We start from the raw sequence: 81,538 nt of genomic DNA, 5'->3' as shown, positions 1-81,538 counted from the left end.
GGTGTTGGTGTTGGTGTTGGTGTTGGTGTTGGTGTTGGTGTTGGTGTTGGTGTTGGTGTTGGTGTTGGTGTTGGTGTTGGTGTTGGTGTTGGTGTTGGTGTTGGTGTTGGTGTTGGTGTTGGTGTTGATCAGAAATAAAAAACAGTGCCGTATAAAATACAAGCACTGTTTTGATGTAATAATTAAGATTTACAGCCCGATTATTGGCCGTAAATATTTACACGATCACGTAATTCTTTACCTGGTTTAAAGTGAGGAACATATTTACCTTCTAGTTCCACTTTATCACCAGTTTTTGGGTTACGGCCAACGCGTGGAGCACGGTAGTGAAGAGAAAAACTGCCGAAACCACGGACTTCAATACGCTCACCGTTAGCTAACGTATCCGCCATATGCTCAAGAATTTCCTTTACAGCTTCCTCAACGGTTTTTGCTGAAAGATGAGACTGCTGGCTAGCCAGTCTTTCAATTAATTCAGACTTGGTCATAGTACCTCCCTAAACTACCGTTACAAAGGGGCAACGCTACTGTTGCCCCCACTTAATTATTCGCCTTTAGCTGCTTTGAAAGCTTCAGCCATAGCATTGTTGCCGAATGCTGTATCTTCTTGTTTGTTCACAGCTGCGACAGCGTCTTTCTCATCAGCTTCGTCTTTAGCGCGAACAGACAGGTTGATTACACGGTTTTTACGATCAACACCAGTGTATTTAGCTTCAACATCATCACCAACGTTCAGAACCAGTGTTGCATCTTCAACACGGTCACGTGAAGCTTCTGATGCACGCAGGTAACCTTCAACGCCCAGTGTCAGCTCAACAGTTGCACCTTTAGCATCAACTGCGATTACTTTACCAGTTACGATTGCGCCTTTCTTAGTTGCTGCTAAATAGTTATTGAATGGATCTTCAGCTAACTGTTTAACACCTAAAGAAATACGTTCACGCTCTGCGTCGACTTGCAGAACAACAGCTGCGATTTCATCACCTTTTTTGTATTCACGAACTGCTTCTTCGCCTGCAACGTTCCAGGAAATGTCAGACAGGTGAACCAGGCCATCGATGCCGCCGTCCAGACCGATGAAGATACCGAAGTCAGTGATAGACTTGATTTTACCTTCAACGCGGTCGCCTTTGTTGTGAGTTTCTGCGAATTGCTGCCATGGGTTAGATTTGCACTGTTTCAGGCCCAGTGAGATACGACGACGTTCTTCATCAATATCCAGAACCATAACTTCAACAACATCACCAACGTTAACAACTTTAGATGGGTGGATGTTTTTGTTAGTCCAATCCATTTCTGAAACGTGAACCAGACCTTCAACGCCTTCTTCGATTTCTACGAAGCAACCATAGTCAGTCAGGTTAGTAACGCGACCAGTCAGTTTAGTACCTTCTGGGTAACGTTTAGCGATTGCGACCCAAGGATCTTCGCCCAGTTGTTTCAGACCCAGAGAAACACGAGTGCGCTCACGGTCGAATTTCAGAACTTTAACATTGATTTCATCACCAACGTTGACGATTTCGCTTGGGTGTTTAACACGTTTCCAAGCCATGTCAGTGATATGCAGCAGGCCGTCAACACCGCCCAGATCAACGAATGCACCGTAGTCAGTAAGGTTCTTAACGATACCTTTAACTTCCATGCCTTCTTGCAGATTTTCCAGCAGTTGATCGCGCTCAGCGCTGCTTTCAGATTCAATTACAGCACGACGAGAAACAACAACGTTGTTGCGTTTCTGATCCAGCTTGATTACTTTGAACTCAAGCTCTTTGCCTTCCAAGTGAGTAGTATCACGAACTGGACGTACATCAACCAGTGAACCTGGTAAGAACGCACGAATACCGTTCAGCTCAACAGTGAAACCACCTTTAACTTTACCGTTGATAACACCAGTTACAGTTTCAGCTTCTTCGTAAGCTTTTTCCAGCATCAGCCATGCTTCATGACGTTTAGCTTTCTCACGAGACAGGATAGTTTCACCGAAACCATCTTCTACTGCATCCAGAGCTACATCGATTTCATCGCCAACTTGGATTTCTAGCTCACCCTGAGCATTTTTGAACTGTTCTACTGGGATAGCAGATTCTGATTTAAGACCTGCGTCAACAAGGACTACGTCTTTATCGATGGCAACAACAGTACCACGGACGATAGAACCAGGACGAGTTTCAATATTCTGCAGGGATTCTTCAAAGAGTTGAGCAAAAGATTCAGTCATATTAATGATCTTCAAGAGTTTTAAATTAACGTCCACTTAGCTTCCCGCCAAATGGGGTTGTTTCACATACCCCACAACATTCCATGTCGCAAGGTTGATGCTATGCTAATAATATAATCACATAGCGGTAACTGCGTATATTATCTAATTATAAGCTAAAATAAAGCCTATTATCACGATAATTGTAGAATTTTTTTTGCATAGGTGTGTGCTTTTTCAATAACTTCCTCAATAGACATACTTGTGGAATCCAGCACTAATGCGTCTTTCGCGGCAATAAGAGGTGCAACAGAGCGATTACGATCACGAAAATCCCGCTCTTCAATTTCGCTTAAAAGACGTTCAAAATTAACATCAAAACCTTTTTCTTGCAACTGCTTCATCCGCCGATGAGCCCGTTCTTCCGCGGAGGCATCAAGAAAAATTTTTACCGGTGCATCGGGAAAAACCACCGTTCCCATATCACGGCCATCAGCAATTAGCCCAGGATGGGTTCTAAATGCACGTTGGCGTCGGAGTAAAGCTTCACGTACGCGAGGAAAAGTGGCTGTTTGGGATGCAGTGTTTCCTACTGTTTCGGTTCTAATTTGATTCGAAACATCTTCCCCTTCCAGAATGACTTTCAGTACATTATCTTCAGGAACAAATTTCACATCTAAATTTGCAGCCAAAGGAACTAACGCATCTTCGGATTGGATATCAACATGGTGATGTAACGCAGCTAACGCTAATACACGATAAATCGCGCCAGAGTCTAAAAGTTGCCACCCAAACTCGTTTGCTAATGCTTGGCAAAGCGTACCTTTACCTGCTCCGCTTGGTCCATCAACGGTGATTACAGGGGCTATCGCCACCATAAAAAATCTCCTTTTCTGCAAATAGCCTAGCTACCCGCAATTAAAATCTGTGAAGGTATTATACCAATTCAGTAGATTTGTGAAATAAGCAGGTTCTGATGATTGCTAAAAAATAAGAAAAAGTTGATATTTGAATCGTAAAAATCAGGTTGATATCAAAGAAAATAATATCAACCCAATCAATAGATTAATGACTTAGACGTGCCAACTGTTCGAAGTAATCAGGAAAAGTTTTTGCAGTGCAGCCCGGATCCAAAATTGTTACTGGTGTATCTGATAATGCAACTAACGAAAAACACATTGCAATACGATGGTCGTTATAGGTTTCAATTTCAGCATGTTGTAATTTTTTCGGTGGAACAACACGAATATAATCATGCCCCTCTTCCACTTCAGCGCCAACTTTTCGTAACTCTGTCGCCATCGCATATAACCGGTCGGTCTCTTTTACCCGCCAGTTATAGATATTACGAATAACCGTTTCGCCTTCAGCAAACAGGGCAACCGTTCCAATGGTCATTGCCGCATCAGGGATCGCGTTCATGTCCATATCAATACCTGTCAATGTTCTGCGTTCACATTCAACGTAGTCATCACCCCAACGAATAGTCGCGCCCATTTTTTCTAATACGTTGGCAAATTTAGTGTCCCCTTGCAAACTATTGCGCCCAATTCCTGTTACACGCACTACGCCCCCCTTAATGGCGGCCGCAGCGAGGAAATAAGACGCTGATGAAGCATCACCTTCCACTAAATATTCGCCTGGTGATTGGTATTGTTGCTGCCCTTTGATAACGAAATATTCATATTGATGATTTTCGACATTAACACCGAACGTTTTCATTAATGCTAATGTGATATCAATGTAAGGTTTGGAGACTAACTCGCCAATAATTGTAATTGTTGTGTCTTGCTCTGCACGCGGTGCCGCCATTAACAGCGCAGTTAAAAACTGGCTAGAAACAGACCCATCGACTGAAATTTGGCCACCGATAAAACCACCTTTTAAACGTAATGGTGGGTAATTCTCTTGTTCCAAATATTCAATCTCTGCACCGCCTTCCCTCAGCGCATCAACCAAATGCCCAATTGGGCGCTCTTTCATGCGAGGCTCACCCGTTAAAATAATATTATTACGGCTTAGTGATAGTGCTGCAGTCAGTGGGCGCATTGCAGTTCCCGCATTGCCTAAAAAGATTTCTGTTTCATCTGGATGAGATAAATTTCCACCTAAACCTTCCACACGACAACGTGTTTTATCTTCAGACAATTGGTAGTTAACACCTAGCTGGCTTAATGCATTCAGCATATGGCGAATATCATCACTGTCCAATAAGTTAGTGAGTATGGTCGTTCCTTTAGCCATCGCTGCTAATAATAGTGCGCGGTTTGAGACACTTTTTGACCCTGGCAAATTAATTGTGCCGTTGATTGAAGAGATAGGTTGTAATGTCAGGGATTGCATAAAAAGCAGTTTCTCCAGTGAAGTTTTGCAAGTAAATAATATCTGGCTCCATTTTCTTTTAAGTCAAATAAGAAGAGCACAGATAACCGACTGAACATCCTATTTCAGTCGGCAAATCTCATTATTGAGCGTTATGGCGTTCGAAATCAGCCATAAAATCAACCAAAGCCTGTACACCAGCTAATGGCATCGCATTATAGATTGACGCACGCATACCACCAGCCACTTTATGGCCTTTTAGAGAAAGTAAGCCTTGCTCTTTGGCTTCTTCAATAAATTTCGCATCAAGTGCCGGGTTTTGCATTTGGAACGGTACGTTCATCCAAGAACGGTTTTCAACCGCAACACGGTTAATATAGAACTGGCTATCATCAATTGCATTGTAGAGTAATTGTGATTTTTCATAATTACGCTTAGCCATTTCTTGCAAACCACCTTGCTCTTTTAACCATTTGAAGACCATCCCCGCGAGATACCAAGCAAAGGTCGGTGGAGTATTAAACATTGAATCGTGTTTTGCTAATACCGTGTAATCAAATACAGATGGAGTCTGAGGCGAAGCTTTACCGAGCAGGTCTTCTCGAATAATAACGATAGTTAATCCAGCTGGCCCAATATTTTTTTGAGCTCCCGCATAAATTACACCATAACGGCTTACATCAATCGGTTTAGATAAGATAGAAGAGGAATAGTCAGCAACAATAATTTTATCTTCAGGGAAATCAGGTTCCTCATGAATAGCTAAGCCACCAATGGTTTCATTTGGGCAATAGTGAACATAAGCGGCATCATCACTTAATGGCCACTCTTTCATAGGTTTTAAACTAACAATGCCATCTTTTTCTTCAGTAATTTGAATTACATTAGGTGTACAGTATTTTTCAGCTTCTTTTGCTGCTGACTCTGACCAATAGCCGCTTACAATGTAGTCTGCGGTCGTTTTATCACCTAGTAAATTCATTGGTAACGTCGCAAAATGGGCTCGAGCTCCACCGTGACAAAATAAAACTTTATAGTTATCAGGGATGTTTAATAAATCACGTAAATTTTGCTCTGCTTCTGTTGCCACTTCGATAAAGTCTTTTCCGCGATGGCTAACTTCCATGACAGAAACGCCTAAACCCTTCCAATTACAAAACTCTTGTTCAGCACGACGCATGACTTCAACAGGTAGCATAGCTGGACCTGCACTGAAATTATAAACCTGACTCATTGACCTCACCCTATCCATCTTCAATTATGGTTAATAAAATTCACTCAGATAGTTAAAGTTGTACCACTCCAAGCCTTTAGCTGCAACGGTTATTGTCAGCAATCCCAAAAATGAAAGGGGGGTTATTTTTTGATAATGGGGAAAAGAATTTTGTTAATCTTGTCACACTCTCGACAAGCACCATTTTATGGAGAAATTAACAATAAATAAGCGATAATATCCCGAATTACATCATTGCGCTGTGTTTCGGGATATTCATTGAAATGTCTTTTATTGAAGATTAAAAATTAGCGAATAACTTTGCTTACGATTTCAATCGCTTCTTTTTCTATTTGGCGTAAATGCTCTTCTCCACGGAAGCTTTCACAATAAATTTTATACGCTTCTTCCGTGCCTGATGGCCTTGCTGCAAACCAGCCATAATCAGTCATGATTTTTAAACCACCAATTGGCGCATTATTACCGGGGGCTGCGGTTAAACGCTGTGTAATTTTATCTCCTGCCAATGTATCTGCTGCAACCATTTCCGGTGATAATTTACTTAGCTTCGCTTTTTCTTCGTGAGTAGCTTTCGCTTGAATACGGTTGTAAATCGGTGCCCCAAATTTTTTGGCGAGGTTATTATAACGCTGCTGCGGGTTTTCACCGGTAACCGCCGTAATTTCCGCGGCTAGTAAGCAAAGAATGATACCGTCTTTGTCTGTTGACCAAGGTGTGCCATCGAATTTTAAGAATGATGCCCCTGCACTTTCCTCACCGCCAAAACCTAGTTGTCCACTGAATAACCCATCAACGAACCATTTGAACCCTACAGGCACTTCAACTAATTCACGACCGATATCATTAACAACACGGTCAATCATCGCACTTGAGACAAGTGTTTTCCCTACCGCAACATTTTTTCCCCACTGAGGGCGGTGTTGGAATAGGTAGTCGATTGCCACAGCAAGATAGTGATTTGGGTTCATTAAACCATCGGGGGTAACAATGCCATGACGGTCATAGTCAGGGTCATTAGCGAAAGCTAAATCAAATTTTTCTTTCATCCCAAGCAAACCCGCCATTGCCCAACTTGATGAGCAATCCATACGGATAACACCATCATGATCCAAAGGCATAAAACGGAACGTTTGGTCTAATTGGTCATTTACAATTTCAATATCCAATTGATAATATTCAGCAATTTTTTTCCAGTATTCAATACCGGAACCGCCTAGTGGGTCAACACCAATTTTCAAACCAGACTTAGCAATCGCTTGCATATCAACAACTTCGCCTAATGCAGATACATAAGGCATAACCAAATCTTGCTGAATAACGTATTCACTCGCCATCGCTGTATCAAAATTGACTCTTTTAACCCCTTCCAGGTTATTGACTAGCAATTGGTTTGCATTTTTTTCAATAACAGAAGTTAAATCGGTATCAGCCGGCCCGCCATTCGCAGGGTTGTATTTAATACCGCCATCTTCAGGTGGGTTATGTGAAGGCGTAATCACAATGCCATCCGCAACATCTTGGTGTGATTGGTTATAACTTAAAATAGCGTGAGAGATAGCTGGAGTTGGCGTAAAACCATTATTTTCCTGAACAATTACATGAACTTGATTTGCCGCTAACACTTCAACCACTGTAATAAACGCCGCTTCTGATAACGCATGGGTGTCTTTCCCTACAAAACAAGGACCTGTTACACCTTGTTTTTTGCGTAAATCGGCAATTGCTTGTGCAATAGCTAATATGTGGTTTTCATTAAAATTTTTACGCAACGAACTACCACGATGCCCTGATGTACCAAACTTAACAGCTTGAGATGTATTACCGGGTTGTGGTTGCTGCGTATAATATTGAGCGGTTAATTGAGCGACATTGATCAAGTCACTTTGAAACGGAAGCTGCCCTGCACGTTCATGTATTGTCACTTGTTTTCTCCCAAAGCACTGATGCTTTGTTATCAACATCAGTGGCCTTTCAGTTTTTAAATAGTATTACAAACTTTTTCAATCACATTGGTTGGAAATTGCATTTCCTGCATGATCGCATCAACCATGCTACGTTTACGATTCGTATTCGTATTCGTGATCACCCAATAGGGTGTTCCTGGTATATGACGCGGCTTAGATTGCTTACCAGCTGCAAGTAATGTTTGTTCATCACCAGCAAAATAAATACGAGTTCGGCCATGCATTAACTCTGTTGCACTCGCAAAACGATTCGCATCTAAACTATATAAAGTAGACAAAATCAACATAAAGCGGTCAATCGCTTTACTTTTTTCTGCATAAGCGTCAGATAACAGAAGCTCTCTAATGACTCTAACAGGGTTTAATGCAACAGCAGGTGTACTCATCGCAGGTTCAGCCTTAATAACAGCATGTTCCTGACTAATTTCTTTTGCTTGTACTGGCTGCCCGGATTTGAAATTTAACATACGGCGCAAAATATCCGATGCACTTTCACCGATATGCTGTGTATGGCTCGCAATATAGCGGTAAAGCTCTTCATCAACTTCTATCGTTTTCATTTTTTCCCAGTACTTTTTTAACTAAAATTTGCGGTGTGATTATAAGACAGATTTAAAAAAAACAAAACAATTAAAATTTCAATAACTTAAAGTAAACATTATTCTAAGTTCAAAGATAATTCAGTGGGTTATCATGCCATGACTTCCAGTATTTTGCCTCAGTGATCAACTTCAATTTTCTGAAATTCATTGGCTAAGGATATTTTGATTATCGACTCATTGACTTACCTCAGCCAAAATCGCAGCTTATTTGACCATTTGGATTTTATTCATAGCCGTGACATGATAAGACCACATGTACCGCTGACGAATTGATCAAACAAATATGACTGTGTTACTTAACCATACTATCCATAAACCTGAAAATCCAATCTCAAATAGTCCTATTGTACTCATACATGGGTTATTTGGTGACCTCAATAACTTAGGTGTTTTAGGACGTAATCTACAACAATATTTCGATACGATTCAAATTGATGTTCGTAATCATGGTGACTCATTTCGTGATGAGCAAATGAGTTACCAACAAATGGCCCAAGATGTTATTACTCTAATAAAGTCTTTAGGTTACGAAAATGCTATTTTAATTGGTCACTCTATGGGCGGCAAAATCGCCATGGCGGCAACAGCAATAGCCCCTAATTTTATTAATAGTATCGTTGCTATTGATATGGCGCCTGTCGCTTACCAAGTCCGTCGTCATGATAAAATATTCGCGGCGCTTGATGCCGTTACAGCAAAAAATGCAAAAACTCGCCAAGAAGCTACTGTGATTATGCGTGATTACATTAATGAGGATGGCGTTATCCAATTTCTGCTTAAATCCTTTAAGCAAGGTGAGTGGAAATTTAATTTACCTGCCCTAAAAGCTAATTATGAAAGTATTATTGGTTGGGAAATAGTACCCGCCTGGAATAAACCCGTGCTGTTAATCCCAGGAGGAAATTCCCCTTATGTACAAGCTGAATATAAAGAACAAATCGCACAACAATTTCCGCAAGCCAAAGCGTGGGTTGTTGCTGATACAGGGCACTGGGTTCATGCAGAAAAACCAGACCATGTTTTAAGAGCCATTCATCGTTTTTTATCTATCCCTGAATAATTGTTCACATTTAAATATAGATATTGAAAAGATATATAACTTTTCAATATCTTTAAATATATTTGTAGTTAAATATAATTACTTTATTAATTACATAATAAGACTAACTTCAATACACAGCGAATTACAAACCCTGTATTATCCAAATTCTACTCCACCTTATTACTATCTAGTGCATATTTTATCAATGCAAATTTGGAATTAAAAATTCAAATAACTTAAGGAATTTATTAATATAGAAAATGGATAGTCTCAAATCAAAATCAACATTATACTTCATTAGTGTTATTGCTAAGTTATCAGGGCAAGTAAATCCTAAAGAACTAGAACAAACACTCAATCAATCTATTGGTTATAATGAAAAACTTAACATTATTAAATCGAAACATGCCATTCGCTGTAGGAATAAATATCAGAAGAATAAAAATGTAACTAAAATCGTATGCCCTGCTATTTTATATAATACCAAAGGAGAAGCCATTCTATTAGCTAACTGCAATCAAGAACAAGTACTCATTCAGCAATTTGGGAATACGCCGCCAGAGATATGGAGTATTGATGAGCTGAATCAACAATGGAATGGTCATTGGTTAGAAGTAAACCTTAAGCAGGGTCAATTTGACATTACCTGGTTCCAAGTTGAATTTATGAAATACAAACCTATTATTTTGTGGGTTTTATTCTTTTCATTTATATTACAAATACTCGCATTAGTTTCCCCTATTGTTATGCAAGTTATTATGGATAAAGTGCTCGTTCATAATAGCTTAGTCACATTGGACGTTTTAATTTTTGGGTTAATTATTGCGGCGTTAATAGAAGTGACATTGAAAGGGTTACGTGAGTATATTTATCATCACACTGTTAACCGCATTGATATGACACTTGGCTTGAAGCTGGTAAATCATTTACTGAGACTACCTATTCCCTTTTTTAAAAGCAGGCAAATAGGCGCAATTGTCACCCGAGTAAAAGAGCTCGAAACTATTCGTGAATTTTTAACCAGCAGCTTTTTTACTCTATGTGTCGATGTGCTATTTTTATTTGTATTTATTTTTGTGATGAATTTGATCTCCACAACACTCACAATAATATTTTTGTGTTCTATTCCTTTTTATCTTTTATTAGCTTGGTGGTTAACGCCTAAAATTGAATCTGCTGCACAACAACAGTTCACCAATATTGCCATCAATACCTCTTTTTTGACCGAAAGTATCAATGGGATCGAAACAGCCAAAAGCTTATCCGTCGAACCAAATTTCACTCGTCGCTGGGACGGCCAAACCGCTGATATGAGCCAAACTAACTTTGTATCAGGGCAAATAAGCTCCCGCTCTGAACATCTAGTGATGGCTATTGAAAAAATCACCAGTGCTATTGTTTTGTGGGTTGGTGCTTCTGAAGTTTTAGCATTGCAGATGACGATTGGCCAGCTTATTGCCTTTTACATGATGGTTAGCCACGCTAACCAGCCCCTCATCAAACTAACTAAACTATGGGGGGACTACATTCGAACCAGTGTCGCTATCGAAAAACTCTCCCAAATTATTAACTTACCTACCGAACAATCACAGCAAGAAAATAAGTTATCTCTTCAAGGGCATTTAAACCTAAAAAATATCTCGTTCCGCTACCAACCTAACATGCCATTTGTTCTAAAAAACTTTAATTTAAATATTAAAGCGGGAGAAACTATTGGTATTGTTGGGACATCAGGGTCAGGTAAGAGCACCCTCGCTAAATTATTACTACGGCTTTATACCCCTGAAAGTGGTGCTATTTTTGTGGATGGAACCCCCATGTCTGCGATTAACTTGCACTCCCTTAGACAACAAATTGGTATTGTTTTACAGGAAAATTTCTTATTCAGCCAATCTGTTTTTCACAATATCGCTCAAACCTCACCGGATGCCTCCATGGACGAAGTCGTTCATGCCGCCAAAATGGCGGGAGCACACGATTTTATTTTGAAATTACCAAAAGGTTACGACACCGTTCTTGCCGAGGGGGGAACATCACTTTCTGGCGGCCAACGCCAACGTATTGCTATTGCTAGAACACTGCTTTCCAACCCTAAAGTGATTATTTTTGATGAGGCAACTAGCGCTTTAGATGACGAATCCCAAGCCGTTATTCAAGAAAATATGCATATTATTGCAAAAGGAAGGACCATCATCACAATTGCTCACCGCCTATCAACTATTCGCCATCACCAGCGGATCATTGTGATGCAAAATGGTGAAATTATCGAGCAAGGTAGCCATCAGCAACTTATTGAACAAGGTAATTTTTATAAACATTTGTGGACTCTACAACAGTCTCTGAAATCAGACATGGACGTAAAATGAAACATCGATTAGACAAAAACCGTTATAACAGCTTTTTGCCTTCACACTTGGCGATATTAAAAACACCACCGTCTTACTTGGCACTATACGTCGCTATTTCTATTAGTGTAGGCGTTTTTTTTGCTGTGACTTGGTCATTTTTTGGTAAGTTGGATATTCAAGCAACCACGCAAGGTAAACTTATTGTTTCAGGACGAACACAGTTAATTCAAGCGTTTGAATTAAGTCGTTTAGAACATATTCATGTCACTGATGGGCAAGTAGTAAAACAAGGGGATCCTTTAATAACTGTCAATGTATTAGGTGTTGACCAAGATATCCTGAGTTTAAATTACCAACATAACTTCCATGTAGCCGAAATATTAATTTATCAAGCATTGATTTCACAACAGCCTATTGAGCAATTACCTTTATTTAACCAATTAACTGAACTAGAACAAAACAATACACGGGCTAGCTATCAAACACAAAAAATAGAATTTGATTCATTAATTAATGAACTTAATAATGAAATTCAATTAAATACTGTCAATCAGCAAGCTAGAAAAGACGAATTACTCACTATCAATTCCCTCATCGTAAACATCAAAAAGCGTCTCGATGCACACCATTCGTTAACTAAAAAGCAGTTGATCAGCCAGAAGGAATTTTTAGAACAAGAGCGAGAACTATTAATCGCTAAAAAAGAAAAAGTCACCAAATTATCTGAGCTTTCCATTCTGAAAAGCCAGTATCAAGCCTTAAATGAAAAGGTAGACAGAATTAAAGCCCAAAAAAACCAAGAGTGGGATGAAAAATACAAACAAGCTGACTTTAAGCGGGCTTCCCTTGAGCAAGAACTATTAAAAAATAAAGAAAGAAACCAATTAGAAATCATACGGGCTCCCGTTGATGGCACGATACAACAACTTGCTACACACACTATAGGTGCAGTGTTACAACCCGCACAGCAGTTAATGGCTATAGTACCTAATAATCATGTTCAACTAGCTGAAATTAAAATCTTAAATAAAGATATTGGTTTCATCCATGAAGGGTTAAGAGCAGAGGTGAAAATAGATGCTTTCCCTTACACTCGTTATGGCACAGTTGAAGGGGAAGTGATTTCCGTCTCTCGTGACAGTACTCTCGATGAAAATCTTGGATTAGTGTTCTTAGGGCAAATAGGTCTTAAGCAAAAAGAACTATTAGTTGATGGTGAGTCTATTGAGTTGACACCCGGTTTATCCATTGTGGCAGAAATAAAAACGGATAAACGCCGTATTATTGATTACTTACTTAGCCCAATCAATGAATACACCTCAAACGCGATGAGAGAAAAATAATCGATGGAACAGTTAAATAATCATGGCTTGGATGCCTTAGTTTGGGTGGCTAAATATTATCAAAACAATGTTTCATCTGACCAACTAAGACATGCTATTGGCATGCAAACTTTATCCCCTACTGAGTGGGAAATTAGAGAATGCGCACAGACATTGGGGTATGAAACCGAGCTTATTGCAGCACAATATACACAATTAAGTACGCTACCTTTGCCCGCTTTAATCTATATAAATGGTTTCTGGCAAGTGATTAGCCAAGAAAATGAATTGGTACTCATTAACCCAACTAATGATGAACGAGAACCTATTTATAATTCGATTGGGCATCAACAAGCTAAATTTGACGTATTACTCATTAAGGAGCAATTAGAGCCGGAGCAAAAAAAGGCCTTTGGCTTTAGCTGGTTTATTCCCTCTATTTTGCGACAACATGTTAAATTACGAAATATTTTTATTCTCTCGGCCATTATTCAGCTTTTCGCCTTAATTAGCCCGCTGTTGTTTCAAAATTTAATCGATAAAGTGTTAGTTGGCCGCAGCCTCTCAAATTTACACGTTATTGCATTGGCGATTTTTGCCATTGCTGTTGCAGAGCCGATATATGGTTTTATTCGTAATAAGATTTTTAGTCATAGTAGTAGCCAGATAAGCGCTGAATTATCAGGGAAAATTTATCGCCATTTAATGGCCTTACCTTTAAATTATTTTAAGCTAAGGCCAACAGGGAAAATTATCGCAAGGATCCGTGAATTAGCTCATATAAGGCAGTTTTTAACGGGCTCGACACTGATGCTATTCATTGACTTTATCTTTGTTATCCTTTTTGTCGCGGTTTTATTTTCCTACAGTAGTTTGATGGCTTGGATTTTATTGGGCTCTATGGGTGTATTCTTTGTTTTATGGATGATTTTAGGCCCAATCATTCGCCAACAAACTCAAAAATCTTACCAAGCCGATGAAAATGGTCTCACTTTTCTCACCGAAAGTATTACTGGGATTGAAACCATAAAAACGACAGCAACAGAAAAATACTTTAATCAATGCTGGAAAAAAATATTTAGCAAGCAGATAACTCAAAGCTTTAAAGTATCAATGCGCAGTGAAGTTGCCTCTCAGTTAATGACACTTGTGAGTAAAATAACTACCGCAATTCTTTTGTGGGTTGGTGTCAAAGAAGTATTAAACGGTGGGATTTCTCCTGGCGAATTAGTGGCATTTAATATGCTAAGCGCGCATGTTACACAACCTGTATTGCGATTTGCCCAGGTTTGGCAAGATTTCCAACATACCATCATTTCATTGCGTCGGGTGGGAGATATTCTTGATGAACCTGTAGAAAATGAACGTAAAGGGATTGCAAACACTTCAAATATTCACGGAAAAATCGAGTTTCAAAACATCCGCTTTCGTTATCAACCTGATACGCCTGAAGTTATCAATAATTTGTCATTAATGGTTAATTCTGGTGAATTTATTGGGATTACTGGCCCTTCTGGTTCTGGAAAAAGCACCTTAACGAAATTATTACAACGACTTTATGTACCACAACATGGGCAAGTTATTGTTGATGGCATGGATTTAGCTGTCGCAGATACTGTGTCATTACGCCGAAAAATGAGCGTTGTATTACAAGAAAGCACTTTATTCGTCGGTTCTATCGCAGAGAATATCCGTTTAAGCCACCCGCAAGCGACTAACGAACAAGTTATTCACGCAGCAAAATTAGCTGGAGCATATGACTTTATTATGGCATTGCCTGATAATTTTAATTATCTCTTATCAGAAAAAGGCTTGAACCTTTCAGGTGGTCAACGTCAAAGAATTGCACTTGCGCGCGCTTTACTCACCGAACCAGACATTTTAATTCTCGATGAAGCCACTTCTGCGCTCGATTACGAGTCGCAGGATGTGCAAATATTGATTAACGATTTATAGCTAGCAAAGCCGCACTACAAGCCAGCCAGCATTTTTGCGATTTGCTAATTTTTGAATATATTTAATGATTCTCCTCTATTTTGTGTCACAATTTCGGCACAGCTCGTCACAGTGACTAATCGCCATCCAGATGTGACTATCATCTATTTTGTAATAGGGTTTAAATTCCACATCTAACTTTGATAAAACCACTTTCCCTTATGTCAGGCTTAAAGCCATTATCACTAATAACCATAGTTACCCCCGCATTGCCTGTAATAATGTCAAAAACGCCATCAGTGGTATTCACGTTGACAATATTTGTTCCTGCGCATTGCGTTGACGACAAATAGACATTGTTAATTTCCTCAACATCACTCGCAAAGCCTGAGCCGACTACGTCACTATCAATACTAAGTGGGGAGTAGATTAAATCGATATTGACGCCTGACCCTCGACTATCCCTGCGCTTGGATTTTTTCTTCCCTGTCAGTGGAATGTTTTTATAAATTTCGCCATTCACAATTTTTAAGATGTGCTTTGAATCAGGTGTTACCCTCGGCTGCCCTGTAAAATCAACATAACCAACATTATTGCTTCCATCCGATAGCGCAATAGGCTCAAAAATATTCGCTTTATTGACGATACCATCAAAGCTATTTCTTGAAATTCTCCCTTGTATGTTGCTGACATGGTTTGCATCAGATTGATTCGGATCTCGAACTTCAATGTGATAATCACAATTAACACCATCAAAGGTATTGTCATCAATGATGAGTTTCTTCTTAATCCCTGCTGCATCTAACTTCGCCAATGTCGATAAAATCGCACTAGTGCCATTGAATACCTTATCTCCGACCTGATGAATTTCATTATCTTTGATAAAGGCGTCAATATTATCCCGATCTTCAATGAATGTGATACCTGCGGTGAACGTATCATCCAGTTTAATATTGATGATATTCCCATATATTCTTGCTTTCTTGTTACCTGCAGCAGAAATTAAACGAATAGGCAGTCCATCATAATTTGAAAGGTCAACATTTAATGTGTTTCCGTAAATATGAACATCGTTCAAATCGGATGGTTTTGTAAAATCAATCGCATCGTCCCCTGCAAACACGCCAATTCTGAAAACACCTGAAATTTCATTGTCAAAAACATTGAGATTTTTGACTGTTGATACACCTTGTGTCACAGGGAAGTTAATTCCTCGACATGTTTTATTGTTTAATTTAATGCGGTTGTTATGAATATAAACATCTTGGTAAGTGATATCTGTATCGCCCGCAATCACATTCGAATTATCAGGTAACATTGTTGCATCAATGTCGTTATCAAAAATATGAATGTTATTTCCTGCATTTTCACCATGAAAGTGGATAACCATATTGGCGTGAGATTCTTGTATGTCGTTACTGTAAATGAATACGTTATACGATGGTGTAACCCCCCCTGCAATCCCCCAAATCAGACCGCCATCAATTTGATAGGTTGCCGACGCAGGCATATTAACTTTGTTCTTTGATGCGTTATTACGAACAATAACATTACGGCTTTTGCAGATATCAATGGCGTGTTGGTCATGATTGCCAAAGTAGCACTGTTCAACAAGTAAACCATCACCATTACCAAACCCGATTAAATCACCCAATCCACGATGCTTGTTATGAGCTCCATCATCTAGGCCAATGTGGCGAATAATGATATTCCCATCAGCTGAATATAGAGTATTGACGTCATAATTCTTATTGCACATTAACACACCATCAGCTTCACGCTCATTATCAGGTCTTGTGATTAATGTTGAGAGCTTCCCTGCCCCTAGCAGCTCGACATTCGCAGGAATAATCAAGCAACTATAAGGATGAAAGGACTCCTTCATCGATATTAACGCTTTCCCTGCTGGAAAATAAACAACACCACCACCTGCTGCGCCAACGAAATCTAAAGCCATTTGAATAGATTTTGTATCATCCTTTGTTCCGTTCAGTTTCGCCCCAAAATCTCTAACATCAATGAATATAGATAGTTTTTGTGAAAGCGACTGCTCCAAATGAGAGATAATGCTTGTTCCAGTGGGTCTTTTTAAATCACTCCGTAAACTCGCATCACCAACACTCACCCAAGCACCTTTTCCGATTCCGCCAGTGGATTGTGGAGTTGAGCCAGCTGGAACTTGTTTAGGTAAATTACCATCCCATCGGTAATACTCACCTGTGGTCTCATCACGCAATATATGATTGCGTAATGTAATTTCGTTATTCGGTAAATCAGCACCCTGCTGGAAGCTATCGATAGTAATATAGCCAGCCGCGACGATAGCTGTATTCATGTCGACTTTGAATGTCTCGACTAATTCTTTGAACAACCACTCCATGCCCGCCGCTGTTAAATGGCAATTTCCAAAGCGGTCAATGTACTTATGCTCTAGCGATGTGGCCCATATATCTAATAATCCCGAGTTAAAGAAAAGGTCTTTGATATCACCACTTGGAGCTGGCTTTTGCGTTGGTTTAACTTCTCTCATGCTTATTTTTTCCAATAAAAAAGCCAGCTCTGATGGCTGGCTTGTTGGTTAATGATTGCTGTTATGCGTTATAGTCTGGTTTTGCGTCGAAATATTCGGTTGCGGTTATTGTGTAACGTTCACCACTGAGAGGGCGCTTATCGGTTATCACCCATTTGATGCTTTCAAGTTCAATTGATGTCGCTATCACATATCTAGAAGGGGATTGCTTCTGATATCCATCATAGAAATTTAGCTCGATATCTTCAGGTACACTTGCGATAAAGCCGAACTCAGTATCAATCCTAGGTTCTGCTTTAAACTTCTGCGTTGTGTAGCCCATAGAATCAGTGAGATATACCCACATTTCTTCATCAAATTTGATTTTCTCACTGGTTGTGAATACCTCTCCTTTTCGTTCAGTGATATATCCTGCTTGCTGGTTTGAGTCGTAGGTATCTGCTATCAAAACCATGTCTGACGGGTACACATTCCCGCCGTCTGCAAGGGTTGTCAGGCTGATACTTGTTCGCTGGTGAATAAGTCGATTAGCTTCGAGTAGTGTCCTGTCCATTGCTTGATAGCGATTTCTACAGCCCTGTAAGACAATCTTATTCGGCGTGCGTGATAAGCCCTCAGTAATGCCGTTTTCATCAACTCGAAAGCGGATGTAGTCTTTCTTATTGCGAACCGGTTCGACATACTCCAATTCAATCCCGTCATATCCCGATGGCATCGACATGTCATACGATATCTTCATGTCGTTACCTGTGATGTTTGACCGACTGAATGTGGTCATTGGGAATTCGCTGGACTGTTCGCGGGAAAAAGTAAGGACTGCATTATCGAAATAAGCAGTTACTCTCGCAGCATTACAGATAGTTTCGATGCGTTGCCCGAGGGAAATGTCTTCATCATCGAATGTGTAATCGAAATATCCCAATCTCTCATCAGGCAAACTATCGTATATTCGATAGAGACCGTCGATGTCGATATTCTTCTCACCTTCTCCAGCAGTAATCAGCCAAGTGTGCAGTACTGCATCAGCAAAGCTTCGTGATGGCCTGAGCGTGTAATCAACTTGCTTTGAAGCTCGGTCATATGAAATAACCATGCGCGTAGCCAGCAGATTGTATTTGCGCTCTCTTGCTCCCGTTGGCGCTTCAGTAGCCCTCACTGACACATTAACAATCGTGTCATTCTCAAAAACGACATTCTCACGAACTCGGACTATGTGAGCGTTTTCTATCTTCATCACGCTTTGGTCACTGCTGTTATTGCGCCGAGTGAGTTGTACAGCGTAACGCCCACGTCCTGAGTTAAGTGTCACCTTGTCGGTTTTGTAATAAACTCGCGCACCATTGTTAGCGCTCAGTGCAGTATTTAAGCTTTGTCGAGTGCCTGATATTTCCTCGTTATCCGTGTTTATCTTCCAGATTTCGACAGTTGCATTGCAGTTATCACCACCACCAAGTTGCGCTTGCAGGTGAATCCACATTTGGTCACCATCTACTGGAGAAAAGAACGGGCCCACTGTTAAAAACTGATTGTCATACAGAATGAATTTTGTCGTATTCACTACAGCATTCGGTGGAAGTTGAGCTAAATCAGTACCACTTAGGTTAGTAAAGAAGAATTCGTAATACTCGACAGGGGTTATCAAAGAACCGTCGTCACTAATTTTTGCGTCAACTAATTGAGCGTCAATTTTCACATCTTTAGTTACCGAACCCTGCGGCGTGTCGTAACTTACATTCACTGTCATTGAGATGGAGCGCGGTTTCGTAAGCTCATAGAAGTATTCAAACTCATCTTGCTTAACGATTTTTATCGCTGCTTCGCCACCTTTTATCTCACCTGAAACCACTTCGTTTGCTGTCGCTGTTTGCTGTGGGATGTCCTTGCTTTCGTTAGGCCCCGGTAATTCTTGCCCGTCAATATCGGGAAACTCAAAGCCTTCGTTAATCAGCGGGATAACTTCTTTCGGCCTATATATCTTGTAGCTAGCCCCCGCCATCGCCGTGAAATCAGACTCAGCAAATCGAATGCTTTCTGTTTTATATTCTCCAATGCCGATGTTTAGCCACTCAGTAACCGTTTTAAGGTTGTTGTTATACTCAAACATAGACTGCTGGATAAGGTCGGGAAAAGCCCTCACCTGACCGTGAATTTCTGGTCTTGCTTGATATGCTCGAGCAACGTTTGTTTGCCCTGTGAGTCGGTTATTCGGACTGTCTTTAACATTCGACTCAGCAGCAGAAAATGACGGCGTTTTCGGTGCAAGAAACGAGAATACTTTCGTTACAAGGTTAAACACTGGGTTTAAGATATCGCCGATAACCCCTTTCGGCTGGTCTAACGCTTGAATAAAGTGAGTCGGTGTTATCTCGAAATCTAACTCCTCATCTTCTTGCAGCTCACGACCGTTAACTAGAATGACAGCGTCACTATGCAACTGCTGATGCACTAGAAAATCGCTATAAAAAAAAGAGCCGACTGTTAAATCGACTCTTTCTTTAGGTGTTCCCGCTATTCGCTGAATTTCAACTATCGGCATATTTCATAAACTCCAATTTCGTGAACTTCTTCTCAAGCACAATGAGCCTATCCATGCGTACAGCTCCATTTTCGCCTCGGCTATGAAATGCATTACCATCAATAATTAAACCAATGTGAGCTGGCTGAGAGCCGCGATAGCCAATGAATATCCCGTCATCTACTGGATGGTCAGTACGTTGCCAGAATTCGACCTCATTCTCATAGCAAGTTACAAAATCATGGTCCGATTCGTAGCCAGCATCATGATGAATTTCGCTGTTGAGAACGTGGCGATAATACAGAACAACTAGCGCCCAACAATCACACGCCTCAAACGTACACGCCCGATTCTTCCACGGCTTGCCAATCATCTTGTTTATGAATTCATTTCTCGTCATTAAACAGTCTCCAAGCCTGTGAATTCTTCCATTGTGTAAATACGCCCAACGTTCTTATTCAGCGGGTTATTCATCGATAGTGTGACAGTTACCGATTCCGAATCGAGTGAACAGTCCTTCACGTACAGCGACCACTCGCTTATCGGGCTATCTTTGTCGGCTGAATCAAATAGCCTGAACGTTGCGATAATCGGCTTCATTCGAGTGTTTGACCGCCATAACTTGAGCTGCTGCTTAAAGTCCTGCGCCACTCGGCTAAACTTAACAGAAGCATCGATAATCGGCGTTTTGCTTTGCTGGCTTTCAGCAAGTTCAAAGTTACACGGCTGATACTCAACACCGCCCAATACCTTAGGCTCTATCTGTAAGCTGACTAAATGAATATTTCCGAATGATGGGTGATAGAACTGGATGGTTTCGTAGAATGTGCGCATTGGTCGTTGCGCTCTGTACTCTCTTAACTTCATTCGCCCTCCTTGCACCTAGGCAATCGCTCAGTGACGACAATATCTAGTAGACCCCAATCTCTCGGCTGTATCTCAACGATTAAATCGCCAAACTCGTCGTCTTCATTAAATAGCTTGCGGCAGATAACAGTACCGGTCCATTTAGTTGAGTTGCCATCGATAGACGTTTGCACAGGAAAGCTAGTGAAGTGTAACTCCTGCATTTGCTGACCAGAGCCACCGAGATTGATTGCTAATCGAAACCATCTATTGCAATTGTCTAGGTAATTAGGGCTTCTTAGCCACTGATTGAAAGCCCTATCTTCTGCCAGTGTAAATATCCACGTTAAGTTCCAAACTGTTTTTATGTCATCAGTTAATTTCTGGAATATAGGTGGGCCTACTTGCGGTTGGTCAGTTCGAAAGCCAGTATCAAACGTCATATTTTTATTGGCTTTTTGTGGTGGAGTTATCCATGATGGGTAGTCAATAATTTCGTCCATCGTTACCTCTATCTGATTCTTGCTGTTGCTGATGTGTTAGCCATTATTGACTGTAGGATAGGGCCTTTTTCATGAGCATCTTGAGTAATAAGCCTTACTACATCCTCTCCTGATAATCCTTTTTCATTACTTTGGCTCAAGACTTGCATCGGAGTTCCGTGATGTTCAATAATCACCGTCACGCCTGCGCTACCACCTCCCTGCATATCCTTATTCGAAATAACTCGCCCATTGTCACCCGGTATCATGTATTGCTTTCCAGTGCTGGCTTTGAAGATTTCAGGCTTGCCATGCTCACCGACTTGATACATTTGACCTGCTCCAACGGGCCCACCGTTATATCTCGCACCTGCAACAGCTAAGCCTTTTGCCATACCAACAGTTCCAGCGATAGCTGTGTTAGCCGCGGCAGCATTTGCTCCTAATGTTGCTAGTGATGATAAGGCGGCGGCAGGAGCCCAAGCTGTAGCAACCAATGCAGCTTGACCAGCTGAAGCAGCTGCGGCGGCACTTCCCATAGTTTGACCAATGATGAAGTTTTTCAGCATCTCAACGCCAACCTGAACAAGCGAATTAACGACACTGTTTAGCATGGTGTTACCCAGCGAGCGTGCTGCATCTGCTGCTGACATCGTACCTGTTACTAAGCCAGTAATTACATTAGATGCATTCCCACCAAAGGAATCTACAGCTGATGTAAGCATGTTGTAGCCTAAACTAGCATTGCTTAGCTCTTGCCACTGTGCATCCATCCTCTTCTGGCGATACTGCTCCTCTATTTGAGAACGTAATGCCTCTGCCTCAGCAATGCTTTGCGGGTAAAGTTGCTTGTATTGGTTGATTTGCTCCATCTGCTTGGCAAATTGGTTATCAATTGCTGTCACTGGTGAGACGCTTTCTTGAAGAGAGGTGAAGTTTGCCTGACTATTCTTTCTATCTTCCTCCGCTTTAGTTGCCGCCTTGGTTGCTGCCTGTACTTCCCAAATAGATTTAGCGCGTTCTTTTGCTAATGCTATTTGTTCTGGTGAGGCTTTAGCACCCAATGCCTGTGCTGCGTCATACTGCGCCAACTCAAGCGAGCCTTCTGCATAACCTTGGTTGAGTCTGGTTAGTTCAGTTTGCAGACGTTTAAGCGCTTCTCCTGCCTCATCAGTGGTTTTTGTTGATGCCTTTGCTGTCTTAGAGCTTTCGCGTTCAGCTTCTGCTAGATCATAGTTTGCAGTTGCTAATGCTACTATATCCCTTGCCTGATCAGCGTTCTGAGTCAGCTTAGCAGCTTCCATTTCCGCTTTCCTGATTGCCCTCTGCCGCTTGTCTTTTATTCCTAATAACTCGTTTTGTTCTTTTAAATTTAAAATGGCTTTTTTCCCATCATCAGTTTCTGGGTTATCACGCATTTCGTTATTTAATCTGGCTTTCTCATCGGCAGCAGCTTTGATTCTCTGTTGTAATGCACCAATAGCGGCCCCCATTTTTCCAGCCATTCCTGACGCACTATTCATAGCATCGTACAAATCTTTATTCTTTTCAGTTAACTCCCCTGTCGCACTGCTTACAAACTCAATAGTTTTTGCTAACTTAGCCTTTCTTTCTTCTAACTCAGCTGTTTTTATTTTTAGATTGTCGTTGGCTTCAGCTACCACTCCATCCTTCATTCCAAGCAAATCAAAACTCTCAGATGCTAATTTATTTGATTTCACCAATTCATTTATTTCATTCTCTAACTCGGCTATAGCATCCTTCTGAACTTCTATAGAGCGACTGGCCTTTCCTATTTCTCCCTCTAACGCAACCGATGATAGGTCTTTCATCTTATTTTTTAGTTCTTCTATAGAGTCAGCGAACGCTAAAGCCTCTTGCTTTGCTTCTTGGCTTTTTTGATAGAAGAAAAAAATTGCACCTGCTGCTAATGTGGCCGCCCCCATAGGACCACCTATTAATGCCAGACCTCCTCGCAACATATTGGCGCTAGCAGCATATACCCTATTGGCAATCGAAGCCTGATTTGTTGCAGCCGCTAACTGTGTTTTAGCTGTGGCCATTTGCGTATCAATTGCTGCTATTCTGGCGGCGTTAGCTTGGTATTCTTTTTGATAACTAACATTTACGCCCATCTGCCTATTAATTACAGACTGGGAAGCCATCCACTGGTTTTGCGCTACGATTTTAGCTCTCTCGGCTGTTAGATTACTAATGATAGCCTGCGTTTCATCACGCACAGCAAGTGCCGCCGATCTTGTTGATAGTACTTGTTTAGCAGATGCAGCAGCGTCGGCTATTTTAGCCTTTATTGATGTCGATAATGCGCCAACATATCTTGCCCCAATAACCGAAGTCGCAATGACAGCAGCAGCCGCAACCTTATCAAAGTTCTCAGATAAAACAGCAAATCCAGCAGATATATTTCTTGTTATTCCTAGGCCTTGGTTTAGCTCGCCAAAATAAGTCTTGGCTGAATTAGTTAGTTTTGTGAACCCATCTGCTACAGTGTTATCCATGCTATCAGCCATTGCATTATTAGCCTCTTTTGCTCTGATAACTGCATCGGCAAATAACTGGAAAGAAATTTTCCCATCTGCTGCTAGTTTCTTAACATCTTGTTCTGTAACTTTTACTCCGCCACGCATGATAGATAACTGCTTAGCGATATCTCCAATCAATGTCGGAGTGGCATTCATTATTGAGTTCCAGTTTTCACCCGCAACTTTCCCCGAAACCATTGCCTTATTAAGTGCGTTGATCATCGATTGGGTTTCATTGGCGCTGGATGCGTTAGCTGTTAAAGAAGAGGAAAGAGATTCAATGTAATCAATTGTTTGTTCTGTGCTATAGCCTAATTCCTGCATTGATGTAGCAGCACCAACATACAATAATTGAGTGTCTTCAATGGCCTTGCCGTTACGGTTACTTATTTCTAGGAAGCGCTCTTGGATGGAGCCATATTTTTCAATATCACCTTCAACTGATTTGAGAGCCATTTTAATACGCGCTGCGACCTGCCCCCATTCATCCACCATATTGACTATGGCACCTACACTTATCGCTGACGAGACTGCTAGAGCAGCCTTTGAGAAGGACAGCATAGATTTCTCAACACTATCAATAGATTTAGATGCCTTATTAAAGTTTCCTTCCATTCTATCTAAGCTTGAGCCAACCTGACGCTCGCCTGACAGCATTGGTTTAACATCCATGGCAACATCATAATGAATGCCGCCAACATTTTGACTTTCTGCCATATCTGACCTCTTTAAAAAAAGAAAGCCCACACAAATGTGTGAGCCTTTAGCTAAAATAAAAAACCCCGCAATTATGCAGGGCCTCTGTGCTCTCAAATTATTTTCTTACTTAGCGACTTCTGCTAGAAACTTATCAGATACTTCACATTTTTCAGCCAAGTTGCTACCTTTCACTAACTCTCCGCTCTCTCTTTTTTGCTTGCAATGCAGAGCCAATGCGCCTTGGTAATGAGTAGATTTAATTATATGACCCAAGTATTCATTGCATTGTTTTTCATTGCTTGATTTATCACACACCAGTTCTTTCCAGTGCTTAACTGCGCATACCTCGTCATTGCATTCGCTATTTGCATGTACAGAAGTGCTAAATAATAAAGCCACAGCCACTGCTAATATTCTTTTCATCTCACCATCCCATTAATTAGTTTAAGTAATGTTAGCTTAGCGGGAGTGCAAATTGAAGCAAACAAAAAACCTGCCGGAGCAGGTTGCTTTTAAGTCAATCAAAATATTCCCCAAACAGGGTGCTATCTTTATTATCATCAAATAACTGCAATACCGTGCCATCAATTATCTGCTGACGCTCTTCGTTTGTAAGAATATCGTCAGGAAAAGGCACAACAAGATCATCGTAGATATTTTTATTTATATTTACAAAATACTGTAAGCCAGAGTTGTTGCACTTATCCAATATTATTTTAAACATGGTTCTTGTCTGTCTTTGGTCTATCCCGCTAAATAAGTAACTATCATGAGCCATGAATCCTAATAAGTTAGGGTTTAAAATAAAAAGCAACATATCATAACAGAATATCTTAACTTCATTTATTCCCTGCGAACCATCTTTAGGGATATGTACATTTATATCATATAGATACTTTGCTTTCCCTTCATTTTTCGTAATCTTAAGTGATCCGCCTAAATTTTTATATATCGTCTTAACTATTGACCTGAATTTTTTTTCTATTTCTTCTATGCGGCCTTTTTCTTTCTCAATATACTCTATGGCCTTAAAGTCAATATCAGCTTTCTTTTTTTCCAAACGCGCTTGATCTTTAGTCAATTTAGTAAGAGCAGACTGATTACTTGAGAGCTCAGCAATTTGTGACTCCAACCCTCTTATATGCTCTACTATTGAATTGTATTCTTCAAGAGCACCCTTTGAGTCCAGTTCTTTAAGAAGTGAGTCTCTATGAAGCTCAATTTTTTTAAGTTTTTCAGTCAGGTCAATATTCTCTTTTTCTAAAGAACTTACATCAACTTCTAATCTTTTTTTCCTTGCGTCGTAAACCCTTAAATGAAAGCTTTCAGCCTCTTCTAATCGCTTCTGTACCATCTCAGAAAAATGAAACTCAGCCTCTTCAAAAATAATTTCAATTCTGTTAAGGTCAATATTAGATGGCTGAATTGAATCATCTAACACCTTCCTTTTTCTCCTAGCAGCCCGACTATTTGAGAAAATAGAATTTCGCAGTTCATTTATTTCATCAGTAAGGATATCTGCTTCATTTTTTAGCTCATCATAATTTTTTGCGATGATAAAATTTTCCTTATCAAGCAATAAACTACATAACTTATCTTTTAAATCAAGCAAATCAGATTCGTCATTTGATTTATTCACTTCCTGTAAAGATTTTTTTGCCTTATCAATATTTTCGATTTTTATTAATGTTTCTCTATATGAATTCGGCAGGGTTAAATCCAAACCAAGCAGTGATAAATTAACTATCCTCTGATAAAAATTATCGATAGGCTGCGCTTGCTGCATCAAAGCATCGACATAATAACTTCGCCCTGTCAGATGTCGCCGTGCGAAACAATTAAAAACCTGCCTGAATGAAATCCATTTATTATCTTTTGGTAGAATAAGTTTTGTTAAATATTTGCAAAAAGTTTGATCTTTGCCTATTTTTTCATCATTAACGTAATAATCACCATTACTGAAATTTACTCTAATTGTATATTCAGATGAGCCACAGGAAAAATCCAAGAAAAAATCGCCATAACCAGATAAGAAGGCTTTGAATTTTTTATCACTTTCTATCTTTGTGTTAAAACGGCTGCCAAGCATAAGATGAACTAATTGTAAGCTACTGCTCTTGCCAATGCCGTTATATGTATGTTCATTTTCCTTGCTTTTTTGTAACCCAGCGACAATGTTAAGGCCATCATTGAATTTGATGGTCTTAAATTTAGGATTACTCGAGTATAATTTTAAGAGTTTCATTTTCAAAATCCAGTTTTCCGATAATAAATAAAAAGTCTAGACAAAACTGTAATTTCTCAATACTTATCGGAATGGGGTAAGCTGCATTCAGACTATCGAGCAAATCGTCAAATGCCATATTTTTTTTATTTATTAGTATTTCAACTACATATGCAGATATGCAATATAATGAATCTATTGGGCTAATTAATTTTGTAGGAAGAATCATATTTTATCCCCACGAAACACTCTTCAAAAAAGTAAGCGATAATCACCCAAGAAACTGATGTTTCTTGAAAAGATGCATTGTAAGTCTTTTTCTTTATCCTCTCACTTAAGTCACCTAAAACCTTAGAGAAATTTATGTTATATACAAGTGATGCCATATCATGTAGCTCACTAATGTTTTTATTTATTATATTTTTCATTGGCACATCAGAATGACGTAAATTATCCACTAAAACTTCATAATAAAATTCATTGACTATCAACGTGCTAAGCTGCGTAAGATCATCAGAATTAATGATGTTGTATATTGGCAATGAGTATTCACTGCCTAACATCAATAATGATGACACCTTGCTATTTAACTGGTTTATTTTTATTTTCTCAGATAACTCAGTATTTCTAAAATCTACACTGTAATCGTGCGTTTTTTCCTCACATCCTTTAATAAGAAGGTCAAAAACTGTTTGTAAGGTGATCTCGTCTGTATATCTTTCATTTGCATCTCTAAAGTAAGACTGATAGATTTTTAATAATCTTTCACCACTAAGATTTTTTATATCGTTCAATAAATCATCAAAATCCTTTAAGTGTTCTGTTATATTCTCTATGCCATATAGGTCACTATATGATTTTAAAGTGTCCTTTTGAAGGTGTTTTGGCTTATCTAATATATAAAAAATCTCAACCCGATACCCTTTATACCTTTCATCGTTTAAGATTTTAAGGCTATTATCAATTTTTGATTTTAATTTTGTTGTTGTAACTTGAATAACTAACTTTGCGTTATGATCAACTAAATCAATGAATTTCTCATTAAATGATGCTGAGTTTGCATTTTTTAGATCTAGCCTGTCATTTAAAAAATTAAATACATCACAAAAAAAATCTTCTGCATGTATGTTAAGACTATGAATGTTAATGGACTGCATGGCGCCTATATCACACTTAATCAGCGAAAATGTGCGTACTATTTTTTTTATTATATCCTCCCTCTCATCAAGCCTCATGATTTACCCTCATACATCTTCTTGACGGTTTCCATGAATAGTTCTTTGAATTTATATGATCCTTTCATTATTATCCCCCATAAATTAATGAGAGATATTTAACCATTTGTTTTAGGGTAAGCGTTACTGATCTTATTTACAGCTCAAGCCTTCACCACAGGCAACTCATCGAAATTTGTAGTGTAAGCAGGTGACAGCATTTCGCGCTTCATCTGGTATCCACTATCACCGCCCTTCGCAGCAAACCAGACTTTACCAAGGCCACTATTGTTTATCCTATCTAATGTTTTCATTAGTTCATCGCTATTCTTAAATGGCCTTTGAGTCGAAAACATATCGAACTGAGTAATATCTGAATCTGTGAAGTCGGACAACATTATCCCTGCTTTGTAGTACCGATAACCGTCTCGCCATATGGAATCCAATCCACGCATGGCAGCGTTGATGATGTCTCTCGTGTCGCTGCTAGGGTATTCAAGTTTGATACTAGCGCTGTTGGCATAGTCTTCACCCGAGGCGTGACGGCTAGTTTGTATGAATAAGCCAATGATTCTACATCGCTGTTTTTCTTCACGAAGCTTCTCCGCTGCACGTTCTGCGTAATCACAAACGGCCTTGCGCATAGTTTCAATATCTAAAACCTTCTTACCGAACGAGCGTGAGCATAGTATTTGCTGCTTAACTTTCCTGACCTCTTCAAGCTCAATACAGGATTCACCATTCAGCTCTCGGAGTGTTCTTTCTAGAGTTACGCCAAACGTTTTGCGTATTGTGGCCACTGGCGCATTGGCTAAGTCTAAAGCGGTATAAATGCCCATAACTCTCAACTTTGCTGAGATTCTACGGCCAATACCCCACACCTCCTCAATCGGAATAAGTGACAGTAACTTTCTTTGCCGACTTCTATCAGATAGCTCGACAACACCGCCCGTTTTCTTCCAAGTTTTAGCTGCATGGTTAGCAATCTTAGCCAGAGTTTTAGTGGCGCCAATTCCAACGCCAACAGGCAAGTGAGTTCGCTGCAATATCGTTGATTGAATTTCTCGCCCATACTCTTCTAAATTAAATGTATGGGCCATGCCAGTGAAATCAAGGAACGCCTCATCTATCGAATATATCTCCAAACGTGGAGCATACATTGATAACAGTGACATCACCCTATCACTCATATCAGCATATAATGCATAGTTAGAACTAAATATATTGATGTTATTTTGGTGGTAATAATTTCTTCGCTCATAGTAGAGCTCACCCATTTTTACACCGATTTTCTTTGCTTCAGCTGACCGGGCAATCACGCAGCCATCATTGTTACTCAGGACGATTACTGGCTTTCCAACCAAATCTGGCCTGAATACTTTCTCGCAACTTGCATAGAACGAATTAACATCAACTAAGGCAAACATTATTGCGCCTTGTGAATAATGAATGTGACAACACCAAATATCTGCAAGTCCTGCGCATCGCCAATGAGTATCGGCTGAAAATCAGGATTCATTGGCATTAACATAGGTGGATGAGACTTTAGTCTCTTTACTGTGAATTCACCGTCAACACTAGCAATCACAATATCACCGTCTTTAGCTGAAAGCGCACTATCGACAATAACAACGTCACCGTCGTTAATATTTGCATCAATCATCGAATTACCTTCGACACGCAACATGTACGTGCTATCAGGATGCTTAATCAGCGTACTGTTGAGGTTTATTCTCTCTTCCATGTAGTCAGCCGCAGGTGATGGAAACCCAGCTGGTACACGGTCTAGGAAAAGTGGAATATTGATAATTGACTCGGAATCTATAAGCTCTAGCTTCATGATGCACCAAAATATAACTGTATTTATATACAGTATATTCTAGTTACATCGTTTGTACAGATCACTAATGTAAGTTTTCGCGGAATAATATAAACAAATATAACTTTATGCCGATACAAACACCCAATCAACTACACGGTGTATTTATTTGTCGCGCTTGGTGAGAATGTTTGGGCAAAAAAATATTCACTACACTGTGTAGATACTTTACAGTGAGAGTGAATATGAAAGGCATGAGAAATATTGCTCCATACGGCGTTAGAATACCGGATGAGCTTAAAGATAGTTTAACTGTTAGAGCAGCCCAAAACGGACGCTCATTAAATTCAGAAATAGTAATGATACTTCAAGCTGCGATTGACTCTGCATCTGCGTTACCAAAAAGTAGCGCCGAGCATATGGCAGCGATGCAGGCCGAAGAGTTTAAGAAAGTTGTTTATGAGCAACTTGTTAAAATGTACGAGGAAAAAGAATAATTATGACTGAATGTCAATTTGGTTATTATCCAAAGCCAATCAATATTGAGTTTGATGGACTTTCTATTTTAACTTCACCAAACCTGAACGAGCTCGTTAAACTGGTAAGCCATCATCCACAAACTTATAAAGATTGGTATTATGCAAACCCTGCTTGCTACAACGAATTTGTATCTGACACAAAAAGAGATTTGCCTTACCCAAACAGAGTGTTTTCCTTACCAAAAACTCACTCCATCAAATCGGATTTGTCCCTAGAAGAAACAGATTTTTTCATATGGGCCTTGTCTTTTTTTACTGGGATGAGACTCACATCCACTGAGGCAGGCTTTTTGGACTCAACCATTATTAAGCCCAATATCTTATTTGATTTCATTATTCATTTAAATTCTGCGGTAAAATTATCTTATCGATACGCGAAAAACAAAAATAATGCTAGTAAGCTAAAAAACACTTCAGCAATAATCCATTGTTTATTTTTATCAAACAATCCGCAAAGCTTACCATTTGAAAAATTTCAATATTTATATTATGCGCTTGATGGATGCTTTCAGGTTATATATTCAAGCTGTAAAGGTAAGAAGCCTAATCATGCAGATAGGATAACGTGGTGTTGTAAAAAACTTGGTATACCGACCCCTGAATTTGCGATTACAGAATCAAAACCCACCATAGTATCGAGAGTGCGAAATGAAACCATGCATGAGGCTCTATTTTATGGTGAGCCATTAGGATTTGCCATTAGCGAAGACAGCACCTCATTAGAATTAAATAGGGAGACAGCATTCTTAATAAGGAATATGGAGAAACTAGTTTGTAGAATGATTGTTTCAATTTTTAACATGAATGATTCTAAATACGCTCAGTCGCCTATTAGTCCGCTATCTAGAAGTAAGTTGCTATTAGAGTTTGATAAAATATTATAGAAAATATCATCCGCTAAAAAACCCCCTCTATGCATTCTTAGTCAGTGCAATTCGACGTTTTTTACGCTCGAAATAATCATCAACAGCAGTGTCATATTCTTCTTTGGTGAAGCCTTTTTCTTCTGGATACTTAGCTTTAAGCATCATCAGAAACTCTGACATTGTGAGCATCTCGGCTTCGTCACGGTTCATTTCAAAGTGCACTCGGGAGGCATTGATATATTCGACAGCATTAAATGAATCAGTGAATTCTTTGTCGCTCTCATTACGCTGTAGCTTCCTGATTTTCACCTTGCCAATTACGCCATGGATCATCAACTCTCTAGCCAACACGATAATGTCAGATATTGGCATTTTACCCATGCGGTATACTGTGCCGTTTTTACCCGCTCGCCACTGGCCTATTAATTCGTCGCAGTCCTTATTGCAACATGCTTGCATCACAATCATTGCTGATGATAGCAATTTGCGAGACGTACTTTTTTTCAAATATTTCAACAGCCAATTGCTATTTGAATCGCCGTTAAGCGAATATGCCGCCAATAATGAAATGGCCTCACTAACGACAGAACCAGATAAAACCGTGAAGGTGTCAACTATTTCTGATGGGCTACCGATATTCGTCATTGCATTAAATGACGGGCTAAAAATGTACTCGTTATTAGGTGTTTGAACAGCGAACTCGCCATATTCTATTTTCGGTGTCATAAGATACTCCTAGTATTATCAAGGGCACTCGTAAGTACCCTTTGTAATATTAAGGAGCTGTTACGGTCACTTCTGACGTATCTGTCAGGCCACCATCAGCGGTTGTTGCCGTGATGGTAACTTTGCCAGCAGCGATACCAGTAACTAGGCCGTTTGGTGTAACAGTTGCCTTACCTGCATCAGAGCTTTTCCACACAATCGCTTTATTAGTTGCGTTGCTAGGTGTCACCGTTGCCGATAATTGCGTTGTCTTTCCTACTTCAACTGATGCGGTTTTAGGTGCAACAACTACAGCAGTAACAGGGATTGCATTGTCATCTTCGATAACTTGGAAAGTCGTACCATCAGCCAGTTTTAGCTCTAAGCTGTAGGTTACAATTTCTTTCACCCCGCCACCGTCACTTAACCCAGTAACGTTCATGTATCCAATGTGATAGTAATCACCCCAGTGCAAACGCATCCACACGGTAGGCTGACGACGAGCCTTAATCTCATCAACAACGTATTTAATAAATTGCTGAATACCAAACTCATCAGAACGGTCATGAAGACGTACTTCACCTTCAATCGAGTAAGTCGGGTCAAGGTTTGAAATCATAGTGGAAGAAATACCGCCATTATCAGCATCAGAAACCAGCGTTTCAGGCGCTAAATCCCACGTCACCGATGTTGGCAGGCCATTTAGTTTTAACTCTTCGTCAGTCGGGAACTGGTCAGGACAACCATATGCCAACTCGACAGTTTTCAATCGCCCAGTCATGATGTCTGAGCTAGTAGTACAACCTTGCATGTTGCCTCTCTTATAAATAAAAAAGGCCGCGCATTGGCGACCTAGTTTGAGATTTGTTTGTTTATGATAAGCAGCGGAATGAGAGTCTGAATATCGTTCGGTTTTCTGTGGTTACAATTCCAGACGGCAACCCACCCATATTAAAAACTGAGTTGAGATTACAGTCGCTAGGATTTGCCGCGACATATTTGAGTATTTCATCAGCGCGAGTTAATGCGGGGATTGGGTCATCTTGTGCGGACACGAGAATAACATCGACATAATCATCGGCACTCAACTCACCCAGTCGACCAGTACCACTGGAGGGACGGATAACAATGTATTGTTGAATCTTGCTATCTGGCCTCTCCTTCCATTCAAGCCTTTGAACAATGAAGTCAGAAGTCAGGTTTCCGCGCTCCAAGTAATCGAGAAAGTCGTCAATAATCACAATGTCATCTCCCGCCTGATCGCCTCTTCAACTTCTTGTCTTCCCTCTTCGGCAGCTAATTGCAGGAACTTAGGTTTTGCGTTCGGGTCCCAATAGTTTCCGGTTAAACTACCACCGCCAAAGGATTTCCCTTCACGAGTTTTACCAAAGTGAGCCCTAGGTTGGCCTTTTAATGTGCCCAGTGCATTATGTACATAAGCGGCATAATTGGCTGTATAAATAACCCTACCTGTCAGTAAATATCCATTTACTTTCAGTTCCCTATTCTGTGAGTTAATTAGCGTAGATGTGTCGATTGGCGTATACAGAGCTGCCCTGAGACCAATAACATTTGCACCAGACATCACGGCTCTTGCGGCTCTGCGATTAACACCTTCTACAAACGCATGTATGTTATTAACGACCCGAACACGTTTAGCCATATCACGTCCTTATCTCATAGTCTGGCTCTTCACCGAAAAAGCTCATGTCATCTTCTTTAACTGTGATGATAATGTCAGCTCCTGCGACTCTCGGGTCAGATTGAGAAGTGGTATCACCTTTGGCAATGTAGAAGCCGCGCTCAGGCCTTTGCACATCGACACCGTTGCGCTTCAACTCAGTGTAAAACACGTTATTGGTGACGAACTCTTTGCCCAAGTCGTCTTTCACAACTTCATTGCTAGATTGCCACGTGCAGTCGATAAGATATGGAGTGCCATAGGTGATTGTGTCATCCCATTTTCCACCGCCGCGAGTGACAGGGTAAACAGTAGCGACATTGGTATATGACCAGTTAGCCGTATTACTCACGAGTAACCCCCTACCACACCAAAAAACCCAACCGATTTACTCGCCAGTGGTAGCGTAGATAAACACCCTGCCGTATCCCATGCTCTCAACTGTTTCAATAAATAATCTGTCCCAGCAGAGTCATAAGTAAACGAACGTGACGCCCCGTTAGGAGCGCCTTGTGATGATATCTTTCTAGCGCCAGACAATGAGGCAAGGCGAACCAGCGCATAAACTAGAAGCAGCTTTTGCAGCGACTCATCATAGTTAGCCGCCAAGCATTCAGATTTTGCATTCACTTGTTCCAGTAGCAACAACAGCACGGAATCAGGCAATGTAAACCCAAGCTCGGCTATCATTGGCTTTACATCATCAAGTGTTATCACCATCTGATTTACCTTTACCTTTTTTCTTCTCTGGCGTGGAGACTTCGAGTTTTCGTTCTTCGATTCGCTCTACCAGACCAGCCCGTAGCCATGTTTCAGCAGTTTCTTCTGAGACATCCAGCTGAGCGCCAACCTCTTGTTTTTTGAGGTCGGCACCAGCAAAGAAGTTACTTGAAATAACCTTTACCAGTGCCATGAATCCCCCTTATGCGCCTTTAGCGTGGATAACTGAGAAGTGACCCGCGATGTCTTGCTTAACCATCAGACCAGCAGCACCCCATGTGCGCCATACATAATCTGAGTTATAGAACTGGCGAGGGTCTGCAACAGTACCGAATGCCTGACCGACGATAGGAGCGATAACACCAGCACCCAGCGGAACAATGAGAACTTCGTTACCTTTCAGCTCATAGTCTTCTTTGATGTCTTTAATGCCCGTGATTTTCTTAATTTCTTCAAGAATGGTGCGGGTTTGGTTAACATCAAAGTAGACCGATTCCCAGTTAGACAGAATTTCGCCTGAGACATACCAAGTTTGCTCGCCATATTGCAAGTTTTGCAACTTCAGAACGTCACGCAGTTTGATGATTTCAGTACGGATTTTCTTGCCATCTTGCTCAGTTGCGAAATTGATATTCAATGTCACTTGAGCTACGCGCTCATCATTACGCAAGCCTTTAAACGTCTTACCATCAAACGCAATGAAGTTACCCGCAGCATCACGGAAACCATTCCAGATAAAATCGAGGTACTTACGGCGAACAGTATCAACAGAGTCTTTCTGAGCGTCAGATAACGAAGCCAGTGCAGAGCCTTTACCGAAAATCGGGTCACGCCATGTGAACTTAAAGCCAGTGTCATGAATTGGCACCATTGTTCCATCGAAGCTATAAGCGCTAGCATCAAGTAACGCACCGACCTGACCACTCATTGACGTGTGAGCCACACCGCCACCGCCTTTACGTGCATATTCATAGACCGACTCATCAATACGAACTGAGCGAGATAGGCCCATAAGGTCGTTTAACAAGGTGAATTCAGTGTTTGGCTGGAATTCAGCTAACACAGTCTGGTCATACGCTTTGTACAAACGTTTAATGTCGTCCACCGCATTGGCAGCGTCTAAAACAGGCACATTACGAGCACGAGAAATAAAGTCAGCCACAGCCTGAGCAGATGAGTTACGCTCCAAACTCAACGCACCGAACTGCGCTTGGTTGGCTTCAAGGTTCCCCGTTTCGGTTGCCTTCTTAGTTGAAAAATAAAACATTCAGTTCTCCTTACTTGAACACAACACGAACCAGATCACCCGCTTCAGCGGTTAATGCTGTATCTTCTTCGACATAGGCAAATACTGCTTCGCCTTCTGCACCAGTTGCCAGTGTGACTTGACCGTTAGCAACAATAACCGCTTGGCCTTTCTTGTAAGTGCCAGCAGCGGCACGCACGTTTAAGAACAAACCTTGCATTGGTTGAATTGCAACAACCCAATCACCCGCCTTGATTACATCATCAACCGTTTGGCAGCGTAGATAATCAAAGTTGGCCACATACAAAATGTTCGCTTCTTTACCGTCGACTGATGGCGTGAATTTAGCAGTGGTCTCATCATAGAAACCGATAACACCCGCTTTAGTGTCAGCCGAAGCCGCGCCTTCACGATTTAATAGCGGATTAGGAAATACACCACCCGCATGAATTACACGTTTTTTATTCGCCATGTTTTACTCCGGCATATCTGAAACTGATTGAGAGGAATTGACTTGTTGGAATGAACCATTCAGGCCATGTGATACATTGCACTGTGCGTATAGCTCTTTCAGTGGGTCGCCACTTAGCGCATTAACAGCGATGTCGGACATGCCGAATTTAGCTTTCACAGCATCACGCATTGCATTTACTTCTTTGTCTGCGTTAGCGTTTAACTGCGCTTGAAGTGGGGCAATAGCAGCGTTTACAGCGGCTGTAATTTGCTGCTGTAGTTCACTGTTGTTTGCGGTGTCGGCTTTATCCTTTTCCGCTTTCTCTTTTTTCTCACGCGCAGCTTTTTCTTCTGGCGTTTCCTCTTTCTTTTCTTCGGCGTTCATTTGATTGTACGCATCCAGTAATTCAGCATCAGATTTACCTTCTGTTTCGATGCCTTTCGCCTTCAGCGCATTCGTGATGATTTCTTTCATCGGGTTAGTTTCCTTATTGGTTTTAACTTCGTACTCTGTTGGCTTGCGCACAACTTCGATAGGCTCACCAACGAGTTCGGCGTCTCCGTCATCGTTCATGAGATATTTTTGTTGGTAGGTTTTACCTGATTTGTAGTAAATGAATTTATCGGGCCATACCATTTCGGGATAAGGCCAATCATCGCCACTGGAAGCATTGCGTAATGCCGCACGTAATGCGGAATAGATGTCTTCAAATGAGAATGAATTGTTAGCGAAAAAGAACTTAGCTTTGTTGAATAAGCCTTCTTGTGTGAAGTTTGCTGCATCAATAAGCTCTGCTGTTTCAGTTTCTAGCTTCTCACCCTCGCTATTCACGAACATTCCCACGCCATCTTCTGGCGTAGCTGCTCCTGGTTCTGATGCGGGTAAAATAGCGATATGGTCAAAGTGCATGTTTCTAGCGACCCATGTGTAGGCTTTACCCTTTGACTTGCCTTTGTTCTGTTCGCGCTGGAGCAATAACCCCGTTGATACATGAATGGGATCGGAACTGTTGCCCGCGATAATTTCATCAATTCGGGATAGGAATTCTTTCCCCTTCTCGCAGCCATCAGCAAATCGACGGTTTACTTTCACATCCATGATGACCTTTTCGCCATCCTTACGGACGTTTTCAGCCCACGCCCCAATGTGATATTGGTTTACTGCACGCGGCATGTCTGCCGATACATAATCAGTGCCGATTTTAGGATGACCATATGGACACTGTCGCCCCTCCATCGACTTAAAACTGCTGTTAATCTCACTGGCTGGATATAAACCACCGTTCATCACAACATCATCAATGACAGGCACAACGCCGCGAATGACGATATGCTCATCACCATCGATAGTTTCAGTTGAGATATTGGAGGAGTTGACAGCCAGTGATTTAACATGAATGCTGGATAGCTTCATGTGTTGACCTCTTTATGAATTGCTTGTTGATTCCTGTCGCTTTTCTTCCCACTCATCACGCGACTTAGTGAGCCTATCTAGAATACTAGGGTTATGCAGCGTGCCATCTTCATTAAGCAAAACTGGCTGATTGCCACAGTAGCAGTTGTAGCGATTACCATTGATTGAGTAAAAATATTCCACCTCCTCAACAGTGAATATCTTCCCACTACGTGCTGCATGACTCGGTCTAGTTGTTGGCTTAAGTGCTGATATCCATAAGATGCCAGTTTTCAACCCTAACCTTTCGCTAGCCCATGTCGTTTCATTCCAGTTCGCCATACGAAGTGCGCCAACTTGCTCTGTCTGCGCGATAGCCTTTGCTCTGGTCATCGATACATCTAAACGTTGGCTAACTATCCGCGCCGTTTCGCGTGGGTTTATGCCTCGTGCTATGGATGTGCCGATAACATTTGCTAAGTCCGTCCGTGCAGCATCAGACAGTCCGCGCCAATCGCTATAAGTAGAGATAAACGCCGCTGCAACCTGATTCTGATAAGCTGGCTGAGACAGTAGGTAAGTGAGTGTTGTTTGCTGTGCGTAGACTTCGGATTGTACGGCTAAGTTAGTGTAAGCATTCAATGTGCCACGCTCATACTCATCAGACACATACCCAAACGCCCACAATCGCTCGTCTCCACCTTCGAGAAGGTAGTCATCAAGTATTGATTGCAGTCTTTCGAGGAATCTAGCGTACTCTGTAGGACGCTCCGCTAGGTCGTATATATAAACGCCAGCGTTAACCTTAAAAAGCGAATCAGGCTCATTCTGTGCGTTTTTAGCGAGTATGTAGTTTTGATTGGGTGATTGCGTTTTCTCTCTGCCAGTAAATGACAGGTCGAATAGTTGTTTGAGTGCTTTCTTGAGTTCGTAATACCGATTATCAATATCACGGAACATCTTTCTAACTTGCCGCCCTGATTGTGTTGGGTCAGCCTTATTCCTTGGTATTATCGGCGACCCTATCTTTTGATTTTTCATCATCGACTAATGGGTCTCCTTTAGGGCCTGATTCTGGCGGTTCACTGTTCTCAAATTCTGGCAACGTTGGGTACTCGCCAAGTGCCCTAATTTCGTTCTCCATAAGAACAGAGCGACCGAATGAGTTTTGCGTCTTCATTGCAACATCAGCAGCTTTACTCATGTTATCCAGCTTTTCAGATTGGCTAGGTGCTAGCAAGTCAGACCAACTTACTGTTATCTCGTCTTTTTGCTCAATAACGCCAAGCCTTCCAAATTGGTGGATCAGGTCAGTAATGACTTTTGAGAGAAACCCTTCACGCCTTGATTTACAGGTTCTAGCCCAATCCTTCATATCCTCAGTTGAGGCGCGCTCACCTGTAATTTGACCGATAAGCACCTTAACTGGCATGTTGATTGACGCCGCAAACTCAGCTAACAATGTGCGCCACGTTGGTTCAGGGTCTGCGGCGGCAACTGATAGCACGCTTGCCGACCCTTCTTGCATTAATACTGAGGCATCAATGCTTTGATTTAGCCGTCTAACCTGCTCATCAAGCGCATCTGGAAGCCCTTCTATATTCGTTCCTAACGCTTCTGCTAATGCATTAAAATCAGTTTCTTTACTGAATGCGTAGTTAAGTTGTCGGCTGGCATTCTTAAGGAATCCCTCAGCGCTACCTCCAGAAACCTTTTCGATATCGAGTAGCTTGTTATAGCCTTTTCTCAGTAAAGATACGCCTGAGGACATTTTGCCATCAGCAGCGCCTTCGATAAGCGTTATAACTCTGTCAGGATGAATATCAATTATTCGAGATGGTGATCCGTCGCTATCATCCCCCACTGCCATTTCAGTAAACGAGTACATCGTTGGCATGGAGTAGTTTTCGCTTGCTTGGTCTTCATCCCAAGTTTTAACATCCAACTGCGCTTCCCATGCAGGGATTAAGCGAACAATAGCCTTATCTTTTAGTTTTTTAACAATGCTAGTATCGACTGGCTCATTCCATAGCCTGTTATCTTTGATTTGGATGATTAAACCAGAATATCGACCAACTAAATTACGTTTATCAGCCTCTACAACCTGCTCCCAGTGTTTTTTGAGTAGCTTATTAAGGCTTTTATCCCATTCAGTTGAACCGTCTTGGTCTGCCTCTTCGTCCCCTTCGAATATTTCAGGGTAATCAATCCAACACCCAGATATGTATCTATCAACTGCAGCGCCACCTAACGCATTGCGATCATATAGCCTATAGAAATCATCAAAGCTTAGATTTTCAGGCCAGCCAAACTCATTCCATATTCGAGGTCTTTTAGTGTTACCAGTGCCTAGCGACTGAACGTAGGACATCCTAGCTCTTTGTACGGCTTTCAATGCGTTATTAACCGCTAATGATAGCCGTTGTTGATTTACTTCCATTTTTGCCCTCATTAACGTTTTCTAACTAGCATTCCGACCACTGATTTTTGTGTGATATACCCATCAAGCCCATATCTAACAGCATCCCAACAGTGGTTATTAGCATCCAAAATCACAGGCAATACTTCACCAGTGATCCGGTCTGTTTTGTATGAGTAGAGACGGGCTTCTTTTGCTGTTTCTTTACAACGGGGATGAATGATTATCTGCTTAAATCCGCGTAAAAATGTTATTCCATCTTCAACACTACCTTGCCATTTTTTAGCAGCTGAGATATTGAATCCCTGCCGCTTTAAATAGCTAATTGTTTCAGGTCTTGCTGAGTCAGCTTTGATGGACCACTTACGCGCTTCTGGTATCTTGTCATAAAACTCTGGCATGTGGTCAAGTTCAACACCTACGCCATAAGCCTCATATTCGATATACAAACAGTCATTTAGGATGAACTGTCGTAGCAGAGTGTTAGGGTCTTTAGCGAAACCAAAGTCAGCACCGAAAAGTAGGCGGTCTGCTTGTTGCCATAAGTCATCAGGGAATGATTGAACAACATATTTATTTGCTAATACTTGCTTATCAGAGTTTTCAAGATAAGCACCTTCCCATATCCATGCATAAGTAGCGGAGTCTAGCCTTGCTTGGTCATTTAGCCGCTCATCTTCTAACACGGAAGGAAACCACGGGTTATCATCGTAGTTCATCTCAACCACGACAGCGTTATCAGGTGGATTCTTTCTAAATCGCTTATCTGTCGCGCTACCATCTCGCTCAGGGTTCCATGTCACCCATATTTCAGATCCAGCCTCACGAACCGTAGGAGCAAGTTTTGTCCATGCTATCTCTGATACTGACTCAGCTTCATCAACCCAAGCGATTAATATTCTTGCCTTAGATTTGATGCTATCTAAGTTATGCCGTAACCCTGCGAATACATAGCTAACCGAGCGGCACTTAGTGCGAATGTATTTCTCACCGAGTTCATAGAAATCATTTAGCCAAGGTACAGACCTAATCGCCTGTTTAACCTCTTCCATTGATGATTCTTCTAACGAGTTCATGTATTCACGAGCGCAAAGTATTACGCCTGATTGACCATTCATCGCAGCCATATAGCCACGGATAGCTGTCATTAATGCGAATGTTCTCGTCTTTGCAGAGCCTCGCCCACCGTGTGAGCAGCGATAGCGATAGTTACCTTCGAATGCTGGAATTAATTTAGGCGGTATTTCAATCCTCGCTACCGTCATTGTTACCTCCGGCAACCAGAACTATTTTTGTTGGTGACATTGAACTATCAGATGATTTGTGGTCAACTTCCTGTTTCTCACTGTAGCCATGATTGGCAAGCATTAGCTTAGTTATTGTTGGATTGAAATCACCGTTAAGCCCCTTATTGATGAGCTTATTTTCTTGCATTGCTAAAATGCCTTCTAACGTGTCACTTAAGTCGGTACTTTCTTTTACCCATTCATAAACTGTCTTACGTGATACGCCTAAATAACAGGCTAGACCAGCCACACTTGGCACGACATCACCAACCGCTTCATATCCGCCCATTAAGTATTCTTTTGCTTTAACTAAACTCTCTGCAAATTTACTTGGGCGACCCATTTTTGTTTTAGTCGCCATAATCTTTATCCCTTTAACTCAATCAAAAACTCATTCAGATTTTTCATTGCCTTACTTGGCGTTTCACCAAGGGCATTTGCTTGAGATTGAAAACCAAAGAATGAATGATTTACTTTTGCATGCCAGCCTTGTGGCGTTAATTTTAGATGTGGCTTACTTTTTATTTCCATACACACCTCAATCAGAACAATTAACTGGTTATGTTTATATACCATCGGCAATCAGTGATACCTTTGCCGCCATAAACTTATATAAATCTCTATTAACGCCACTCTATGAATGACGTTTGTAGAATTTTATAAATTGGTTATTCTGCTACTTCAACCACAGGCACATACTCAACGCTGCTAATCTCATCTGGTGAAATATATATCCAAGCGCCGTCAACCTGTGCGATAGCGATTAACCCGTTAGTCACGCGAGGCTCTTTCGTTGTCATTAAGCCTTCGTATGTTGTGCCGTCTTTCTTTGTTGCTGTTACTGTGTATTTCTTCATATTCCACCCAATAAAAAACCCGCACTAGGCGGGTCATTGTGAATTCTTGTTACCTATTTGATATCTGATGGCATATCGCCGCATGATTTAGGAATTTCCCTTTCACCATACTCTTCGGCTATTGCCATTATTTCTCTGTATGGTCTAGCGAATGGGCCAACTACTACAGTGATGTTTTGACTATCAGCCTCCTCTGGTGTTAGCTTCATAGTTTCAACAGTCATTACCAGTGCGACTTTCAATGCAGCACCAGTCCACGGTAAGCGTTCAAGTTCGCTCATTGCTATGTCCTTAGCTTTCAGGAAATCGATACTCGAAATGCGGATGCTCTCCGCCTCTCACTGTTACGTGCAGTTCATAGATAAATTTATCTGGAGCAATATTAAATGGCTCAACAATTCCGTCTACATGAACGTCATTGCATACCGCCTGCAACTCAGCTACGTACGTTGATGGAGGAATCCCTTCATCATTTAGTTTTACTTGAGCCCATACACCTTCGCATGGGCCATTAACCAATTGAACTTTCATAGTAACCTCGTCTAGTTATTCGCCATTGAAACACTGGCAGGTGGTGACGATACCACTCTTCGAGAGCGACTCTAGCCAGTAGTTATACTTTCGCATAAAAAAGGCCACTCAGCGACCTATTCAGGCGATGCAATTTTTAGTGCATCGGTAATTTATTGATTTACAAGCAAAGCGCATTTTTACGCCGCTAATCTGTGCATCTCATCGAGCAATGGTTGCTTATGATTTTTATTGAACAATCCTTTCAGTGATTCTTTCCGCTGTTCAAAATCCCAGCCCATCGAAATAAACACTGTGTTAGCTCTTTGCAGTTCGGTTATTGCATGGATTTGCTGATGTGAAAGATAGTCACGAATTGGGTCGGTTTTTCCAATGTCATTATCTTTTCTGAATTTAGCTGATGACACCCCAAGCACGATGCGATTAATTAAATCAGCCTCATTACTAAAGTGGTAATGCGCTGGCTCTTTGCCTTCTTGGATTTTGCTTTCTTTCACAGCATCGGTCATTGGCTTATATTCCATTCGAGCAATATTGCGCTCTATTTGAACTTTAGCCTCTCTAGCCGCCTTCTCGCGGAATTGGATAAAGCTATCAACCAGCCTAACTTGTCCATCCTTTGCTTTATTCCCGCCAATAAATGGCATCGCGATCAGAAACCCGCGCTCAGTTAGTTCATAACAAGGCTTTTCCCTGCTAGATTTATCTATATAAGAGGTCTCCTTGAAATCAAGGGCACCTAAATGCCCGCTCTCAATCAATGAGCGAATACTCTGAAGGACGTTATCGTGCCTTCTGCCGAACTCGTTAGAAATGATATTGGTTGTAACTACTGGTTGGTTGCCAGACTTTTTAATTAACTGTTTCATAGGATATTACCTTTCAAAAAAGAGACCTCAGTTCTCACAGAACAAGCCTGACCCGAGCACACCTATAACAGGCTGTCCTCTGAAGTCGCTTTTGTGAATGGTCTCGGGGTTGTGATGTTTGCGTGTGAGATACGCTTAGTAGAGATAAGCAATCGGTACGCACGAATTGAGGTTGATTCCTCTAATATGAGTACCTGTTTTTATTTACTGATTTTATTGAGTTTATTTTTCGCAACCATCATCACGTATCACTACGTTAATTTGGCCACTTCTAGTCTGTTCCTAGCAGTCAAGATGAAATCACCCCCTTATATGGCGGAATTGCATCCATTAAAAAGCCCCGCTATTTTGCGAGGCTCATATTTGTAATATCCGTTTGAGATTACTACCTTTTTAAGGTTGTGGTCATTCACGATTAACGTATAGTTGCGTTACATTCATGAACTGTTATTCTCGCTTCGCCCCGATATTTGGGGCATTTCTTTGTTGTTCAATTTCCCGTATTGCTTTCTTGTCCAAGTTGCACTTTGCTATTGAGTTCATCGCATCTACTAGCAGTTGTGGCATATCTTTCCAGTCCATATGCTCTGGTACATCAGGCTGAGGACAATCAGCGGTTAGTTGTGCTGGTATCGGTACTGGCTGAACGGGAATCAATACCTCTTTTGTACTTCCGCAGCTCGCTAATAACATCATCGGGCACAGCAGTATTAGCGCACTCATTGTCTTTGAGTACTGTTTTGATAACAGTCTTAACTGTGACATGTTCTGAGTCCTCTAATTGCTTTGCTTTGATGTTGTCGAGTGATACTTGATAGTGAAGAGTGATTGCTGATTGGGTTACTTTGTTTAGTAGTTGGCTTGCAGATAGTTCGTTAGACTTTTTGTCAAATTTAACCTGTAACTTATCAAAGTCATTCATAACCCAGATAAGCCAGAATAATAAGATTGCACAAGCAGCCATTAACGCTTTGGTTAGTATGCTTAATTGCTGCCCCATCGTGCTTTATATCCTCTCACATCAATATGTGTGAATGCCTTATAGCGACCAATGCCGTAGCTATCAGGAAACTGAGATTCAAGATAATCAGCGACAACTTTCGGCGTCACACCATTAACCTTGATATCTGCCGCTGTACCTAATAAGTGCTGGGATTTTGGTGCTCCGCCAACATTTTTATTGTGATTAACACATCGACGACCGCTGACAATAATTACTGGCTTACCAAAGTGGCCGCGAACACCTTCAAGAATTTCAACCAACTTTGATTCAACTTGATTTGCTCCGCATCCGTCTTTACATGCAAATTCTTTACTATCGAAATGCTCACTTAATTTCATTTTTCACCTTTTTAAATACCTGCATGATGTTTCCTTTAGCTGCAAAAACCAAAACGCAGATGAACACATCACCGAGTAAGTTAGATAAGCTCGTATCGAAATCATTAGGCTTTATTAATTGGTAGCTTTGCCATATACAAAGCCAGATAAGCACCATGCCGATAAATGAATCTCTGTGGCGAGCGTAATTGCATAGAAATACACGAATGGCCATGAGAATTAACACGACTACATTCGTATAGTTGATAATCTCCTGATAACTCATTTTTTGCCCCTCCACTTTTCAGTTAAGGTGCTCATCAATACGGAGAAATTATTCTCAATGAGTCTTGGTAGCCATCTAATGGCCTTTGTTAGTGTCTCGCTACTTGCGATAATGAGAAGCAATGAAATGAATAACGCTGAAACCAGAATGGCGGTTAATGTTTTACCTATCTCATAACCAGTCTCAGCTACAATTATTCGCTCTACTGATTCAGAGATAAGAACACCAGTTAAAAACGATAAGATAAATAACAGAACCTTTTTCTTGTTGTTATCTTTTGAGGCTATGACCGCAACAGTTGCGCCAATAATCGCACCTGTAATTACTCCGTAGTCAAAGCTTCCTGTCATTAATCCGATTGCACCACCGCCTGCCGCGCCGACGATAGCACCAGCTGCGGTACTTGGCATATATAACACCTGTGTTTTTAGTTAATAGATAGCCGCGCACAATCTCTATGCGTCAATTAAATGTGTGTGATTAGAATTCTGTGGCGGCGTATTTGGAGCATCTGGTCGGAATCGAACCGACATATTTTGGTTGGAAGCCAAATGTGTTTACCAAATCACTACAGATGCAGAAAACAAAAAAAAGGCCGCACTAGGCGACCCCTTGAAATATTGTTCTGTTCATATTCAGGAAGTGCGATATTTTGAACTACTGCATATTTTGCAGCAGTTGGAATTAATGCCCGTTTCGTGGGCTAACGGCATGGAGCGCTACTCATGCACCAGTCGGGATTTACTAAGGCGACATGCCCGTTGTTACCACGTTCTGTTTATTCCCTCGAATTCGGGGGAATTAAAATCCGTCAAACTCGTCAAAGCCTTCAAATTCATCAAGCATATAAACCTCTATAACGAGAAAAGCCCCACCGAAGTGAGGCTTTATAATCTGGTTAAGCCAACCTAAGAACAGTTAAGGCAGCTTACCTGATAATTATTGCTAATTTGCTATAACATGTCAATAGCAAAGTTCGCTTATTTTCTTTATTTTCGCTACACGTTTACGATTATTCATTGCATTTCGCAGAGGTTCATACAACAGCCATTGGCAAGCCTTTAACTTTTCGTCTACTTCATTCCTGCAAGTTCCGAAAGATGGTTTTTTTAGCCTGTTTCCTCCTCTCGTTTGCATTTTGCGGGGTTTTGCAACCTTATGGTAGTAAGATGATATTGAAAGCTTGGAAGCGCCACATGCGTAATAACTGAGCAATATTTGATAAGCCTGTTCGTCAGTGGCGATGATTGAATCTACGACCTGAGAAATCAACATTCCTTCATCGTCACTACACATTGGTCTGGATGGTGTACTGTTTGGCTCGACTGTTCGCATGAATTTATAAATCATGTTTATCATGCGTACATTCAATCGCCCTGAGTGAACCCAAGCGCCCCACAATTCAAGCCATCCGTTAAGCCAATCGAATTGCTCCTTCGTTAACTCTTTTTCTCCGATGTAGCTCATTTAGCCCCCTTCGCATGTTTATACTTAGTCATCAGTCGACCATTTATAATCGCGTGGTCAAAGCCAAATACATCACCAGAATATTTCTTGACTGTTGCCCTATTGCAATTAAGTCGTCTTGCTACTTCACTCATATTCCCGTGCGTCTTGACAAGCAACGCTGGAATGGTTGTTATTTCAGTCTGCATCACCTATCTCCCATATAGTGATATCCAAAGAACCGCCCTTAACTTTCTCCCCGCGCTTTATTCGGAAATCATCTATCTGTTCGTCGTCGTCCCAAAAATTGGCGTGAGTAAGCGAATCGAAAACAGCTTTAGGCAAGTTATCGAGGTCTCTTTTGCGTTTATCAGGGGGATTTGCAGTGATGACTATTTTGATGCGGGAAGTGGTTTTGATATCTAGGTTTTGCTGCTCTATGTAATCTGTTACTTGCTTTCGATAATTTGTGCCTTTGGGTGATATGTAGTGCCGCCCTCTGCTGTGTCTCCAATACGTATTTACTGAAGGTGGCCACGGTAATTTAAGGTGATATTCATTCATGCCTTAATCTTCCCCTCGCTTTGCAATATGGCCTGAGTTCGAATAACCCCCTCTAGGTGACATTGCTTTGCGTATTCAGCGTCCGTAATTCGCGTTCTGCGGTCGATTTCGTCATGACACCCACTACACGCCCAAGCTATAAATAAATCGCTAGGCTTGCATCCTGTGCCACATAATCCAGCCATTCGATAATGAGCTCCCACTACAGTTTCAGAATTGCCGTTGCAGACTGAAGGTATTCTTACTTGGCACTCTCTGCCTTTTGCTTCTTTGCGTAAGTTAGCCATACATAAACCCCATCGCTAAAGTAACAATCGAAAAGAATAGAATTACGTGTCTGGCTCTAATCATTTTCTCGTCCTCGCTGTCCGTACATATCGATTTTCGGTAATAGCCTTCATCGGGTCGAAAGTAATATTACTTGGCGGGCGCTTGGGTTTATCTTTATGCTTAACTATGAATATTGATTTAGATTCGACTGACACTAATAGATTTTTCATCTCTCTTGCTGCTCCTTGAGTTATTCCCTGTGACCGTAGTAGTTATATTCATAACGAGTTGTACGCAACTTCACGCCACTTTCTACCGCCCAAGCTGTCGAGTATTCAATTAAGCTACTCATGCGCTTCTTGCCCATCTGAGACGTGCTCTCGCGTATGTTTAATAGTTCACCTTCGATACCCTGAATTAACGGTGACTCTTTCGCCCCTGTTGTAACCATCCAGTGACCTGACACAAATACATTCTTCCACTGCCATAATTTCAGTTGTTCATTGTTGAGTGTCATTTGCTTTGAAACATCACCACATAGCGCATGAAACATATCGTTCTGCGGTAGTGTTCTGCTGGATTCTGAGATTTTTACTTCTAGGGGGAATTCTTCGTTGAGGGGTAAGGCGTTTAGTGCTGATATCAGGTTATCTCGTATCTGTTTATTTCTTAGAAGAAACTTTGTGGCTTTCTCCAAGTTAACCTCCGTTTTTCCTTCTCCAAGACATTGCAGAATCTTGCTTCGACTGAAATTTAAGGCCTTTTTTCCCACATTCAATGCACTGGTGATAATGAAATACCACACCTGCTATTAGATTGTCGGTTTTATGAATAGCTACTCCACCGCACTTGCAGTACACATAGTTATCACTCACTGTTAGTTCTCCTGTTCCATGCTGCTATGGCTTAAAATTACGTAGCCATCTGCTTAGGTTGTGGTCTCTGATGTCGTTCATTGGTTGTTTTACTTTCCGCTTGCATAACCAGTAACAAACTACAGCCCAAATGGGATAAGTTAGTGGCCATAACAGGAAAAATAATAACGTGACAATGGTGTGGATAATCGCCATAGGGATTTCTCGAATTTCCAATGACAGCACATCATCAGGTCTCAAGCGGAGTATCACTGGAATGTTTTTACCGTAGATATCTGCTGACCATGCCAAGCAATCAAGAAAATTAAAGTCATACCCGCAAGCGGCAGCCCAAAGCGGTCTATCTATAAAATGCTTGAACGTTACTGGATATTGTTTGTAATACCTCATCATTCACCCTCTGGCATTGGTGGGCTAAGTAATGGTTGCCAGTGAGTTATCATTGAGTAGTCATCATCTTCAAAAAAATCAATGCTATCACTGATGTAATAGCCATTATTAAGTTGAGACCATAACCATCCTTCACCACATGGGTCGGAGCGCATGAATACATGCCACACAAACTTGCCATTCCAAAACCAGCCCGCAAATACTGGCGTGTCTAATTCAGGCAGATAATCACTCACCTTAACCCAATTAGTTCCCTGCATTAGATGCCTCCCATCAGCTTGTTAAGTTCCAGCCTAAACAGCTTTTTAGCTACTCTCATGCAGCGATACGGCTTGAAAAAGTGTCGGTTATAATCTTTCGTTTGCTTGATATATTTGCGCTTTCTTCTGGTCGCTTCGTCAGTGTAAGCCCAGTTCAGCTCTGTTAACGTTGTTCCTTTCATCACTCAACACCTCGCTTAATTGCCCGCTTAGCTTCTCTGCGTATTGCTATTCCCATGCGTTCTAACCAGTCTGCGTATTTCAGCAAAGCTTCAGTTTCAGTTTCTAGTCTAGGGAAATCGTCCAAATTCAAACTAACTTCCCAGCCATGAAGTGCCTGTCTTTTGGTTACTTTTATTTTCTGCTCCAAGCGTGTTTTTTCGTTGTAGTGAAGAAGTTGATAGGTTTTAACTTTCTTGTCGTCATCCTTTTGGTATGCGACTAGCTCCATCTTAGTTTGCTTGGTTTTCATTGCTAACCTCGCCCATAAGTGGCTCAAATGAAACTAATTCAAATGTGAGTTCACGATGGTAATCGTAATAATCAACCATTGGCTTTAGTGTATAAACGCCTTCACCCTGAAAGTAATCTTCACCAGTCAAAACCATTGATATTTCATCTTGGAAATCTTGAATATCTCTAGCGTCAAAATCACCATGGCAACCAATCAGATAGGCTTCGTTCTCATCAACTTGGTGAATTACGACAATAGTTCCGAATGGTATTTCCTTTTGTTTGCTCATCTAGAAGTCCTTATGATTTGGTGTGTTACTTGAGTCCGTGTTTGTTTTTCAGGTCAGCAATGATTGATAGCGCTTTGTCGCGCTTGGTTGGTATCACAGTGCCTTCTAGCTGCAATATCGGATCGGCAATCTTCTCGCCTGATTTAATTTTGTTGGCCATGACTTTTAACTCAGACGCACAAAGTTTTATAACCTCTGAATCCGATAGGTTGCGGCTTCGCATTTCTGAGTAAACTTTAGTGACAATCCAGTAACAGGCATTTGATGGCCAATTAAATCTACGCCAGCCTCGCTCTGAGCAATACTTTTTGAATACGTCGTATAGTTCGGTTTCGGTGGGTAATCCAAGCTGAGTGAAGTCTTCCTGTTTGCACCATTTGATGAATTGACCGACGGCAGGCCAGAATGGATTATCGCTTGCCCTAGCGTGTCGCATCCCGTTTTGAAGCTGCTCACGGGTAGTAATTCCATTTTCAGCAAATGCGGCGATCCACTGGCGCTTAGCTGCTAGCTCGTCGCTTTCGTTTTTGAATATGGTATTTACTGCAGCAGGAAAGATTTGTTTCAGGTTTCGGAATAACACATCGACTAGTTGCTCGGCTTGGGGATTTACTACTTTCTGCGACGTACTGCTTTGAGCCATTCTAGCCAGTGCGCCTGCATCACGATTAGCGATTGCAGTTGCCAGATTAGGTTTCATATGAATTCATTCTCCCATGCTTCACGAGTGTTCCAGCTTTGGGCTGGTGCTTGCTCTGCTACTCGCTGAGTTCGGTTTGGCTGCCGACTTTGAATAACCAGTGTTGTCCACTTCTCACGGAGTTTTGCTGGCGATAAAATATTGCTACACCAGAACGAATCTTTGTTCGCCCATTTGAACATTTTGCAAATGTCTTGGTGGGTGTGACCGTCTAGCTGTCTCATCAGTCGAACATCGTTAGCCCATGTTGACCAGTTAGGCTCTTTGGTTGTTGGGCTGACTATCAGGACTTGTGAGTAAATCCATTGAGCCGCTTTCAGGTCATCAGCATTTCCCCACTTGTTACCTTTGGGTGAGCTAACAACCGCATCAGGCTTAACAGCTAAAACTTTTTCAGATGGTCGGTCAGAGGATTCGTTAGAATTCTCGGACGAAGAGTTATTAATATCTTTTACTGTATTTGAAATAATGTCTTTGGTGATCCCCTTTTTCGGGGATACCGCTACACGTTTTCGGGGATGGTTATCCCTGTTTTCAGGGATAGTTTTCCTTGTTTTCGTGTATACCCATTCTGAGACGTTTTTATTGATAGAAATGTATCGATTTTGGCCTATTCGTCTAACGTGAATAATTCCTCTAGCTTCAAGCACTCCGACCGATTCAGATACAGGATTTCTACCTAGCTTAGTTTTCTCTTCAATCAAGATGTTTTGTATTCTGTCCTCTTTCTTTTGCCATCCCCACGTTAATCGAATAATGGCATTTAATACCTGCCATTCCCTACCTGCTAGTTGGAGAGCGCACAGAGCATCTTGAATTTCATTTGCTACCCGAAGGTAGCCATTATCAAGATCAGCCACCTTAACCTCTGGTTTGTCTGGTATCAGTTGTTTGTTAGCAAAGTCCACATGCTTAACAACATTCATAACGACCTCCATATCGATTTGTTGTGTAATTAATATTCATGTATAATTACTCCCGTGAATGATTTACTAATGCGCCTCAACTGTTCCCGCAGCTGGGGCGTTTTCTTTTGTTCTCATCAAAGAAAGCTCGCCGATTTGTTTCCACAAAAAGCGATATTCTTCCTCAGATATTTTTCTCTCACCTTCCAGCACGAAATCTTTAATCCCCGAAGCTGCCAGCGTTTCGCATAGCTCAGGAAATTTGTCAGTTCTGCGTAGAATGGTTGAGTCATGGACACCTAATGTTTTGGCCACTACAGACTGAGACTTAGCTCTCAATGCTTGTAATGCTGTTGCGATTAGATGATTTGATACGAATTGATTGAAGTTTTTGCGTGTTGTTGCGTAGTCCATTTGTTAAATTCCTTTTGACGTAGTTAGTCCGTTGCTCACGATCCTGTGAGTGTGTATTGCTTGGTAAATCTGTCGCTTTATCGGCGACTCCGTAGCAGTAAATAACCCTGCGATTGTTAAAGAACAGTTTTTTACATATATCTTTTTGGATACAGAATTTGCATTTCTGTAATTTTATCGCCGTAGAATCTCGCTAATCTTTCTGCTAATTCTAATGAAGCAGCCTGAGTTCCTCGCTCTAATCTGCTCAAGTTACCAACATCACAATTGATGGCGTTGGCAACTTCAGAAATTGTTAGCTGCTCTTCTAAGCGAATTTTTCTTAATGGTGTTTGCATATCTCACTCCTTTTAGATGCGCTACACGCATATTATCACAAGTAAAAATATGCGCAATACGCTTTGTGTAATACGCATAAATAAAGTTGAATTAAGGCATGAAAATAGGAACTAGAATTCGCGAAATACGAAAAAGCAAAGGGATGACAATCCTTGAACTTGCCACGGCTATTGGTAGCGATGTGGGCAATATCTCTCGCCTAGAAACCAATAAACAAGGCTATTCAGAAAACACGCTAGTGAAAATAGCATCAGCCCTAGGTGTGACTGTTGCTGATTTATTTACTGAAGATCCAGTAAAGCCAGACGAAATTGAGTATATCGGTGAAATGCCATCTGGCACCGTTAAGGTTATCGGTGAGGCGGTTTTAGGCATAGATGGCGCAGTAGACATGATGGAAGAGCATAACGGCTGGTTAAAGATTTACAGCGATGACAAGGACGCTTATGGATTGAAGGTTAAAGGCGATAGCATGTGGCCTAGAATCCAATCTGGAGAATACGTAGTGGTTGAGCCTAATACTAGCGTAAGGTCTGGTGATGAGGTCTTTGTTAGAACTGTAGATGGTCACAACATGATCAAGGTATTCAATAAAACCAGAGATGGCGATTATCAATTTACTAGCATTAATAATGCGCATAAGCCTATAACTCTAGACCCTAGTCAAGTGGATAAGATGCACTATGTAGCCGCGATTGTTAAGCCTACAAAGTATATTGATAAATGGGAACGTGAAACAAAATTAAACATGCCTCCATATGTTCAATAAGTCTCAGTGGACTGACGACACGTTTTAAATGAAGAAACTGCTAGAGCTGATATCCAACGCTAACATAATGGTACTGCTAGTTATTATCGCGGTGCTGGATATCATTCTATTGTTACTGATTGCTTTTGATAGTTAGCGAGTGTTCGAAATGAAAAGATTATTAGAACTCATCAGTAAAAATAAGCTGCTGATTGTTATGTTAATAATAGCGCTAGCAGTTGGAGCAGTATTACAGCTTGCAGAAGAGCCTTTTGCTTGGATTTCGGTTTTCAATGCAGAGTAGAGTAAATATACGTTTTAGAGGGATGTATGGCATTTAACGATATTGAAGTAGCGAACATTAAGAGATGCATGGAATTTTTCATGGAGAAACGTAGGCCGGCTGAACACCTTAGAGATGAGCTAGATTTAAGCTACAACATTGAAGATGACTCCGTTGTCATATTTGAAGTAAGACGCCTTACTTGGAGTAATGGTCAAGCTCAAGAGCCAATTGCCAAAATTACACATAACAAATCTAAAAGCTCTTGGTCTCTATTTTGGATGGATAAAGATAGTAACTGGCACAACTATGATGAAAAAATGTTAGGTAGTTTCTCTGACGCTATTAAGCTCGTTGAAGATGATGTACAAGGCTGCTTCTTTGGGTGACGACACGCTTTAGGATGTGGGTATATCGCACAACAAAATACATCTAAATAGCTTAAGGTCGCAGAAATGCGGCCTTTTTTTTAATTAATACAATTGACATCCAATCTATTTTTACTGGGTTCATGTACAGCAATAGTTTTCAGATTACCTAAATCAAAGATTCATTAAGATTAAGTCTTGCAAATCTTCACGAGTCTGGTTAGAATTCGATCTGCATCAATAACTTAGAGAGATTAGCATGAATAACCAAGAATTAAGCGTTCAAGCATTTAAGGATTTCCTTGAATCGCTTATGTCGCTGAACATAATGAAGGAGGCTACTGCTCGTAACTTGAAAAACTCATCTGCTCGCCTCCTAACGGTAGTTAAAGAAGAAGAGATGGGGGATGTAACTAAGCTTGATTTAAATGTTCTAGCAGAGCGCTACATCGAAATAACAGAGCCGAAACCTAACGATACCAGCATTAAAGCTTACAAAAGCCGTATGGAGAGCGCAATTAATAAATTCAAAGCTTTTCAGGCTAATGAGGATATTCCCTACAATCCTATTTCAAATCGCCAAGAAGAGGAAAAAGAATTGGCTAAAGAAGCACCTGAAGTAGAGCCTAAGAATGACCAACCTTCATCTTATTCTCTACCCGTAGTTATTCGCCCTGAATCTGGAACAACAGTTACTATAAGCGGTATTCCGACAGACCTTACAAGCGAAGAAGCCGAACGCATCTCCTCAATTCTGAAGGTTTACGTTCGGCCTCAATAAAAATTTGAGCATAATCCCTTGCCGGGGATAACGCTCAGATCGGAGATGTCAGGACCCCACGACCGTACTTACTTAACACACAAGTACAATAGTGGATCTCCGACATTAAATCAAGTCCTCAGGGAAGCGTCCGCCTGAGGTGAGATGTAAAAATGGAATTAAAAACTATTAGTACCCCTGAATTACCTGCAGGATACCGTTGGTGTAAATGCAGATATAGAAAGACAAGAGCAAAGGCAGGAACACCTGATTCCGAGAGAAAAGTGTTAGATGCTCACGCCTATGGCTATAAGTGCTGGTCTTTTCCTGTCAGAACTAAAAAATAAATAATCTCCCAGCCCTCCCAGCGAGGGCTTTTTTGTGCCCGCAATTCCCCGTCTGTGTGATTTTCCTCACCTATCAAGAAAATAAATAAAATTAATTTGTAAATAAAATCATGAATATGCGTGAAGAACGCTGTCTGCGCATATATTTATTTGCAAATATGCGCTTGACGCATTTGCGCAAAATGCATATTATTACCACATCGAAGGCAAGCAACATGAAATATACGCCTAGTTCTTTAACAACGTTGATAGCTATTTAGTTTAGCTATCAGAATGGAGTCGCTGACAAAGCGACAACCTTCTCAGAAGGTTTTAATGAGCGCAGGGTGTTCACTCACACCAGAGAGCCCCGCCCCGACATGGGAATTAATCCATGTATAAGCAGAAATAATATAGGGTTTCGATTCCCTGCGCTCACTAAAGCCGATTGTTTGGAGGATATATGGCAACTATCACAGTGAAAAAATCACGCAAGCCTGAGTTTTTACGTGGTTCATCAGCAAATAGACGTCACGCAAGAAGAAAAGCTGAAGCTATGGCAAGGCAGGAGATTGAATTGAAATTAAATTCACTATTACCAACTATTGAGACAGCAAAGGTTAACCGAGTTGAGAAAGCAATTTCAATTCGTAGCACTAAAGTTTATGACTCAGCAGATAACACCTGCTTACCAAATTCTAGTATTTACTCAGCTAAATATAGAAAATCTGGTACGCTGTTGGAATCTGGAGAGGTAACAGCGAGAGCTTAATATGTCGGATGCACCAATGAGAATTGAATGCCCTGTATGCAAAAAGCTTTTCAATCCAATGAATCCTAAATATCACATTGATAAGTACCACGCGAATGCAAGTGATAGCGAGCTGATAAGAATTAGAGACGCCAAACGTAAGGTTCTAGGTAGCGAAAAGCCAATAAAGAACAAGCATTACCTGCTAAAAAGCATAAATAAACACAACGGTTCGCCACCAATGCAAGGCGGATTACCCTCACTAGGGAAGAAAAGATAAACCTCGCAAATGCGGGGTTTTTTATTACCTAAATTTAGATGGGTGGGATATGAAAACGAAAGTTACCTGTCCGTTGTGTCTAAGGACATTTGACCCGCGATTACCAGTTATGCACATCAGCAAGTATCACAAAGATGCTACTGATGCACAGCTAGCAAAGATTAGAAACGTTCGCAGAAATGCGACACACGCAAGCAACCACGGCTACGCAAGCCGATTATGAGTGATGGAAGTGTTACAGCACGTTGATTAAATCATCAAAAGGAATTTCACATGCCAAATCATGTAACAAACATTGTTGAAGCTAACCCAGCAGTCATTAACGCGATGCTTAATAACGATGGGATTGTAGACTTTAAAGTAATTAACCCAATGCCAGATGATTTAAGTATCAATGGCGCAAGCGGATTTTATGGTGACGCTGAAAACGCTGCAAAACTTATGTGCAAAGAAAAGTTAAGTGAAAGCCATTTCTTTGCAACTCTAGAAGCATTAAATAGAAGTGAAGTTAACGCTTTAAACATGACAGATGAAAGCTTTGAACAGTTTGTCTGCATGATGAGAAATAAGCGTAAACACGGTTTTTACCATAGCATGGACTTCGCTAGAAATGTATGGGGAACAAAATGGGGAGCTTATAATTCCTCAAAAGAATCAGATAATAAAGTCTCATTTGAAACCGCATGGGCTCACCCCTTCCCTGCATTAAAATCGCTCTCTCAGAAATTCCCAAATGAAGAAATCACAGTTAATTATGCCGATGAAGATACTGGCAGTAATTGTGGTTACTACACAATCAAAAATGGCGAAATAATCGTCGAAAGCATAGCGCCATCATGGAATGAGCAGACCGATGAAGAAAAGCGTAAATGGACAGAATTCGCATTTAAATTAAATCATCCAGACAGTAATCCTCGCGAATATGGATATAACGAAAACTGGGAATATGACGAAAGCCTAGAAAGTTAGGTCGGTGAGTTGATTAATAGATAGGAGATAGAGATGGCAAGAGCAAAAAAAGAATGGAAGGCAAAAGTTAAATACTGGACTGATACCAAAGTAGTTGAAATGGACGGAGATACAGTTGCTTGCGCTCTTCATATGATAGCTAGCTTACCTGAAAACCAAATCAAAGATTTAAACGAAGAAATGAAAAAGCTAGGCATTCACTATAACTAACGTCGCGTTTAGTTAAAGCGCAGGAGATAGAGATGGAGTTAAAAATAGATAGAGGCACTCTACTCGCTGTTATGGAGTGCATGGCAATAAGAGATATTCGCTACTACATTTGCGGCATCTGCTTTCTTCCCAACGGTAAAGTGGCTGGCACAGATGGTCATATGCTGGCATACGGCGAACACGATAACGAAATTGAAAATGAAGTTATTTTGTCAGTCGGAAAATTACCAACTAAGCAATTCGATTATGCAATTTTCGATACTGATGACGGAATTGTTAGGCTGTTTTCAGATGAAAACATATTAATCGGTGTTTCAATGTGTAGTGTTATCGACGGGCGCTTCCCACACATCGATAAACTAATCGAAAAAACAAGAAAAATGAAAGAAAACTTACCATTCAAAATAGGTATTAACGTTTCATTTCTCGCCAAATTACAGAAGATAGCAAAGTATGTTAACCCTAAAATGCCAGCTATCGAACTTCAATTCAAAACAGGTCAAGACGCTATCATTTGCGACATATTCAACCCATACAAGCCAGTATCGGTATTGATTATGCCAATGCGTATTTAGTTAATAACGGAGGGAGTATGACAGAACAATACGAATATGCATCGATTCGCGTAGAAATGGCGAGTGATGCGACTATCAGAGATTATTTCGCCAACGCGGCTATGCAAGGCGACTTAGCTTCACAAAGCGCAGAACTCGGTCATTTCCCAAATGATGTAGATGATGAATGCTTAATAAAACGCGCTAAATTCTACTACCGCATGGCAGATGCAATGTTAAAGGCTAGGGGGTGATATATGGGAAAAATGACATTCGTAGTTGAGTATGAAGATGGCAAGGAACCGCCTATAAGCTTCAACATGGAAATATTTGGCGGCAAGTTAATAGAAGCTGGCTTTCGTGATTATAACGACGACATGCTGACTGAGGAAGAAATAGAAGCTCTGATGGAATGCCTCAACATTAATGAATTAGAAAATACTTCTGCTAGTGTCGATGTGGACATTCTTCTGAAAAAACTAGGAATTACATTAGTCAGGCAGTAGCAATCGCTAAAGCCCTCGGTCAGCAGTAACTCACCGCACCAACACCAGAACCTAAATAACAATCGCTATCGCAAGATTAGCGCAGGTTTCGCACATCCAGAGGTAAGCATGAATATTGATAAATACAAACTACGTGTAGCCCAAAGCAAAGCTGGAATTGCCCGGTATCTCAAGGATGAGAACGGATGGAGCGAAGCAAACGAAACATTAAAAACAGCATACGGAGTACAGCATGAACGCAAAGCAGAAACACGCAAAACAGCAGATATTCACCCTACTTCGAGAGTCTGAAATGACTGAGCAACAAGTCGAATTGTTATTTGCTGATTGGAAATTTAAACAGCAATGCGAAAAGACAAATCGCATTTTACGTCAGGTTGATGCTCGTGGAGCGTACGCATTCACGTAAGGAGATAACCATGCGCCCTATTCTGGATATGTGCTGCGGCAGTCGCATGTTTTGGTTTGACAGGCAAGACAACAGAGCAATTTACAGCGATATAAGGGTAGAAAAACACATTCTATGTGATGGCAGGAAGCTAAATATAACACCAGATATTATCGCTGATTTTAAAAACCTACCCTTCCCTGATAACTCATTCCATCAAGTTCTATTCGACCCGCCTCACTTAATTCGCGCTGGCCACAACGGTTGGATGTTTAAAAAGTACGGCCGATTAAATAAAGAATCTTGGAAAGAGGATTTAGCGAAAGGATTTAGTGAGGCATTTCGAGTGCTGCGGCCAAACGGAACACCATTCCTTCAAATGGAACGAAACTCAAATCCCAACAAAGCAAGTGTTATCCCTTACTGACTATAAACCAACAATAGTTCAGCGAGTTGGCAAGAACGACAAAACTCACTGGATATTATTCATTAAGGACGCAGCATGAGAATTTCAGAGCATGAACTCAAACAAAGGCAGGATGCCGAAAGACGACGCAGGGAGCGCGAGGAAGAGGCTGAATACTATCACATGGAAAGCCTTGGTATTCGGCCTCAATCAACGCCTAGTAGGTGGATGAGAGGTGAATATGGGTAAGTATTTAATACCTGCATTCCCCAGTCATAAAAGCAAGGATGCTGCCCTGAAATATGCTTTATCAATGATTGATGAAGATATTGAAAGGCGAAGAGTACGTGACTTAACGGGCAATGAAATTCAACCAGTTGAAAGGATTTCAACACTAGAATTAGCTCATGCCGCACTAGTTAAAAGTCAAAACTTAGAAATGTCTCAATTCTACCCTCCCCTACCTGAACACATTAAAGCGCAACGAAAACAGGCTGACTTGGAGCGATACGCAAGGCATTTATTCAAAGATAACTTTGACCCTTATTTAAATATTCCAGAATTACCAATGGGAGGTAGGAAGGTTGGTGACTAAATATAGAACAATCGATACTGAAACCTGTGATTTTGATAGCGGAATAGTTGAAATAGCAAGTATCGATTTAAACGACACGGAAATTGATTATAACTCGCAGCAATCCCACTTTGTAAACCCTCAGAAACCAATTTCAATAAGTGCAATGGCTATTCACCACATCACCGATGATATGGTAGTTAACTCGCCGATTATTGATGAAGTTATCGCTAATTACATAGGTGCTGATTATCTGGTTGCACATAACGCAGAGTTCGATAAGAGAATGATGCCAGAAATGGACGCGCCTTTTATCTGCACATTGAAGCTAGCGCGCCGCTTATGGCCTGAGCTAGAAAGCCACAGCAATCAATACTTACGCTACGCACTGAAACTGGATGTTCATGTGCCCGAGGGGTTACACGCTCACAGAGCACTATATGACTGCATTGTTACAGCGTCATTATTTAAACGGATCAAGGTTGATTCAGGGTGGTCAGATACGGAGATGTTAGAAATAACTAATCAGCCATCACTATTAAGCAAGTTGCGTTTCGGTAAGTACAAAGGGATCACATTTACCGAAGTAAAGAAAGAAAACGCAGGGTATTTAACTTGGCTGCTAGGCCAACCTGATTTAGACCCTGATGTTGAGTTTAGTATTAATTATTGGATGGAGAAGAAATATGAGTAAAGAATTCTTCCAGAAAATAGCAGCTATACAACAGAACCTAAAAGCACCAAAAAACCTAAATAACTCATTCGGGAACTACGCATACAGGAGTTGCGAAGGGATTTTAGAGTCAGTTAAACCATTACTTGATGGCTTGGTGTTAAGTATCACTGATGATGTTATTGCTGTCGGTGATCGCATTTACGTTAAATCAACCGCAACTCTCACGGATGGAGAGAATTCACATAGCGTATCAGCTTTAGCAAGAGAGCCGATGTCAAAAAAAGGAATGGATGACGCTCAGGTAACAGGGGCCACAAGCTCATATGCTCGTAAGTATTGCTTAAATGGATTGTTCGCTATTGATGATTCAAAAGATGCAGATAGCAATGAACATAAGCAACAGGAAAAAAACTTCAAACCTGATGTTGTCCTATCTGAGTTCACAGGAAACGCTATGAATATTAGCAATATAAAAACGTTAAAAGCTGAATTTGGCAAAACATGGAAGTTGCTAGATAACACGCCAGAGCAAGCGAAAGCTAAAGAAGTTTATGACATTAGAAAATCAGAATTGGAGGCCGCGTAATGGCTAGTCGTGGAGTGTGTAAGGTAATTCTCATTGGTCACTTAGGCCAAGACCCTGAAATTCGGTACATGCCAAATGGTGGCGCAGTAGCAAATCTCACACTAGCCACATCGGAATCGTGGCGTGATAAGCAAACTGGTGAAATGCGCGAGAAAACTGAGTGGCATCGAGTGTGCATCTTCGGAAAGTTAGCTGAAGTTGCAGGCGAATACCTGAAAAAAGGAAGCCAGATATACGTCGAAGGTTCTTTGCAAACGCGTAAATGGCAAGACCAAAGCGGTCAAGATCGATACACAACAGAAGTGGTCGTAAATATCGGCGGCTCTATGCAGATGTTAGGCGGTCGTGGCAGTGATGCGCCACCTCAAGGCCAAGGCGGTTGGGGTCAACCTCAACAGCCGCAAGCTGCACAACAATTCAGTGGTGGCGGTGCTGCACCTGCACGCTCACAAGCGCCAGCACCACAAAATAATGAGCCACCAATGGATTTCGATGACGATATTCCCTTCGCTCCTATCGGGCTCCCCTACCCACGCCACGCTATTTATGTGATTTAACCAACCAATTAGGTAATAACCATGGTTTTATTTAACGAGAGACCATCCTTTGATAAGGCATGGTTTGCTACCTCATTCCGTGTCGTAATGGCTGGAATGGGTGATGATACGGCAATGCTCATTGCTGAAATGTACAAGCGAGGTTACGAGCCTGACGAAATAGTGTTTTGTGATACAGGCTCTGAATTCGAACACACCTACCATTTCATTGGCTGGCTAAGAAGTTGGTGTAATGAGAAAAAATGGTCAAAAGTCGTCGTCCTACGAAAGTGGGACAAGGATGGAAATCCGCTTAGTGTTATTGAGAGCGCAGAGAAAAACAACACTCTGCCAGCCGCCGCATTTGGCAGTAAATCATGCTCACTTCGCTTTAAAGTTGAGACGGCTGATAAGTATTTCAATAATCATCCAGAATGCCATAAAGCATGGGGAGTTAAGGGTAAAGGAGAGCTGCTTGATTCACACACTGGGAGTATTTTACGTGTTATTGGTATTAATGCCGATGAGCCACAGCGTGCAGATAAATGGAAACCAGAGCATAAATGGACGCAAGTTTTCCCTCTTGTAGATTGGAATATTGGTGAAAAGGAGTCTCTCGCAGTTGAAGAAGTCGGCTTGTATTACCCCGGTAAATCTTCATGCATTTGCTGCCCTCATTTGACTGGCTCTGAGTTAGTCATGCTACGAGATACCTATCCAAGTGATTTTGGTCGAATCATAGCAATGGAAAATAACTATATTCGCCACGAACTCCGACCCGATTCAACGACAAAGGGAATGTGTCGCAGGAAAACAATCAACCAAAAAATCGAAGAGTATGAGCAAGGCCAGTTGGATATTGCAGAAGGTCAATGCCAACTCTGCTTATTACAGTAACCAAAGGATATATTTGCAAGGATGCAATGAATAAAAAAGCCGCCACAGAGAGGACGGCAAGGGGACGTGCAGGAATGAAACTTATAATTTATCTGTGTAAGCAATTTAAGAATAGTTAAGGCATGGAATTTAGCAAGGAAGTAGATAAAAAAATGCCGACACAGGGAGGTCGGCGAAAGTTGCACAGCTTGTTACTACTCTTTCGGGGTTAAGTGTAGAAGGTAAATAAGTGTTTGCCATGAAACGTTTTAATCCTAGCGATTAAATGGATGCAATGAATAAAAAAATGCCGACACAGGAAGCATCGGCGAGGACTACAAAAATAATTAGAAAGTTCAAATTAACTATAGGTCATAAATTAAAAACAATGATGAATTATTTTAATCATATCGATTAAATAGATGCAATAAGAGGAATTAATATGAGTAAGCAAATGGTTTTAGTTGCAAGGACAAATAAGGTTGGCTCTGACTCTGAAACAGGTTTAGGAATGACCGAAGATGAATGGAACCAATTAACTGAATCTGAGCAAGGTGTAATTATTAGTGAAGCAATAGAGTCACTAATTGATTATTGGGTACAGCCAGAGGAATAAAGGTGCAGTGATGGATAAATCAAGGCAGCAATTTGAAGAGTTTGTTAAGTTTCACATGAGTGAACCTGAGCCAAACAACAATCTTGATACGTCTAACAACGGATTAAATTACGCTGACGTTGGCATAGATTTAATGTGGATTAGTTGGCAAGCATCACGCGAGAGTTTGGAGGTTGAATTGCCAGAGCCATTTATTGCAAATGAAACTTGGTGTTATGACGAAGATTTAGTTAATCAGGCATTAATCAGCAATGGAGTGAAAATAAAAAATGAAAGTTAGCGATGATTTATTAGTAATAGCTGCTGAAATTCAGTTGGCATTAAATAATAGCGACTCATCTAAGGTTAATATTGAAATAATGAAATGGGAAGCTGAATTGCTTATTTATCATTTTAAAGGTTTAAGTAGAAATAAACCCATTGGTTATATATCACAAGATGGATTAAATTCATTATCAGAAAATTGCGATGCAATAACATCATCCAAGCAACAATATAATAAAGTAATCCCACTCTATAAATTAGATTAAATAACCATGCAAATAATCGGATATGTATTACTCATGCTAATACAGGGTTCTGTTGTTCCTGTATCTGAGCAAATATACACACAGCAAGAATGCGAGAGCCGTGCAGTGCAGATAATGCAAGTGAGGGATGTTGAGATAATATGCGGAGAAGTTTTAAGATGAGCGAAATTAAATCATTACACACCTAATATGTGGCTTAATCACTATGTTATGACGATAGATAAGGAGATTAACAGTGGATGACTCTCTTTATACCATAAAAGAATACGCATCGATGATCCGACTGTCATCTTCAACGGTATACCGCAACCCTGCTAAATATTACATGTTCAGGGTCGGTAGCTCATGGAGAGCAAACAAGGAAAGCCTAAAAAAGTTTGAACAGGCGCAGTTTAACGACAATAATGTCTATCGGCTGGCTGTAGTCGGTAGTGGGAGGAAAACATGCCGATCTACAAAAGAGGTAAGAAATACTGGGTTGACGTTACAGCACCAAGCGGAGAAAGAATTAGAAAACCTGCTGGCACGGAGGATAAAGTCAAAGCCCAAGAGTATCATGACAAGTTAAAACATGACCTATGGCAGATGGAGAAGCTAGATAAAACGCCAGATAAGTCATTTGAAGAAATGATGTTACTCACCTTAAAAGACGCTGAAGGGCAATCAACATACCAAACGAAACTTGCCTATGCGGATTACTTTCAGCAAATATTTAGGGGTAGAAAAATATCGACTATAACGAGCGATGAAATAGCCAGCTCATTACCACTGTATAACCCAAAGACAAAGAGGAAGCTATCCAACGCAACGCAAAATAGATATCGCTCGTTTATTATGCGTGCTTTCTCTTTGGCTCACAAGATGGGATGGATATTAAAGTCATCGTACATCCCAAGAATGAAGGAGCCAACAGTTAGGGTTCGATGGTTAGAGAAGTGGGAGGCTGAACTTCTGCTTTCCAACATCAAGGTTAAGTGGATGAGAGATTTTGTTTCCATTGCTATTTTAACAGGAATGCGGAAAGGGGAAATATTATCACTTAAGTGGAAAAGCGTAGATTTAGTTAGAAAAATTGCGCACGTTACAGCTGATAACGCAAAATCAGGACGCGCTAGACCTGTTCCATTAAATGATGTAGCCATTGAGATTTTAAAGGGAATTGAAAAAGATGGAGACTATGTATTTTCAAACAATGGGAAGAAAAGAAGAAATCATTATCGAGAATGCTATGAAAAGGCATTATCTGATTCTGGTATAACTGATTTCACTTTTCACGACCTCAGACACACTTGGGCAAGTTGGCACGCACAAAGTGGAACTCCACTCATGGTGTTAAAAGAAATGGGAGGATGGGAGACCTTGGAGATGGTCCAGAAGTACGCGCACTTTAGCGGTCAACATTTAACCAAATATAGCGAGCATGTCACAATTTCGACACAGTCGAAGAATGAAACCAGTCAAAAGCCACATCTAACACTTTTAACTGGCTGATGTATAACAGTTAATTTTTCACATCCGGAATTCAAAATCGCTTCAACTTTGGATTACGAGTCAGAAGCTGCCATTATGGAAAATATGCCTTTAATTACGCAAGGAAGAACAGTCATTAGTATTGCTCACCGACTCAACACGATTATGCATGCTGATAGGATATGTGTTATTTGCCAAGGAGAAGTACACGAAATGGATACACACGAAAACTTGCTCAAATCAAATGGCTTATACGCCAATTTATGGCGCCAACAAACGCAATAACACGGATAAAAAAGCATCACACCTATAGCAAGTGGTGCTTTTTTACTAAAAGCGCTCATTTTACAACCGATTAAACCAAATCATCGTAGATGAAGCTATAGCACAAGGGGATTAGCTAGGGTATCATGGCGCGCTGAATTACTGGCACACCCTTTTAGCAGTTATAGACATGGCAAAAGAACAAACGGATCGGACTACACTAGATTTGTTCGCTGAGGAACGAAGGCCTGGGCGACCTAAAACAAGCCCGCTATCACGGGATGAACAACTGAGGATCAACAAACGCAACCAACTGAAACGAGATAAAGTGAAAGGATTGCGTAGAGTTGAATTGAAACTGAACGAAGAAGCTGTCGTGATATTGAATCAGTTAGCTGAAGATAAAAATATAAGCCGTAGTGAATTGATCGAAGAAATTTTGATGTCACAACTTGAGCATGTTAACACATCAATACTCAAATAACGTTATCTTGATAAATCACACAAATTTGACAGACTTAGCATCATTTTTTCGCCAGAATAAGGCGTAATATTCTATCTATTTTCGTTCTAAATGGGCTCTAGAAGGCGAATTTTCACCTCTAGTCCTCTTAGAAAAACAAGAGGTTAATCACTTTATGGCAGTCATAGGCATTTTCTTCGGAAGTGACACAGGTAACACAGAAAATATTGCCAAAATGATCCAAGAAAGATTGGGCAAAGATGTAGCAGAAGTTCACGATATCGCAAAATGCAGTAAAGAAGATATTGAAGCTTTTGATATTCTACTTCTCGGTATTCCAACTTGGTATTATGGTGAAGCTCAATGTGATTGGGATGATTTCTTCCCTACTCTCGAAGAAATTGATTTCGAAGGTAAACTTGTCGCCTTATTTGGTTGTGGAGACCAGGAAGACTACGCTGAATATTTCTGTGATGCTATGGGTACGATCCGCGATATTATTGAGCCTCGTGGTGCTGTTATTGTTGGTCATTGGCCAACAGAAGGTTATCACTTTGAAGTATCCAAAGGTATGGCAGATGACAACCACTTTATTGGTTTAGCTATTGATGAAGATCGTCAACCTGAGCTAACTGATGAACGTGTTGATGCATGGGTAAAACAAATCTCTGAAGAAATGTCTTTAGCTGAAATTTTAGGCTAATAGGTCATATAAAGAAACCTTACCCATAGATTGCACCACTGTCTTGTACAAAATGAATCACTTAAGCCAGTGGCGTAATCTAAAATAACCGATAAGGTATCCTAATAGGATAGGTTCTCAAGAGATTATCAAAATAATGAGACAATGCATGGTTTCTATTTTTATTTTCCATGCCTATAATTGTAAATCAGTTTAGAAGACAACTGTATTGATGTTAAAAATGTCTCATTATTGTTAAATTTATGATTTAAGATACAGGACAAACCCGCATGACAGACAACAACAAAGCATTGAAAAATGCTGGACTCAAAGTCACTCTTCCAAGATTAAAAATTTTGGAAGTACTTCAAGAGCCTGAGTGCCACCACGTCAGTGCGGAAGATCTCTATAAAAAGCTGATCGATATGGGCGAAGAGATCGGGTTAGCAACCGTATACCGCGTGTTAAACCAATTTGATGATGCAGGTATCGTAACCCGTCACAACTTCGAGGGTGGTAAATCTGTATTCGAGTTAACTCAGCAACATCACCATGATCATTTAATCTGTTTAGATTGTGGAAAAGTGATTGAGTTTACTGACGAATCCATTGAAACTCGCCAAAAAAATATCGCTGCTCGCCATGGCATTAAACTATCTAACCATAGTTTATATCTATATGGTCATTGCGCAGATGGTGATTGCCGTGATAATGCTGACGCACACGAAGCAAAAGAGTAATAGTATTCAACCATCGCTGATAAAACGTAATGGTTAAAAATACCAAAACCCTGATAATAAACTTTATCAGGGTTTTTTATTTTAAATATCCATATTTTTTTCACTCAATTAGTGATAATTTATGATGAATAACTTAAATTTAACTATTTATCACTACAATTTTTAGTTAATAAAAAATTTTCCTAGAAACTATAATAGTTGCAATTCAAATCAAAACCCTTATATTATTTCACTGATGAATATATTCTATCATCTAGAATTATACTTATATATCAAAGTGGTATATAAATAACATTATAGATGTTTTCTAATTTTTCATACTATATAAAAATTATTTTATTTCCTTTCTATTATTTTAACTATAATTTAGAAAGTTGATGATTCAAATGTAGCCATAAAGTTAAAATACACTTTAAATGCACAATTACATTTATTGACTAAACTAATTACGTATTTTAGTAATTTGTAAGAGATTATCTGATGAAAAAAACATATCTTTTTCTCAACACAAGTTTTTTCTTCTGGTTTCTTACTTTAATAGGGTGGTTTTTTAGCTATTTATCTATCACCTTATTTTCGTTCGTATTATCAGTGCTATTCTTGATCTTATACTTCAATCAAAAAAAGGTAAGTAAAATGTTCACCAAAAGACAAAACAAGCCCACGCCTACATCGACGTCCCCTTCTATAAGTAATGAGCCTGAAGTGACTGCAAAGATAGAAGAACAAATTACACTATCAACGCCTACTATTAGTGAAGAAAAATCGAATACGGTTATCTCTAGGGACGTTATTTTTGAAGGGAATATTACCTCTAATGAGCAAGTACATATCTATGGAAAAGTCATTGGAAATATAACAGGAAAAGATAATACTGTTAAAGTCATGTTAAACGGCCAAGTCACGGGAAATATTACCTGTAAAGAGCTGGTAGTTAATGGGCGTATTGAAGGTGAGTGCTTATCTGATACTATTTGTATTGAAAATAATGGCGAAATCCACGGTACTATCCATTACAGTAGCTTATCGATTAAAAAGGGTGGGGTTTTATCTGGCCATGCTCAAATTAAAAATCCTCCTCATCAATCGGAAAAAGTTACCATATTAAAAGATAAGTTAAAACAAGACGCTATCATACCCAATGAAAGTGTAAATAACGCTTCTTTGTAGTCACCATAAAAATAAGGTGAATATACCCACCTTATTTTCAATTTTTATATCAGTATTTACACCCATTAAAACATCTCATTAATATTAAAATATATAGCAAACCTCTTTCCTATCTAGGCAAATGACTGCCATAGTTCCCCTATAGCAGTCATTTGTTACTAAAATATTTTCTACTCTAGAATACAGTAAATGGCATCATTACCATAAACTTAATATCTTTTTCATCTTGGAAAATATTTCCATAACCACCACCATAACTCGGAATATCTGTATGATTATCATATTTGGTAAAATGTAGCTTAAATAGCGTATCTTTTGCTCTACCTGACTGCACGGTATATAAAATATCAAAGTTCCATGCACTTTCTTTTAAGCGTACATCTTGAGCATATTGGCTATTCGTACTTGGTTTAGCATCCCAACCATAAATATATGAGGTTCCGACTTTCCATCCTGCTAAATCCCAATTTTTTAAATCATACATAACACCAGCCATAACGGCTTTTTCATTATTAGCATTCCAGTCTGAACGGCCATCCCACCAGATATCCATGCGGCCATTTGATGTTGCCCAACCAGGGGTCATACGCTGTAGGAAATAACCTTGATTACCTTTAGCTTTTACATAGGTTCCCTCTAATTTAAAATCAAATTCATCGTAGGTGTAACCTAATGTCATCGCTTGCAACCAAGCTAAACCGTCATAAACATCATTAACTCCGCCGTCTGAAACCTTGTCTTTTGCTCCATAAAATTGATAAGACATACGTAAATCACGGTCTACAACAGGAACTGCATAGGAAACCTTGGCAAAATATTGGTCCATATAACTTTTTGCTTGCCCATATGCCCCTTCAAGAACTAAGTTGTTTTTAAAGTCATATTTGAAACCAATTGATTGTAAATAGCTGATCCCAGTTTTACCATCCGCTTCACGAAAATCATACATACTGCGGTACCAAGGTGCTTTATAGCGGTCGGTCCACATATAGGACATGCTGAGTTCACCATTTTGCTCAAAATCAAACACCCCGCCCACCTCTAATCCACGGTATGTTCCAGGCATATAACTCCAATGGGATGCTAATAGCGTTTGCCCCGTTGGTTGAATATAGCCGCCTCTCCCCCAGAAAGGGCCATATTTCAATTTTGCAGCCGCTTTATAAAAAGTCACACCACTACGATCCCCTGTCCATTTTTCATCCCAACGTGATTTTGCGTCACTAAAACCGATTTCATTTGGTGCAGCAGGCCCACTGTTCGATAGCTCAATAGCTGTAAAACCCGCTAAATCAAGCCCAATAATGTCCTGAAAATAGCCGGATGAGAAATCTAGGCTGGCATTAAACGTTGAGTGTTTAAGATTATCCGCATACTTTTTATATTTATCACTATTAGGGTCTAAATCTTTACGTGAACGATCTCGTTGCCAGTAGTAAAGGCCACCAGTAAGTTTTGAATCTTCAAGAAATTGCTCCGCATGCATGATTGGCTGGTAACCAATAGGTAGCATCGCTATTGCGATTTTTAAGACGAGCAATTTCCTGCCAGTATTGACATTTTTATTAACCATTCTTGTATTCCTCTAATATTTTTTAATTTTATTTTTCGGCCGAAATACGATTTAACTTTCCATTTAAATCTAAATATTCACAATGAGTTATGCCTCTTGCGATGTATTTAGCCTATTTTTTGCAACGCGAATTATCAACACAGATACAGGCTTTGTTGCCAAAATATGATCAACGACACATTAATTTTAATTAATTGCCATTATCACCAGTGATGACCTTGCTAAAAATAAAATGTAATAAATTGATAAATATAAAAAATATATAGAGAATACACATAAGAAAGGGTTCAAGATAAAATCAATAAATTAACTGTTTGTACCTTAATTTTTCCTATTTTGTAGGAATTCTCAAAGTTCTATCACCACATTGACCTAATTGCCTTAAAAAAGCTCAGATTACTGAGTCAAATAATTAGGATAAATGTTGTTGTACTGAAAAATAACATACGTAAGTATAAAATTTCTTAATAAACAATAAAGCTAACGGGGTACAGGCTACTGCACCCCGCTGTATTAAATTAACACTTGTTTTGATAATTAATATTTTTCGAATAATGCCTGAATTTGCTGAGGATCTTTAGTCTGAGTTAAGGCTAACTGAAGCAATACACGCGCTTTTTGCGGGTTCAACCTTTCTGAAGCAACAAAACCATATAAGTTATCATCCACTTCGGCATTTCTTGTCGTATAACCTGTTGGTACACGGCTTGAACGAACGACAACCACGTCTTCTTTCGCTGCTTTTGCTAAAGCGTCAAATACCGCTTTATACATATTACCGTTACCCACACCTGCGCTTACAACCCCTTCAACCCCTTCTTCTCTCAAAGCTTTCACCGGAGCCGCTGATGCATTGGCATAATTGTAAACAATGCCTACCGCAGGGAGCTTTTCTAGTTTACTGACATCGAATGCCGCTTTGTCACCACGAGGTTGCGCTGCTTGGAAATAAGTGACTTTACCATCATGAATAAAACCTTCTGCCCCACCATTAACTGCATCAAATGCCTGTACTTCAGTGGTGCTCATTTTCATCACATTACGGCCTTGCACGACTTTATCGTTCATTGCCATCAGAACACCGCGCTCTCCAGCAGACTTATCCGTCGCTAAAACTACTGCATTATACAGGTTCAAAGGACCATCAGCGCCCAAAGCTGTTGAAGGACGCATTGCACCAACCAAAACAATTGGCTTTTTACATTGCGTGGTTAAATCAAGGAAAAATGCCGTTTCTTCTAAAGTATCAGTACCATGAGTGATTACAAAACCATCTGTTTTATCGCAATCTTGGTTAATTTTTTTCGCGAGGCTCAGCCAGACTTGGTCATTCATATCTTGTGAGCCAATATTCACCAATTGCTCACCACTTAAATTGGCAATTTTTTTGGTTTCTGGCACTGCATTAATTAAAGCATCAATCCCTACTTTACCCGCTTGATAACTGGAAGATGTGGCTGAATCACCGCCACCTGCTATCGTTCCCCCTGTCGCCAATACTGTAATATTAGGTTGAGCGATAGCGGATACGGCAAACAGTGAAACCAATGTCGCCAAAAGCGCTTTATTTCTGTTTTTCATCCTATTTTCCTTTCATTAATAAACTTCAGTTATTATGTGGAATTATGCTGAATTTTATGTGACCTATACAATTATTTTAGGATAAATAATGAATTTTAAGATGATTTATCTGTGAATAAATAAAAAGCGTGAGGCTTGCGACAAAAATCCGTATCATAAGCCGTTTGAAACACTCTATTCACAAGTGACTGACAATGAGCCAAACTTTTATTCCCGGCAAAGATGCCGCTCTTGAAGATTCTATCGATGCATTTCAAACCAAATTAAAGAAATTAGGGTTTGATATTGAAGAAGCCTCTTGGTTAAACCCTGTACCCAACGTTTGGTCTGTACATATCCGCGATAAAGCGTGCCCTCTTTGCTTTACTAATGGTAAAGGAGCGAGCAAAAAAGCCGCATTAGCCTCAGCGCTTGGTGAGTATTTTGAGCGTTTATCAACGAATTACTTCTTTGCGGACTTTTACCTTGGTAAATCTATCGCTGAAGGGGATTTTGTTCATTACCCTAATGAAAAATGGTTTCCACTAACCGAAGATGATAGTTTACCTGAAGGGTTATTAGACAATTGTTTGATTAAATTTTATGACCCCGATAACGCCTTAGCCGCCAGCCAATTAATTGACTTACAATCCGGCAATGAAGAACGTGGTATCTGCGCCCTGCCATTTACCCGCCAATCAGACAATCAAACCGTATATATTCCAATGAATATCGTTGGCAACCTATATGTTTCCAACGGAATGTCTGCGGGAAATACCGCCAACGAAGCGCGTGTACAAGGCCTTTCCGAAGTCTTTGAACGCTTTGTTAAAAATAAAATCATTGCTGAAAGTATTAGCTTACCGGCTATCCCTGCTGACGTCATGGCTCGTTATCCTGCGGTAGTTGAAGCCGTTGAAACCTTAGAAAAAGAAGGTTTTCCAATTTTCTGTTATGACGCATCACTAGGCGGCCAATACCCTGTAATTTGTGTGGTTTTGTTCAATCCACAGAACGGGACTTGTTTTGCCTCATTTGGTGCTCATCCTGACTTTGGTGTTGCCCTTGAACGTACAGTCACCGAATTGCTACAAGGCCGTGGCTTAAAAGACCTCGATGTATTTAATGCACCGACCTTTGATGACGAAGAAGTGGCTGAACACACAAACCTTGAAACTCACTTTATTGATTCAAGCGGTTTAATTAGCTGGGATTTATTTAAAGATGATGCCGATTATGCCTTTGCAGATTGGAGCTTTAAAGGCACAACTCAAGAAGAATTTGCAACGCTTATTAGTATTTTCAATACATTAGATGCTGAAGTCTATATTGCAGATTATAACCATTTGGGTGTCTACGCTTGCCGTATTTTAGTCCCAGGTATGTCTGATATTTACCCAGTAGAAGACTTACATATCGCCAATAACGCGATGGGCGCTTATTTACGTGACACGATTATCAACCTACCTGATAGCCAATGGGAAAAACAAGATTATCTTGCACTTATCGAGCAATTAGATGATGACGGTTTAGATGATTTTACCCGTGTTCGTGAATTACTTGGGTTGGCTGTAGGTAAAGACAATGGGTGGAGTAACCTGCGTATTGGCGAACTAAAATCCATGTTGGCACTGGCTGGTGGTGATCTCGAGCAAGCACTTGCTTGGGTTGAATGGACACAAGACTTCAATAGCTCGGTATTTACTGCTGAGCGTGCAAATTATTATCGTTGCTTGCAAACCCTGTTGTTGTTATCCCAAGAAGAAGAACGTGATCCTGCACAATACTACAACGCCTTTGTACGTATGTATGGTCAAGAGGCAGTAAATGCTGCATCAGCCGCTATCGCTGGGGAATCATGCTTCTATGGCTTGTGGTCTATTGACGAAGAACTTAAAGCACTTCCTGCGCATCAAGCCTTGCTGGCTGCTTATGAAAAGCTGCAAAAAGCAAAGCGTGATAATGCATAATGTGAATTAAATCGTTGACGGGGAACTTGCCCCGTCAACATTTTCACAATTTATTGGTTTATATTAATTATAAATCCAATGAACGTTTCCATAATAAGAAATCAAACTGTTCTAATCGGTCCGCTTGAACCTGATAGTCACCGCTTGCCGTTTCAATCACCCGTTCAAATAACCCTTTACTAATTGTTGGTAGTGGAACCCCATCAATAATTGGCCCGCAATCATAATCAATTATGTCTGACAGACGCTCTGCAATGGCACTATTAGTCGATATTTTTAAAACTGGCACAATCGGGTTCCCTGTAGGAGTTCCAAGTCCTGTTGAAAAAATAACCACATTACACCCCGCAGCAACAAGGCCGGTAACCGCATCAACATCATTACCCGGCGTGCAAACTAATGATAACCCGCTGTCAGGCATAGGCTCCGCATAATCACACACCGCACTAATCGGCGACGTTCCGCCTTTTTTAGCCGCTCCAGTCGATTTAATTGCATCTGTTATTAGTCCATCTGCAATATTACCGGGGCTCGGGTTATCGGCAATCGTAGTATTAAAGAAATTCGCTGTCTTTTCATAACGCTCCATCAAGTCCAAGAATTTTTTCTTATCCTCAAAAGACACGCACCGTTTCACCATGTCCCCTTCTGCACCACACAATTCAGGGAATTCAGCTAAACCTGATGCGCCCCCCAAGGTCACTAACCAATCAGAAACTAGCCCCATCGCAGGATTACCCGAAATACCAGAAAAACCGTCAGAAGCGCCACATTTCACACCGAGTTTTAAATGAGACAACGGAACATCCACACGGGACTGTGGTTCGACAGCCTTCATGCACTCATAAGTTTGCTTCAAAGCGGTTTGCATCATTTCTTCTTCGCTATTCCATTCTTGCTGGCGGAAGTAAAGTGCAGGCTTATTAAAATTGGAGTTTCGAGCAGCAAGTGACTCTTTAAACATTTTGCGCTGTGCTTTTTCGCAGCCCAAACTAAACACCGTAATACCAATCACATTAGGGTGATCTGCATAGGCAGCAAGCACATCACACATTGTCTTACTGTCAGAAGTCGCCCCACCACAACCACTCGTGACCGTAATGCAACGCACACCTTCTATATGTGGGAATAATTTAGGTTTTGCGCCTTCCCTTTGCTCGCCTGCGGTTAAATCTAACGCAAAGTTTTTCAAACTATTATTGGTATAACCTAATGCCTCATTTAAGGCATCAGTGAGCTTTGTTACATTGCGGTTTTCACAAAATACTAATGGAAAGATTAACCAATAGTTTGCAGTTCCCACTCGCCCATCTTCACGTATATAGCCTTTAAATGTACGTCCTTGATATGCCGATACATCTGGCGCATTCCACTCATATGGCGCATCTTGCTCTAAAGAAACCGGAGCTGCATAGTGGCGAATATTATCGACTGTGATAACTTCACCTTTTGCGATTGGCTTTGTGGCTTTTCCTACTGCAGTACCATACATCGAAACAATACCATCAATGGGTATCGCTTCCATGGCGAACTTGTGTTTTGCTTTCACATCGGTCACTAGGGTCACTTCTTCACTTCCCCAGTGGTAGATATCTCCTGCTTGCAGGTCTTTCAAAGCAACAATTAGGTTGTCGCTCTCATCAATTTTGAGAATTTTTTGCATGTCACACCTTCCTAAAAATTGTCATTAGTTAGATGACAATGCTTTGAGGTTGTTGTTATGAGTGTTTTTTTTAAGTAATGCGATTAAAACGGCACAACCGACGGTGATCACCGCTAATGTCACGATACCTGCGGTATTGCTATTCATCATTTTATCGACTTCCACGCGAATGATTGGTGCGAGGAATGAACAGAATGCCCCCATGGTGGTACAGAAACCAATTCCTGCTGCCAATGCAGGGCCACTTAATAACTGAGGTGGAAACGTCCAAAACACCGGTTGAACGGATAAAAAACCAACAGCGCTTAAACATAATGCCGCAATAGCAAAAACAGGGCTCGCAAATGCTGACAATGCCAAACCTAATGCTGCGGCTAACATACACAGAACTGAGATTTCGATACGACGAGTTGGATGACGGTCGGCAAAACGAGGAATGTAATACACTCCAAATGCAGAACAAGCCCAAGGTATTGCCGCAACTAAGGATTGTTTAAAACCTAAGCTTTCCCCCATTAAGGACGCAACTTGGGAAGGCAGAAAGAACATCAAACCGTATACTGAAATTTGGATCGTGCCGTAAATCAGTGCAAGGTGCCAAACTTTGATATTTTTTAGTGCGGATAATACTGATGTGGTTTCAGTTTTTGCATTTTCTTTAGCTAATTGTTCAGTTAGGGCTTTTTTCTCTTCTTCGGTTAAAAAACGGGCTTTTTCAGGGCTATCATCCAAATAAAAGAAGGCAAAAATACCAATCACAACAGCGGGAAGGCCTTCAATGACAAACATCCAGAACCAGCCCGGCCGACCTAACCAACCATGCAATTCCAGTAACGCGCCGGATAATGGCGAGCCCAGTGTCAACGCCAAAGGTACGCCTAAAACAAAGATTCCAATTACAGACCCGCGTACATTATTGGGGAAATAAATGGAAGCTAATAATAGAATACCTGGATAAAAACCGGCTTCCCCCAACCCCAATAAGAAACGTAAAATAATAAATTGCGTCTCATTGGTGACAAAACCTGTCATTGCAGACAGAACGCCCCAGATAACTGTCGTAATACTTAGCCATTTTTGCGCCCCTATTTTGTTTAAAATTAAGTTAGCGGGAATACCAAATAACGCATATGCCGCAAAGAAAATACCTGCACCAAAAGCAAAAGCAGAATCGGATAAACCAATGTCGACTTGCATCGCATCTTTAGCAAAACCGACATTCACACGGTCAATAAATGCAACAAAATACAAAATAAACATCAGAGGTACTAAACGTTTCCACGATTTGGCTATCGCAGAATTTAAAACAGGATTGTTATAAGCTTTCGTTGTCGCCATGATATTTTTCCCTGTTGGTAAGATGTTCTATTGTGTTTGATTCAGGAAAGGTCAGAGCGGTAAATCAGCAAGGGTTAATAACTGCTGAAGTTGCTCAATCTGTATATTGTTCAAGCCAATAAATGGCGCTGTACAATAGTCTGAATTAACCACACCTTTTAGCTGCAATGCTTTTTTAAAGGTTGGGATAAATGGTGCATTGACACTATATATAGCCATCAATTGGTCTACTCGTTGTTGGTGTTTTGCCACTAATGCTAAATCACCCTGGATAAACGCCTGCATCCACGATGCAAAAAACTGTGGAACAATATTTGAAAGCCCACCAATGCAACCATTTCCCCCCGATAAAACCACATGAGCAAAGTTATTATCGTAACCTGCATATACCTCAAAATGAGGTAAGCGGGTTTTCACCGTTTCAATCACTTGGGCGGTATGAGTCGTGTCAGGAATGGTATCTTTCAACCCGATGATATTGGGATATTTATCCGCTAAACGTAGGCAAACATCTGGAGAGACAGAATAACCTGTTCGTTCAGGGAAGTTATAAATGAAAATGTTAGCAGATGTTTTGGCTGCTATCGTGCTGTAAAAACGGAAAACACCTTCATCATCCAGCGGAAAATAATATGGGCTAATGATCATCACCCCATCGATTCCTTTTTCATATGCATAGTTAGCCAATTCAACCGACTCTTGCACATCAAGGCGGCTTGCTCCTGCATAAACACGCATTTCCTCCTTTGGGTAACGACTACATAGGTCGATTAGTGTTTTTGAGCTCTGCATATTAAGCGCAAAAAATTCCCCCGTGCTTCCCATTGTGACAAAACCGGAGACTTTGCCTTTCAATGAATCATAAACACGTATGTTTTGTTCTATATCCACTCGACCTTTGTCATCAAAGATGGTCACTACTGGAGTGATATAACGACTTTCCATACCGGTAATCTCCTCACCTATTATTGTTCATATATACAAACTGCATTCATAAATAAAAACAATAAACAAGAAATCATGAATTATGGATTGAGTCAAATTCATCCAATTTATATATAAATCTCACATAATTATTTGATTAAAAAGAATTTAAAGAAAAGAAATAGCAATTAGGCTGGCTAAAAAATAATTTTTTTATTACTAAATTTTGAACAGAGTCACGTCTTTATTGCGACTTGAGCCATTAACAGGTATGACCAATTTGAGATTAAACGTATTCCTGAGATGATTTACATAGTGGTATTTTAAACCTAGAATAGCGACAAAATTAATCAGTGAGGTGGTTTAATGTCTACGGGGCACATGCCGACAATTCGGGTATTAGAAATACTGCAAGTTTTATCGGCTGAAAATACTGGGCTTTCTTTGACACAACTTTCTGATAAAACACAAATCTTAAAGGGGACTATTTATCCTATCTTAAAAACGTTGGTTGAACATCGATATATTAATTATGATGACAATAGCCAGCTGTATTATTTAGGTATCGCCTGCTCACTCCTTTCCCGCTCATTTTTCGAAAAATCCTATTGGCTAAAAATGGTTCATCGGGAAATGGTACATATTGTTGATGAATGCAATGAAGTGTGTCAAATGGGGATTTTAGACGGTGCCGATGTACTATACATTGATAAAGTCCAATCAGCCCAAAAGGTCCAATTAATCTCTAATATTGGTACTCGTTTGCCTGCTATTTACTCGGCACTTGGTAAGGCCATGATTTTTAACTACAGTGACCAACAAATTTCCGAGCTTTATCCTTCAGGTTTTACCCCGTTAACCCAATACAGTGTGCAAACTTTGGCTGAACTGCGCCTACAGCTTAACGCAGTTCGTGAAAATAATTATGCCGTTGATAATAAAGAAATAAATGAAGAAACGACCTGCTATGCTGTTGCATTGCGTCAGCGGGATAAAATCATAGCTGCAATTAGTGTGTCTATCCCAACTTTCCGCATTGATGAATCCAAAGTGAACCAAGTCATCAAAACACTTTTAGCAAGTCGTGAACGTATTGAGCAAGAATTGAACACACTCGAAGATATTGAGTTTTATACCTAGCCATAACATTAAAAGCTGTTTGATTAGTTAACATATATCACTTTCATTTGTAGATTCATTTATACGAATCTTTTATTATTTACATTATTGTTAGATAAATATTGCAGAAATACGGTTTGGCTAAGGAATATATATCGGAATCCCCCTGAATTAAATAGGGTATTATGCAAACATAAGTTAAATTATATGCCAAAAGGATCATATTCATCTTAAATAGTTAACATTTACGCGTATATTTTTACTTATTTTAATGCTCAAAACTGACTTTATAAAAATTTTCAATAAATTTTAAAAAATATTTAAACCTTATATATCAACAAGATAGATTCAAATTTAACAATTTACTAACCATTTTTACCGCTCTCTCTAGAGAGTTCATGATCCATATCAAATTTATCAATTCACCCCTTTGTTACTATTATTGCGTGCTATAATTAATCAACTTTGTAAGAGAGTGTTGGTATGAAAGCTGACAACCCTTTTAATTTATTGCCACCTGCTGTAATGGCGCAAGTCGCAGATGATGCCTCTTTTTATAAGGCAAATAAACATCCTGCAATTACTTACTTGTCAGCATTCACTGCCGGTATTTTTATCTCTATCGCGTTTGTATTCTATATCACAGCAACAACCGGGGCAGCTGAAGCGCCTTATGGTTTCACTAAACTTATTGGCGGGATTTGTTTCTCCTTAGGTCTGATGTTAGTGGTTGTATGTGGCGCAGATCTTTTCACCTCCACCGTACTCACTATCGTCTCAAAAGCCACAGGAAGAATTACTTGGGGGCAAATGTTCCGTAACTGGTTTAATGTCTATATTGGTAACTTAATTGGTGCGTTATTCTTTGTTGCACTGATTTGGTTTGCAGGACAATACACCGCAGCCAATGGTCAATGGGGGTTAAATGTCTTACAAACCACCAGCCATAAATTACACCATACCTTTATTGAAGCGGTTACATTAGGAATTTTAGCAAACTTAATGGTTTGCCTTGCGGTTTGGATGAGTTACTCCGGCCGTAGTTTAACTGATAAACTGGTCGTTCTAGTGTTACCTGTCGCGATGTTCGTAGCGAGCGGTTTTGAGCATAGTATCGCAAACATGTTCATGATCCCGTTAGGCATTATGATTAAAGAGTTCGCCCCCGCTGAATATTGGTCTCAAATAAATATGTCTCCTGACCAATTTTCACACCTAACGGTTGGTAACTTTATTACAGATAACTTAATTCCAGTCACTATCGGAAATATTATTGGCGGTGCGATTTTAGTCGGCCTCATTTATTGGTTTATGCATTTACGTAGTGGCCAAAAACATTAATAGCCACTGACACACACGAAAAGATTTATTAAGATCCCTAAAAGATCCATTGTTAAAAGGTAAAAGTATCATGTCCGAGTTAAATGAAAAATTCGCTTTAGCATGGCAAGGTTTTAACCAAGGTGACTGGCAGAATAACGTCAACGTACGTGACTTCATCCAGAAAAACTACACTCCATATGAAGGTGATGAATCTTTCTTAGCAGGCTCTACTCCAGCAACTGACACGTTGTGGGATAAAGTCATGGAAGGGATCAAAATCGAAAACCGCACTCATGCGCCAGTTGATTTTGACACTGATGTCGCTTCAACCATCACTTCTCATGATGCAGGTTACATTACTAAAGAATTAGAAAAAGTCGTTGGCTTGCAAACTGACGCACCTCTGAAACGTGGTCTTATCCCATTCGGTGGTATCAAAATGGTTGAAGGCTCATGCAAAGCTTACGACCGTACTTTAGATCCAGAAATCAAAAAAATCTTCACTGAATACCGTAAAACTCACAACCAAGGTGTTTTCGACGTTTACACGCCAGACATCTTAAAATGCCGTAAATCAGGTATCTTAACTGGTCTACCTGATGCATATGGTCGTGGTCGTATCATCGGTGACTACCGTCGTGTTGCACTGTACGGTATTGATTTCCTGATGAAAGACAAATTTAACCAATTCACCTCTTTGCAAGAAAGATTAGAAAAAGGTGAAGACCTACAAATGACTATCCAACTGCGCGAAGAAATTGCTGAACAGCACCGTGCATTGGGTCAAATGAAAGAAATGGCTGCAAAATACGGTTACGATATTTCTGCACCAGCAACAAACGCACAAGAAGCAGTACAGTGGACTTACTTCGGTTACTTAGCCGCTGTTAAATCACAAAACGGTGCTGCAATGTCATTTGGTCGTGTTTCTACCTTCTTAGACGTGTATATCCAACGTGACTTAGAAGCAGGTAAAATCACCGAACAACAAGCGCAAGAATTGATTGACCACTTAGTCATGAAACTGCGTATGGTACGTTTCTTACGTACTCCTGAATACGATGAGCTGTTCTCTGGTGACCCAATCTGGGCAACTGAATCATTAGCAGGTATGGGCCTTGATGGTCGTACTCTGGTAACGAAAAGCACATTCCGTTTCCTGAACACACTGTATACCATGGGCCCATCTCCTGAGCCAAACATGACTATCCTGTGGTCAGAAAAACTGCCAATGAATTTCAAAAAATTCGCAGCTAAAGTGTCTATCGATACCTCATCAGTTCAGTATGAAAATGATGACCTGATGCGTCCAGACTTCAATAACGATGACTACGCAATTGCATGTTGCGTCAGCCCAATGATTGTTGGTAAACAAATGCAGTTCTTCGGTGCTCGCGCAAACTTAGCGAAAACCATGCTGTATACCATCAACGGTGGTGTTGATGAAAAACTGAAAATGCAAGTTGGTCCTAAACATGCACCAATCATGGACGAGGTCTTAGATTTCGATACTGTGATGAACCAAATGGACCACTTCATGGATTGGTTAGCAACTCAGTACGTCACTGCACTGAACTGCATCCACTTCATGCACGATAAATACAGCTATGAAGCTTCACTGATGGCGTTACATGACCGTGATGTTTATCGCACCATGGCTTGTGGTATTGCGGGTCTATCTGTTGCTGCTGACTCACTGTCTGCAATCAAATATGCGAAAGTTAAACCAATTCGTGATGAAGACGGTATCGCTATCGACTTCGAAATCGAAGGTGAATATCCACAATTTGGTAACAACGACTCTCGTGTAGATGATATCGCGTGTGACTTAGTTGAACGTTTCATGAAGAAAATTCAGAAACTGCCTACTTACCGTAACGCGGTACCAACTCAGTCAATCCTGACCATCACCTCTAACGTAGTGTATGGTAAGAAAACAGGTAATACACCAGATGGCCGTCGTGCAGGTGCACCATTCGGACCAGGTGCAAACCCAATGCACGGTCGTGACCAAAAAGGTGCGGTAGCTTCACTGACTTCTGTTGCTAAACTGCCATTTGCTTACGCGAAAGATGGTATTTCTTATACTTTCTCTATCGTACCAAATGCGTTAGGTAAAGATGATGATGTTCGTAAAACGAACTTAGCGGGTCTGATGGATGGTTACTTCCACCACGAAGCGTCTATCGAAGGCGGCCAGCATCTGAACGTTAACGTTATGAACCGTGAAATGCTGTTAGATGCAATGGAAAACCCAGAGAAGTACCCACAACTGACTATCCGTGTATCTGGTTATGCTGTACGTTTCAACTCACTGACTAAAGAACAACAGCAAGACGTTATTACTCGTACTTTCACCAGTACAATGTAATAATTAGCTCATTAAAATAAAGTAAATTAAAGACCCCGCTTTACGGGGTC

General features: G+C 40.5%; 97 protein-coding genes, 1 tRNA gene and 2 pseudogenes. 39 read left to right on the top strand and 61 right to left on the bottom strand.

All coding sequences use genetic code 11. From position 1 onward, the window contains the following. Positions 1–200: 200 nt before the first annotated feature. The 7 genes from ihfB to seqA form a co-directional block, all read right to left on the bottom strand. Positions 201–488, bottom strand: coding sequence for an integration host factor subunit beta (gene ihfB / locus PSE83_RS07990; protein ID WP_004256221.1), 288 nt, complete (start codon positions 486–488; stop codon positions 201–203). Positions 489–544: 56 nt separating this feature from the next. Continuing rightward, a complete protein-coding gene (rpsA, locus tag PSE83_RS07985) occupies positions 545–2,218 on the bottom strand; it encodes a 30S ribosomal protein S1 (RefSeq protein ID WP_004909559.1) in 1,674 nt (557 codons plus the stop codon). Positions 2,219–2,391: 173 nt separating this feature from the next. Continuing rightward, on the bottom strand, positions 2,392–3,075 hold the full coding sequence (gene cmk / locus PSE83_RS07980; RefSeq protein ID WP_094960688.1) for a (d)CMP kinase: 684 nt from the start codon (positions 3,073–3,075) through the stop codon (positions 2,392–2,394). Between the two features lie 187 nt (positions 3,076–3,262). Next, positions 3,263–4,540 (bottom strand): 3-phosphoshikimate 1-carboxyvinyltransferase, encoded by a 1,278-nt coding sequence (gene aroA, locus PSE83_RS07975; protein WP_036957912.1) that lies wholly within the window; start codon positions 4,538–4,540, stop codon positions 3,263–3,265. Between the two features lie 121 nt (positions 4,541–4,661). Further along, positions 4,662–5,753, bottom strand: a complete 1,092-nt coding sequence (gene serC, locus PSE83_RS07970) for a 3-phosphoserine/phosphohydroxythreonine transaminase (RefSeq protein WP_036957913.1) — start codon at positions 5,751–5,753, stop codon at positions 4,662–4,664. 287 nt (positions 5,754–6,040) lie between these two features. Then, entirely contained in the window at positions 6,041–7,675 is a 1,635-nt protein-coding gene (pgm, locus tag PSE83_RS07965; protein WP_036957914.1) for a phosphoglucomutase (alpha-D-glucose-1,6-bisphosphate-dependent), read from the bottom strand. Between the two features lie 56 nt (positions 7,676–7,731). Beyond that, positions 7,732–8,277: a replication initiation negative regulator SeqA gene (gene seqA / locus PSE83_RS07960; protein WP_004256238.1), complete on the bottom strand. Its 546-nt coding sequence runs from the start codon at positions 8,275–8,277 to the stop codon at positions 7,732–7,734. Positions 8,278–8,602: 325 nt separating this feature from the next. Here seqA and ybfF point away from each other — a divergent pair, with 325 nt between their 5' ends. The 4 genes from ybfF (at position 8,603) to PSE83_RS07940 (ending at position 14,987) form a co-directional block, all read left to right on the top strand. Further along, a complete protein-coding gene (gene ybfF / locus PSE83_RS07955) occupies positions 8,603–9,379 on the top strand; it encodes an esterase (RefSeq protein ID WP_004256243.1) in 777 nt (258 codons plus the stop codon). A 242-nt stretch (positions 9,380–9,621) separates the two neighbouring features. Then, the gene (locus tag PSE83_RS07950) at positions 9,622–11,727 is read left to right on the top strand and encodes a peptidase domain-containing ABC transporter (protein WP_094960684.1); all 2,106 of its coding nucleotides are present in this window, start codon (positions 9,622–9,624) and stop codon (positions 11,725–11,727) included. Continuing rightward, on the top strand, positions 11,724–13,052 hold the full coding sequence (locus PSE83_RS07945) for an HlyD family type I secretion periplasmic adaptor subunit (RefSeq protein WP_004256250.1): 1,329 nt from the start codon (positions 11,724–11,726) through the stop codon (positions 13,050–13,052). The genes PSE83_RS07950 and PSE83_RS07945 overlap by 4 nt, the downstream gene beginning before the upstream one ends. A gap of 3 nt (positions 13,053–13,055) precedes the next feature. After that, entirely contained in the window at positions 13,056–14,987 is a 1,932-nt protein-coding gene (locus PSE83_RS07940; RefSeq protein ID WP_272660793.1) for a type I secretion system permease/ATPase, read from the top strand. A 160-nt stretch (positions 14,988–15,147) separates the two neighbouring features. Here PSE83_RS07940 and PSE83_RS07935 read toward each other — a convergent pair whose 3' ends face one another. The 12 genes from PSE83_RS07935 to umuD form a co-directional block, all read right to left on the bottom strand. Beyond that, entirely contained in the window at positions 15,148–17,496 is a 2,349-nt protein-coding gene (locus PSE83_RS07935) for a glycosyl hydrolase family 28-related protein (protein WP_272660792.1), read from the bottom strand. A gap of 61 nt (positions 17,497–17,557) precedes the next feature. Beyond that, on the bottom strand, positions 17,558–20,032 hold the full coding sequence (locus PSE83_RS07930) for a host specificity factor TipJ family phage tail protein (RefSeq protein ID WP_272660791.1): 2,475 nt from the start codon (positions 20,030–20,032) through the stop codon (positions 17,558–17,560). After that, entirely contained in the window at positions 20,019–20,411 is a 393-nt protein-coding gene (locus PSE83_RS07925) for an NlpC/P60 family protein (protein ID WP_272660790.1), read from the bottom strand. The genes PSE83_RS07930 and PSE83_RS07925 overlap by 14 nt, the downstream gene beginning before the upstream one ends. Then, complete coding sequence (locus PSE83_RS07920; RefSeq protein ID WP_267721911.1) at positions 20,411–20,878, bottom strand: DUF1833 family protein; 468 nt, start codon at positions 20,876–20,878, stop codon at positions 20,411–20,413. The genes PSE83_RS07925 and PSE83_RS07920 overlap by 1 nt, the downstream gene beginning before the upstream one ends. After that, a complete protein-coding gene (locus PSE83_RS07915; RefSeq protein ID WP_272660788.1) occupies positions 20,875–21,360 on the bottom strand; it encodes a hypothetical protein in 486 nt (161 codons plus the stop codon). The genes PSE83_RS07920 and PSE83_RS07915 overlap by 4 nt, the downstream gene beginning before the upstream one ends. An 8-nt stretch (positions 21,361–21,368) precedes the next feature. Beyond that, the gene (locus PSE83_RS07910; RefSeq protein ID WP_272660787.1) at positions 21,369–24,539 is read right to left on the bottom strand and encodes a tape measure protein; all 3,171 of its coding nucleotides are present in this window, start codon (positions 24,537–24,539) and stop codon (positions 21,369–21,371) included. 165 nt (positions 24,540–24,704) lie between these two features. Further along, positions 24,705–25,004: a hypothetical protein gene (locus tag PSE83_RS07905; protein WP_272660786.1), complete on the bottom strand. Its 300-nt coding sequence runs from the start codon at positions 25,002–25,004 to the stop codon at positions 24,705–24,707. Between the two features lie 94 nt (positions 25,005–25,098). Continuing rightward, complete coding sequence (locus PSE83_RS07900; RefSeq protein ID WP_272660785.1) at positions 25,099–26,826, bottom strand: DUF2326 domain-containing protein; 1,728 nt, start codon at positions 26,824–26,826, stop codon at positions 25,099–25,101. Further along, complete coding sequence (locus PSE83_RS20420; RefSeq protein ID WP_006660988.1) at positions 26,798–27,034, bottom strand: ABC-three component system middle component 6; 237 nt, start codon at positions 27,032–27,034, stop codon at positions 26,798–26,800. The genes PSE83_RS07900 and PSE83_RS20420 overlap by 29 nt, the downstream gene beginning before the upstream one ends. Beyond that, entirely contained in the window at positions 27,009–28,040 is a 1,032-nt protein-coding gene (locus PSE83_RS07895; RefSeq protein ID WP_272660784.1) for an SMEK domain-containing protein, read from the bottom strand. The genes PSE83_RS20420 and PSE83_RS07895 overlap by 26 nt, the downstream gene beginning before the upstream one ends. Positions 28,041–28,183: 143 nt before the next feature. Further along, positions 28,184–29,446 carry a translesion error-prone DNA polymerase V subunit UmuC gene (gene umuC, locus PSE83_RS07890; RefSeq protein WP_272660783.1) on the bottom strand — a complete coding sequence of 421 codons (1,263 nt, stop codon included), beginning with the start codon at positions 29,444–29,446 and terminating at the stop codon, positions 28,184–28,186. Beyond that, a complete protein-coding gene (gene umuD, locus PSE83_RS07885) occupies positions 29,446–29,859 on the bottom strand; it encodes a translesion error-prone DNA polymerase V autoproteolytic subunit (RefSeq protein WP_110732150.1) in 414 nt (137 codons plus the stop codon). The genes umuC and umuD overlap by 1 nt, the downstream gene beginning before the upstream one ends. Before the next feature lie 224 nt (positions 29,860–30,083). On the opposite strand from umuD, the gene PSE83_RS07880 reads away from it, so the two are divergent. Both PSE83_RS07880 and PSE83_RS07875 read left to right on the top strand, forming a co-directional pair. Then, positions 30,084–30,335: an Arc family DNA-binding protein gene (locus PSE83_RS07880; protein ID WP_217008214.1), complete on the top strand. Its 252-nt coding sequence runs from the start codon at positions 30,084–30,086 to the stop codon at positions 30,333–30,335. 2 nt (positions 30,336–30,337) lie between these two features. Continuing rightward, a complete protein-coding gene (locus PSE83_RS07875; RefSeq protein WP_217008213.1) occupies positions 30,338–31,261 on the top strand; it encodes a hypothetical protein in 924 nt (307 codons plus the stop codon). 27 nt (positions 31,262–31,288) lie between these two features. On the opposite strand, the gene PSE83_RS07870 is transcribed toward PSE83_RS07875, so the two are convergent. From PSE83_RS07870 to PSE83_RS07790, 17 genes are all read right to left on the bottom strand, one after another. Beyond that, entirely contained in the window at positions 31,289–31,969 is a 681-nt protein-coding gene (locus tag PSE83_RS07870; protein ID WP_272660782.1) for a DUF6246 family protein, read from the bottom strand. A gap of 49 nt (positions 31,970–32,018) precedes the next feature. After that, on the bottom strand, positions 32,019–32,759 hold the full coding sequence (locus tag PSE83_RS07865) for an Ig-like domain-containing protein (RefSeq protein WP_272660781.1): 741 nt from the start codon (positions 32,757–32,759) through the stop codon (positions 32,019–32,021). A 61-nt stretch (positions 32,760–32,820) separates the two neighbouring features. Then, entirely contained in the window at positions 32,821–33,189 is a 369-nt protein-coding gene (locus PSE83_RS07860) for a phage tail termination protein (RefSeq protein ID WP_442960077.1), read from the bottom strand. Continuing rightward, positions 33,186–33,611: an HK97 gp10 family phage protein gene (locus PSE83_RS07855; protein WP_272660779.1), complete on the bottom strand. Its 426-nt coding sequence runs from the start codon at positions 33,609–33,611 to the stop codon at positions 33,186–33,188. Before PSE83_RS07855 ends, PSE83_RS07860 begins: the two co-directional genes overlap by 4 nt. Before the next feature lies 1 nt (position 33,612). Next, on the bottom strand, positions 33,613–33,981 hold the full coding sequence (locus PSE83_RS07850; RefSeq protein WP_272660778.1) for a hypothetical protein: 369 nt from the start codon (positions 33,979–33,981) through the stop codon (positions 33,613–33,615). Continuing rightward, positions 33,978–34,349: a DUF7370 family protein gene (locus PSE83_RS07845; RefSeq protein WP_094963023.1), complete on the bottom strand. Its 372-nt coding sequence runs from the start codon at positions 34,347–34,349 to the stop codon at positions 33,978–33,980. Before PSE83_RS07845 ends, PSE83_RS07850 begins: the two co-directional genes overlap by 4 nt. After that, positions 34,333–34,542, bottom strand: coding sequence for a hypothetical protein (locus tag PSE83_RS07840; protein ID WP_154635016.1), 210 nt, complete (start codon positions 34,540–34,542; stop codon positions 34,333–34,335). Before PSE83_RS07840 ends, PSE83_RS07845 begins: the two co-directional genes overlap by 17 nt. Before the next feature lie 9 nt (positions 34,543–34,551). Then, positions 34,552–35,616, bottom strand: a complete 1,065-nt coding sequence (locus PSE83_RS07835) for a major capsid protein (RefSeq protein WP_272574773.1) — start codon at positions 35,614–35,616, stop codon at positions 34,552–34,554. A gap of 10 nt (positions 35,617–35,626) precedes the next feature. Next, positions 35,627–36,067, bottom strand: coding sequence for a hypothetical protein (locus tag PSE83_RS07830; protein ID WP_272574772.1), 441 nt, complete (start codon positions 36,065–36,067; stop codon positions 35,627–35,629). 3 nt (positions 36,068–36,070) lie between these two features. Further along, complete coding sequence (locus PSE83_RS07825; protein WP_272574771.1) at positions 36,071–37,462, bottom strand: DUF2213 domain-containing protein; 1,392 nt, start codon at positions 37,460–37,462, stop codon at positions 36,071–36,073. A 12-nt stretch (positions 37,463–37,474) separates the two neighbouring features. Continuing rightward, a complete protein-coding gene (locus PSE83_RS07820) occupies positions 37,475–38,485 on the bottom strand; it encodes a phage minor head protein (protein ID WP_272574769.1) in 1,011 nt (336 codons plus the stop codon). Continuing rightward, positions 38,439–39,881, bottom strand: coding sequence for an anti-CBASS protein Acb1 family protein (locus PSE83_RS07815; RefSeq protein WP_272574768.1), 1,443 nt, complete (start codon positions 39,879–39,881; stop codon positions 38,439–38,441). Before PSE83_RS07815 ends, PSE83_RS07820 begins: the two co-directional genes overlap by 47 nt. Positions 39,882–39,892: 11 nt before the next feature. Continuing rightward, positions 39,893–41,125 carry a PBSX family phage terminase large subunit gene (locus tag PSE83_RS07810; RefSeq protein WP_272574767.1) on the bottom strand — a complete coding sequence of 411 codons (1,233 nt, stop codon included), beginning with the start codon at positions 41,123–41,125 and terminating at the stop codon, positions 39,893–39,895. After that, positions 41,106–41,507 (bottom strand): DNA-packaging protein, encoded by a 402-nt coding sequence (locus PSE83_RS07805; RefSeq protein ID WP_153673569.1) that lies wholly within the window; start codon positions 41,505–41,507, stop codon positions 41,106–41,108. The genes PSE83_RS07810 and PSE83_RS07805 overlap by 20 nt, the downstream gene beginning before the upstream one ends. A gap of 5 nt (positions 41,508–41,512) precedes the next feature. After that, a complete protein-coding gene (locus tag PSE83_RS07800) occupies positions 41,513–41,677 on the bottom strand; it encodes a hypothetical protein (protein WP_153673570.1) in 165 nt (54 codons plus the stop codon). Between the two features lie 137 nt (positions 41,678–41,814). Continuing rightward, positions 41,815–42,003: a hypothetical protein gene (locus tag PSE83_RS07795; RefSeq protein WP_153673571.1), complete on the bottom strand. Its 189-nt coding sequence runs from the start codon at positions 42,001–42,003 to the stop codon at positions 41,815–41,817. Between the two features lie 53 nt (positions 42,004–42,056). Then, on the bottom strand, positions 42,057–42,284 hold the full coding sequence (locus tag PSE83_RS07790; protein WP_153673572.1) for a hypothetical protein: 228 nt from the start codon (positions 42,282–42,284) through the stop codon (positions 42,057–42,059). A gap of 105 nt (positions 42,285–42,389) precedes the next feature. On the opposite strand from PSE83_RS07790, the gene PSE83_RS07785 reads away from it, so the two are divergent. Further along, on the top strand, positions 42,390–42,518 hold the full coding sequence (locus PSE83_RS07785; protein WP_272660777.1) for a hypothetical protein: 129 nt from the start codon (positions 42,390–42,392) through the stop codon (positions 42,516–42,518). 195 nt (positions 42,519–42,713) lie between these two features. Here PSE83_RS07785 and PSE83_RS07780 read toward each other — a convergent pair whose 3' ends face one another. The 20 genes from PSE83_RS07780 to PSE83_RS07685 all read right to left on the bottom strand — a co-directional run bounded on the left by PSE83_RS07780 (position 42,714) and on the right by PSE83_RS07685 (position 51,914). Beyond that, positions 42,714–43,403 (bottom strand): Rha family transcriptional regulator, encoded by a 690-nt coding sequence (locus PSE83_RS07780; RefSeq protein ID WP_228677181.1) that lies wholly within the window; start codon positions 43,401–43,403, stop codon positions 42,714–42,716. Between the two features lie 447 nt (positions 43,404–43,850). Then, entirely contained in the window at positions 43,851–44,168 is a 318-nt protein-coding gene (gene lysC / locus PSE83_RS07775; RefSeq protein WP_228677182.1) for an Rz1-like lysis system protein LysC, read from the bottom strand. Positions 44,169–44,387: 219 nt separating this feature from the next. Then, positions 44,388–44,744, bottom strand: coding sequence for a D-Ala-D-Ala carboxypeptidase family metallohydrolase (locus tag PSE83_RS07770; protein WP_272660776.1), 357 nt, complete (start codon positions 44,742–44,744; stop codon positions 44,388–44,390). After that, positions 44,731–45,009 carry a hypothetical protein gene (locus PSE83_RS07765; protein ID WP_136135528.1) on the bottom strand — a complete coding sequence of 93 codons (279 nt, stop codon included), beginning with the start codon at positions 45,007–45,009 and terminating at the stop codon, positions 44,731–44,733. Before PSE83_RS07765 ends, PSE83_RS07770 begins: the two co-directional genes overlap by 14 nt. Continuing rightward, positions 45,006–45,419: a putative holin gene (locus PSE83_RS07760; RefSeq protein WP_071548375.1), complete on the bottom strand. Its 414-nt coding sequence runs from the start codon at positions 45,417–45,419 to the stop codon at positions 45,006–45,008. The genes PSE83_RS07765 and PSE83_RS07760 overlap by 4 nt, the downstream gene beginning before the upstream one ends. A 93-nt stretch (positions 45,420–45,512) precedes the next feature. Continuing rightward, positions 45,513–45,587: transfer RNA gene (locus PSE83_RS07755), tRNA-Gly, on the bottom strand. A 385-nt stretch (positions 45,588–45,972) separates the two neighbouring features. Beyond that, a complete protein-coding gene (locus tag PSE83_RS07750; RefSeq protein ID WP_228677183.1) occupies positions 45,973–46,476 on the bottom strand; it encodes an antiterminator Q family protein in 504 nt (167 codons plus the stop codon). Beyond that, the gene (locus PSE83_RS07745) at positions 46,473–46,610 is read right to left on the bottom strand and encodes a hypothetical protein (RefSeq protein WP_306801865.1); all 138 of its coding nucleotides are present in this window, start codon (positions 46,608–46,610) and stop codon (positions 46,473–46,475) included. The genes PSE83_RS07750 and PSE83_RS07745 overlap by 4 nt, the downstream gene beginning before the upstream one ends. 43 nt (positions 46,611–46,653) lie before the next feature. Next, positions 46,654–47,019, bottom strand: a complete 366-nt coding sequence (locus PSE83_RS07740; RefSeq protein ID WP_228677184.1) for a RusA family crossover junction endodeoxyribonuclease — start codon at positions 47,017–47,019, stop codon at positions 46,654–46,656. Beyond that, positions 47,016–47,306 (bottom strand): DUF1364 domain-containing protein, encoded by a 291-nt coding sequence (locus PSE83_RS07735; protein WP_226693968.1) that lies wholly within the window; start codon positions 47,304–47,306, stop codon positions 47,016–47,018. The genes PSE83_RS07740 and PSE83_RS07735 overlap by 4 nt, the downstream gene beginning before the upstream one ends. Before the next feature lie 233 nt (positions 47,307–47,539). Beyond that, positions 47,540–48,061, bottom strand: coding sequence for a recombination protein NinB (locus PSE83_RS07730; RefSeq protein WP_272660775.1), 522 nt, complete (start codon positions 48,059–48,061; stop codon positions 47,540–47,542). A gap of 127 nt (positions 48,062–48,188) precedes the next feature. Then, positions 48,189–48,554 carry a hypothetical protein gene (locus PSE83_RS07725; RefSeq protein WP_272660774.1) on the bottom strand — a complete coding sequence of 122 codons (366 nt, stop codon included), beginning with the start codon at positions 48,552–48,554 and terminating at the stop codon, positions 48,189–48,191. Beyond that, the gene (locus tag PSE83_RS07720) at positions 48,554–48,814 is read right to left on the bottom strand and encodes a DUF551 domain-containing protein (RefSeq protein WP_272660773.1); all 261 of its coding nucleotides are present in this window, start codon (positions 48,812–48,814) and stop codon (positions 48,554–48,556) included. Before PSE83_RS07720 ends, PSE83_RS07725 begins: the two co-directional genes overlap by 1 nt. Further along, a complete protein-coding gene (locus tag PSE83_RS07715) occupies positions 48,814–48,996 on the bottom strand; it encodes a hypothetical protein (protein WP_272660772.1) in 183 nt (60 codons plus the stop codon). The genes PSE83_RS07720 and PSE83_RS07715 overlap by 1 nt, the downstream gene beginning before the upstream one ends. Beyond that, the gene (locus tag PSE83_RS07710; RefSeq protein ID WP_069367913.1) at positions 48,996–49,286 is read right to left on the bottom strand and encodes a hypothetical protein; all 291 of its coding nucleotides are present in this window, start codon (positions 49,284–49,286) and stop codon (positions 48,996–48,998) included. The genes PSE83_RS07715 and PSE83_RS07710 overlap by 1 nt, the downstream gene beginning before the upstream one ends. Continuing rightward, positions 49,267–49,557, bottom strand: coding sequence for a hypothetical protein (locus PSE83_RS07705; protein ID WP_272660771.1), 291 nt, complete (start codon positions 49,555–49,557; stop codon positions 49,267–49,269). Before PSE83_RS07705 ends, PSE83_RS07710 begins: the two co-directional genes overlap by 20 nt. A 25-nt stretch (positions 49,558–49,582) precedes the next feature. Continuing rightward, positions 49,583–50,257, bottom strand: a complete 675-nt coding sequence (locus tag PSE83_RS07700) for a replication protein P (protein WP_272660770.1) — start codon at positions 50,255–50,257, stop codon at positions 49,583–49,585. After that, positions 50,254–51,183, bottom strand: a complete 930-nt coding sequence (locus tag PSE83_RS07695; RefSeq protein ID WP_272660769.1) for a replication protein — start codon at positions 51,181–51,183, stop codon at positions 50,254–50,256. The genes PSE83_RS07700 and PSE83_RS07695 overlap by 4 nt, the downstream gene beginning before the upstream one ends. A 66-nt stretch (positions 51,184–51,249) precedes the next feature. Continuing rightward, entirely contained in the window at positions 51,250–51,576 is a 327-nt protein-coding gene (locus tag PSE83_RS07690) for a hypothetical protein (protein ID WP_181488424.1), read from the bottom strand. A gap of 131 nt (positions 51,577–51,707) precedes the next feature. Next, complete coding sequence (locus PSE83_RS07685; protein ID WP_105881154.1) at positions 51,708–51,914, bottom strand: helix-turn-helix domain-containing protein; 207 nt, start codon at positions 51,912–51,914, stop codon at positions 51,708–51,710. A gap of 98 nt (positions 51,915–52,012) precedes the next feature. Here PSE83_RS07685 and PSE83_RS07680 point away from each other — a divergent pair, with 98 nt between their 5' ends. From PSE83_RS07680 to PSE83_RS07550, 28 genes and pseudogenes are all read left to right on the top strand, one after another. Then, on the top strand, positions 52,013–52,684 hold the full coding sequence (locus PSE83_RS07680; protein WP_272658719.1) for an XRE family transcriptional regulator: 672 nt from the start codon (positions 52,013–52,015) through the stop codon (positions 52,682–52,684). Positions 52,685–52,832: 148 nt separating this feature from the next. Beyond that, a complete protein-coding gene (locus tag PSE83_RS07675) occupies positions 52,833–52,967 on the top strand; it encodes a hypothetical protein (RefSeq protein WP_258922512.1) in 135 nt (44 codons plus the stop codon). 26 nt (positions 52,968–52,993) lie between these two features. After that, positions 52,994–53,335: a DUF3024 domain-containing protein gene (locus tag PSE83_RS07670; protein WP_110732181.1), complete on the top strand. Its 342-nt coding sequence runs from the start codon at positions 52,994–52,996 to the stop codon at positions 53,333–53,335. A 238-nt stretch (positions 53,336–53,573) separates the two neighbouring features. Then, a complete protein-coding gene (locus PSE83_RS07665; RefSeq protein ID WP_004245992.1) occupies positions 53,574–54,095 on the top strand; it encodes a hypothetical protein in 522 nt (173 codons plus the stop codon). Positions 54,096–54,863: 768 nt separating this feature from the next. Continuing rightward, the gene (locus PSE83_RS07660) at positions 54,864–55,172 is read left to right on the top strand and encodes a transcriptional antitermination N peptide (RefSeq protein ID WP_272660768.1); all 309 of its coding nucleotides are present in this window, start codon (positions 54,864–54,866) and stop codon (positions 55,170–55,172) included. 1 nt (position 55,173) lies between these two features. Beyond that, a complete protein-coding gene (locus tag PSE83_RS07655; RefSeq protein ID WP_238563923.1) occupies positions 55,174–55,431 on the top strand; it encodes a hypothetical protein in 258 nt (85 codons plus the stop codon). Positions 55,432–55,704: 273 nt separating this feature from the next. Beyond that, positions 55,705–56,400 (top strand): hypothetical protein, encoded by a 696-nt coding sequence (locus PSE83_RS07650; RefSeq protein WP_272660767.1) that lies wholly within the window; start codon positions 55,705–55,707, stop codon positions 56,398–56,400. Positions 56,401–56,433: 33 nt separating this feature from the next. Beyond that, positions 56,434–56,610, top strand: a complete 177-nt coding sequence (locus tag PSE83_RS07645) for a hypothetical protein (protein WP_272660766.1) — start codon at positions 56,434–56,436, stop codon at positions 56,608–56,610. 32 nt (positions 56,611–56,642) lie between these two features. Beyond that, on the top strand, positions 56,643–57,185 hold the full coding sequence (locus tag PSE83_RS07640) for a hypothetical protein (protein WP_272660765.1): 543 nt from the start codon (positions 56,643–56,645) through the stop codon (positions 57,183–57,185). A gap of 17 nt (positions 57,186–57,202) precedes the next feature. Beyond that, entirely contained in the window at positions 57,203–57,418 is a 216-nt protein-coding gene (locus PSE83_RS07635) for a hypothetical protein (protein WP_196555481.1), read from the top strand. 3 nt (positions 57,419–57,421) lie between these two features. Next, positions 57,422–57,670, top strand: a complete 249-nt coding sequence (locus PSE83_RS07630) for a hypothetical protein (RefSeq protein WP_070929109.1) — start codon at positions 57,422–57,424, stop codon at positions 57,668–57,670. Between the two features lie 108 nt (positions 57,671–57,778). Continuing rightward, complete coding sequence (kil, locus tag PSE83_RS20415) at positions 57,779–57,961, top strand: host cell division inhibitory peptide Kil (protein WP_081335996.1); 183 nt, start codon at positions 57,779–57,781, stop codon at positions 57,959–57,961. Continuing rightward, complete coding sequence (locus PSE83_RS07625) at positions 57,903–58,079, top strand: hypothetical protein (RefSeq protein ID WP_175442554.1); 177 nt, start codon at positions 57,903–57,905, stop codon at positions 58,077–58,079. Before kil ends, PSE83_RS07625 begins: the two co-directional genes overlap by 59 nt. 10 nt (positions 58,080–58,089) lie before the next feature. After that, positions 58,090–58,564: pseudogene (locus PSE83_RS07620) on the top strand (class I SAM-dependent methyltransferase). A 141-nt stretch (positions 58,565–58,705) separates the two neighbouring features. Then, entirely contained in the window at positions 58,706–59,059 is a 354-nt protein-coding gene (locus PSE83_RS07615) for a hypothetical protein (RefSeq protein WP_272660764.1), read from the top strand. Further along, positions 59,049–59,732, top strand: coding sequence for an exodeoxyribonuclease X (exoX, locus tag PSE83_RS07610; RefSeq protein ID WP_272660763.1), 684 nt, complete (start codon positions 59,049–59,051; stop codon positions 59,730–59,732). Before PSE83_RS07615 ends, exoX begins: the two co-directional genes overlap by 11 nt. Then, positions 59,725–60,300 (top strand): ERF family protein, encoded by a 576-nt coding sequence (locus PSE83_RS07605; protein WP_136134465.1) that lies wholly within the window; start codon positions 59,725–59,727, stop codon positions 60,298–60,300. Before exoX ends, PSE83_RS07605 begins: the two co-directional genes overlap by 8 nt. After that, positions 60,300–60,857, top strand: coding sequence for a single-stranded DNA-binding protein (locus PSE83_RS07600; RefSeq protein WP_272660762.1), 558 nt, complete (start codon positions 60,300–60,302; stop codon positions 60,855–60,857). Before PSE83_RS07605 ends, PSE83_RS07600 begins: the two co-directional genes overlap by 1 nt. Positions 60,858–60,878: 21 nt before the next feature. Next, entirely contained in the window at positions 60,879–61,733 is an 855-nt protein-coding gene (locus PSE83_RS07595) for a hypothetical protein (RefSeq protein ID WP_272660761.1), read from the top strand. A 421-nt stretch (positions 61,734–62,154) separates the two neighbouring features. Then, positions 62,155–62,328: a DUF7167 family protein gene (locus tag PSE83_RS07590; RefSeq protein WP_228677205.1), complete on the top strand. Its 174-nt coding sequence runs from the start codon at positions 62,155–62,157 to the stop codon at positions 62,326–62,328. Between the two features lie 10 nt (positions 62,329–62,338). Beyond that, positions 62,339–62,608: a hypothetical protein gene (locus PSE83_RS07585; RefSeq protein WP_228677206.1), complete on the top strand. Its 270-nt coding sequence runs from the start codon at positions 62,339–62,341 to the stop codon at positions 62,606–62,608. Continuing rightward, positions 62,598–62,858 carry a hypothetical protein gene (locus PSE83_RS07580; protein ID WP_228677207.1) on the top strand — a complete coding sequence of 87 codons (261 nt, stop codon included), beginning with the start codon at positions 62,598–62,600 and terminating at the stop codon, positions 62,856–62,858. The genes PSE83_RS07585 and PSE83_RS07580 overlap by 11 nt, the downstream gene beginning before the upstream one ends. A gap of 444 nt (positions 62,859–63,302) precedes the next feature. Continuing rightward, a complete protein-coding gene (locus tag PSE83_RS07575) occupies positions 63,303–64,349 on the top strand; it encodes a tyrosine-type recombinase/integrase (RefSeq protein WP_221078522.1) in 1,047 nt (348 codons plus the stop codon). Between the two features lie 42 nt (positions 64,350–64,391). Further along, a pseudogene (locus PSE83_RS07570) lies at positions 64,392–64,613 on the top strand (type I secretion system permease/ATPase); the annotation flags it as partial. A gap of 169 nt (positions 64,614–64,782) precedes the next feature. Beyond that, positions 64,783–65,076, top strand: coding sequence for a LexA regulated protein (gene ybfE, locus PSE83_RS07565; protein WP_004256256.1), 294 nt, complete (start codon positions 64,783–64,785; stop codon positions 65,074–65,076). Positions 65,077–65,230: 154 nt separating this feature from the next. Beyond that, positions 65,231–65,758, top strand: a complete 528-nt coding sequence (fldA, locus tag PSE83_RS07560) for a flavodoxin FldA (RefSeq protein WP_004256261.1) — start codon at positions 65,231–65,233, stop codon at positions 65,756–65,758. A gap of 269 nt (positions 65,759–66,027) precedes the next feature. Next, entirely contained in the window at positions 66,028–66,477 is a 450-nt protein-coding gene (fur, locus tag PSE83_RS07555; RefSeq protein WP_004256285.1) for a ferric iron uptake transcriptional regulator, read from the top strand. A 636-nt stretch (positions 66,478–67,113) separates the two neighbouring features. Beyond that, positions 67,114–67,647 carry a bactofilin family protein gene (locus tag PSE83_RS07550; RefSeq protein WP_226616972.1) on the top strand — a complete coding sequence of 178 codons (534 nt, stop codon included), beginning with the start codon at positions 67,114–67,116 and terminating at the stop codon, positions 67,645–67,647. 175 nt (positions 67,648–67,822) lie between these two features. Here PSE83_RS07550 and chiP read toward each other — a convergent pair whose 3' ends face one another. Then, positions 67,823–69,220 (bottom strand): chitoporin ChiP, encoded by a 1,398-nt coding sequence (gene chiP / locus PSE83_RS07545; RefSeq protein ID WP_004256290.1) that lies wholly within the window; start codon positions 69,218–69,220, stop codon positions 67,823–67,825. 537 nt (positions 69,221–69,757) lie between these two features. Further along, a complete protein-coding gene (ansB, locus tag PSE83_RS07540; RefSeq protein WP_004256291.1) occupies positions 69,758–70,801 on the bottom strand; it encodes an L-asparaginase 2 in 1,044 nt (347 codons plus the stop codon). 194 nt (positions 70,802–70,995) lie between these two features. On the opposite strand from ansB, the gene ycaO reads away from it, so the two are divergent. Beyond that, positions 70,996–72,750 (top strand): 30S ribosomal protein S12 methylthiotransferase accessory factor YcaO, encoded by a 1,755-nt coding sequence (ycaO, locus tag PSE83_RS07535; protein ID WP_181489552.1) that lies wholly within the window; start codon positions 70,996–70,998, stop codon positions 72,748–72,750. A gap of 67 nt (positions 72,751–72,817) precedes the next feature. Here ycaO and PSE83_RS07530 read toward each other — a convergent pair whose 3' ends face one another. The 3 genes from PSE83_RS07530 to PSE83_RS07520 are packed head-to-tail and all read right to left on the bottom strand — an operon-like array spanning position 72,818 to position 76,696. Further along, the gene (locus tag PSE83_RS07530; RefSeq protein WP_272660760.1) at positions 72,818–74,413 is read right to left on the bottom strand and encodes a UxaA family hydrolase; all 1,596 of its coding nucleotides are present in this window, start codon (positions 74,411–74,413) and stop codon (positions 72,818–72,820) included. A gap of 24 nt (positions 74,414–74,437) precedes the next feature. Beyond that, on the bottom strand, positions 74,438–75,751 hold the full coding sequence (locus PSE83_RS07525) for an MFS transporter (RefSeq protein ID WP_004256294.1): 1,314 nt from the start codon (positions 75,749–75,751) through the stop codon (positions 74,438–74,440). Between the two features lie 51 nt (positions 75,752–75,802). Beyond that, entirely contained in the window at positions 75,803–76,696 is an 894-nt protein-coding gene (locus tag PSE83_RS07520) for a dihydrodipicolinate synthase family protein (protein WP_004256296.1), read from the bottom strand. A 345-nt stretch (positions 76,697–77,041) separates the two neighbouring features. Here PSE83_RS07520 and PSE83_RS07515 point away from each other — a divergent pair, with 345 nt between their 5' ends. The 3 genes from PSE83_RS07515 to pflB all read left to right on the top strand — a co-directional run bounded on the left by PSE83_RS07515 (position 77,042) and on the right by pflB (position 81,488). Next, complete coding sequence (locus tag PSE83_RS07515) at positions 77,042–77,815, top strand: IclR family transcriptional regulator (protein ID WP_094960677.1); 774 nt, start codon at positions 77,042–77,044, stop codon at positions 77,813–77,815. A 462-nt stretch (positions 77,816–78,277) separates the two neighbouring features. Further along, entirely contained in the window at positions 78,278–79,135 is an 858-nt protein-coding gene (focA, locus tag PSE83_RS07510; protein ID WP_004256299.1) for a formate transporter FocA, read from the top strand. A 70-nt stretch (positions 79,136–79,205) separates the two neighbouring features. Continuing rightward, on the top strand, positions 79,206–81,488 hold the full coding sequence (pflB, locus tag PSE83_RS07505) for a formate C-acetyltransferase (protein WP_004256301.1): 2,283 nt from the start codon (positions 79,206–79,208) through the stop codon (positions 81,486–81,488). The last annotated feature ends 50 nt before the right edge of the window (positions 81,489–81,538 follow it).

The organism is Providencia sp. PROV150 (assembly GCF_028481025.1).
GTDB classification, from domain to species: domain Bacteria; phylum Pseudomonadota; class Gammaproteobacteria; order Enterobacterales; family Enterobacteriaceae; genus Providencia; species Providencia hangzhouensis.
Note: the sequence above shows the minus strand (reverse complement) of the source record. Positions and strands in the feature narration are given on the sequence as shown.

Coding starts and splice junctions, on each gene's coding strand:
- PSE83_RS07815 (WP_272574768.1), bottom strand. CDS start 39,881: ATGGAAGTAAATCAACAACGGCTATCATTAGCGGTTAATAACGCATTG.
- PSE83_RS07805 (WP_153673569.1), bottom strand. CDS start 41,507: ATGGCGACTAAAACAAAAATGGGTCGCCCAAGTAAATTTGCAGAGAGT.
- PSE83_RS07630 (WP_070929109.1), top strand. CDS start 57,422: ATGGGAAAAATGACATTCGTAGTTGAGTATGAAGATGGCAAGGAACCG.
- PSE83_RS07845 (WP_094963023.1), bottom strand. CDS start 34,349: ATGGTGATAACACTTGATGATGTAAAGCCAATGATAGCCGAGCTTGGG.
- PSE83_RS07940 (WP_272660793.1), top strand. CDS start 13,056: ATGGAACAGTTAAATAATCATGGCTTGGATGCCTTAGTTTGGGTGGCT.
- PSE83_RS07750 (WP_228677183.1), bottom strand. CDS start 46,476: ATGAGCTACATCGGAGAAAAAGAGTTAACGAAGGAGCAATTCGATTGG.
- PSE83_RS07530 (WP_272660760.1), bottom strand. CDS start 74,413: ATGCAAAAAATTCTCAAAATTGATGAGAGCGACAACCTAATTGTTGCT.
- PSE83_RS07840 (WP_154635016.1), bottom strand. CDS start 34,542: ATGGCACTGGTAAAGGTTATTTCAAGTAACTTCTTTGCTGGTGCCGAC.
- PSE83_RS07575 (WP_221078522.1), top strand. CDS start 63,303: ATGCCGATCTACAAAAGAGGTAAGAAATACTGGGTTGACGTTACAGCA.
- PSE83_RS07665 (WP_004245992.1), top strand. CDS start 53,574: ATGAATAACCAAGAATTAAGCGTTCAAGCATTTAAGGATTTCCTTGAA.
- PSE83_RS07615 (WP_272660764.1), top strand. CDS start 58,706: ATGGGTAAGTATTTAATACCTGCATTCCCCAGTCATAAAAGCAAGGAT.
- PSE83_RS07870 (WP_272660782.1), bottom strand. CDS start 31,969: ATGACACCGAAAATAGAATATGGCGAGTTCGCTGTTCAAACACCTAAT.
- focA (WP_004256299.1), top strand. CDS start 78,278: ATGAAAGCTGACAACCCTTTTAATTTATTGCCACCTGCTGTAATGGCG.
- fur (WP_004256285.1), top strand. CDS start 66,028: ATGACAGACAACAACAAAGCATTGAAAAATGCTGGACTCAAAGTCACT.
- PSE83_RS07595 (WP_272660761.1), top strand. CDS start 60,879: ATGGTTTTATTTAACGAGAGACCATCCTTTGATAAGGCATGGTTTGCT.
- PSE83_RS07625 (WP_175442554.1), top strand. CDS start 57,903: ATGAACGCAAAGCAGAAACACGCAAAACAGCAGATATTCACCCTACTT.
- PSE83_RS07735 (WP_226693968.1), bottom strand. CDS start 47,306: ATGGCTAACTTACGCAAAGAAGCAAAAGGCAGAGAGTGCCAAGTAAGA.
- PSE83_RS07705 (WP_272660771.1), bottom strand. CDS start 49,557: ATGAGCAAACAAAAGGAAATACCATTCGGAACTATTGTCGTAATTCAC.
- PSE83_RS07795 (WP_153673571.1), bottom strand. CDS start 42,003: ATGAAGAAATACACAGTAACAGCAACAAAGAAAGACGGCACAACATAC.
- PSE83_RS07820 (WP_272574769.1), bottom strand. CDS start 38,485: ATGATGAAAAATCAAAAGATAGGGTCGCCGATAATACCAAGGAATAAG.
- PSE83_RS07590 (WP_228677205.1), top strand. CDS start 62,155: ATGAGTAAGCAAATGGTTTTAGTTGCAAGGACAAATAAGGTTGGCTCT.
- PSE83_RS07950 (WP_094960684.1), top strand. CDS start 9,622: ATGGATAGTCTCAAATCAAAATCAACATTATACTTCATTAGTGTTATT.
- fldA (WP_004256261.1), top strand. CDS start 65,231: ATGGCAGTCATAGGCATTTTCTTCGGAAGTGACACAGGTAACACAGAA.
- PSE83_RS07740 (WP_228677184.1), bottom strand. CDS start 47,019: ATGAATGAATATCACCTTAAATTACCGTGGCCACCTTCAGTAAATACG.
- PSE83_RS07925 (WP_272660790.1), bottom strand. CDS start 20,411: ATGACGAGAAATGAATTCATAAACAAGATGATTGGCAAGCCGTGGAAG.
- PSE83_RS07635 (WP_196555481.1), top strand. CDS start 57,203: ATGACAGAACAATACGAATATGCATCGATTCGCGTAGAAATGGCGAGT.
- PSE83_RS07645 (WP_272660766.1), top strand. CDS start 56,434: ATGGCAAGAGCAAAAAAAGAATGGAAGGCAAAAGTTAAATACTGGACT.
- PSE83_RS07675 (WP_258922512.1), top strand. CDS start 52,833: ATGAAAAGATTATTAGAACTCATCAGTAAAAATAAGCTGCTGATTGTT.
- PSE83_RS20420 (WP_006660988.1), bottom strand. CDS start 27,034: ATGATTCTTCCTACAAAATTAATTAGCCCAATAGATTCATTATATTGC.
- PSE83_RS07580 (WP_228677207.1), top strand. CDS start 62,598: ATGAAAGTTAGCGATGATTTATTAGTAATAGCTGCTGAAATTCAGTTG.
- PSE83_RS07605 (WP_136134465.1), top strand. CDS start 59,725: ATGAGTAAAGAATTCTTCCAGAAAATAGCAGCTATACAACAGAACCTA.
- PSE83_RS07910 (WP_272660787.1), bottom strand. CDS start 24,539: ATGCTGTCAGGCGAGCGTCAGGTTGGCTCAAGCTTAGATAGAATGGAA.
- PSE83_RS07930 (WP_272660791.1), bottom strand. CDS start 20,032: ATGCCGATAGTTGAAATTCAGCGAATAGCGGGAACACCTAAAGAAAGA.
- PSE83_RS07915 (WP_272660788.1), bottom strand. CDS start 21,360: ATGGACGAAATTATTGACTACCCATCATGGATAACTCCACCACAAAAA.
- PSE83_RS07695 (WP_272660769.1), bottom strand. CDS start 51,183: ATGAATGTTGTTAAGCATGTGGACTTTGCTAACAAACAACTGATACCA.
- PSE83_RS07660 (WP_272660768.1), top strand. CDS start 54,864: ATGGCAACTATCACAGTGAAAAAATCACGCAAGCCTGAGTTTTTACGT.
- PSE83_RS07905 (WP_272660786.1), bottom strand. CDS start 25,004: ATGAAAAGAATATTAGCAGTGGCTGTGGCTTTATTATTTAGCACTTCT.
- PSE83_RS07810 (WP_272574767.1), bottom strand. CDS start 41,125: ATGACGGTAGCGAGGATTGAAATACCGCCTAAATTAATTCCAGCATTC.
- PSE83_RS07935 (WP_272660792.1), bottom strand. CDS start 17,496: ATGAGAGAAGTTAAACCAACGCAAAAGCCAGCTCCAAGTGGTGATATC.
- lysC (WP_228677182.1), bottom strand. CDS start 44,168: ATGTCACAGTTAAGACTGTTATCAAAACAGTACTCAAAGACAATGAGT.
- kil (WP_081335996.1), top strand. CDS start 57,779: ATGAATATTGATAAATACAAACTACGTGTAGCCCAAAGCAAAGCTGGA.
- PSE83_RS07600 (WP_272660762.1), top strand. CDS start 60,300: ATGGCTAGTCGTGGAGTGTGTAAGGTAATTCTCATTGGTCACTTAGGC.
- PSE83_RS07640 (WP_272660765.1), top strand. CDS start 56,643: ATGGAGTTAAAAATAGATAGAGGCACTCTACTCGCTGTTATGGAGTGC.
- PSE83_RS07790 (WP_153673572.1), bottom strand. CDS start 42,284: ATGAGCGAACTTGAACGCTTACCGTGGACTGGTGCTGCATTGAAAGTC.
- PSE83_RS07550 (WP_226616972.1), top strand. CDS start 67,114: ATGTTCACCAAAAGACAAAACAAGCCCACGCCTACATCGACGTCCCCT.
- umuC (WP_272660783.1), bottom strand. CDS start 29,446: ATGTTTGCCTTAGTTGATGTTAATTCGTTCTATGCAAGTTGCGAGAAA.
- ihfB (WP_004256221.1), bottom strand. CDS start 488: ATGACCAAGTCTGAATTAATTGAAAGACTGGCTAGCCAGCAGTCTCAT.
- PSE83_RS07690 (WP_181488424.1), bottom strand. CDS start 51,576: ATGGACTACGCAACAACACGCAAAAACTTCAATCAATTCGTATCAAAT.
- PSE83_RS07800 (WP_153673570.1), bottom strand. CDS start 41,677: ATGGAAATAAAAAGTAAGCCACATCTAAAATTAACGCCACAAGGCTGG.
- chiP (WP_004256290.1), bottom strand. CDS start 69,220: ATGGTTAATAAAAATGTCAATACTGGCAGGAAATTGCTCGTCTTAAAA.
- PSE83_RS07680 (WP_272658719.1), top strand. CDS start 52,013: ATGAAAATAGGAACTAGAATTCGCGAAATACGAAAAAGCAAAGGGATG.
- PSE83_RS07855 (WP_272660779.1), bottom strand. CDS start 33,611: ATGGCTAAACGTGTTCGGGTCGTTAATAACATACATGCGTTTGTAGAA.
- umuD (WP_110732150.1), bottom strand. CDS start 29,859: ATGAAGCTAGAGCTTATAGATTCCGAGTCAATTATCAATATTCCACTT.
- PSE83_RS07725 (WP_272660774.1), bottom strand. CDS start 48,554: ATGAGGTATTACAAACAATATCCAGTAACGTTCAAGCATTTTATAGAT.
- PSE83_RS07780 (WP_228677181.1), bottom strand. CDS start 43,403: ATGAAACAGTTAATTAAAAAGTCTGGCAACCAACCAGTAGTTACAACC.
- PSE83_RS07785 (WP_272660777.1), top strand. CDS start 42,390: ATGGCTCAACAATTCCGTCTACATGAACGTCATTGCATACCGCCTGCA.
- aroA (WP_036957912.1), bottom strand. CDS start 4,540: ATGCAATCCCTGACATTACAACCTATCTCTTCAATCAACGGCACAATT.
- PSE83_RS07920 (WP_267721911.1), bottom strand. CDS start 20,878: ATGAAGTTAAGAGAGTACAGAGCGCAACGACCAATGCGCACATTCTAC.
- PSE83_RS07670 (WP_110732181.1), top strand. CDS start 52,994: ATGGCATTTAACGATATTGAAGTAGCGAACATTAAGAGATGCATGGAA.
- PSE83_RS07520 (WP_004256296.1), bottom strand. CDS start 76,696: ATGGAAAGTCGTTATATCACTCCAGTAGTGACCATCTTTGATGACAAA.
- PSE83_RS07655 (WP_238563923.1), top strand. CDS start 55,174: ATGTCGGATGCACCAATGAGAATTGAATGCCCTGTATGCAAAAAGCTT.
- PSE83_RS07895 (WP_272660784.1), bottom strand. CDS start 28,040: ATGAGGCTTGATGAGAGGGAGGATATAATAAAAAAAATAGTACGCACA.
- PSE83_RS07945 (WP_004256250.1), top strand. CDS start 11,724: ATGAAACATCGATTAGACAAAAACCGTTATAACAGCTTTTTGCCTTCA.
- PSE83_RS07770 (WP_272660776.1), bottom strand. CDS start 44,744: ATGAAATTAAGTGAGCATTTCGATAGTAAAGAATTTGCATGTAAAGAC.
- PSE83_RS07585 (WP_228677206.1), top strand. CDS start 62,339: ATGGATAAATCAAGGCAGCAATTTGAAGAGTTTGTTAAGTTTCACATG.
- serC (WP_036957913.1), bottom strand. CDS start 5,753: ATGAGTCAGGTTTATAATTTCAGTGCAGGTCCAGCTATGCTACCTGTT.
- PSE83_RS07720 (WP_272660773.1), bottom strand. CDS start 48,814: ATGCAGGGAACTAATTGGGTTAAGGTGAGTGATTATCTGCCTGAATTA.
- PSE83_RS07710 (WP_069367913.1), bottom strand. CDS start 49,286: ATGAAAACCAAGCAAACTAAGATGGAGCTAGTCGCATACCAAAAGGAT.
- ybfE (WP_004256256.1), top strand. CDS start 64,783: ATGGCAAAAGAACAAACGGATCGGACTACACTAGATTTGTTCGCTGAG.
- PSE83_RS07685 (WP_105881154.1), bottom strand. CDS start 51,914: ATGCAAACACCATTAAGAAAAATTCGCTTAGAAGAGCAGCTAACAATT.
- PSE83_RS07765 (WP_136135528.1), bottom strand. CDS start 45,009: ATGAGTTATCAGGAGATTATCAACTATACGAATGTAGTCGTGTTAATT.
- PSE83_RS07650 (WP_272660767.1), top strand. CDS start 55,705: ATGCCAAATCATGTAACAAACATTGTTGAAGCTAACCCAGCAGTCATT.
- seqA (WP_004256238.1), bottom strand. CDS start 8,277: ATGAAAACGATAGAAGTTGATGAAGAGCTTTACCGCTATATTGCGAGC.
- PSE83_RS07825 (WP_272574771.1), bottom strand. CDS start 37,462: ATGAAGCTATCCAGCATTCATGTTAAATCACTGGCTGTCAACTCCTCC.
- PSE83_RS07700 (WP_272660770.1), bottom strand. CDS start 50,257: ATGAAACCTAATCTGGCAACTGCAATCGCTAATCGTGATGCAGGCGCA.
- PSE83_RS07880 (WP_217008214.1), top strand. CDS start 30,084: ATGAAAGGCATGAGAAATATTGCTCCATACGGCGTTAGAATACCGGAT.
- PSE83_RS07715 (WP_272660772.1), bottom strand. CDS start 48,996: ATGAAAGGAACAACGTTAACAGAGCTGAACTGGGCTTACACTGACGAA.
- PSE83_RS07745 (WP_306801865.1), bottom strand. CDS start 46,610: ATGAGTGAAGTAGCAAGACGACTTAATTGCAATAGGGCAACAGTCAAG.
- ycaO (WP_181489552.1), top strand. CDS start 70,996: ATGAGCCAAACTTTTATTCCCGGCAAAGATGCCGCTCTTGAAGATTCT.
- PSE83_RS07900 (WP_272660785.1), bottom strand. CDS start 26,826: ATGAAACTCTTAAAATTATACTCGAGTAATCCTAAATTTAAGACCATC.
- PSE83_RS07515 (WP_094960677.1), top strand. CDS start 77,042: ATGTCTACGGGGCACATGCCGACAATTCGGGTATTAGAAATACTGCAA.
- PSE83_RS07875 (WP_217008213.1), top strand. CDS start 30,338: ATGACTGAATGTCAATTTGGTTATTATCCAAAGCCAATCAATATTGAG.
- PSE83_RS07760 (WP_071548375.1), bottom strand. CDS start 45,419: ATGCCAAGTACCGCAGCTGGTGCTATCGTCGGCGCGGCAGGCGGTGGT.
- ansB (WP_004256291.1), bottom strand. CDS start 70,801: ATGAAAAACAGAAATAAAGCGCTTTTGGCGACATTGGTTTCACTGTTT.
- PSE83_RS07865 (WP_272660781.1), bottom strand. CDS start 32,759: ATGCAAGGTTGTACTACTAGCTCAGACATCATGACTGGGCGATTGAAA.
- PSE83_RS07525 (WP_004256294.1), bottom strand. CDS start 75,751: ATGGCGACAACGAAAGCTTATAACAATCCTGTTTTAAATTCTGCGATA.
- PSE83_RS07835 (WP_272574773.1), bottom strand. CDS start 35,616: ATGTTTTATTTTTCAACTAAGAAGGCAACCGAAACGGGGAACCTTGAA.
- rpsA (WP_004909559.1), bottom strand. CDS start 2,218: ATGACTGAATCTTTTGCTCAACTCTTTGAAGAATCCCTGCAGAATATT.
- pflB (WP_004256301.1), top strand. CDS start 79,206: ATGTCCGAGTTAAATGAAAAATTCGCTTTAGCATGGCAAGGTTTTAAC.
- ybfF (WP_004256243.1), top strand. CDS start 8,603: ATGACTGTGTTACTTAACCATACTATCCATAAACCTGAAAATCCAATC.
- PSE83_RS07830 (WP_272574772.1), bottom strand. CDS start 36,067: ATGGCGAATAAAAAACGTGTAATTCATGCGGGTGGTGTATTTCCTAAT.
- cmk (WP_094960688.1), bottom strand. CDS start 3,075: ATGGTGGCGATAGCCCCTGTAATCACCGTTGATGGACCAAGCGGAGCA.